Source organism: Kribbella sp. NPDC051587 (genome assembly GCF_044453945.1).
Lineage (GTDB): Bacteria > Actinomycetota > Actinomycetes > Propionibacteriales > Kribbellaceae > Kribbella.
In genome coordinates this window covers 451,807-564,757 of sequence record NZ_JBITDE010000002.1, presented here as the reverse complement: position 1 = coordinate 564,757, position 112,951 = coordinate 451,807, and the positions used below count along the sequence as shown (strand labels likewise).

General features: G+C 68.6%; 109 protein-coding genes (2 of these 109 running past the window's edge). 39 read left to right on the top strand and 70 right to left on the bottom strand.

The window, feature by feature from the left end:
- A protein-coding gene (locus ACIA49_RS08935; protein WP_396376562.1) for an LLM class F420-dependent oxidoreductase crosses the window boundary here: on the bottom strand, window positions 1-772 show its 5' portion. The gene continues 191 nt to the left of window position 1, outside the view; only the first 772 of its 963 coding nucleotides appear in the window; the start codon lies at window positions 770-772; its stop codon lies off the left edge, out of view.
- Between the two features lie 209 nt (window positions 773-981).
- On the opposite strand from ACIA49_RS08935, the gene ACIA49_RS08930 reads away from it, so the two are divergent.
- The 4 genes from ACIA49_RS08930 to ACIA49_RS08915 all read left to right on the top strand — a co-directional run bounded on the left by ACIA49_RS08930 (window position 982) and on the right by ACIA49_RS08915 (window position 7,961).
- Window positions 982-1,269, top strand: coding sequence for a hypothetical protein (locus ACIA49_RS08930; RefSeq protein ID WP_396376561.1), 288 nt, complete (start codon window positions 982-984; stop codon window positions 1,267-1,269).
- A gap of 95 nt (window positions 1,270-1,364) precedes the next feature.
- On the top strand, window positions 1,365-1,613 hold the full coding sequence (locus tag ACIA49_RS08925) for a hypothetical protein (RefSeq protein ID WP_396376560.1): 249 nt from the start codon (window positions 1,365-1,367) through the stop codon (window positions 1,611-1,613).
- A 91-nt stretch (window positions 1,614-1,704) separates the two neighbouring features.
- Window positions 1,705-4,668, top strand: a complete 2,964-nt coding sequence (locus tag ACIA49_RS08920; RefSeq protein ID WP_396376559.1) for a BTAD domain-containing putative transcriptional regulator — start codon at window positions 1,705-1,707, stop codon at window positions 4,666-4,668.
- A 173-nt stretch (window positions 4,669-4,841) separates the two neighbouring features.
- Window positions 4,842-7,961, top strand: a complete 3,120-nt coding sequence (locus tag ACIA49_RS08915; RefSeq protein WP_396376558.1) for a glycoside hydrolase family 3 N-terminal domain-containing protein — start codon at window positions 4,842-4,844, stop codon at window positions 7,959-7,961.
- A gap of 64 nt (window positions 7,962-8,025) precedes the next feature.
- Here the strand turns inward: ACIA49_RS08915 and ACIA49_RS08910 are convergent, their stop codons facing one another.
- Window positions 8,026-8,943: a GlxA family transcriptional regulator gene (locus tag ACIA49_RS08910; RefSeq protein ID WP_396376557.1), complete on the bottom strand. Its 918-nt coding sequence runs from the start codon at window positions 8,941-8,943 to the stop codon at window positions 8,026-8,028.
- Window positions 8,944-8,947: 4 nt separating this feature from the next.
- A complete protein-coding gene (locus ACIA49_RS08905; RefSeq protein ID WP_396376555.1) occupies window positions 8,948-9,547 on the bottom strand; it encodes a cysteine hydrolase family protein in 600 nt (199 codons plus the stop codon).
- Between the two features lie 224 nt (window positions 9,548-9,771).
- Here ACIA49_RS08905 and ACIA49_RS08900 point away from each other — a divergent pair, with 224 nt between their 5' ends.
- Complete coding sequence (locus tag ACIA49_RS08900; protein ID WP_396376554.1) at window positions 9,772-10,986, top strand: aldose epimerase family protein; 1,215 nt, start codon at window positions 9,772-9,774, stop codon at window positions 10,984-10,986.
- 168 nt (window positions 10,987-11,154) lie between these two features.
- On the opposite strand, the gene ACIA49_RS08895 is transcribed toward ACIA49_RS08900, so the two are convergent.
- On the bottom strand, window positions 11,155-11,742 hold the full coding sequence (locus ACIA49_RS08895) for a DJ-1/PfpI family protein (RefSeq protein ID WP_396376553.1): 588 nt from the start codon (window positions 11,740-11,742) through the stop codon (window positions 11,155-11,157).
- A gap of 70 nt (window positions 11,743-11,812) precedes the next feature.
- Between ACIA49_RS08895 and ACIA49_RS08890 the strand changes: the two genes are divergently transcribed.
- Both ACIA49_RS08890 and ACIA49_RS08885 read left to right on the top strand, forming a co-directional pair.
- Window positions 11,813-12,799 (top strand): GlxA family transcriptional regulator, encoded by a 987-nt coding sequence (locus ACIA49_RS08890; protein ID WP_396376552.1) that lies wholly within the window; start codon window positions 11,813-11,815, stop codon window positions 12,797-12,799.
- Window positions 12,762-13,289 carry a GrpB family protein gene (locus ACIA49_RS08885; protein WP_396376551.1) on the top strand — a complete coding sequence of 176 codons (528 nt, stop codon included), beginning with the start codon at window positions 12,762-12,764 and terminating at the stop codon, window positions 13,287-13,289. Before ACIA49_RS08890 ends, ACIA49_RS08885 begins: the two co-directional genes overlap by 38 nt.
- Window positions 13,290-13,332: 43 nt before the next feature.
- Here the strand turns inward: ACIA49_RS08885 and ACIA49_RS08880 are convergent, their stop codons facing one another.
- Complete coding sequence (locus tag ACIA49_RS08880) at window positions 13,333-14,736, bottom strand: hypothetical protein (RefSeq protein WP_396376550.1); 1,404 nt, start codon at window positions 14,734-14,736, stop codon at window positions 13,333-13,335.
- Window positions 14,737-15,124: 388 nt separating this feature from the next.
- On the opposite strand from ACIA49_RS08880, the gene ACIA49_RS08875 reads away from it, so the two are divergent.
- Entirely contained in the window at window positions 15,125-15,649 is a 525-nt protein-coding gene (locus ACIA49_RS08875; RefSeq protein ID WP_396376549.1) for a dihydrofolate reductase family protein, read from the top strand.
- On the opposite strand, the gene ACIA49_RS08870 is transcribed toward ACIA49_RS08875, so the two are convergent.
- The 10 genes from ACIA49_RS08870 to ACIA49_RS08825 all read right to left on the bottom strand — a co-directional run bounded on the left by ACIA49_RS08870 (window position 15,576) and on the right by ACIA49_RS08825 (window position 25,073).
- Window positions 15,576-16,067, bottom strand: coding sequence for a methyltransferase domain-containing protein (locus ACIA49_RS08870; protein WP_396377176.1), 492 nt, complete (start codon window positions 16,065-16,067; stop codon window positions 15,576-15,578). The two genes, ACIA49_RS08875 and ACIA49_RS08870, sit on opposite strands and share 74 nt — an antisense overlap.
- Before the next feature lie 584 nt (window positions 16,068-16,651).
- Window positions 16,652-17,458, bottom strand: coding sequence for a hypothetical protein (locus tag ACIA49_RS08865; protein ID WP_396376548.1), 807 nt, complete (start codon window positions 17,456-17,458; stop codon window positions 16,652-16,654).
- The gene (locus tag ACIA49_RS08860; protein ID WP_396376547.1) at window positions 17,455-17,601 is read right to left on the bottom strand and encodes a hypothetical protein; all 147 of its coding nucleotides are present in this window, start codon (window positions 17,599-17,601) and stop codon (window positions 17,455-17,457) included. Before ACIA49_RS08860 ends, ACIA49_RS08865 begins: the two co-directional genes overlap by 4 nt.
- Window positions 17,602-17,626: 25 nt before the next feature.
- Window positions 17,627-18,610 (bottom strand): porphobilinogen synthase, encoded by a 984-nt coding sequence (gene hemB / locus ACIA49_RS08855; protein ID WP_396376546.1) that lies wholly within the window; start codon window positions 18,608-18,610, stop codon window positions 17,627-17,629.
- 4 nt (window positions 18,611-18,614) lie between these two features.
- Entirely contained in the window at window positions 18,615-20,363 is a 1,749-nt protein-coding gene (locus ACIA49_RS08850; RefSeq protein ID WP_396376545.1) for a uroporphyrinogen-III synthase, read from the bottom strand.
- Window positions 20,360-21,241: a hydroxymethylbilane synthase gene (gene hemC, locus ACIA49_RS08845; RefSeq protein ID WP_396376544.1), complete on the bottom strand. Its 882-nt coding sequence runs from the start codon at window positions 21,239-21,241 to the stop codon at window positions 20,360-20,362. Before hemC ends, ACIA49_RS08850 begins: the two co-directional genes overlap by 4 nt.
- Window positions 21,238-22,521: a glutamyl-tRNA reductase gene (locus ACIA49_RS08840; protein ID WP_396376543.1), complete on the bottom strand. Its 1,284-nt coding sequence runs from the start codon at window positions 22,519-22,521 to the stop codon at window positions 21,238-21,240. The genes hemC and ACIA49_RS08840 overlap by 4 nt, the downstream gene beginning before the upstream one ends.
- Window positions 22,518-23,276 (bottom strand): redox-sensing transcriptional repressor Rex, encoded by a 759-nt coding sequence (locus ACIA49_RS08835; protein ID WP_396376542.1) that lies wholly within the window; start codon window positions 23,274-23,276, stop codon window positions 22,518-22,520. The genes ACIA49_RS08840 and ACIA49_RS08835 overlap by 4 nt, the downstream gene beginning before the upstream one ends.
- Before the next feature lie 115 nt (window positions 23,277-23,391).
- Window positions 23,392-23,631: a glutaredoxin family protein gene (locus ACIA49_RS08830; RefSeq protein ID WP_396376541.1), complete on the bottom strand. Its 240-nt coding sequence runs from the start codon at window positions 23,629-23,631 to the stop codon at window positions 23,392-23,394.
- Window positions 23,628-25,073: a class I adenylate-forming enzyme family protein gene (locus ACIA49_RS08825; RefSeq protein WP_396376540.1), complete on the bottom strand. Its 1,446-nt coding sequence runs from the start codon at window positions 25,071-25,073 to the stop codon at window positions 23,628-23,630. The genes ACIA49_RS08830 and ACIA49_RS08825 overlap by 4 nt, the downstream gene beginning before the upstream one ends.
- Window positions 25,074-25,484: 411 nt before the next feature.
- Between ACIA49_RS08825 and ACIA49_RS08820 the strand changes: the two genes are divergently transcribed.
- Both ACIA49_RS08820 and ACIA49_RS08815 read left to right on the top strand, forming a co-directional pair.
- The gene (locus tag ACIA49_RS08820; protein WP_132164702.1) at window positions 25,485-26,027 is read left to right on the top strand and encodes a sigma-70 family RNA polymerase sigma factor; all 543 of its coding nucleotides are present in this window, start codon (window positions 25,485-25,487) and stop codon (window positions 26,025-26,027) included.
- A 106-nt stretch (window positions 26,028-26,133) separates the two neighbouring features.
- Window positions 26,134-27,312, top strand: a complete 1,179-nt coding sequence (locus tag ACIA49_RS08815) for a DUF5667 domain-containing protein (protein ID WP_396376539.1) — start codon at window positions 26,134-26,136, stop codon at window positions 27,310-27,312.
- A 63-nt stretch (window positions 27,313-27,375) separates the two neighbouring features.
- On the opposite strand, the gene ACIA49_RS08810 is transcribed toward ACIA49_RS08815, so the two are convergent.
- The 3 genes from ACIA49_RS08810 to ACIA49_RS08800 form a co-directional block, all read right to left on the bottom strand.
- On the bottom strand, window positions 27,376-28,557 hold the full coding sequence (locus ACIA49_RS08810) for a lysophospholipid acyltransferase family protein (protein WP_396376538.1): 1,182 nt from the start codon (window positions 28,555-28,557) through the stop codon (window positions 27,376-27,378).
- Window positions 28,550-29,542 (bottom strand): NAD-dependent epimerase/dehydratase family protein, encoded by a 993-nt coding sequence (locus ACIA49_RS08805; RefSeq protein WP_396377175.1) that lies wholly within the window; start codon window positions 29,540-29,542, stop codon window positions 28,550-28,552. Before ACIA49_RS08805 ends, ACIA49_RS08810 begins: the two co-directional genes overlap by 8 nt.
- Window positions 29,543-29,633: 91 nt before the next feature.
- A complete protein-coding gene (locus ACIA49_RS08800; protein WP_008356322.1) occupies window positions 29,634-29,735 on the bottom strand; it encodes a 30S ribosomal protein bS22 in 102 nt (33 codons plus the stop codon).
- 109 nt (window positions 29,736-29,844) lie between these two features.
- Between ACIA49_RS08800 and ACIA49_RS08795 the strand changes: the two genes are divergently transcribed.
- Together ACIA49_RS08795 and ACIA49_RS08790 are read left to right on the top strand one after the other, a co-directional pair.
- Entirely contained in the window at window positions 29,845-30,519 is a 675-nt protein-coding gene (locus tag ACIA49_RS08795; RefSeq protein WP_396376536.1) for a class I SAM-dependent methyltransferase, read from the top strand.
- Between the two features lie 4 nt (window positions 30,520-30,523).
- Complete coding sequence (locus ACIA49_RS08790) at window positions 30,524-30,739, top strand: hypothetical protein (RefSeq protein ID WP_396376535.1); 216 nt, start codon at window positions 30,524-30,526, stop codon at window positions 30,737-30,739.
- Here ACIA49_RS08790 and ACIA49_RS08785 read toward each other — a convergent pair.
- On the bottom strand, window positions 30,736-32,553 hold the full coding sequence (locus tag ACIA49_RS08785; RefSeq protein WP_396376534.1) for a BTAD domain-containing putative transcriptional regulator: 1,818 nt from the start codon (window positions 32,551-32,553) through the stop codon (window positions 30,736-30,738). The genes ACIA49_RS08790 and ACIA49_RS08785 overlap by 4 nt on opposite strands.
- Before the next feature lie 55 nt (window positions 32,554-32,608).
- Here ACIA49_RS08785 and ACIA49_RS08780 point away from each other — a divergent pair, with 55 nt between their 5' ends.
- Both ACIA49_RS08780 and ACIA49_RS08775 read left to right on the top strand, forming a co-directional pair.
- On the top strand, window positions 32,609-33,469 hold the full coding sequence (locus ACIA49_RS08780; protein ID WP_396376533.1) for an alpha/beta fold hydrolase: 861 nt from the start codon (window positions 32,609-32,611) through the stop codon (window positions 33,467-33,469).
- A gap of 1,023 nt (window positions 33,470-34,492) precedes the next feature.
- A complete protein-coding gene (locus ACIA49_RS08775) occupies window positions 34,493-34,939 on the top strand; it encodes a MarR family winged helix-turn-helix transcriptional regulator (RefSeq protein ID WP_396376532.1) in 447 nt (148 codons plus the stop codon).
- Between the two features lie 46 nt (window positions 34,940-34,985).
- Here the strand turns inward: ACIA49_RS08775 and ACIA49_RS08770 are convergent, their stop codons facing one another.
- Window positions 34,986-35,201 carry a helix-turn-helix domain-containing protein gene (locus ACIA49_RS08770; protein WP_012923942.1) on the bottom strand — a complete coding sequence of 72 codons (216 nt, stop codon included), beginning with the start codon at window positions 35,199-35,201 and terminating at the stop codon, window positions 34,986-34,988.
- Window positions 35,202-35,337: 136 nt separating this feature from the next.
- Entirely contained in the window at window positions 35,338-36,513 is a 1,176-nt protein-coding gene (locus tag ACIA49_RS08765) for an acetoin utilization protein AcuC (protein WP_396376530.1), read from the bottom strand.
- A 112-nt stretch (window positions 36,514-36,625) separates the two neighbouring features.
- Between ACIA49_RS08765 and ACIA49_RS08760 the strand changes: the two genes are divergently transcribed.
- Window positions 36,626-37,765 carry a GDSL-type esterase/lipase family protein gene (locus ACIA49_RS08760; RefSeq protein ID WP_396376529.1) on the top strand — a complete coding sequence of 380 codons (1,140 nt, stop codon included), beginning with the start codon at window positions 36,626-36,628 and terminating at the stop codon, window positions 37,763-37,765.
- Window positions 37,766-37,768: 3 nt separating this feature from the next.
- Here the strand turns inward: ACIA49_RS08760 and ACIA49_RS08755 are convergent, their stop codons facing one another.
- Window positions 37,769-38,263, bottom strand: a complete 495-nt coding sequence (locus ACIA49_RS08755) for a GNAT family N-acetyltransferase (RefSeq protein ID WP_396376528.1) — start codon at window positions 38,261-38,263, stop codon at window positions 37,769-37,771.
- 350 nt (window positions 38,264-38,613) lie between these two features.
- On the opposite strand from ACIA49_RS08755, the gene trpS reads away from it, so the two are divergent.
- Together trpS and ACIA49_RS08745 are read left to right on the top strand one after the other, a co-directional pair.
- Window positions 38,614-39,579 (top strand): tryptophan--tRNA ligase, encoded by a 966-nt coding sequence (gene trpS / locus ACIA49_RS08750; RefSeq protein WP_396376527.1) that lies wholly within the window; start codon window positions 38,614-38,616, stop codon window positions 39,577-39,579.
- Window positions 39,576-40,319, top strand: coding sequence for an endonuclease/exonuclease/phosphatase family protein (locus ACIA49_RS08745; RefSeq protein WP_396376526.1), 744 nt, complete (start codon window positions 39,576-39,578; stop codon window positions 40,317-40,319). Before trpS ends, ACIA49_RS08745 begins: the two co-directional genes overlap by 4 nt.
- On the opposite strand, the gene ACIA49_RS08740 is transcribed toward ACIA49_RS08745, so the two are convergent.
- From ACIA49_RS08740 to proC, 3 genes are read right to left on the bottom strand one after another with little or no spacing between them, the layout of a single operon-like run.
- Window positions 40,316-41,218 carry a TIGR03560 family F420-dependent LLM class oxidoreductase gene (locus ACIA49_RS08740; RefSeq protein ID WP_396376525.1) on the bottom strand — a complete coding sequence of 301 codons (903 nt, stop codon included), beginning with the start codon at window positions 41,216-41,218 and terminating at the stop codon, window positions 40,316-40,318. The genes ACIA49_RS08745 and ACIA49_RS08740 overlap by 4 nt on opposite strands.
- 27 nt (window positions 41,219-41,245) lie before the next feature.
- The gene (locus tag ACIA49_RS08735; protein WP_396376524.1) at window positions 41,246-41,824 is read right to left on the bottom strand and encodes a hypothetical protein; all 579 of its coding nucleotides are present in this window, start codon (window positions 41,822-41,824) and stop codon (window positions 41,246-41,248) included.
- A 60-nt stretch (window positions 41,825-41,884) separates the two neighbouring features.
- On the bottom strand, window positions 41,885-42,688 hold the full coding sequence (gene proC, locus ACIA49_RS08730; protein ID WP_391541133.1) for a pyrroline-5-carboxylate reductase: 804 nt from the start codon (window positions 42,686-42,688) through the stop codon (window positions 41,885-41,887).
- Window positions 42,689-42,788: 100 nt separating this feature from the next.
- Here proC and ACIA49_RS08725 point away from each other — a divergent pair, with 100 nt between their 5' ends.
- A complete protein-coding gene (locus ACIA49_RS08725; protein ID WP_396376523.1) occupies window positions 42,789-43,229 on the top strand; it encodes a hypothetical protein in 441 nt (146 codons plus the stop codon).
- On the opposite strand, the gene ACIA49_RS08720 is transcribed toward ACIA49_RS08725, so the two are convergent.
- Entirely contained in the window at window positions 43,230-44,159 is a 930-nt protein-coding gene (locus ACIA49_RS08720; RefSeq protein WP_396376521.1) for a proline dehydrogenase family protein, read from the bottom strand. It abuts the gene before it with no gap.
- Window positions 44,160-44,323: 164 nt separating this feature from the next.
- On the opposite strand from ACIA49_RS08720, the gene ACIA49_RS08715 reads away from it, so the two are divergent.
- The 4 genes from ACIA49_RS08715 (at window position 44,324) to ACIA49_RS08700 (ending at window position 48,411) form a co-directional block, all read left to right on the top strand.
- Window positions 44,324-45,358 (top strand): DUF695 domain-containing protein, encoded by a 1,035-nt coding sequence (locus ACIA49_RS08715; RefSeq protein WP_396376520.1) that lies wholly within the window; start codon window positions 44,324-44,326, stop codon window positions 45,356-45,358.
- Between the two features lie 52 nt (window positions 45,359-45,410).
- Window positions 45,411-46,805: a M1 family metallopeptidase gene (locus ACIA49_RS08710; RefSeq protein WP_396376519.1), complete on the top strand. Its 1,395-nt coding sequence runs from the start codon at window positions 45,411-45,413 to the stop codon at window positions 46,803-46,805.
- Window positions 46,806-46,867: 62 nt separating this feature from the next.
- Window positions 46,868-47,368 (top strand): SigE family RNA polymerase sigma factor, encoded by a 501-nt coding sequence (locus tag ACIA49_RS08705; RefSeq protein WP_396376518.1) that lies wholly within the window; start codon window positions 46,868-46,870, stop codon window positions 47,366-47,368.
- An 11-nt stretch (window positions 47,369-47,379) separates the two neighbouring features.
- Window positions 47,380-48,411: a hypothetical protein gene (locus tag ACIA49_RS08700; RefSeq protein ID WP_396376517.1), complete on the top strand. Its 1,032-nt coding sequence runs from the start codon at window positions 47,380-47,382 to the stop codon at window positions 48,409-48,411.
- On the opposite strand, the gene ACIA49_RS08695 is transcribed toward ACIA49_RS08700, so the two are convergent.
- From ACIA49_RS08695 to ACIA49_RS08670, 6 genes are read right to left on the bottom strand one after another with little or no spacing between them, the layout of a single operon-like run.
- Window positions 48,408-49,133 carry an ABC transporter permease gene (locus tag ACIA49_RS08695; protein ID WP_396376516.1) on the bottom strand — a complete coding sequence of 242 codons (726 nt, stop codon included), beginning with the start codon at window positions 49,131-49,133 and terminating at the stop codon, window positions 48,408-48,410. The genes ACIA49_RS08700 and ACIA49_RS08695 overlap by 4 nt on opposite strands.
- Window positions 49,130-49,852: an ABC transporter ATP-binding protein gene (locus tag ACIA49_RS08690; protein ID WP_396376515.1), complete on the bottom strand. Its 723-nt coding sequence runs from the start codon at window positions 49,850-49,852 to the stop codon at window positions 49,130-49,132. Before ACIA49_RS08690 ends, ACIA49_RS08695 begins: the two co-directional genes overlap by 4 nt.
- 41 nt (window positions 49,853-49,893) lie before the next feature.
- Window positions 49,894-50,460 (bottom strand): HDIG domain-containing metalloprotein, encoded by a 567-nt coding sequence (locus tag ACIA49_RS08685; protein WP_396376514.1) that lies wholly within the window; start codon window positions 50,458-50,460, stop codon window positions 49,894-49,896.
- Entirely contained in the window at window positions 50,457-51,059 is a 603-nt protein-coding gene (locus ACIA49_RS08680; RefSeq protein WP_396376513.1) for a TetR family transcriptional regulator, read from the bottom strand. The genes ACIA49_RS08685 and ACIA49_RS08680 overlap by 4 nt, the downstream gene beginning before the upstream one ends.
- Entirely contained in the window at window positions 51,056-51,910 is an 855-nt protein-coding gene (locus tag ACIA49_RS08675; RefSeq protein WP_396376512.1) for a sugar phosphate isomerase/epimerase family protein, read from the bottom strand. Before ACIA49_RS08675 ends, ACIA49_RS08680 begins: the two co-directional genes overlap by 4 nt.
- Before the next feature lie 5 nt (window positions 51,911-51,915).
- Window positions 51,916-52,848, bottom strand: a complete 933-nt coding sequence (locus tag ACIA49_RS08670; RefSeq protein WP_396376511.1) for a Ppx/GppA family phosphatase — start codon at window positions 52,846-52,848, stop codon at window positions 51,916-51,918.
- A gap of 87 nt (window positions 52,849-52,935) precedes the next feature.
- Between ACIA49_RS08670 and ACIA49_RS08665 the strand changes: the two genes are divergently transcribed.
- Entirely contained in the window at window positions 52,936-53,679 is a 744-nt protein-coding gene (locus ACIA49_RS08665; RefSeq protein ID WP_396376510.1) for a hypothetical protein, read from the top strand.
- 63 nt (window positions 53,680-53,742) lie between these two features.
- On the top strand, window positions 53,743-54,375 hold the full coding sequence (locus ACIA49_RS08660) for a VOC family protein (protein ID WP_396376509.1): 633 nt from the start codon (window positions 53,743-53,745) through the stop codon (window positions 54,373-54,375).
- On the opposite strand, the gene ACIA49_RS08655 is transcribed toward ACIA49_RS08660, so the two are convergent.
- Complete coding sequence (locus tag ACIA49_RS08655) at window positions 54,372-55,808, bottom strand: wax ester/triacylglycerol synthase family O-acyltransferase (RefSeq protein ID WP_396376508.1); 1,437 nt, start codon at window positions 55,806-55,808, stop codon at window positions 54,372-54,374. The two genes, ACIA49_RS08660 and ACIA49_RS08655, sit on opposite strands and share 4 nt — an antisense overlap.
- 84 nt (window positions 55,809-55,892) lie before the next feature.
- A complete protein-coding gene (locus ACIA49_RS08650) occupies window positions 55,893-57,317 on the bottom strand; it encodes a beta-N-acetylhexosaminidase (RefSeq protein WP_396376507.1) in 1,425 nt (474 codons plus the stop codon).
- Window positions 57,318-57,408: 91 nt separating this feature from the next.
- On the opposite strand from ACIA49_RS08650, the gene ACIA49_RS08645 reads away from it, so the two are divergent.
- From ACIA49_RS08645 to ACIA49_RS08615, 7 genes are all read left to right on the top strand, one after another.
- Entirely contained in the window at window positions 57,409-58,617 is a 1,209-nt protein-coding gene (locus ACIA49_RS08645) for an MFS transporter (protein WP_396376506.1), read from the top strand.
- Window positions 58,614-59,312 carry a class I SAM-dependent methyltransferase gene (locus tag ACIA49_RS08640; protein WP_396376505.1) on the top strand — a complete coding sequence of 233 codons (699 nt, stop codon included), beginning with the start codon at window positions 58,614-58,616 and terminating at the stop codon, window positions 59,310-59,312. The genes ACIA49_RS08645 and ACIA49_RS08640 overlap by 4 nt, the downstream gene beginning before the upstream one ends.
- A 141-nt stretch (window positions 59,313-59,453) precedes the next feature.
- Window positions 59,454-60,851: a DNA repair protein RadA gene (radA, locus tag ACIA49_RS08635; RefSeq protein ID WP_396376504.1), complete on the top strand. Its 1,398-nt coding sequence runs from the start codon at window positions 59,454-59,456 to the stop codon at window positions 60,849-60,851.
- Window positions 60,852-61,004: 153 nt separating this feature from the next.
- On the top strand, window positions 61,005-61,943 hold the full coding sequence (locus ACIA49_RS08630; RefSeq protein ID WP_396376503.1) for a beta-ketoacyl-ACP synthase III: 939 nt from the start codon (window positions 61,005-61,007) through the stop codon (window positions 61,941-61,943).
- A gap of 218 nt (window positions 61,944-62,161) precedes the next feature.
- Window positions 62,162-63,217: a DNA integrity scanning diadenylate cyclase DisA gene (disA, locus tag ACIA49_RS08625; RefSeq protein WP_396377174.1), complete on the top strand. Its 1,056-nt coding sequence runs from the start codon at window positions 62,162-62,164 to the stop codon at window positions 63,215-63,217.
- Between the two features lie 120 nt (window positions 63,218-63,337).
- Window positions 63,338-63,910: a PadR family transcriptional regulator gene (locus ACIA49_RS08620; protein WP_396376502.1), complete on the top strand. Its 573-nt coding sequence runs from the start codon at window positions 63,338-63,340 to the stop codon at window positions 63,908-63,910.
- The gene (locus ACIA49_RS08615; RefSeq protein WP_396376501.1) at window positions 63,886-65,382 is read left to right on the top strand and encodes a DHA2 family efflux MFS transporter permease subunit; all 1,497 of its coding nucleotides are present in this window, start codon (window positions 63,886-63,888) and stop codon (window positions 65,380-65,382) included. Before ACIA49_RS08620 ends, ACIA49_RS08615 begins: the two co-directional genes overlap by 25 nt.
- Here ACIA49_RS08615 and ACIA49_RS08610 read toward each other — a convergent pair.
- Window positions 65,353-66,021: a hypothetical protein gene (locus tag ACIA49_RS08610; protein ID WP_396376500.1), complete on the bottom strand. Its 669-nt coding sequence runs from the start codon at window positions 66,019-66,021 to the stop codon at window positions 65,353-65,355. The genes ACIA49_RS08615 and ACIA49_RS08610 overlap by 30 nt on opposite strands.
- 23 nt (window positions 66,022-66,044) lie before the next feature.
- Between ACIA49_RS08610 and ACIA49_RS08605 the strand changes: the two genes are divergently transcribed.
- Window positions 66,045-66,929: an A/G-specific adenine glycosylase gene (locus ACIA49_RS08605; RefSeq protein ID WP_396376499.1), complete on the top strand. Its 885-nt coding sequence runs from the start codon at window positions 66,045-66,047 to the stop codon at window positions 66,927-66,929.
- Here ACIA49_RS08605 and ACIA49_RS08600 read toward each other — a convergent pair.
- The 3 genes from ACIA49_RS08600 to ACIA49_RS08590 all read right to left on the bottom strand — a co-directional run bounded on the left by ACIA49_RS08600 (window position 66,926) and on the right by ACIA49_RS08590 (window position 70,924).
- On the bottom strand, window positions 66,926-67,504 hold the full coding sequence (locus ACIA49_RS08600; RefSeq protein ID WP_396376498.1) for a dihydrofolate reductase family protein: 579 nt from the start codon (window positions 67,502-67,504) through the stop codon (window positions 66,926-66,928). The two genes, ACIA49_RS08605 and ACIA49_RS08600, sit on opposite strands and share 4 nt — an antisense overlap.
- 117 nt (window positions 67,505-67,621) lie before the next feature.
- Window positions 67,622-68,572: a DivIVA domain-containing protein gene (locus tag ACIA49_RS08595; protein ID WP_396376497.1), complete on the bottom strand. Its 951-nt coding sequence runs from the start codon at window positions 68,570-68,572 to the stop codon at window positions 67,622-67,624.
- A 72-nt stretch (window positions 68,573-68,644) separates the two neighbouring features.
- On the bottom strand, window positions 68,645-70,924 hold the full coding sequence (locus ACIA49_RS08590; RefSeq protein ID WP_396376496.1) for a kinetoplast-associated-like protein: 2,280 nt from the start codon (window positions 70,922-70,924) through the stop codon (window positions 68,645-68,647).
- Window positions 70,925-71,030: 106 nt separating this feature from the next.
- Between ACIA49_RS08590 and ACIA49_RS08585 the strand changes: the two genes are divergently transcribed.
- Together ACIA49_RS08585 and ACIA49_RS08580 are read left to right on the top strand one after the other, a co-directional pair.
- On the top strand, window positions 71,031-73,790 hold the full coding sequence (locus tag ACIA49_RS08585) for a hypothetical protein (protein ID WP_396376495.1): 2,760 nt from the start codon (window positions 71,031-71,033) through the stop codon (window positions 73,788-73,790).
- Entirely contained in the window at window positions 73,787-74,365 is a 579-nt protein-coding gene (locus ACIA49_RS08580; RefSeq protein ID WP_396376494.1) for a hypothetical protein, read from the top strand. Before ACIA49_RS08585 ends, ACIA49_RS08580 begins: the two co-directional genes overlap by 4 nt.
- Here ACIA49_RS08580 and ACIA49_RS08575 read toward each other — a convergent pair whose 3' ends face one another.
- The 5 genes from ACIA49_RS08575 to ACIA49_RS08555 all read right to left on the bottom strand — a co-directional run bounded on the left by ACIA49_RS08575 (window position 74,366) and on the right by ACIA49_RS08555 (window position 83,608).
- Window positions 74,366-77,269: a BTAD domain-containing putative transcriptional regulator gene (locus tag ACIA49_RS08575; protein WP_396376493.1), complete on the bottom strand. Its 2,904-nt coding sequence runs from the start codon at window positions 77,267-77,269 to the stop codon at window positions 74,366-74,368.
- A gap of 169 nt (window positions 77,270-77,438) precedes the next feature.
- A complete protein-coding gene (locus tag ACIA49_RS08570) occupies window positions 77,439-79,973 on the bottom strand; it encodes an ATP-dependent Clp protease ATP-binding subunit (RefSeq protein WP_396376492.1) in 2,535 nt (844 codons plus the stop codon).
- Between the two features lie 346 nt (window positions 79,974-80,319).
- On the bottom strand, window positions 80,320-80,649 hold the full coding sequence (locus tag ACIA49_RS08565; RefSeq protein WP_132164573.1) for an Lsr2 family protein: 330 nt from the start codon (window positions 80,647-80,649) through the stop codon (window positions 80,320-80,322).
- 216 nt (window positions 80,650-80,865) lie between these two features.
- The gene (gene lysS, locus ACIA49_RS08560; protein WP_396376490.1) at window positions 80,866-82,386 is read right to left on the bottom strand and encodes a lysine--tRNA ligase; all 1,521 of its coding nucleotides are present in this window, start codon (window positions 82,384-82,386) and stop codon (window positions 80,866-80,868) included.
- Window positions 82,387-82,396: 10 nt separating this feature from the next.
- Window positions 82,397-83,608, bottom strand: coding sequence for an MFS transporter (locus tag ACIA49_RS08555; RefSeq protein WP_396376489.1), 1,212 nt, complete (start codon window positions 83,606-83,608; stop codon window positions 82,397-82,399).
- Between the two features lie 56 nt (window positions 83,609-83,664).
- On the opposite strand from ACIA49_RS08555, the gene ACIA49_RS08550 reads away from it, so the two are divergent.
- Together ACIA49_RS08550 and ACIA49_RS08545 are read left to right on the top strand one after the other, a co-directional pair.
- A complete protein-coding gene (locus ACIA49_RS08550; protein WP_396376487.1) occupies window positions 83,665-84,222 on the top strand; it encodes an ArsR/SmtB family transcription factor in 558 nt (185 codons plus the stop codon).
- Between the two features lie 62 nt (window positions 84,223-84,284).
- Window positions 84,285-84,929, top strand: a complete 645-nt coding sequence (locus ACIA49_RS08545; protein ID WP_396376486.1) for a DedA family protein — start codon at window positions 84,285-84,287, stop codon at window positions 84,927-84,929.
- Here the strand turns inward: ACIA49_RS08545 and ACIA49_RS08540 are convergent.
- From ACIA49_RS08540 to ACIA49_RS08515, 6 genes are read right to left on the bottom strand one after another with little or no spacing between them, the layout of a single operon-like run.
- A complete protein-coding gene (locus ACIA49_RS08540; protein WP_396376485.1) occupies window positions 84,926-86,224 on the bottom strand; it encodes a hypothetical protein in 1,299 nt (432 codons plus the stop codon). The genes ACIA49_RS08545 and ACIA49_RS08540 overlap by 4 nt on opposite strands.
- Before the next feature lie 53 nt (window positions 86,225-86,277).
- Window positions 86,278-87,042, bottom strand: coding sequence for a type III pantothenate kinase (locus ACIA49_RS08535; protein WP_396376484.1), 765 nt, complete (start codon window positions 87,040-87,042; stop codon window positions 86,278-86,280).
- Window positions 87,042-87,896: a carboxylating nicotinate-nucleotide diphosphorylase gene (gene nadC / locus ACIA49_RS08530; RefSeq protein WP_396376483.1), complete on the bottom strand. Its 855-nt coding sequence runs from the start codon at window positions 87,894-87,896 to the stop codon at window positions 87,042-87,044. Before nadC ends, ACIA49_RS08535 begins: the two co-directional genes overlap by 1 nt.
- On the bottom strand, window positions 87,889-89,553 hold the full coding sequence (locus ACIA49_RS08525) for an L-aspartate oxidase (protein ID WP_396376482.1): 1,665 nt from the start codon (window positions 89,551-89,553) through the stop codon (window positions 87,889-87,891). Before ACIA49_RS08525 ends, nadC begins: the two co-directional genes overlap by 8 nt.
- Window positions 89,554-89,575: 22 nt before the next feature.
- A complete protein-coding gene (gene panC, locus ACIA49_RS08520) occupies window positions 89,576-90,403 on the bottom strand; it encodes a pantoate--beta-alanine ligase (protein ID WP_396376480.1) in 828 nt (275 codons plus the stop codon).
- Window positions 90,400-91,245 carry a Rossmann-like and DUF2520 domain-containing protein gene (locus ACIA49_RS08515; RefSeq protein WP_396376478.1) on the bottom strand — a complete coding sequence of 282 codons (846 nt, stop codon included), beginning with the start codon at window positions 91,243-91,245 and terminating at the stop codon, window positions 90,400-90,402. Before ACIA49_RS08515 ends, panC begins: the two co-directional genes overlap by 4 nt.
- 82 nt (window positions 91,246-91,327) lie before the next feature.
- Here ACIA49_RS08515 and ACIA49_RS08510 point away from each other — a divergent pair, with 82 nt between their 5' ends.
- Complete coding sequence (locus tag ACIA49_RS08510) at window positions 91,328-91,885, top strand: 2'-5' RNA ligase family protein (RefSeq protein ID WP_396376477.1); 558 nt, start codon at window positions 91,328-91,330, stop codon at window positions 91,883-91,885.
- Here the strand turns inward: ACIA49_RS08510 and ACIA49_RS08505 are convergent.
- Window positions 91,882-94,671, bottom strand: coding sequence for an AAA family ATPase (locus ACIA49_RS08505; RefSeq protein WP_396376476.1), 2,790 nt, complete (start codon window positions 94,669-94,671; stop codon window positions 91,882-91,884). The genes ACIA49_RS08510 and ACIA49_RS08505 overlap by 4 nt on opposite strands.
- A gap of 51 nt (window positions 94,672-94,722) precedes the next feature.
- On the opposite strand from ACIA49_RS08505, the gene ACIA49_RS08500 reads away from it, so the two are divergent.
- The gene (locus ACIA49_RS08500; RefSeq protein ID WP_396376475.1) at window positions 94,723-95,583 is read left to right on the top strand and encodes an SAM-dependent methyltransferase; all 861 of its coding nucleotides are present in this window, start codon (window positions 94,723-94,725) and stop codon (window positions 95,581-95,583) included.
- Here ACIA49_RS08500 and ACIA49_RS08495 read toward each other — a convergent pair.
- The 3 genes from ACIA49_RS08495 to ACIA49_RS08485 are packed head-to-tail and all read right to left on the bottom strand — an operon-like array spanning window position 95,544 to window position 98,302.
- Window positions 95,544-96,440 carry a hypothetical protein gene (locus ACIA49_RS08495; protein ID WP_396376474.1) on the bottom strand — a complete coding sequence of 299 codons (897 nt, stop codon included), beginning with the start codon at window positions 96,438-96,440 and terminating at the stop codon, window positions 95,544-95,546. The genes ACIA49_RS08500 and ACIA49_RS08495 overlap by 40 nt on opposite strands.
- Window positions 96,441-96,476: 36 nt before the next feature.
- Window positions 96,477-97,817, bottom strand: coding sequence for a PH domain-containing protein (locus ACIA49_RS08490; RefSeq protein WP_396376473.1), 1,341 nt, complete (start codon window positions 97,815-97,817; stop codon window positions 96,477-96,479).
- A complete protein-coding gene (locus ACIA49_RS08485) occupies window positions 97,814-98,302 on the bottom strand; it encodes a PH domain-containing protein (protein WP_396376472.1) in 489 nt (162 codons plus the stop codon). Before ACIA49_RS08485 ends, ACIA49_RS08490 begins: the two co-directional genes overlap by 4 nt.
- 190 nt (window positions 98,303-98,492) lie before the next feature.
- Between ACIA49_RS08485 and ACIA49_RS08480 the strand changes: the two genes are divergently transcribed.
- On the top strand, window positions 98,493-99,692 hold the full coding sequence (locus ACIA49_RS08480; protein ID WP_396376471.1) for an NADH-quinone oxidoreductase subunit D: 1,200 nt from the start codon (window positions 98,493-98,495) through the stop codon (window positions 99,690-99,692).
- A gap of 54 nt (window positions 99,693-99,746) precedes the next feature.
- Here ACIA49_RS08480 and ACIA49_RS08475 read toward each other — a convergent pair whose 3' ends face one another.
- The 17 genes from ACIA49_RS08475 to dacB form a co-directional block, all read right to left on the bottom strand.
- Window positions 99,747-100,475 carry an NADPH-dependent F420 reductase gene (locus tag ACIA49_RS08475; RefSeq protein WP_396376470.1) on the bottom strand — a complete coding sequence of 243 codons (729 nt, stop codon included), beginning with the start codon at window positions 100,473-100,475 and terminating at the stop codon, window positions 99,747-99,749.
- Between the two features lie 22 nt (window positions 100,476-100,497).
- A complete protein-coding gene (locus tag ACIA49_RS08470; RefSeq protein WP_396376469.1) occupies window positions 100,498-101,280 on the bottom strand; it encodes an inositol monophosphatase family protein in 783 nt (260 codons plus the stop codon).
- Window positions 101,281-101,298: 18 nt separating this feature from the next.
- Window positions 101,299-101,739 carry a hypothetical protein gene (locus ACIA49_RS08465; RefSeq protein ID WP_391541077.1) on the bottom strand — a complete coding sequence of 147 codons (441 nt, stop codon included), beginning with the start codon at window positions 101,737-101,739 and terminating at the stop codon, window positions 101,299-101,301.
- An 11-nt stretch (window positions 101,740-101,750) separates the two neighbouring features.
- Window positions 101,751-102,272 (bottom strand): DUF3180 domain-containing protein, encoded by a 522-nt coding sequence (locus tag ACIA49_RS08460; RefSeq protein ID WP_396376468.1) that lies wholly within the window; start codon window positions 102,270-102,272, stop codon window positions 101,751-101,753.
- Window positions 102,272-102,829: a 2-amino-4-hydroxy-6-hydroxymethyldihydropteridine diphosphokinase gene (folK, locus tag ACIA49_RS08455; protein WP_396376467.1), complete on the bottom strand. Its 558-nt coding sequence runs from the start codon at window positions 102,827-102,829 to the stop codon at window positions 102,272-102,274. Before folK ends, ACIA49_RS08460 begins: the two co-directional genes overlap by 1 nt.
- Window positions 102,826-103,215, bottom strand: a complete 390-nt coding sequence (gene folB, locus ACIA49_RS08450; RefSeq protein WP_396376466.1) for a dihydroneopterin aldolase — start codon at window positions 103,213-103,215, stop codon at window positions 102,826-102,828. Before folB ends, folK begins: the two co-directional genes overlap by 4 nt.
- Window positions 103,216-103,292: 77 nt before the next feature.
- A complete protein-coding gene (locus ACIA49_RS08445; RefSeq protein ID WP_396376465.1) occupies window positions 103,293-103,760 on the bottom strand; it encodes a nuclear transport factor 2 family protein in 468 nt (155 codons plus the stop codon).
- On the bottom strand, window positions 103,757-104,554 hold the full coding sequence (gene folP / locus ACIA49_RS08440; RefSeq protein ID WP_396377173.1) for a dihydropteroate synthase: 798 nt from the start codon (window positions 104,552-104,554) through the stop codon (window positions 103,757-103,759). Before folP ends, ACIA49_RS08445 begins: the two co-directional genes overlap by 4 nt.
- A 97-nt stretch (window positions 104,555-104,651) precedes the next feature.
- Window positions 104,652-105,809: a S1 family peptidase gene (locus ACIA49_RS08435; RefSeq protein ID WP_396376464.1), complete on the bottom strand. Its 1,158-nt coding sequence runs from the start codon at window positions 105,807-105,809 to the stop codon at window positions 104,652-104,654.
- Window positions 105,810-105,948: 139 nt separating this feature from the next.
- Window positions 105,949-106,203 carry a Txe/YoeB family addiction module toxin gene (locus tag ACIA49_RS08430; protein ID WP_396376463.1) on the bottom strand — a complete coding sequence of 85 codons (255 nt, stop codon included), beginning with the start codon at window positions 106,201-106,203 and terminating at the stop codon, window positions 105,949-105,951.
- Window positions 106,203-106,445, bottom strand: a complete 243-nt coding sequence (locus ACIA49_RS08425; protein ID WP_396376462.1) for a type II toxin-antitoxin system Phd/YefM family antitoxin — start codon at window positions 106,443-106,445, stop codon at window positions 106,203-106,205. Before ACIA49_RS08425 ends, ACIA49_RS08430 begins: the two co-directional genes overlap by 1 nt.
- Window positions 106,446-106,483: 38 nt before the next feature.
- The gene (gene folE / locus ACIA49_RS08420) at window positions 106,484-107,056 is read right to left on the bottom strand and encodes a GTP cyclohydrolase I FolE (protein WP_396376461.1); all 573 of its coding nucleotides are present in this window, start codon (window positions 107,054-107,056) and stop codon (window positions 106,484-106,486) included.
- Window positions 107,057-107,116: 60 nt separating this feature from the next.
- Window positions 107,117-109,162, bottom strand: coding sequence for an ATP-dependent zinc metalloprotease FtsH (gene ftsH, locus ACIA49_RS08415; RefSeq protein WP_396377172.1), 2,046 nt, complete (start codon window positions 109,160-109,162; stop codon window positions 107,117-107,119).
- Between the two features lie 171 nt (window positions 109,163-109,333).
- Entirely contained in the window at window positions 109,334-109,885 is a 552-nt protein-coding gene (gene hpt, locus ACIA49_RS08410) for a hypoxanthine phosphoribosyltransferase (RefSeq protein ID WP_132164525.1), read from the bottom strand.
- 65 nt (window positions 109,886-109,950) lie between these two features.
- A complete protein-coding gene (gene tilS / locus ACIA49_RS08405; RefSeq protein ID WP_396376460.1) occupies window positions 109,951-111,000 on the bottom strand; it encodes a tRNA lysidine(34) synthetase TilS in 1,050 nt (349 codons plus the stop codon).
- A complete protein-coding gene (locus ACIA49_RS08400; protein ID WP_396376459.1) occupies window positions 110,972-112,078 on the bottom strand; it encodes a zinc-dependent metalloprotease in 1,107 nt (368 codons plus the stop codon). Before ACIA49_RS08400 ends, tilS begins: the two co-directional genes overlap by 29 nt.
- 27 nt (window positions 112,079-112,105) lie before the next feature.
- Window positions 112,106-112,951, bottom strand: partial view of a D-alanyl-D-alanine carboxypeptidase/D-alanyl-D-alanine-endopeptidase gene (gene dacB, locus ACIA49_RS08395; protein WP_396376458.1) — the 3' portion only. Its footprint extends 492 nt past the window's final position; 846 of the gene's 1,338 nt are visible here — the last part of the coding sequence; its start codon lies beyond the right edge, outside the window; the stop codon is at window positions 112,106-112,108.

Genomic DNA, 112,951 nt, shown 5'->3' with positions numbered 1-112,951 from the left:
TGTCGGTGGCGAGTTTGGGGTCGTCGCCCTTGTCGATCGGGAAGACGTTGATGCCGGTCGACTTGATGATCGAGTCGTAGTCACGGCCGAGCTTGTCGCAGTGCTCCTTCAGGACGGCGACCTTCTCGCGGATCACCTCGGGGTTGCCACCACCGATGTTCGCGGCGTCGCCGTACTGGGCCACGAGCTTCAGCGTGACCTGGGGGCCGCCGCCACCGATCCAGAGGCTGGGCTTCTTGTTGCCGGCGCCCTTGGGGAGGTTGATCGGGCCGTCGATCGAGTGGTACTTGCCGTTGACGACCGGGCGGTCCTCGGTCCACATCCGGTGGATGATCTCGGTGGCTTCGCGGAAGGCCGCCATCCGCGGCTTCACGTCCGGCCACTCGTAGCCGTAGGCCTTCCACTCGTGTTCGTACCAGCCGGCGCCGATCCCGGCGTACAGGCGGCCGTGGCTGGCGACGTCGACGGTGGAGGCGATCTTCGCGTAGAGGGCAGGGTTGCGGTAGCCGTTGCAGCCGACCATCTGGCCGATATTGACCCGCTGGGTGTCGCGGGCGAGGGCGGCGGTCGCCGTCCAGCACTCGAACGTCGTGTTGTCACTCGGCTCGGGCACGGTGTGGAAGTGGTCGAACAGCCAGATCGAGTCCCAGGACTGCTCGTCGGCCCGCTTGGCCACCGCGGTCATCGCTTCCCACTGCTCCACCGGATCGGCGATCTGCGCCAGATCCATTTTCCAGCCCTGCGGCACGAACAATCCGAAACGTGTAGTCATGGTCTCCATCCTTTCCACGCGCAGGCCCTGCGGTCCATGAAGCGGGATGTCTAATTCGTTCTCAATCGGAGCACCAGAACTTCTGAATCACTGATGGCGTCGTACCTGCCGGCACCCGATCCGAGGAGGACACACCATCAAGTTCGACGAGCTCTTCGACCAGGCCGCACCCCTGATCGCCGCCGGCGAACACGCCCGCGGGTTCGGTGATGGCTTCGGTGGAGGCGGTGGACTCGGCGGCTGACGAGTACCTGGACCGGCTCACGGAGGAGCTGGGTCCGGACGCGTGGTTCGAGCGGCCGCACGGACGGCGTGACATCTGGTATTCGAACCTGCTGCATTTCACGGGCGACATCCCCGAGCCCGTGAAGCTGATCAACTGGGTGGCGGAGCGGCGGTCGCTGGCGGGTGACGAGCTGGTGATTCCGGCAGCCGAGCTGGTCCGGTTCCGCCTGGTCGGCGGTGATCGCCCGCACATGCGGCCGGTGACGTTGTGAGCGAACGGTTAGCCGATGGTGAGGGCGCTCGGCGAACCTGTGCGCGTCATCACGTTCTGGTCCGCCGCCCCGACGGACCCTAGGAAGGAGCCACGATGTCGACGTTCCGCAAGTCTGCTGCGCTGACCGGTGCACTCGCCGCCGGAGTCCTGGCGGTCTCCGTCGCCACCACCGGCATCGCGTCGGCCACCGTCGTGAGCGGCGGCAATTACCCGAGCCCCGGCGCCTGCAGCCAGGCCGGCAAGAACATCACCCAGAATCCGTCCAACCCGTACTACGGCTGGAAGTGGACCTGCACCAAGATCGTCGACAAGCCGCTGTGGCATCTGGCCCTCAAGGGCTGAGCAGCACCCCACTGAGCCCCACGCCCCCGACTAACCCCCAGTTGTCGGGGGCGTGGGTATACGTGCGCCCGATCTTGACCGAGAATGCAGCGTGTACTTTCGCGTACTCGGACCGGTCGAGGTGGGCGCCCAGCCCATCGCTCTCGGCAGCCGGGAGCGGCTCGTACTGGCGATGCTGCTCATCAACGCCGACCGGGTCACGCCGTCCGACCGGCTGATCGACACGGTCTGGACTCAACCCCCGCAGTCGGCCCGGCAGCAGCTGCACAACCTGATCGCCCGGCTGCGCCACAAGCTGGACGCGGCCCTCATCGTGACCCGTCCGCTGGGTTATCAGCTCAGGCTCGCCGACCACGGACTCGACCTGCACACCTTCCGGCTGTCCGTCCTCCGTGGGCGCGAGCACCTGCAGGACGAGCAGTACGACGACGCCCGGACCGAGCTGGACGCTGCGTTGGCGCTGTGGCGCGGGGACGCCCTCGCGGACCTGTCCGGTGACTGGGCCGCGGCGACCCGCGAGTCGCTCCACCGTGAGCGGGTTGCGGCCGGGGAAGCACTCGCCCAGGCGCAGCTCGCCACGCATGATCACGCCGGCGTCCTCGAGACGGTGCAGGTCTTACTGGCCACCGATCCACTCCACGAAGGCCTGCACGACCTGCGACTGCGTGCCCTGGCCCGGAGCGGCCGCCGTACCGAGGCTCTGAGCGCCTACCAGGACCTGCGTCGCCGGCTCGTCGCCGAGTTCGGTGTCGAGCCAGGGCAGGATCTCCAGGAGACCCACTCCAACCTTCTGCGAGACGTCGAACCGCCGTCGGCGTCTCCTCGCCACGTGCCCCGGCAGCTGCCCCGCCCGATCGCTCTTGCCGGACGTGACGAGCTCCTCGTCGAGTTGACCGAGGTCCTACGGACACCTGAACCACGTCCGGGCACGGTGCTTCTCGTCGGAGCGGGCGGCATCGGCAAGACCTCGCTCGCTGTCGTTCTCGCCGACCGCATCCAGGACGAGTACCCCGACGGCACCCTGTACGCCGAGTTGGACGGCACCTCGCATGACCCACGTGACCCCGACGAGATCATCGACCGGTTCCTCCGCGCGCTCGGCGCCACCGCTCCCCCGGCCCACGTTCAACGTGCGGAGCGGCTGGCGCTCTATCGCAGTGCGATCGCGAACCGCCGCGTACTGGTGGTGCTGGACGACGCCCTCGACGAACGACAGGTGCGCGACCTGCTCCCACCGTCGCCGCGTTCGGCCGCGATCGTCACCTCACGTCACCGGCTGGCCGGCCTCGACGACGTACTCCGCCGCAACGTACCGACGCTGTCGACCGAGGTCGCCGTCGATCTGCTGCAGGCAGGTCGAGACGTCACCGATCCGGTACCGGGACTCGCCCGGTCTGCCGTGCAGCTGTGCGGTCACCTCCCGCTCGCGCTGATGGTCGTCGCCGCCCGGCTGGCGTCCGGTGTCGTCGACCTGGCTGAGGTGGTCGACCACCTCAGCGAGGAGCACGTGCGGTTGGACGAGCTCGCGATCGGGGACGTCGACGTACGGGCGAGCATCGCGCTGTCGTACGACGGGCACCTGTCCCGGCCCGCTCAGCAGCTGCTCCGACGAGTCGCCGCCGTTTCGGTGACGACCTGGCCGGCGTGGTTCGCCGGCGTGCTGCTGGAGGACGACGTACTGCTGGGCTCGCGGGCGCTGGACGAACTTGTCGACGTCCATCTCGTCGAGCCCTGCGGTCGCGATGCCGCGGGACAGCTCCGGTTCACTCTGCATCCCTTGGTGGCGGCGTTCGCCGGCGAGCGCGCTGCCCGTGAGGAGGACGCGGGTGCTGTCGCAGGCTGTCGCCGTGCCGCCGCGATGGCCTGGCTGGGGCTGGCTTCGCAGGCCGACGACGGCTTCGGCCATGGGCTGCGCCCGGTGGTCGGTCCGGACGGCACGACGATCCCGGCAGGTCTCCCGCCTCGTCGGGTGACCGTCGCGGCGGAACAACCTGCAGCCTGGTTCGACGCGGAGATCGGCAGCATCCGCGACCTCGTCCACGCGCTGGCCCGCGCCGGTGAGCTCGATCTGGCGGCCGCGCTCGCACTGCGCTCGGACGGCTACCTCGTGGTCCGCGGCGAGACGCACGTCCGCGCCGGCCTGCTGCGGCGGGTCGTCGACTGTTCGGACCTGGTACTGCGCTGGGGCGTCCTGCGGTCGTTGTTCCACACAGCTGCCGAGGTCGGCCGGTTCTCCGAGCTGGCTGAACTGGCAGAGTCGCAGCTCGCCGTCGCCCGCAAGCTCGATGCCGGGTCGATGGAGCAGAACGCCCTGGTCCAGCTGGGCTGCGCACTGCGCGAGCTCGGTCGCTTCGAGGAGGCGACGGCACGGCTCGAGGAAGCCTCGTCCCGGGCGATGGACCGCGACGACACCATGATGGTGGCCCAGGCACACGGACACCTCGGCGTACTGCTGGCGCGCACTGGAAACCCCGTCCGTGGTGCGGCGCTGATCGCTGAGAATCTGCAAGCTGAACGGGAGCGCGGGCCATCCCGGCGATTGAGCATCTGGCTCATCGCCTACGCCGACTGCCTCGCTCTGACCGGTGACGTGGCGGCGGCCGAGCGAGCGCTGGACGAGGCCGAACAGCTCGCCAAGAGCCTGGAGGACCGCACCGTCCTTCTCGACGTCGCCCACACCCGGGCGGCGATCGCGCTGCGCGCCGATGACGTCTCTCGTGCCGAGTACATCCTCGACGACAGCTCCGCTGCAGGCGGTCCGCGCGTACCGGGCGCGGAGCCGACCGACGAGGAGTTGCGCCTGCGCGCCGACATCCTGCTCATCCGTGGTCGAGCAGCTGAGGCGGCCCCGTTGCTCCAGCAAGCCTTGCTGCGACATGAGCGCGAGGGCGTCCGACTCGAACTCGCCCACGACCTGGCCCGACTCGCTGCAGTCCACGCGGCCCTGGGCGAGCAGGACCGAGCCAGCCAACGCCACTCGGAACTCGTGGTCCTGCTGCGCGATCTCGGCATCGGCATCGACGCTCTGCACCTTCCCCGGTCATTGGCGCGATGACCGCCGGCCCTGATCTATGAGAGCGCTCTAGTTCCGGAAGCGGCCAGGTCTTGATCTGAGCGGCCGGAGCGCCCAGAGTCGGGCGCGACGCGGGCGCGCGCCCGCGCTGGAGCTCAGGAGAGTCGCCCATGCCCAGGTGGCCCATTGTCCGTAGTACCCGACGACGAACGGCCGTGATCACCGCTGCCGCGTTGCTGGCCGGCTCGCTGGTGGCGAGCCCGGCCGTTGCCGACGACCCGGCACCCATCACGCTGGCCGCCTTCGAGGGGGCCGAACCGTTCGCGTCCCCGCCGAACGCCGGCATCTTCGGCTGGGGCAGTGACGCCGACGACCCGCCCACGATGGAACTGCAGACCCGCGCGGACGCTCCGGCAGGCGGCTCAGTCCTGCACGGCACGTACAACATCAGCGGGTACGGCGGTTTCAGCCACGACATCACGTACGACCAGAACCCCGGGAACTGGTCGGCGTCCAAGGGCATCCGGTTCTGGTGGTACGGCCAGAACACCGCCCAGACCGAGCCCGGCACCGGGAAGCGGATCTTCCTCGAGATCAAGGACGGCGGCGCGAACGCCGAGGCGTCGGAGCTGTGGAACACCAGCTTCACCGACGACTGGCAGGGCTGGCAGCAGGTCGAGATCCCGTTCAGCGACTTCGTGTACCGCGGTGACTACCAACCGGTGGGTGGCATCGACCACGTCCTGGGACTGACCCAGATGTGGGGCTACGCGTTCACGATGCCGGTCGGCTCACCCGGTCAGTTCGAGATCGACCAGGTCGAGACCTACGGCAAGGCCGACCCCGCGCTCAAGGCGAGCGTCAGCACGGACGCCGAGGTCTACCCGGTCAAGGAGGGCGGCAGCGCCCAGGTGAAGGTCGCCGTCGCGACCACCGGAAGCACCCCGCTCGAGGAGCCGGTCACCGTCGCCTACACCGCCGGCGGCGGAACCGCCGGTGCCGACGACTACGCACCGGTCTCCGGCACGCTCACCTTCCCGGCCGGTACGGCGTCCGGCACGAGCCAGACCGTGACCGTGGTGACCAAGAAGGACCGGACCGCCGAGGTCGCCGAGACGATCCCGGTGAACCTGACCGTCACCGGGGCCAAGTCGCCGGTGACCCAGCCGGTCGTGGTGATCGACGCGCACGACCTGCCGTACCTCAACCCGAAGCTTCCGGTGAAGAAGCGGGTCGACGATCTCCTCTCCCGGATGACGCTGGCGGAGAAGATCGGCCAGATGACCCAGGCCGAGCGGAACGCGCTCAAGTCCCGCAGCGACATCTCGACGTACGCGCTCGGCTCGCTGCTGTCCGGTGGCGGCTCGGTGCCGTCGCCGAACACCCCGGCCTCCTGGGCCGCGATGATCGACACCTTCCAGCGGAGCGCGCAGGCCACCCGGCTGCAGATCCCGCTGATCTACGGGGTCGACGCCGTGCACGGTCACAACAACGTGGTCGGCGCGACGATCCTCCCGCACAACATCGGCCTGGGCGCGACTCGTGACCCGGACCTGGCCCGCCGTACCGGTGAAGTGACGGCGACCGAGGTACGCGCGACCGGCATCCCGTGGGACTTCGCGCCGTGCCTGTGCGTGGTCCGCGACGACCGCTGGGGCCGCGCGTACGAGGGCTTCGGTGAGGACCCGGCACTGGTGAACTCGATGGCGACCGTCATCACCGGCATGCAGGGCAAGGCCGACGGCAGCCAGTTGAAGAACAAGGACCGCGTCCTCGCGTCGGCGAAGCACTACGCCGGCGACGGTGGTACGACGTACGGGTCGTCGACGACCGGTGGTTACAAGCTGGACCAGGGCATCACCCAGGTCACCCGCGAGGAGCTGGAGAGGCTGCACCTGGCCCAGTTCCAGACCGCGGTCGACCTCGGTGTCGGCACGGTGATGCCGTCGTTCTCGAGCGTCTCGATCGACGGCGCGCCGCCGGTGAAGATGCACGGGAACGACGAGCTGATCAACGGGGTCCTGAAGAAGCGGATGGGCTTCGATGGGTTCGTGATCAGTGACTGGCAGGCGATCGACCAGCTGCCGGGCGACTACCCGAGCGACATCCGGACCTCGATCAACGCCGGCCTGGACATGATCATGGTGCCGTCGCGGTACCAGGAGTTCACCCAGGGGCTGACCGCCGAGGTCGGTGCCGGGCGGGTGCCGCTCAGCCGGATCGACGACGCGAACCGGCGGATCCTCGGGGAGAAGTTCAAGCTCGGCCTGTTCGAGCACCCATACTCCGACCCGACGCAGCTGAGCACGGTCGGTTCGGCCGCGCACCGAGCGGTCGGCCGGGAGGCCGCGGCGAAGTCCCAGGTGCTGCTGAAGAACGACGGCAATCTGTTGCCACTGGCATCGACATCGAAGGTCTACGTTGCCGGAAGCAACGCCAACGACCTGGGCAATCAGCTCGGCGGCTGGAGTATCACCTGGCAGGGCAAGTCCGGTGCTTCCACCACCGGTACGACGATCCTGGACGGCATCAAGCAGGTGGTGCCGACGGCAACCTTCTCCGCGGACGCCTCGGCCCCGCTCGAGGGGCATGACGTGGGAGTCGTTGTGGTCGGCGAACGCCCGTACGCCGAAGGAGTCGGTGACGTGGGCAACGGGCACGACCAGTTGCTGACGGCTGCCGACAAGGCCGCGGTGGACAAGGTCTGCGGTGCGATGAAGTGCGTCGTACTGACGGTCTCCGGACGGCCGGAGGTCGTGTCCGACCAGCTCGGCAAGATCAACGCGCTGGTCGCGTCGTGGCTGCCGGGAACCGAGGGCGCGGGTGTGGCCGACGTACTGTTCGGCAAGAAGCCGTTCAGTGGCCGGTTGCCGGTCAGCTGGCCGCGGACCGAGGCGCAGGCGCCGATCAACGTGGGCGACGCGTCGTACGACCCGCAGTACCCGTTCGGGTGGGGTCTGACCACGCAGGCGGCGGCCCGGCAGAAGCTGACCGATGCCCGGAACACCTTGCTCCGCAAGCACGACGTCTACGCCCTCGCGGCCGCAGTCGCGGCCGAGGTCGCGCTCCAGACCAAGGACTGGTCGGGGCCGAAGGCAACCATCGCCCTGGCTGCTCTCGAGCAGTCGGCCAAGCTCCTGGACCGCACGAAGGTCGACACCTTCGCCGAAGGCGACGCAGTCGTCAGCGCAGCCCGGTGGATCGCCCAGAACAAGATCGGCCAGAACATCACCGAGCCCACCTCCAAGCTGACCTCGGATGCCGAACACTCGGCACTGTCCGGCCAGCTCGGTACGGCGGTCGTCAAGCTGACGGCGGCGTACAAGACGAAGTAGTTAACGTCCGAAGACTCGCCGGCGCTGGTCGGCGAGTTTTCGGACGTTGCAACCAACTCGGACGTTAGGTGAGGGTGCGGGAGCGGAGGCGGCGGAGCATGCGCGCGTCTTCGAAGCCGACGGCGCGGGCGGCGGCCTCGATCGTGCTGCCGTGGCCGATCAGGTGCTCGGCCCGTTCGAGCCTGAGGAGCTGTTGGTAGCGCAACGGGGTGAGGCCGGTTGCGGTGGTGAACATGCGGGTCAGCGTGCGCTCGCTGACGCCGGCCTGGTCGGCGAGATCCGCGAGCAGCAGGCGGTCGGCGTACCGGGCATCGATCACGTCCTGGACCCGATGAGCGAGGTCGCTCAGGTGACCGCGATGCCGCAGCATCGCGCTCTCCTGCAGTTCGTCGCCGTTGCGACGGGCGTAGACCACCATCTCGCGCGCGACCCGCGCCGCCGCCTCGGCACCCCGAGCGACCGCGACCAGATGCAGGGCGAGGTCGATCCCGCTGGCGATGCCGGCGGAGGTGATGACGCGGTCGTCGACGACGTACAGGACATCCCGGACGATGATCGCCCGCGGGTAGCGAGCGGCCATCATCTCGGTCAGGTCGTGGTGGGTCGTGTAGCGGCGGCCGTCGAGCAACCCGGCCGCCCCAAGGGCATCAGCTCCGGAGCAGACGCTCGCGACCGATCCCCCGGCCGCGTGATGATCGCGCAGCCGCTGCTGCGTCTCGGGGCCGATCGGCGGTACCGGAAGCAGTCGCGGCGACCGCCAGCCCGGTACGACGATCAGGTCGTCCGGACCGAGCTCCGGCCACTCGGATTGTGTCTTCAGCGGCACGCCCTGCGCGGTCATCACCTCATCGGCCTCGGCCACATAGGTCAGCTCGTAGCCGTAGCCGAGGGTCTCGGCGGTCGAGAAGACCTGCGCCGGCCCGGCCAGGTCCAGCAGGTGCAGCTTCGGCACCAGGACGAAGACGACCCGGATACTCCCCATCCGGTCAGGATGACACGGGTACGGCGGCGATGTCGTCGATGGTCCGGATGGTGGCGAACCGGCCCGCGAGCGCGTACTCGGTACGTTCGGTGACCGCCTCCGCGGACAGCGTCCGGGGGTCGGCCAGGATCTCCTCGTTGGTGGCATCCGCGGGCAGTGTCCAGTGCGGTAGCGGCATCGTCGCGGTGGCCTCGGTGACGAACACGACGTCGTACCCGAGGTCGGAGCCGATCCGGGCGGTGGTCTCACAACACTGCTCGGTACGGATGCCGCTGACGACGATCCGGTCGACGTTCTGCTGGGTGAGGAGTTGCTGCAGATTCGTGGTGGTGAAGGCGTTGTGCGCGGTCTTGGTGATCACCGGCTCGCCCTCGATCGGCTCCAGACCATCGATCAGCCGGACGTGTCCGCCGGCCGGGTCGAACGTCGTACCGGTGCCTGGTTCGGTGTGCAGGACCCAGACGACGAGGTCGCCGGCGGACCGCGCGGCGGTCACCAAGCGGCCGACCCGATCGGCGATATCGGGGTGGTTCACGAGCTGCCAGCTCGGGCGGACCCGGAAGGATTCCTGGACGTCGACGACGAGAAGTGCGGTTCGGCTCATGGCTCCATCGTCACCGACCGTCGCCGTACCGGGTAGGCCCGATCGCGGCGGGCAGCGGACCGATCCGGTCATGCCGTACCGGGCATCTTCACAACGTTGGAGAGGTCGGACGAATTCACACCGTTCCGAACTATTCCAAACACTGGACCGGAATGCTTACAGTGCGCGGGGTGGGCGTGGAAACGCTCCCGCTACCGAAGCCGACTTTCAGTGAGGGGAATGCGATGCCCGATCACCTGCCTCGCCGTCAGGTACTCCGGACGGCCGGAGCCCTCGGCCTGGGCGCTGCCGCCGCCGGTGCCCTGAGCAGCACCGCGACGGCCGCGACCGCAACGCCGGATAAGTTGGCGGCCATGGGCGCACACCACGGCAAGCTGGAGATCCGCAAGGACCCGTTCGGTACCACCCCGGACGGCAAGAAGGTTGACGTCTACACGTTCTCCAACGGCCGGGTCACCATCTCGATGCTGACCTGGGGCGCCACCCTGCAGCGGATCGAGACGCCGGACCGGCGCGGCCGGGTGAAGAACATCAGCCTCGGCTTCGACAACCTGCCCGACTACGCGGCGCTCAGCCCGTACTTCGGTGCGACCATCGGCCGCTACGGCAACCGGATCGCGAAGGGCAAGTTCTCGATCGACGGGACGTCGTACCAGATCCCGATCAACAACGGCGAGAACGCCCTGCACGGCGGTACGACGGGCTTCGACAAGCGGGTCTGGTCGGCCAAGACCGTGCAGACCTCCAAGGCGGTCGGCGTCGCGTTCAGCTACGTCAGCCCGGACGGCGAGATGGGCTTCCCCGGTGAGCTCACCACGACCGTCACCTACACGCTCGACCGCGAGGACAACCTGCGGATCGACTACCACGCGACGGTCAAGGGCAAGCCGACCATCGTGAACCTGACCAACCACGTGTACTTCAACCTGGCCGGTGAGGGCAGCGGCCCGATCGACCGCCACGTGCTCGAGCTGGCCGCGACCAAGTACACCCCGGTCGACGCCGGCCTGATCCCGACCGGTGAGCTCGCCCCGGTCGCCGGGACGCCGTTCGACTTCACCAAGCCGACCGCGATCGGCGCCCGGCTGCGCGGCGACCACCCGCAGCTCGTCGTCGGCCGCGGGTACGACCACAACTTCGTGCTCAGCAGCAAGATCGGCTCAGACGGCCTGCGGTTCGCCGCCCGCTTCTGGGAGCCCGAGGACGGCCGCACTGTCACCGTGCACACCGACCAGCCAGGCGCCCAGTTCTACAGCGGCAACTTCCTCGACGGCACCTTCCGGGGCATCGGCCACAAGGCCTACCGCCAGGGCGACGCCTTCGCCTTCGAGACCCAGCACTTCCCCGACTCCCCCAACCAGCCCAACTTCCCCTCCACCGTCCTGCGCCCCGGCCAGACCTACAAAACCAGCACCATCTACACCTTCGCCACCAAGTAGCCCCCGGCTTCCCGCTTCCCGTTTGGTGGGTGCACCCACCAAACGGGAGGTTCCCACCCGAGAATCCGGTGGGGGAACCTCCAACTTCGGCGGTCCACCCATCAAATGGGGATCAGGCGGTCTTGGGTCCGCCGGTGTCGATGGCACCGGCACCCCGGGCCGGACCCTCTAGCGACGCCAGACCGTCCCCTGCCGGTCCCGCCCGATCCACTGCTCCAAGGCCACGACCTCGGACGTGGCGTTCAGTTCACGCTCGAGCAGCCAGCAAGCGAGATCCACTCCGGCGAACCAGCCGCTGCCGCAGGTGACCAGGTCACCGTCGTCGACGACGCGGGCATCGATGACCTCGGCGTACGCCCGCAGGAGGTCGTAGCCGGGACGATGCGTCGTCGCCGGGCGCCCTGCGATCAGACCGGCCGCACCGAGCAGGATCGCGCCGGAGTCGATCCCCGCCAGGATCATCCCGGGGCCAGCGGTCTGCTTGGCGGCCGCAAGCTGCGCCGGGATGACTCCGCGGGCAATCTCCTCCTCGATCCAGCCACCGGACACCGCGAGCACGCCGGCCGTCTCGGGTGACCACGGCTCCAGCTCGCTGAACGTCGTGCCGTAGCAACCCTTCACCGTGGTCGCGCCATCCGCGGTGACGAGCCGCGGATCCACTCCGACACCACGCCGTTTCGCGTTGGCAAAGACGGCGTACGTCGCCAGCGCATCCACCTCGGCGACTCCCTCGAACATCAGTACGTCGATTCGCATCCGTCCACCCTGACGCGGCGGGACCCGCCGGCAGAGTGGCTGGAAAGACATGATCCAGTAGATTCGCGCCATGCTCACCGTGGCCGCGCTCGTCCTCGAGGGGAGCGTCGGAATCGAGCTGGCCGGCGCCTGCCAGGTGTTCGCGACCGCGGCCGACCCACGCACCGGCGCCGCCCTGTACGACGTCCAGGTGTGTGGCTCGCGTCGTACGACGGTCGTGGCGCATCGACAGCCGATCTTCCAGGCCGACCCGCCGTACCCGTTGCGGGCGGCGTTGGACGCGCACACCGTGATCGTCCCGGCCGCCTTCGAGGCCGCGCCCGAGGCCGTCGAGCTCGTCCGCGAGGCCCATCGCCGCGGCATCCGGGTGGCGTCGATCTGCACCGGCGCCTTCGTGCTCGCGTCCGCCGGGTTGCTCGACGGACGCCGAGCGACCACCCACTGGGCGCACGCGGGCGAACTGGCTCGCCGCTACCCAGCGGTGGAGGTGGTCACCGACGCGCTCTATCTGGACGACGGAGACGTTCTGACCTCGGCCGGGGTGACCGCCGGCCTGGATCTCTGTCTGCACCTGGTCCGTCGCGACCACGGTTCGGCGGTCGCGGCGACGGTCGCCCGGCAGTTGGTGATGGCGCCGCACCGGGCCGGTGGCCAAGCCCAGTTCGTCACCGCACCTGTTGCCGCAGGCAACGACTCGCTGGAGCCCGTGCTGCGCTGGATGCGCGACCACCTCGCCGAGCAGCTCACCCTCGCCACGATCGCGGCGCACGCGGCGATGAGCACCCGCACGCTGAGCCGGCAGTTCCGCGCCCAGACCGGGACGACTCCCCTGCAGTGGCTGATCCGGCAGCGCCTGACGCGCGCGCAGGAGCTCCTCGAGACTACGAGGCTCACCGTCGATCAGATCGCCACCAGCACCGGCTTCGGCACCGCTGTCCTGCTCCGGCAGCACTTCACGAAGGCCTTCGCCATCACCCCGACCGGCTACCGGCGCACCTTCGGCCGGTTAGCCTCCGGGCATGACGGTGCTGGCGGAGTACGACGAGGCTTGGGCTGAGCAGTTCGCGGGGATGGCGAGGGCGTTGCGGACGGCGCTTGCGGACTCGGTGAGGGAGATCGAGCACATCGGGAGTACCGCCGTACCGGGGTTGGTGGCGAAGCCGGTGATCGATGTCGCGGCGGCGGCTGAGGATCTGGAGGCAGTTGCGCGGCGGGATGCGGAGTTGCGGGGGCTTGGGTTCGTGCATGAGCCGGCGGGGCCGCCTGGGCGGCGTACTTATACGCGGGTTGTGGATGGGGTGCTGACGCACAACCTGCATGTGTTTCCGGCGGAGGTGTGGGGTGGGCTCAACCAGCGGATCTTGCGCGACTACCTGCGGGAGACGCCGGCCGCCGTACAGGAGTACGGCGATCTGAAGCGGCGGCTGGCTGCTGAGGGGCTGAGCGGGTTCGACTACACCGTTGCGAAGACGGAGGTCGTCCAGCGACTCACAGACGCGGCTCGCGCGCGGTTGGGACTGCCGTCAGTGCCGGTCTGGGAAACGTAAGAGCCCGCGCCGGGGATCGGCGCGGGCTCCGGGGACGATCGGGTCAGTTCGGCGAGGTGGTGGCCAGGCCGTGCTCGACGTCGTACTGCTGGATGAAGCGGGCGGCCATCGGCTCGCTGGAGGCGATCGCGGCGGCGAGGGACTGCGCGGTGCGCTCGCGGTCCTCGGGCCAGTCGGCCAGCAGGGCCCAGGCGCGCATCCGCTTCTTCTCGAGGGCGGTCGGCTCCGGCTCGTCGTCACCCTTGGGCGACTCGTCCTTGGCCTTCGACTCGGTCGCGGTGGTGATCAGGGCCGGGGGCTCGTTGTCGGTCGGCTCAGCGAACGGGGACGGCGCGGCCGGCTTCTGCACGACCGGCTCGACCTTCTCCTTCGGAGCGGTCGCCTTGAGCTTGCCGTTGGCCTTGCCGTTCTGTACGACGTGCTTCTGCTCGCTCTGGTCCTCGACCACGATCGCCTCGGCGACCGACTCGTCGGTACTGCGGTCGTAGGGCAGGTAGTCCACGGCCATCAGCTCGCCGGTCATCGCGTCGCCCCAGGCGCCTTCGTCGCGCAGTGAGACGCCGGTGTCGGAGGCGCGGATCTGGCGTGCCCGCGGCGCCTCGCCCTCGACGACCCAGACGGCCGCGCGCAGGTCCGGGTCCGGAGTCTCCTCCGGCTCCGGCGGCGGGGAGATCGCCTTGGTCAGCTTGTTGGTGATGACCTCGTAGTTGATCCGGTCCTCGAGCATGCCGGCCAGCCGGTCCGGGTCGTACGTCGTCTCGGCGATCTTCGCCAGCCGCTCGTCCTGGTGCTCGGAACGGATGTACTCCGCGACCGTGCTCGCGATCGCGTCCCGACGGGTCTTGTTCCGGATCTGGTGCCGGGCCGCGTGCAGGCTCTCGTAGAGACCGTAGCCGTGCTCGATCGCCAGCGACCGCGCCTGCCAGGTCACCTTCGGCTCCCGCGCCCACTGCACCACGCCGTACACCGGTGAGGTCGTCATCATCTGCCCGGCGCGACGCAGCGCGTCGCGGCGGCGGGCCGAGCTGTGGATCAGCCACAGCACATAGGCGAACGCCGACAGGCCGCCGAAGCCGAACGCCAGGAAGCGCTCCTCCGGCCGCCAGTGACCGATCACGTTGAAGACGACCGCGACGACCGCGGCGAACAACGACATCGCCCGGTACGCGTAGGCCGTCTCACCCTTGCGCCGCCGCAGGTCGGCGAGCGCGGCGGTGGCGACACCACCGAGCTCGAGGACCGCCACCGCCGGAGTGACGAGGACGATCTTGAGGAACGGCGAGAAGCCACTGTCCGGCCACGGGATGTGGGTGACACCGGCCCACACCTGACCGACGAGGGCGGCCGCGGCCGCCGTGGCGTAGAAGGCGTAGGCGACCTTGTCCGCCCCGGTGAGGGGTACGTTCGCCAGTTCGCCAGTACTGGTGTTGCTGGTGTTCTCCTGCAAGACGTGGTCTCCTGACCGGTTTGGGCACTCCGGCAGTTCCGTCGCGGACGGCGGGGCTGACTGGTACGGCGGCACGAGGCTACCGGTTCCCGGCCCCGAACGGGGAGGCGAATCCGGAAACGTCTCGAACCTGCCCACCCACCCTGACCTTTACACGTCCGAAAGGCAAACTCGACAAAGTCACGGAGGTGCGCGGAGGAAAACCTGCTCGACCCCGGAAGGGTGGTGTACGGAACAACGTCGCGCAGTACTACGTCGGAGGGTCACGGCGTTCTGTCGCGGCGACGCGGACCGACGTACCGGTGATCACGCCAGCGGCAGTAGTTGCCGCAGGCAACTTATTTGGTGCGTCGGAGCGGATCGGTGCTCCCACCCTACAATTGGGGGTGTGAGCTTCCATGTGGCGGTTTTCATCGCGACCAGCCTCGACGGCTACATCGCGCGGACCGACGGTTCGATCGAGTGGCTGACCGACCGTGGCGAGCAGGCCGGTGACACCGGGTACGACGAGTTCATGGCGTCGATCGACACCGTCGTGATGGGCCGCAACACCTTCGAGAAGGTCCTCTCGTTCGACTTCTGGCCCTACGAAGGCAAACACGTCGAGGTCCTCAGTACAACGCTCGACCCCGACGTCGACGAGCGCGTCATCGTCCACCGCACGCTGGACGGCCTGGTCGAGACTCTCGCCGACCGCGGCGCGCAGCGCATCTACGCCGACGGCGGCAAGGTCATCCAGACCTTCCTCCAGGCCGGCCTGCTCAACGAGCTCACCATCACCACGGCACCGGTCCTGATCGGCTCCGGCCTACGCCTGTTCGGCGACCTCGACCACGACATCACTCTGGTCCACAACGCCACCCGAACGCTGAAGGCCGGCTTCGTCCAGTCCGACTACACCGTCGTCCGATAGCCCACCGCGGTAAAGCAGACCCCACCAGAGCACAGCCAGCCCTCGCGCTCGCCCTGCTCCAGTCGGCCATCGCCATCAGCACCCGTTCCGCCCGTACCCGGTCGAAGCAGGCGTCGGCGAACTCCAGCCGGGTCACGTCCCCCACGACGAACTCGGCCGGCACCCCCGCTTCCGCCGTACGCCGCCTCGCCTCGGCAACCATCGCCGTACTCACATCCACCCCGACGGCCCGGCCACCTTCCTCCACCAGAGCGGCGATGCCGATCAGGTCGTCCCCTGTCCCCGATCCCACATCCAGCACCGCCATCCCCACCCGGACATCCAGCAGCCCGGCGATCACCCCCCTTGACCACCAGCTCCGCCGGCACCTCCGCACGCGCGTCCAAGAACCGCACGAAGTAGTCGCCCCGTGCAGCATCCACCGCCCGAAACCCCGCTGGATCATCCACGCACCCCACCATGCCCCTGCGGCATATCACCAACGTTTCACGCCCCACCGCCCCTCCCCCACCGACGGCAATTTCAGGGGAGATCCCCGGAGCTTGCCCCTTCTCCGCCCGAAATTCGAGGGGAGAACCAGCACATTGAGGGGATATCCGGTCAAATGCGCAGGGGCAGACGGCGCCGAGGACAGCGGCGTGGAGAGGATGGCTGAGGTTCGCGGCGGCGAGGGCTGAGGGCAGAAGGGCTCGGGCGGCGAGCCGGTACGACGTGCGCCCGCCGGCGTGGGCCTGAACCCGCTAGAGGTGACGGGGCTCGCGCGGCGAGCCGGTACGACGTGCGCCCGCCGGCGTCGGCCTGAACCCACTAGAGGGTGCGGGGCTCGGGCGGCGAGCCGGTACGACGTGCGGCCGGGCGGCGTGGGCCTGCACCCGCTCGAGGGTGCGGGGCTCGGACGGCGAGCCGGTACGACGTGCGGCCGGGCGGCGTGGTACTGAAGCCGCTAGAGGGTGCGGGGGGCTCAGGCGGCTAGCTCGTACGACGTGCGTGGGGCTGTAGCGGTTAGAGGTCGCGGAGGCGGGAGGCTATGTCGGACTTGGGGTGGTGGGCCTCGTCGGCGGCGGCGGGTTGGGTTTGTTGGTCGGTGCGGGGGGTGGGGTTGGCGGCTGCGTGGAAGGCGCGGGCGAGGTCGGCTGATTCGGCGGCGGCGTGGTGCGAGTCGGCCTGGGTGTTGTCGAAGGCCTGGTTGAGGGTGTTGAGGCCGGCGCGGGTGTGCATGAGCTGGGAGTCGGCGGTCTGGGCGGCGTTCGTGATGCCGGCGGCTGTGGCGTCGCGGTCCTGGACGTTGGCGCTGGAGTTGATCAGGGGGTCGAGGGTCTCGCGGGTGGCGACCAGGCGACGGTCGGCGTTGTCGATGCCCTCGCCGAAGTCGACGACCGCCCGGTCCAGGGCGTCGATCCGGCTCGAGAGTCGCGACATCGCAGCTTGGTCGTGCTCGACGGGAAGCTCGGACAACTCGGTGAGCGCGTCCCGGCCGGCCTTCAGCGCACGGGCTCCGTCGGACAGGCGGTCACGCACCTCGTTGATGCCTTGCTGGCCGTACCGGACCCGCTGGTCGGCCTGATCAGCCAACTGCTGGACGTTCCGCACCCAAGGGCGCGGTTCGCTCTCGACCGCAATCCGGTTCGCCTGACCCGGCAGCTCGAAGACCTCTTGCTCGCTCCGCCGCAGGAAGTTGTCCACATCCCGCGTGACGTCTGCGGCCCGCCCGAGCGACGACCGGGCAGCCGACAGCGCGTTGGCGGCCGTCTCAGCCAGCCAGGCCGCCCGCTCCTGCGCGCGCTGCTGCTCCTGCGCCGGCGTACTCATTCGTTGCCCCCGGCCTCTTCGTCAGCGGCGAGCGCAGCGCGGAGAGCTTCTTCCGCGCTCTGCAGCTCGGCGCGGGCGGCCTGCAACTGGTCGCGCGCTGCCTCGAGGGCGTGGTTCGACTGCTCGTTCGGCTCCGTGGACACAGCCCGAGCGTATCCGAACGACGGATCAGCGACGCGCCAGCAGCTCGACGGCCTCGGCCGCCCAGTAGGTCAGGATCTGGTCCGCACCCGCCCGCCGGATCGACGTCAGCGTCTCCACGATCGCCCGCTCGCGGTCGATCCACCCGTTCGCCGCGGCCGCCTCGACCATCGCGTACTCACCGGAGATGTTGTACGCCGCCACCGGCAACGTCACGTGGTCGCGCACCTGCCGGATGATGTCGAGATACGCCAGCGCCGGCTTCACCATCACGATGTCCGCGCCCTCGGCGACATCCAGATCGACCTCGCGAATGGCGTCGCGCGCGTTCGCGCCGTCCTGCTGGTACGTCTTCCGGTCGCCCTGCAGCGACGAGCCGACAGCCTCCCGGAACGGCCCGAAGAAGCTCGACGCGTACTTCACCGCGTAGGCCAGGATCACCGTGTCCACGAACCCGGACGCGTCCAGAGCCCGCCGTACGACGCCGACCTGGCCGTCCATCATCCCGGACGGGCCGACGATGTGCGCGCCGGCCTCGGCCTGCGCGACGCCCATCTCGGCGTAGATCTTCAGCGTCGCGTCGTTGTCCACGCGGCCTTCGGAATCCAGTACGCCGCAGTGCCCGTGCGAGGTGAACTCGTCGAGGCACAGGTCCGACATCACCAGCAGCGAGTCACCGGCCTCGTGCACCGCATCGCGGATCGCGACGTTCAGGATGCCGTTCGGGTCGAGCGCACCCGAACCGACCTCGTCCTTCTCCTCGGGGACCCCGAACAGCATCACGCCGCCGAGCCCGAGCCGGGCCGCCTCGGCGACGGCCTTCCGCGCGGTGTCCCGGGTGTGCTGGTAGACCCCCGGCATGGAGCTGATCGCGATCGGGTCGCGGGCCCCTTCCCGGACGAACATCGGCAGGATCAGCTGCCGCGGCTCGAGCGTGGTCTCGGCGACCAGCCTGCGCATCGCCGCCGATTGACGCAGCCGACGGGGCCTCACATCCGGGAATCCAGTCACAGCATTAGCTCTTCCTACGGGATCCTGCACGACGTTCCGAGGGGCGGGTGACGGGCTCGCCCGCCTCCACCATGGTGTCACGCCGGTCCGCACCGAACCGGGCGAGTGCGTCGGCCAGCTCCTCGGCGGACGGCGCATCGGCCATCGCGTCGACGCGCAGTCCGTGCTCCTCGGCCGTCTTCAGCGTGGCCGGGCCGATCACCGCGATCACCGTCGACGCGTGCGGCTTGCCGGCGATGCCGACCAGGTTGCGCACGGTCGAGGAGGACGTGAACACGACCGCGTCGAACTTGCCCGACTTGATCGCCTCGCGCGTCGGCGCGGGCGGCGGGGCGGCCCGGACGGTCCGGTACGCCGTGACGTCGTCGACCTCCCAGCCGAGATCGGTGAGTCCGGCAACCAGCGTCTCGGTCGCGATGTCCGCACGCGGCAGGAAGACCCGGTTGATCGGGTCCAGCACCTCGTCGAACGGCGGCCAGTCCTCGACCAGGCCGGCGGCGGACTGCTCACCGGTCGGGGTCAGGTCCGGACGGATGCCCCAGGCACCGATCGCCTCGGCGGTCTTGTCGCCGACCGCCGCGATCTTCAGCCCGGAGAACGCCCGCGCGTCCAGCCCGTACTCGTCGAACTTCTCCCGGACCGCCTTGACCGCGTTGACCGAGGTGAACGCGACCCACTCGTAGCGGCCCTCGACGAGCCCGCGGATCGCCTTGTCCATCTGCTGCGGGTTGCGCGGCGGCTCCACCGAGATCGTGGGGACCTCTTCGGGCATCGCGCCGTACCGGCGGAGGCGGTCCATCAGCGGACCGGCCTGGTCCTTGGTGCGCGGCACCAGGATCCGCCAGCCGAACAGCGGCTTGGTCTCGAACCAGGACAGCGCCTCGCGCTGCTCGACCACGGCACCGACCACGATCACGGCCTCGCCGGTGACCTTGGCGGCGCGCAGGTCCGCGACGATCGTCTCGAGCGTGCCGACCACACTGGTCTGCGCGGTCGTCGTGCCGCCGACGGTCGCGGCGACCGGGGTCGACGCGTCGAAGCCGGCCTCGACGAGCGCGGCGACGGTGTCCTTGAGGACGTCGGTCGCGTTCAGCAGGACCAGCGTCTGCTTGGCGTGCAGGCGGCTCAGGTCGAGCTTGGTCTCGGCCAGGTCGAGCACCGTGACCTCGCGGTCGTTCTTCATGGTCAGCGGGATCCCGGCGTACGTCGGGACCGCGCTCACCTCGCTGACCCCGGGGATCACGTTGAAGCCGATCCCGGCCTTGCGGCACGCGGCCGCCTCCTCCGCACCGCTGGAGAAGGTGAACGGGTCACCGGTCAGCAGGCGGACGACGTTCGCCGCGGACTTGGCGGTCTTCACCACCAGCCGGCCGCGGGCCGCGACGCGCAGTGCGCGGCTGCCCTCGGCGCCGGAACCGTCGATCACCTCGACGCCCGGCTTGCAGTAGGTCAGGAAGGCGTCGTGCTCGGGGCCCTCGACGACGACCGCGTCCGCACCGGCCAGGACGTCGCGTCCGGCCAGTGTCAGCAGCGAGGGGTCACCCGGGCCGACGCCGACGAACGTGACATGGCCGAGCGGTCTGGCCGCCTTGGCCGCCGTACTGGTCGCGGCAGCCTTCGCCGGCACTGTCTGAGGTGTCGCGGATACCGCGGTGGAGGCTGCTGTCTGTGCGCTGCTCACGTCTGCCTTCGCCCTCGTCCTCGTGGTGCTTGTCTTCTTGGCTGTCGTCGTGCCTTGTGCCGGTGGATTCATTCGCGCTCCAGCAACTCGTTCGCCAGCGCTATGCCGAGGGACACCGGGTCGTCCACCGGCCCGTTCGCGGAGAGCCGCCGTACGCCGTCGTCCTGGCCGAGCGCGCCCCGCAGCCAGAGCTCGGGACCGTCCTCACCCTCGACCACCTCGGCGAGGGCTCCGACCGGAGCCGAGCACCCTGCCTCGAGTGTGGCCATCATCTGCCGTTCCGCTGTCACCGCCGCGCGGGTGGCCGGGTCCTCCAGCGGAGCCAGGGCGGCCAGCACCTCGGCGTCGTCCGCCCGGCACTCGATGCCCAGGGCACCTTGTCCCGGAGCGGGCAGAACCTGGATCGGATCCAGGGTCTCGGTCACCTCGGCGAGCCGTCCCAACCGGGCCAACCCTGCCCTCGCAAGCACCACTGCGTCCAATTTACCGTCGGTGACGAGCTTGATCCGGGTGTCCACGTTGCCGCGGATCCCGGTCAGCTCCAGCCCCAGACCGAGCCCTTCGAGCATCGCGACCCGGCGGGCCGAACCCGTCCCGACCAGCGCGCCCTGCTGCAGCTCACCGAGCGTGAGTCCGTCGCGGGCGACCAGTACGTCGCGCGGGTCCTCGCGGACCGGGATCGCGCCGACCATCAGGCCCTCGACCGGAATGGTCGGCAGATCCTTGAGCGAGTGCACCGCGATGTCGATCTCTCCGGCCATCAGGGCGTCGCGCAGGGCGCTGACGAAGACCCCGGTGCCACCGATCTGCTGCATCGGCGCCAGATTGACGTCGCCGGTGGTGACGATCGGGACCAGTTCGACCTCGTGCCCGAGGGCGCGCAACTGGTCGGCCACCAGGTTTGCCTGGACCGTCGCCAGTGCGGACCGCCGGGTCCCCAGTCGGATCATGCGTGCTCACCTCCGCGCGCCTTGGGCGTCGTCACCGCGTCGACCGTCGCCTGGTCGAGGGCGAACAGTTCGCGCAGCGCGTTCGCGTACGTCGGTCCGCCGGGATCGGCGGCAAGTTCCTTCACCCGAACGGTCGGGTTGTGCAGCACCTTGTCGACGACCCGGCGGATCGTCCGGGCCACCTCGTGGCGCTGGTTGTCGTCCAGGCCGGGCAGCCGGCGGTCCAGCCGGGCCAGCTCGGAATCGACGAGCTCGCTGGCCATCGTCCGCAGAGCGACAACGGTCGGCGCCACCGAGGCGGCCCGCCGGGTCGCCTCGAACACCCCGGTCTCCTCGCCAACGATCCGCCGTACGTCCTCGATGTCGTGCGCACTGCCACCAGCAGTGCCCGCGAGATCGGCCAACGTGACCAGCGTGACGCCAGGAATGCGGGCGGCCTCGGGCGCGACGTCGCGCGGCAGCGCCACATCCAGTACGCCGAAAGGCCTTCCGTCACTGGCGTTCTGGATCATCTCGGCGGTCAGCACCACACCACGAGCGCCGGTGCACGACACCACCAGGTCGGCCTCGGCGAGCGCGTCCGGGACGTTGGCCAGCTGGATCGCCGTACCGCCGATGCGTTCGGTCAGCGCGACCGCACGGTCATAGTTGCGGTTGGCAATGACCACGCTCTTGGCGCCGTTGTTGATCAGGGTCTGCGCGGCCAGCGAGGCCATCGAACCGGCGCCGACGATCAGTGCGCGGCGACCCTCGAAGCCACCGACCGCGTCGAGCCCGGCCGAGACGACCGAACGTCCGGCGGAGTCGATCCCGGTCTCGGTGCGAGCCCGCTTGCCGACCCGCAACGCGTGCTGCAGAAGGGCATTCAGGTCGGTGCCGATCGTCTCCAGGTCCTGGCCGACGCGCAGCGTCTCCTTCACCTGGCCGAGGATCTGGCTCTCGCCGACGATCATCGAGTCCAGCCCGACCGCGACCTGGAAGAGGTGCGCGACCGCGCCCTCCTCGAAGTGCACGTACAGGTGCTCGGCCAGATCGATCAGCGGTACGCCGGTGACGTCGGACAGGATCGCGGTGACCTCGTCCATGCCCGCGTGGAAGCGGTCGACGGTCGCATACACCTCGGTGCGGTTACAGGTCGCCAGTACGGCGGACTCCGTCACGGCCGGCGAGTTCTGCACGGCCAGCGCGAGCTTGATCGCCGCGTCCGGATCCAGCGCGACCCGCTCCAGCACATTGATGTCCGCGGAGCGATGACTGATCCCGACAACCAAATAACTCATGCGCTCACACCTCCACCCACGGCGGGCAGATCGGAAGCGAGACCGTTGGTCGCTGGTAGCTCGGGCACCTGGGGGAGCGCCACCTCTCCGGACTTTCGTTGTTCGTGGTACGCCAGGATCTGCAACTCGATCGAGAGGTCCACCTTGCGGATGTCGACGCCGTCGGGCACGGACAGCACCACCGGCGCGAAGTTCAGGATGCTGGTCACCCCGGCCGCGACCAGCCGGTCGCAGACCTCCTGGGCCGGACCGGCGGGCGTGGTGATGACGCCGATCGAGACCCGGTCGGTCTCGACGATGTGCTCGAGCTCGGCGAAGTCGCGGACCTCCATGTCACCGATCCGCTCGCCGACCAGCGTCGGGTCGGCGTCGAGCAGGGCGACGATCCGGAACCCGCGGGTCCCGAAGCCGGAGTAGTTCGCCAGCGCGTGACCCAGGTTTCCGATCCCGACGATGACGACCGCCCAGTCCTGGGTGACGCCGATCTCGCGAGCGATCTGGTAGCGCAGGTACTCCACGTCGTACCCGACGCCGCGGGTGCCGTAGGAGCCCAGGTAGGACAGGTCCTTGCGGAGCTTCGCGGAGTTCACCCCGGCCGCGGTGGCCAGGTCCTCACTCGACGCGGTCGCGATACCACTGTCCGACAGCGCGGTCAGCGCCCGCAGGTAGACCGGCAAGCGCGCGACAGTCGCCTCGGGGATGCCGCGTTCGGTTCTCGTCGGCGGGCCGGGACGACGGCTGCTGGCACGCGTCACAATTCTCCTGGGGGGTGGTTCTCATCAGCCGCGTTCAGTACCCTGCGGCTCCTCTTACTCTAGGAGCTTGTGAACGTGAGAACAAAATCGGCGAACCCCAGGGTGACCGACAGCACTAAGCAGTAAGCGCCTTGCGCAGTCGCGCCGGGTCGACCCGCCAGAAGTCGTGCTGCTTGCCGTCCACGAGCGTGACCGGGATCTGCTCGCCGTACTGGGTGAAGAGGGCGTCGTCCTGGGTGATGTCGACCTCGGTCCACTCCACGCCGAGCTCGGCACAGACCGCCTCGACGATCACCCGGGCGTCGTCACAGAGGTGACAGCCGGGCTTCCCGTAGAGCGTGACGCGAGCGCTCATCCCTCCGCCCGCAGCCGGCCCTTGGCCACCTTGCCGGTGACCGAGTGCGGCAGCTGCTCGACGACCTCGAGCTCGCTCGGGCACTTGAACCGCGCCAGCCGGGTGGACGCATAAGCGGCCACGGCCTCGGGATCCACCGTCGTACCGGTCTCGGGAACGATGAACGCCTTGATGGCCTCGCCGGTGTCCTCGGACGGTACGCCGATCACCGCGGCCTCCAGTACGCCGTCGGCCGCGACCAGCACGTCTTCGACCTCGCTGGGGAAGACGTTGAACCCGGACACGATGATCAGCTCGCGCAACCGGTCCACCAGGAAAAGGTCGCCGTCCGAGTCCAGGAAGCCGACGTCACCGGTCCGGTACCAGCCGTCGGCGTCCGGACCGTCCACACCGTCCGGCCAGTAGCCGGAGAAGACGTTCGCGCCGCGGATCAGAATCTCGCCGGGGTCGTCACCCTCGACGTCCTCACCCTGTTCGTCCGCGATCCGGAGCTCGACGTTCGGCAGCGGGCGGCCGACCGAGCCGGGCTTCGGCTCTTCCTCGTCCAGGGTGGTGGTCACACCTGGAGAGGCCTCGGTCAGGCCGTAGCCCTGGTGCACATAGAGACCGGTCACCTGCTCGAAGCGGTCAGCCAGGCTGCGCTCCAACGCGGATGCGCCGGTCAACACGACCTTCACGCCGGCGAGCGCCGTACGGAGGTCTGGTTGGGCCAGCAGCGCGTGCAGGGCCGGCGGCGCGAGCGGCAGCCGGGTGACTTCGTGCTGTTTGACCAGCTCGAGGGTGTGCGCGGCGTCGAAACGCTGGTCGATGACCAGGGCCGCGCCGGTCGCCACGGTCCAGCCGAGGACGGCGTTCAGGCCGAAGGCGTGGAACATCGGCAGGACACCGAGGACCACGTCCTCGGGTCCCATTCTGTCGGGGCCGAGCTCGGAGAGATTCTTCACGTTGGCCGTGAGTGCGCGATGCGTGAGCATCGCGGCCCGCGGATCTCCACTGGTGCCCGAGGTGTAGAGGAGCACCGCGAGGGTCTCGGGGTCGATCGTCGGCTGTAACACAGCGTCACCTTCGAGGTCGCCGGCGCGCACTGTCCGGACCCCCTCGACCAGCCCGGCCAGGTCCGCGTCAGTGACCGCGAGGCGGGCTCCGGAGTGCGCCACGACGGTATCCACCTCGGACTTGGTCAGGCCGGTGTTCAGTGGCACCGCGACCAGACCCGAGCGAAGAACGCCCAGGTAGGAGGTGACGAACTCGATGCTGTTGGCAACCAGCAGGATGACCCGCCAGCCGGGCACCAGACCGGCCGCGGCGAACCCCCGGGCAGCGGTCTCGACGGCCGCGTCGAGCTCGGTCCAGGTCAGTCGCCGGTCGCCGTCGACCAGCGCGACCCGATCGCCGTGACGTCGCGCTGTGTCACGAAGCAGGTCCGCGAAATTGAAGTCCACCCGTTGAGTCTGCCATGGCCGATCCACGCTCACCGAGCAGCCGGCTTGGCCGGAATGGTTGCAGCGGAGCGTAACGGGAGATATACAGGTGAACTCGTGGATGTTGCTTCTGCTGAACCTCACACTGCAGAAACCCCGTCCACGTCCGGGGAGACCATGCGCGACAACCCCGACAGCAGGCTGCATTGCGTCATCAGGTGGTGACGGGAGCGGTCCGCTGGCGCATTCGTTTCGTGACGAACGACCGACGGGAAGGCGGCACGCCGCAAGCTGTTGACAGCGAGTGCTCTGGGCGTAACGCTCAGTGCTCGCCCACGTCGTCAGCCGCTGTGGCCATGCGCGGATGTGTCAGACGACGTGTCTTTCGAACGGGGAGAGATCTTGACGACGCCGGAGCCAAGTCCGGACGGGATGAGACGGGCAGAGCTCGTCGATCGCGCTCAGGCAGGTGACGTCGGTGCCTTCGGTGAGCTCTACGACGAGTACTCGCTCACCGTCTATCGCTACATTTACGCCCGGGTGTCCTCATCGGCACTCGCCGAGGACCTGACCAGCGAGACCTTCGTCCGGGCGCTGCGCGCGCTGGACTCGTTCCGCTGGCAGGGACGGGACTTCGGCGCCTGGCTGGTGACCATCGCCCGGAACCTGATCACCGACCACTACAAATCGGGCCGGGTCCGGCTCGAGGTGGTCACGGACGAGATCGAGACGCACGACCGGCAGACCGAGGGGCCGGAGGTCGACGTACTGGCCGCCGCCACCGCCGAGGTCCTGCGGGACGCCGTCGCGGGCTTGCCCGACGAACAACGCGACTGCCTGACGATGCGGTTCTTCGCCGGTTTGTCGATCGCGGAAACGGCCAGGGCGCTGGAGAAGTCCGAAGGCGCCGTCAAGCAACTGCAACTGAGGGCCGTCCGGCACTTGGCGAAGGTTATCCCGAAGGACTTGAGGTGAGACGGATGACAACGAGCGTCTTCCGTAACCCGTCAGGCAGTTTCGTCGTTCTCCCTCGTGAGGACCTGTCGGTAATCCCGACTGGCCATTGAGGAGAACGAGATCCATGAGTGACCTACACAGGGCTCGAGCGCGCGCGGAGACCTTCGCGCACGCCGTCGATCACGGGCCCCGTCACTCTTCGCGACTGAGCGATGACCCGGAGTTGGAAGAGGCTGTAGAACTCGTCGGACGGCTGAGGACCGCCGGCGCAGTCGCACCCCGACCGGAGTTCAGCGCCGAGCTGCGGCACCGTCTGCTTGAGCAGGCGGCCGCCCGCGCGGCGACCAGTACTCCGACCATGGTGCGCAGCACTCCTGACAGCTCCGACGACCCGCCGAGTGGCGAGGACGTCGACGCGTCCGTGACAGATATCCGCCATCGTCATGGCCGGCGCATCCGGCTCGTGGCCAGTACCGCCGCGTTGGTGCTGCTGGGAGGTGGCATCGGTTCTGCCGCTGCCGCTCAGCAGGCGATGCCCGGCGACACTTTGTACGGGATGAAGCGCAGTATCGAGAACGTGGCCACCAATGTCGGGGTCGGCGACGACTCCCGCGGCCGGCGCGAGCTCGATCACGCCAAGACCCGGCTGTCCGAGGTCCGGGCGCTCGCCGAGAACGGCGGGTCCGCGACCACCATCAACGGCACTCTCGACGACTTCTCGGTGCAGGCCCGCAGGGGTGTGACCCGGTTGGTCGCGTCGTACCAGCAGGACGGCGACGCGAGTGCGATCACCGCGGTCACGACGTTCATCACCAGCGCCCGCCAGGCACTGGTCGAGCTCGGGCCGAAGCTGCCACCGGAGTCGCTGAAGTCGGCGGTCGAGGCGTTGTCCACGATCGACGACCTGGCTCAGCACACCACGACGGCCTGCCCGAAGTGCGACAAGCCGAAGCCGGCGAAGAACCAGCAGGTGCCGACGACGGTCGAGCAGTCGACCAAGCCACCCGGCAAGCTGAAGACCCCGCCGGTGACCAAGCCGTCATCGGGTCCCAGCAGTGTGCCGTCCGCGGCCCCCAGCAAGGTGCCGAACACGACGATCGTCGAGGAGTCCCAGACGCCGCCACCGAGCGCTCTGAAGACCCCTCCGCTACCGTCCGGCTCCAAGCCGACCGGGACACCTACGGGTACCCCGACCGGCCCGACCACCAGCCCGTCCTGGCCCTGGCCGTTTCCCAGCCTGAGCCTCCCACCGCTGATCAACGTCCCGGGCGTCCTGCAGACCCTGCTCCCGCCCTGGAAGTAACAGCACCCCTTGCACCACCAAGGAAGCCCGGCCCTCGCGGCCGGGCTTCTTCGTTGTGGTGCCTCAGAAGAAGACGCTGCGGCGCTGGACGAGCAGGGTGTAGAGGGTCTGCTGGATGGTTTCGCGGACCTGGTCGGTCACGTTGAAGACCAGCATCGGGTCGTCGGCGGCGCCCTCGGGGAACTCGTCGGTGCGGATCGGTTCACCGAACTCGATCAGCCACTTCGACGGCAGCGGGATCAGGCCGAGCGGCCCGAGCAGCGGGAAGAACGGGGTCACCGGGACATACGGAACGCCCATCAGGCGGGCCAGCGAGGAGAGGTTGCCGACGAGCGGGTAGATCTCCTCGGCGCCGACGATCGAGCACGGCACGATCGGTACGCCGGTCCGCATCGCGGCGCTGACGAATCCACCCCGGCCGAACCGCTGCAGCTTGTAGCGCTCGCTGAACGGCTTGCCGAGTCCCTTGAACCCCTCGGGCCAGACGCCGACCAGGTTGCCCTGGCGAAGCAGCCGCTCGGCGTCGTCGTTGTTCGCCAGCGTGGCGCCGCCCTTGCGGGACCACTCACCGACGAACGGCGTCCGGAACACCAGGTCGGCCGCGAGCGTGCGCAGCGGCCGGTTGGTGTGGTCCGCGACGATCAGCTGGGTGATCAGGCCGTCGAGCGGCATCGTGCCCGAGTGGTTCGCGACGATCAGCGCGCTCCCGGTCTCCGGGATGTTCTCCACCCCGCGCACCTCGACCCGGAACCACTTCTCCGCGAGCGGCCGCAGCATCGGCAGCAGGATCTGATCGGTCAGGTCGGAGTCGAACCCGAACTCGTCGACCTCGTACTCCCCCGACAACCGCCGGCGCAGGAACGCGAACCACTCTGCCAGTCGTCGTTCACCATCGGCACCGAACATGTCGCGCACGATCCGCTCGAGCGCGGCGAAGTCGAGTCCGGCCAGACCCGCGGCCAGGCCGCCCAGGTCCGGTGCCCGCTGCTCAGTCCGGGTGGAGGTCGCTCCGCCTTCGACGCTCGGCGCGCCCTCAGCCTGGGAGGCGCCGTCCGAACGCGGCATCTCGGTCACCGTCTCGTCGACGGCATCCGGTTCTGCGGTCTTGACCTTCTTCTTCTTGGACGACCGCGCCGCTCCTGGTCCCGCGAGAGCGCGCGCAGCCGCGGACGGCGTCGTACGACGTCCGCTGCCTCGACCCGGGCGTCCACCGGAACCGATCGGGATCACATCCGCGTCAGCCACGCAGCGCTCCGAGTCCGGTCGACAGCACCGATGCGATCTGGCTGGCCGCGCCCGGACCGAGCGACCGGCGGAACTCGTCGAACGCCCCGGCGGTGGTGAACCGCGGCTCGAACCCGAAGGCGCTCCGCATCCGCGTGGTGTCGACGACCCGGCCGTAGGTCAGGAACGTGATCTGGTCCGGCGAGAAGTCGGCCAACCGCGCGCGCCGTACGGCGGCCGCCGTACTGGATGCGGTGAAAGAAGGGAGCCGGAGCGTCGGGCGGCCGAGCCGCCGGATCGCTTGGGAGAGGGCGAGCACGCCGTCGCCGGCCAGGTTGAAGGTGCCGGGCAGATCGTTCACCGTCGCGTGGTGGATGGCCTCGACGCCGTCGTCCTCGTGCAGGAACTGCAGACGGGCGTCATACCCGAAGACGGTCGGTACGACGGGCATGCCGAAGTAGCGCGTCATCGGGGAGTCGGTCTTGGGGCCGATCCAGTTCGCCATCCGGAGCGTGGTCACGCAGACATCGGGGCGGCGCCGGGCGAACCCGCGCACATACCCCTCGACCTCGACCGCGTCCTTGCTCAGACCGGTCTGATGGATCGCCCGCGGCGCCATCTCCTCGGTGAACATGGCCGGATCCCGCGGACCCGCGCCGTACACCGTGGTGGACGACTTCACCACCAGCTTGGCCACGCCGGACGCCTTCTGACAGGCGGCGAGCAGCTGCATGGTGCCGATGACGTTGATCTCCTTCATCGACGACCGGCCGCCGGCACTGCCCGGGGTGGCCACCACGCCGGTATGGACGACGGTGTCGACGTCCTCGGCGGCGATCACTTTCGCGATCACGGGATTGCGGATGTCCGCCCGGACGAACCGGACCCGGCCCAGCTCGGCCCGTGGCGGAACCACGTCGACGCCGAGCACCGTGCCGATCGACGGATCGTCGGCCAGTCTGCGGGCACACCGAGCACCGGCATCTCGCGAGACGCCGGTCACCATTACCACCTGTGCCACGAGAAGCCCCCAGCCAGACAGCAACCCCACCGATCGCCGCGCCACCTCAGATCGCCGGGCGCGGCGGGAACTACGGCTACTTACCGAGCTTGCGGCGCTGAACCCGCGTCTTCTTCAGCAGCTTGCGGTGCTTCTTCTTCGCCATACGCTTGCGGCGCTTCTTGATTACAGAACCCACAGTGGACCATCCAAACTCAAAGAGAACGTCGGCAAAGCTTACCCGTACGTATCGTCGTGGACCTAAAGCGGGCCTTGGGTAGGGTGGAGATCACGTCTGGGGAGGCGCCATGAACACTGTCACCAAGGCTCGGTACGACGGTCTGGCCGACTGGTACGACGACCGCTTCGTGAACGGCGCGGAGCCGCATCAACCCGGCCTGCTCGAGCTGCTCGGCGAGGGCTCCGGCCCCTGCCTGGACATCGGCTGCGGGACCGGACGCAACTTCCAGACCATCCGGGCCAGCGGCCGCGAGGTGGTCGGTCTCGACTACTCGTCCGACCAGCTCCGCCTCGCGCGCACCCGAACCGACGGCCCGCTGATGGTCGGTGACGCGGCCGCACTGCCGTTCCCGGACGAGTCCTTCGACACCGTGATGGTGATGTGGATCTCCACCGACGTCGACGACTTCGGAGACGTCCTGCGGGAGGCCACTCGCGTCCTCCGGCCCGGCGGCGTCTTCATCGAGTACGGCGTGCATCCGTGCTTCAACGGGCCGCATGTCGTGTACAACGACGACGGCAGCCGGACGGCGCACACGTCGTACCGGCAACCCGGTTGGCACGAGCCCGCGCCGTACTGGGGTGACGGCGGCATCCGCCAGCACATCGGGATGAGCCACGTCCCGCTCGCCGACTACCTCAACGCGTTCCTGAGCACCGGTCTCGCCCTCGAGCGATTCATCGAGCCAGAGGGCCCCGGCGTACCGCATTCCCTCGCGGTGCGGGCGAGGAAGCGAGCCTGAAGTCATGGCCTACGTGATCTTCGTCGGTGGTCTGGTGGTGGTGCTGTCCGGGCTCACCGTGTTTGCGCGGTGGGCGAAGGGGCGCGGGCATGGGTCGGGCCTGGCCGGGGCAGTGGCGGCGTACGAGGAGGCTTATCGGCCAACCTCGCATCACGCTCACCAGGAGCAGCGCGTCGCGAGTGATCGGCGGGCCGAGGCTGGTTCGCCGGACAACCTCTAGAGGTAGCTGGCGACTGGACCGAGGGTGAGGAAGCCGGACTGGGCACCGGCCTGTTCGGCCGCGGCCGGACGGAGGGCAGCTTGGGCTTTCGCCAGCAGAGGTTGGTGATCTGCGGCTTTGGCGGCTTGAGCGAGGAGAGCCCAGTGCGCTTCGAGGAGCAGGCCTGGGGGTGGGGGCGCGACGTGGCTGAGCAAGCGAGCCGCGTAGGAATACTTGCCCTGGGCAATCATGAGTAGCGGCTGGATCCACGGCATGTGGGGACCGTAGTCGGCATTCTGCGAGATGGGGAGCTCGTGGCGGAGGCTGTGGGCCGCGAGAGCGAGTGGGAGCAGGCCGTGATCGAGGCCAGGCATGGCGGTCGCGGGGTGATGGGTCGCGGCTTGCGTGTAGGCAGTCGGGGTGTCGGCGCGGAGGGCGGCGTACCAGCTGGTGAAGACGCCGACGAGCGGTGAGTCGTGTCGGGCACCCAGCGCATCGGCCGCGGCTGCGTGCTCGTCCGCGGCAGTGTGGTCGGCGATGGCGCACGCGGACTGCAGGCGGATGAGGTGCCCGAGGATCTCGTACGCCGGGAGCGCGTGGCGGGCGGCGAGTGCGGTCAGCTCGGCGCCGATCCCGTCGCGGGTCTCCGACTGACCGGCTTGGCGACAGGACTGGATGAAGACGCCGTTCAGCGCGAAGGCGAGGATCGCGGGATCGTCCAGCGTGCGGGCGATCTGCTCAGCCTCACGAGCAGCTTCCAAGGGACGGGCGGCACTGGATCCCCTTGATTCCAAGGCGATCGTGGCGAGCAGGCGTGCGCGCAGCGCAGGGTGGTCCTGGGTCGGGAGGACCCGCTCGGCGGCGCGCACGATCGCTGCGGCTTCCGCCTCGTCGTCGGACCGCGTCCAGATCGCCGGTACGTCGTACGCGCCGATCACTCGCGCAGCGAGGTCCGGATCCCCGAGCTGCTCGGCTGCGGCGATGGCCGCCAAGCGGTGCCGGCGTACCTCGGCGAGCTCGCCGGTGACCGCGAGACTGCGCAGCATCCCAACCGTTGACTCCAGCTGCGCTTTTGCACCGGTGGTGCGTTGGTAGGCGGCTGCGGTGACGGACCACACCGACGCGGACTCCACGGCTTGGTTGAGGATGTCCGCCTCGAGCCGCACTAGCGCCGTACCGGGGTCGATGCCTAGCTGCTCGACCAGCATGGCGCGGGCACGTCGCAGTACGGCGAGTGCGTCGGCCTGCCGACCGGACTGGTAGAGCGACAGCGCCAGGAGCCGCCAGCCCTCCTCACGCCAGGGGTGGTCGGTCACATGCGCGTCCAGCTCAGCCACTGCCGTCGCGGCCTGACCGGCGGTCAGTCGTGCCTCCGCCAACCGCTCCACAGCCAGCAGCCGCAGCTCGGTCAGCCGGACTCGCTCCGCCTGGGCCCACGGCTCTCCGGCGAAGTCGGCGTACGCGGGACCGCGCCAGAGCTTGAGGGCAGTCTCATACTCCCCTGCCTTCACGGCGTCCTCAAAGCGCCAGGCGTCGACAGACGTTGCTTTGAGCACGTACCCAGGCCCCTCGGTCACCAGCAACTGCGGCTGGGTCCGCGGTGCGCGCTCCGGCTCGAGAGACCGCCGGAGCGCGGCCACAAACGTCCGTACGGCGCTCAACGCACCCTCCGGCGGATCTACCCACAGATCGTCGACCAGTCGCGTCGCGGGCACCACCCTCCCCCGCGCGACGATCAACCGAGCCAGTACGGCGCGATGCCGCGGGCCCTTGAGCGCGACCAGCTCTCCCGCGTCATCCCAAGCCACCACCGACCCGAGCACCCCGAACTCCACCCGCTCACCGTAACGTGCTCATCCAGCGCTCATCCGCCCGCGCGAGCCTGAACGCGTGAAGATCAACGGATTCGACTACCTCCAACTCCCGGGCGCCGACGGCATCACCCTCAACGTCGCAGTCGGCGGCTCCGGTACGCCGGTTGTCCTGCTGCACGGATTCCCACAGACCCACCTCATGTGGCGTCACGTCGCCACCAAGCTCGCGACCGAACACACGGTCATCTGCCCTGACCTGCGTGGCTATGGCGACAGCTCCAAGCCGGCCGACGGTTACTCGAAACGCACGATGGCCCTGGACATCGTCACAGCGGTTCGATCGCTCGGCCACTCGACGTTCGCCTTGGCCGGTCATGACCGCGGCGCTTTGGTCGCCTTCCGGGCCGCCCTCGACCACCCGGACGCGGTCACCCACCTGCTGTCACTCGACGTACTGCCGACTCTCGACATGTGGGAAGTCATGCACGGCACCACCGCCGCCATCGGCTTCCACCTCTACCTGATGGCGCAGCCGCCCGGCCTCCCGGAGAAGCTGATCGCCGGCGCCCCCGACGCCTTCTTCGGCCACTTCCTCGACATCTGGACCAAAGACCCGACCGCCATCCCCGCCGAAGTCCGTTCCGCCTACCTCACCGCCTCCCGCGAGGCGATCCCCTCGATCGTCGCCGACTACCGAGCCTCCGCCACCATCGACGTCACCCACGACACCGAATCCCTTGCCGCCGGCAACAAACTCGCCATGCCCGTCACCGTCATCCAGCAAGACTGGGGCACCGCCCTAGGCTTCGACGCCACCGCCCGCTGGCAAGCCTGGGCCCCCAACCTCCACCACCAACTCACCACCGCCGGCCACTTCCTAGCCGAAGAGTCCCCCACCGAAGTCCTAACCGCCCTCCACAACCTCCTCACCCGCTAACCACCCCCGCGCTCGCGCCTCCGGCAATTTGAACGGATAACCCCGCAACTGGTCCCTTCTCCCCTGAAAATCCGAGGTGAGAAGGGACCATTTCAGGGGATATCCGTTCAAACGCATCAGGGGATGCGGGCGGGGGTTGGGGTGCCGTCCGGTATGGCGCGGTGGTTACTCGCCATTCCGTCTGCGGCCGGGGGCGTGGGTTTGTGGTTGCTCGCCGCTGCGGCCGATTTACAGTGGCGGGTGGCTGGCGTGGGCGCGGGGCTGAGGGGGATGGCGCGGTCGGCGACCGCAGTTCCCGTCGCCTGAGCTTCCGGGCTGTGGCTGAGGTTCGAGATCGGCGCCGAGTAGACGGTCAGGTCGCTATGTGGACAAAACGTTCCAGCCAGCGAACGGGCGCGACCGGCAGGGGCGTGTTTCGCGTTATGGGTGAACTTTTCGGGTCTAGGCGCCGAAAAGTTCACTGGTAAGGAGCAGGCGGTCCCCGGTGCGGGGGTGGGTCGCGGTAGTTGGGGAGTTGTGGGGACCCGGTGACGAAAATCCACCACTTAGCGAGGGCCGCCAAGCGCGGGAGTACTCCCAGCGACCCCTGCGGCTGCCATTTGGTGGGTTAACCCACGAGGTGGTGGGTTCTGGACTCGCATGCGGGTACAGAACCCACAAGCTGATGGGTGAACCCATCAAATGAGGATGGCCGGTGAGGGTCGCCGGGCGCGGGAGTACTCCCGGCGATCCCTGCGGCCGCCATTTGGTGGGTTAGCCCGTGAGGTGGTGGGTTCTGGACTCGCATGCGGGTGCAGAACCCACAAGCTGATGGGTGAACCCATCAGATGGGGGATGGCCGGTGAGGGCCTGTGGGGGTGTTCGGCGCGGTGGGCCACTTTGCAGGCATGCTCGCTACCGGCGGCAACCGAAGCCCGGAAGCTCAGGCGACGTGGACGCGGTCGCTGACGGGTCCATCTCCCTCAGCCACGCGCCGGGCGCCAGCCACCCGTCTCTGTGAGCCGGCCGCAGCGGCGAGCAACCATGAACCCACGCCCCCGGCCGCAGATGGAATGGCGAGCAACCACCCCGCCGTACAGATCCAGCCATAGCCCGGAAGCTCAGGCGACGTGGACGCGGTCTGGAGCAGGCCGGCCGGTACTACGGGAGCTCGGCCTCACGTCGGCCGAGTACGACGTGATCGTCGCGCTGCGGCGTGAGGGAGCGCCGTACCGGCAGAAGCCGTCGGACCTGAGCCGCACCAGCAACGTGATCAACCAGCTGGTACGGCGGGGCTACGTCGACCGCGAGCCTGATCCGGAGGACGGCCGCGGCACGCAGATCCGGCTCACCGCGGACGGGGTCAAGGCGGCCGAGGAGGCTGTGGTCGCCAGCTCCGCGGCCCAGCACAAGGTCTGGGACGGGTACCCCGACGAAACGGTCCGGCAGGCGATCGCCGTACTGCGAACGCTGCAAGGACTGGACACATGACGAGGCGGCCGGTCCCCAGACAGGGATCCGGCCGCCTCTCTCGTGGTTATCCGGCCTGAAAGAAGGCGCCCTTGAGGTAGTCGTGCACTGCGTCCTCCGACACCCGGAACGAACGACCCACCCGCACCGCGGGCAGCTCACCGGAATGCACCAACCGGTACACCGTCATCTTGGACACGCGCATGGCCGTGGCAACCTCTGCCACGGTCAGAAACTTCACCTCTGCGAGCGGCTGCTCACCACCGGACTTCTTTGATGCCATTTGCGCACCGCACTTCCAGCACGGATCGTGCGCCGGCTTCCCCTCCGGCACCTCCGTCCGTGCATGTGTCGAGGGTAGTGGCTGTTGGTGCGAATGGGAAAGAGGGGGACTCGTGTGACTCGATCCTGTGACGAAGTCAGTACGTAGGGTCGAGGCCCAGGTACGGAAAACTGATGTCCCGGGTGGCCTTGATCGAGCGGTCCAACCAGGTGTCCGGGTTGTAACCGGTCGACCAGTCGATGTACTCCGGGTCGCGCCCGTCCGTCATCCGCAGCGGCGCCACCCGCCCGAACCGGATCTGTACCTCTTCCCGCCACGCCTCCGGCACCGGAGTCTGCGGATCGACCGGCTTCCCGGCGACGATCGCCAGCAGATGGCTCCACGCGCGCGGGACGACGTCGATGATCGCGTAGCCCCCGCCCCCGGTCGCGACCCACTTCCCGTCGGTGACCTCGTGTGCCAGATCGTGCAGAGCCAGGTACGCCGCCCGCTGCCCATCAACCGTCTTGGTCAGATGCGCCAGCGGATCCTCCACATGCGAGTCACACCCGTGCTGCGTCACCAGGATCGAAGGCCGGAACGCGCGAACCACGTCCGGCACGATCGCGTGGAACGCCCGCAGCCATCCCGCATCCCCGGTCCCCGGCGGCAGCGGCACATTCACCGCGGACCCCTGCGCATCCGGCCCACCGATCTCCCCCGATCCACCCGTCCCTGGGAAGAGCGTGGTCGGCGACTCGTGCAGGCTCACGGTCAGCACCCGCGGATCGTTGTAGAAGACTTCCTGTACGCCGTCCCCGTGGTGCACGTCGACATCCACGTACGCGACCCGCTCGGCGCCGTGATCGAGCAGCCACTGGATCGCGATCGCCGGGTCGTTGTAGACGCAGAACCCACTGGCCCGGTTCGGCATCGCGTGGTGCAGGCCGCCGGCGATGTTCACCGCGTGCAGCACCTCGCCCTCCCAAACCGACCGCGCGGCCTCGACGCTGGCCCCGGCGATCTGCGCGCTCACCGCGTGCATCCCGGCGAAGTTGTACGTGTCGTCCGACCCGAGTCCATGCGCAAGATCCGGTACGTCGGGATCGTCGCTAGCGCGTTTGACCGCCTCGACGTACTCCGCCGTGTGCACCGTGCGCAGCAGGTCGTCACTCGCCACCGGCGCCGGGACGATCGGCAGGTGGTCGAGGATCCCGAGCTCCCGGGCCAGGCGGATGGTCAGCTGCACCCGGATCGGGCTCATCGGATGCCCACGGCCGAAGTCGTAGCCGGTCAGCGCATCCTCGTAGACCAATCTCGCCTCACCAGTCATGGATCCGACCTTAACGGTCCACTCGGAGGTTCGGGGTCGGTCGAAAGGTTTGCCGGTCCCCCGGCGGCGACTGACGATCAAGGCGCACCCGTCCAGTTTCGAGGAGACCTCCATGCGTGCGATCGCCCGTGCCCTGCCCGCGCTGCTCAGCGTGGCCGCGCTGATCGGAACCGGCGTCACCGCCGGAACCCTCACCACCAGTACGACGGCCGCACCCGCCGCCGACGCCCCCGCCGTACCGATCAACCGGGCGACGCCGACCAAGATCATGCCGATCGGTGACTCGATCACCGCCAACTCCACCGGCAACGGCGCGGCGTCGTACCGGCCCGACCTGTGGCAGCTGCTGCGGGCGGACGGCCGGCCGATCGACTTCGTCGGCTCCCAGGTCAACGGGCCGGCGAACCTGATGGACCCCGACAACGAGGGCCACGGCAGCTGGACCATCGCCAACATCCAGGCCAATGTCGTCGGCTGGCTGAACACCTACCAGCCCGACGTGATCACGCTCCAGATCGGCACCAACGACATGTACAGCGACGCCGACGCCGGTGCCGCCCCGGGCAAGCTGTCGGCGCTGATCGACACCATGACCAGCACGCTGCCGAACGTGAAGGTCTTCGTGAGCGCGATCCCGCAGCTCGCCAACGCCACGTACTACACCCGGGTCTCCGCCTTCAACTCCACGATTCCCGGCATCGTCGCCGGGAAAGTTGCTAACGGCAAGCATGTCGGCTATCTGGACGCGAACTCCGGCCTGTTCCAGCCCTACGACTTCGTCGACATGTGGCACCCGAACTACGGCGCCGCGTCCAAGGCCGCGGTCCGCTGGTACGCCGCGCTGACCGGGCTGGAGGTGACCCGGTTCGAGGCCGAGCAGACCGCCAACGCGACGATCAGCGGCGCACCGACCAAGCGGACGCAGATCATCTCCGCGTCCGGTGGCGCGAAGGTCGGGTACATCGACCTATCGACCAGCTTCGTCAAGTTCACCTTCGACGTCGGTGCCGCCGGCACCTATCGGATCCGGGCCCGCGGCGCCAACGGGATCGGCACGCCCTGCACGCACATCGTCGACGCCAACGGCGGGACGCCGGCCACGATGACGTACCAGTCGTACAGCTGGGACCTGCTCGGCACCTCCGCGGTCGACCTCGATCTGAAGGCGGGGACGAACACGGTCACCTTCAAGAAGGGCGAGTGCTACACCGAGCTGGACGCGATCGACGTCAGCCTCAAGCCGACCGCCTGAGCCCTAGAGCGTTTGGGACATCAGCGTGAGCGGGCGCGTCGGGTCGTAGAACGTCTCGATGCGCCCGGTCGGCCGGAAACCGGCCCGGCGGTAGAAGGCCGCGGCCCGCGGAGCGGCGTCGTACACCCAGAGCAGCAGCCGCTTGTAGGCCTGCCCCCGGGACCAGTTCAGCAGCGAGGTGGTGAGCGCATCGGCCACTCCGACGCCGCGGAACGACGGGTCGACCCACATCGAAAGCATCAGGGCGGCATCCGGGTCCCGTTCGTCCGGACCGGCCGGTACGCCGATCACCATGCCCGCGGGTGCGCCGTCGGACTCGGCCAGCAGGGTCACCTTGGTGTCGGAGCTCAGCCGGGCGCGCCAGTCGGCCGGGGTCAGCGCGATCGAGTCGCCGTGCGTCTCGTAGAAGGATCCCGGCGCCTCGAGCAGGGCGCGCCGCCGGACCTCACGCAGGATTTCCCAATCGTCCTCGGCCAGTCGCCGTACCCGCACCGTCATGACCTCATCCTGACAAACCCGGTACGGCGGGCGGCGCAACACCCCTCCCAGGCTGCGCCGGCCCGCCCGAGCGCTGGGTCAGCAGCGGGTCCAACAGCCGGTTCATCGCGGTTGGACTGCAAAGCGTTACAAGAATTGCAAGAGAAAGCAGATCTGTCGCCCAGAGTGAGCCTGCACTGGCCCTGGAGCCGGGTCCCGGGCTACGCTTGGGCCCGTGAACACTCGTCTGCAGCAGTGGTGGGCCGTCTAGGGCGGTCACCCAGCGTTCACGCGCATCCATGAGGCCGTCTCGCCGAGACGGCCTTTTTTGTGCCCCGGTGAGACCCCAACTCACCCGAAAGGCACAGATCATGACCTCGCTCTCCGGCATCACGCCGTCCGGCCGCCTAACCCTCGGCAACCACCTCGGCGCCCTGTCCCGGTTCACCGACCCCGACGGTTTCTACTTCGTCGCGAACCTGCACGCCATGACCACCCGGCACGATCCACGACGGCTCGCCGCCCTCACCCGGGAGTGCGCGACGCTGATGCTCGCCGCGGGCATCCCACCGGGGGCGGTCTTCGTCCAGTCCGACGTCCCCACGCATGCCCAGCTCGCCTACCTGCTCGAGTGCACCACGTACGTCGGTGAGCTGGGCCGGATGATCCAGTACAAGGAGAAGGGCGGCCGCCCGATGACGCGGGCGTCCCTGTTCACCTATCCGTGTCTGATGGCGGCCGACATCCTCCTGTACGGCGCCGAGCAGGTGCCCGTCGGCGGTGACCAGGACCAGCACGTGGAGCTGGCCCGGGACGTCGCGATCCGGTTCAACCGCGAGTACGGCGAGACGTTCGTCGTACCGAAGCTGCACAAGGCGGCGCTGGCCACACGGATCAAGGACCTGACCACCCCGACGGCCAAGATGAGCAAGTCCGACTCCGACGACGCGGTCGGGACCATCCGGCTGCTCGACCCGCCGGACGTCATCCGTCGCCAGATCATGCGGGCCGTCACCGACTCCGAGAACGAGATCCGCCACGACGAGGACAACAAGCCAGGAGTGACCAACCTGCTGGAGATCCTGGCCGCGTGCACCGACGGCGATCCGGTCGCGTTGGCCGCGGCGTACTCGTCGTACGGCGATCTCAAGCGGGACGTCGCGGACGCCGTACTGGCCGTCATCGAGCCGCTGCAGAAGGAGTACGCCCGGCTCGCGACCGACCCCGGCGCGATCGACGAACTGCTCGCTCAGGGGCGAGACCGGGCACTCGAAGCGAGCACACCCCGACTCCAAGCAGCGATGCGAGCCATCGGTTTGGCAGGATCAATGCCATGAAGATCCGAGCCGCCACCTTCAACCTTCGCAATTCCTCCGCCCCGGACGGCGACAACGCCTGGCCGGTACGACGGAGTGCGGCGGTGGCGGCGATCGAACTCCTCGACGCCGACGTGGTCGGGCTGCAGGAAGTGCTGCCCGATCAGCTCGAGTACCTGCGGTTCCGCTTCCCGAAGTACGAGATCGTCGGCGTCGGCCGCGACGACGGGATCGACGCCGGCGAACGCTCCTCGGTCATGGTCCGCGCCGGCGACTGGCGGATCGAGCGCTCCGAGACCCGCTGGCTGTCCGACGACCCCGGTACGCCGGGATCGGTCGGCTGGGATGCGGACCTGACCCGAGTGGCGACACTCGTCTGGCTCCGGCACCGCAGCGGTACGACGATCGGTGTCCTGAACACGCACTATGACCACGCCGGCGAGGTCGCGCAGCTCCAGTCGTCGCGCCTGGTCGCGAAATGGACCGCCGGTGACCTGCCCTGGATCGTGATGGGCGACCTCAACGCGACCCCGGATTCACCACCGTTGAAGGCCCTCACCAACGCCGGCCTGCGGTACGCCGTACCGGCTGATGCGGGTGGTAGCTGGCACGACTTCACCGGCGCCGAGGACGACGACCGCATCGACCACATCCTGATCAGCCCCGCGTGGACCGTGACCGAGGCAGCCGTCTCGCACTTCCGTCCCGGCGGACGGCTGCCCAGCGATCACTGGCCCGTGATGGCCACGCTGTCCCTCTAGATCTTGTTGAAGACCTCTTCGCGGAGGCGTTCGAGGGTTTCGAAGCGCTTGGCGCCGGAGCCGAACCAGTGGTCGGGGACGAGGATCTCGTCGATGCCGGCTTCGGGGTACTGGGCAACGATGTCGAGGACTTCCTGTGCCGAGCCCATGATCACGTGCAGGCCACGGGACTCGAAGTTCTCCTTGCGGGCGACTGCCTCGGTGTCGCCGGGGGCGATCACTTCGAGGAAGGTCTGGGCGGAACGCCGTACCGACTTGGGATCGCGGCCGATGCGCTCGCAGTGCTCGGCGAAGACTTTGCCCTTGTGGGCAGCGAGATCCGGGCGTCCCCAGTGGTTCCACTCGTCGGCGTACTTGGCGACGATGCCGAGGGCAACCTTTTCCCCCGAGGCCCCGATCAGTACGGGGAGCTTGGTGGGCTTGGGCTCGAGCGGGGCGTCCTTGAGCTGGTAGTACTTGCCGTCGAAGGTCGTGCGCTCCTGGGTGAGCAGACCGGTGACCACCTGGCAGGCCTCTTCGAAGCGGGCCAGCAACTGCTTAACCGGCGGCAGCTCGATGCCGTAGACCTCGTGCTCGTTCACCTGCCAGCCGGCGCCGATGCCGTAGACGAACCGGCCGTTGCTCATCTGGTCGATGGTCGCGGCCGCGTTGGCGGCGACGGCCGGGTGCCGGTAGGTGTTGCCCAGCACCATCGAACCGATCCGCACCCGCTCGGTCCGGACGGCGAGACCGGCGAGCAGCGCGAACGCCTCGTTCACCGGGATCGACAGATCGTCGTCGTTCTTCATGAAATGGTCGGCGATCCAGACGCCGTGCCAGCCGGTGCGCTCGGCGTACTCGGCGCCCTCGAGGATCTCGGTCCAGGTGCGACCGGCGTTCGGCCAAAAGGAAAAGTCCATGGCCTCGACCCTACGTCGGGCGACGGATCAGACGAGGTGCCAGCGGAGCAGGAAAGAGCCGATGGAGAGCACGAGGTAGAGCAGGACGAGCAGGGCGCCGATGCCGGGGCGCGGGGTCGCGCGACGGGCGGGGCGGCCGGCGGCCTGCCGGCGCAGGGCCTCCATCACGGCGGCGACCTCGGTGGTGCGGTCGGTCGGGATGCCGTTGATCTCGTTCTCGTCCTTGCCCCGGGTCAGGACGACGTTGTCGTCGCCGACCTCGATCTTGTCCACGTCCTGCCAGGGCAGGCTGCGGATCAGCATGCTCGTCCGCGCCTTGAGGGCGGTCGGCGTCAGCATCACCCGGTAGAGCACGACACCACCGGCGACGCGAACCACGGAGGCGCCGATGATCGTCAGCAGGAAGACAGCGAGGATGTCGCGGGCGCCCATCCAGAGCCAGGAGTTCAGTGCCGGTACGGCGACGAACGGCGCCACGAACAGCGCCCAGGCCCACCACGGTGCGGGATCGACCGGGACCCGCCACGGCAGCACCGGCAGCTCTGCCACCGGTTCCGGGGCAGGGCTCAGCTGCTCGGGGCTCTTCTGCGCCGAACGATTAGCCACAGGCGGGACTCCCTTGACAGAACTGCGGCCCTCACAATAACGCCAGCACCACCGGAGGTGTTATTCGGCGGCGAGATCGCGCGAGCGGTTACGCGCCGCCTCGATCGCGGACAGGAACGCGGCCCGGACCTTGTGGTCCTCGAGTTCCCGTACGGCGGCGGCCGTCGTACCGCCCGGTGAGGTCACGCGCTCCCGCAGTACGGTCGGGTGCTCACCGGTCTCGCGCAGCAGCTTGGCCGACCCGACCAGGGTCTGCACGACCAGGTCGGTCGCCGTCGTCCGCGGCAGGCCCATGTGCACGCCGGCCTCGATCATCGACTCCACCACGAAGAAGATGTACGCCGGTCCGGACCCGGAGATCGCGGTCACCGCGTCCTGCTGCTTCTCCGGGACCCGGATCACCCGGCCGGTCGCGGACAGCAGGCCCTCGGCCAGCACGAGGTGGCTCTCGTCGCAGTGCGCGCCGCGAGAGATGGCAGCCATCCCCTCGTCAACGAGCGCGGGAGTGTTCGGCATGACCCGGACAACCGCGACCCCTTCGGGCAGCCGCGACTCGATGAAGGTGGTCGAGATACCCGCGGCCAGTGACACCACGGTCTGGGACGGCTTCACCACCGGGGCGATCTCGGCCAGCAGCTCCGGCATGTCCTGCGGCTTCACGACCAGCACCAAGGTGTCGGCCTTCGCGGCCGCATCCAGGTTGGACACGACATCCACGCCGTACCGCTCGCGCAGCTCGGCCGCCCGCTCCGCACGCCGCTCGGTGATCAGCAGCTGTTCCGGTCGCCGGCCGGCCCGGATCAGCCCCGACAACAACGTCTCGCCCATCACACCGGCCCCGAGAATGGCCACCTGGTCAGTCATGCCCACAGGTTACTGATGATCCGCCCAGGCCTCTGACCATTTGTCCACGGACGACTCATAGGATGTCCTACCTCTGTCTCCGCCCGTGAAGGAACCGCCCATGCGCATTCGCCGTCCCCTGGCCGCCGCGGCCGCCGCACTGCTCCTGCTGAGCACCAGCCTGACCGAGGCCAACGCCGCGGAGGCCGACGCCACTCATCCGCTCAAAGCCACCAAGGCCGCCGGACCGCCCAACTACGACAACTGCCGGTTCGGTGGGACGAACGTCGGCTCGACCTGCTTCCAGTGGGTGGGCGACGTGCAGTGGGTCTTCGACGGCTGGACCAACGGGTGGGCGGCGGTCGTCCACGTCCAGACCAACTACGGCAAGGACCGCTACTGCCAGGCCTTGCCGTCGGCCGACGGCTGGGGAACCTGCAACTACGACCACGAGGAAGGCAAGTGCGTGCGCTTCCGGTTGTACGAGCTGAAGGACGGCGCCACCCGCAACTGGAGTGACTGGTCCCGCTGGTACGGGACCGAGTACGGATCGCCCTGCTGATTACTTCTTGCTGATCAGCGAGCGCGCGAAGAACTGCAGGTTGGCGGGGCGCTCGGCCAGGCGACGGACCAGGTAGCCGTACCAGTCCTCGCCGTACGGGATGTAGATGCGCATCGTGTGGCCGAGGCCCGCCAGCCGGAGCTGCTCCTCGGGACGGATGCCGAACAGCATCTGGAACTCGAAGGAGCCCGGCTGCCGGTTGGCGCGTTCGGCGAGGGCGCCGGCGATGTTGATCAGCCGCGGGTCGTGCGACGCGACCATCGGGTAGCCGGTGCCGTTCATGAGGATCTTCAGCGCGCGGACGTAGGCCTTGTCCACCTGGCGCTTGTCCTGGAACGCGACCGACTCGGGCTCCTTGTAGGCGCCCTTGCAGAGGCGGACGCGGGAACCGGCGTGCGCCAGGTCGCGGCAGTCGCCCTCGGTACGGCGGAGGTAGGCCTGCAGCACCGCACCGGTCTCCGGGAAGTCCTGGCGCAGCTCGCGCAGGATGCCCAGCGTGGAGTCGGTGGTGGTGTGGTCCTCCATGTCGAGGGTGACCGTCGTACCGGCGTTGCGGGCGGCGTGGCAGATCGTCCGGGCGTTCTCCAGCGCGATCTTCTCGCCGTCGCCGGGCAGCGCCTGGCCGACCGCGGAGAGCTTGACCGACACCTCGGCGTTCTTGGTCAGGCCCGCAGCCGAGAGCTGCTTCAGGAGTTCGAGGTAGGCATCCGCGGTGGCGGTCGCCGCGGCGACGTCGGTGACGTCCTCGCCGAGGTGGTCGAGGGTGACGTTCAGGCCGTTGCTGACCAGCTTCTCGGTGGCCAGCACGGCCTCCGGAGCGGTCTCGCCGGCCACGAAGCGCGCCACGATGCCACTGGAGACCGGCATCGCCGACACGGCCTTCTTGATCTGGGGGCTGCGGGACATGCCCAGCAGGACTCGCCGAAGCACTTCTGTTCTCCTCCTCGAAGCCACCCGGCCCCGTATGCCAGTGGTGTCAGCAGGCTACGCGCCTGAACACGACGCTCCATAATCCTGTGGCCGGAACCACACCAGCGGCGTACTGGTCCGGTCACAGAACGTATTGCTCCCCCGAGCGAGGGAGGATAGGACGTATGCCCATCTTCAAGCGTCGCAAGGCGGCCGTCGTGGAGGCCGACCCGATCGGCGCGTTCTGGTCCTGGTGGACCTCGGTCGGCTCGGAACTGGTCGCCGACGCGATCGCCCGCAAGCAGCCCGCCGATATCGGCGCCACGCTGAGCGAGTGGGTCAACCGCGTCCACCCCGAGCTCGACTGGGAGCTCGGCCCGGGCCTGCATGCCCAGCACGCCCTGATCGTCACCGCCGCAGGCAACCCGAGCCGCCGCGCGACCGCCCGCCGTTGGCTGCGCTCCGCCCCGGCGTCGGACCACCTCTGGGAGTACGCCGACCTGCGGCGACCGGGTCCGGTCAGCACGATCCAGTTCGAGGGACTGCCCGCCGTACCGATCGAGCAGTCTGTCGTCGAGGTCGACCCAGATGCGTCGTCGATCCATGTCGGGGTCTATCACCCGGCGTTTCCGGAGCTACCGGTCGACGTGCGGCAGCGGGTGACGTTCCTGATCCTCGATCTCGTGCTCGGCGAGGAGATGGTCGAGACCTGGATCGGCGCGATCGACACGCTGGACGTCGTACCGCCGGAGCCGCGGCCGATCTCGGCACTGCTGCCGGCTGTTGCCGCCTTCGCTGCGGAGCACACGCTCGAGGACGGCAGCCCGGCGTGGAAGATGCTCGAAGGTACCCGTGACGGGCACCGCCTGATCGCGACCGCCGAATACCCGCTGCGCTCGATCCGCCGCCCGCACCTCGACACCCACGTCGAGATCTCCGTCGGCTACCCGGTCGTCCGTGAGGACGGCCTGCCCGAGTCCGACATGCTCGACGAACTCCGTGCCTTCGAAGACCATCTCACCGCCCGCCTCGGCGGATCCGGCAACCTGCTGGCCCACGAGACCTCCGCCGGCACCCGCCTCCTGCACTACTACACCGACGGCACCACGCCCGCCGTCGCCCAACTCAAAGCTGCCACCCCCGGCTGGACCCACGGCAAAGTAGTCGTCACCACCACCCAGGACCCCGCCTGGGAGAACGTCGCCCACCTCTCGGGCTAGTCCCTCGTCGCTTAGTCTGCACGTGCCGGTTGTGGACTATCGAGGAGGACTTGTGGGACGTCGCCGTGGGGTGCTGTCGGTCATCTTGGCAGTGGGGTTGGCGGGAGCATCGGGTGTGACGGCGAACGCCACGCCGTTCTCGCCGGGAGCCGCCGGAGCTGGGGATCCGTACTTCCCGGACATGGGGAACGGCGGGTACGACGTCAGCCATTACGACATCAAGCTCGGGTTCGATCCGAAGACCAAGGCGATCGACGCGACGACGACGATCGTTGCCAGGGCCACCCAAAACCTTTCGCGGTTCGACCTGGACTTCCAGGGGCCGTTGAAGATCAGCAAGCTGACGGTGAACGGGCGGGCCGCGTCGTTCAAGCGGACCGGCGCGCAGGAACTGGTGATCACGCCGCGGCACGGGTTGTGGCGTGGGAGCAAGTTCGTCGTCTCGGTGACGTACGCCGGTGTACCGCAGAAGATCGATGACCCGGCGCTCGGTATCTCCGGGTGGGCCGCGACCAAGGACGGCGCGGTCGCGCTCAACCAGCCGATCGGCGCGGCGACCTACTACCCGGTCAACGACACGACGGACGACAAGGCGACGTACACGCAGACCATCACGGTCCCGACCGGTCTGACCGTGCTGGCCAACGGTGAGCCCGGCCGGACCACCACGCACGGCAAGCACACGACCTTCCGCTGGCAGATGAACCAGCCGATGGCCAGTGAGCTGAGCATGCTCGCGATCGGGAACTACAACGTCACGCACGGCCAGCTGTCCGACGGGCGGCAGAACATCACGGCGATCGGCAAGTCCGTCGACACCAAGGCCGGTCAGGGCAAGGTGTTCAACGAGACCACCGCGCAGATCGTCGAGTGGGAGTCATCGGTGTACGGGCGCTACCCGTTCGGCTCGACCGGTGGGGTCATCGGCGATATCGGCGTCCACTACGCGCTGGAGAGCCAGGGCCGGCCGGTGTACGACCAGCGCAGCAGCAACGTCAGCGGCGGTCTGCTCGCACATGAGCTCGGCCACCAGTGGTTCGGCGACAGCCTCACCCCGGTGCGCTGGTCCGACATCTGGCTGAACGAGGGCTTCGCCACCTACTCGGAGTGGCTCTACCAGGAGAAGTTCAAGGGCGTCCCGGCGCAGAAGAGCTTCGAGGAGGCCTACGCCGGCGAGGACAACTGGACCGGCAAGGTGGCCGACCCGGGCCGCGACCAGATCTTCGACGACCTCGTCTACACCCGCGGCGCGATGACGCTGCACGCGCTGCGCCTGAAGATCGGTGACAAGGCCTTCTTCCAGGTCCTGAAGCAGTGGCCGACCACCCACCGGCACAGCAACGTCTCCACCACGATGTTCATCCAGTACGTCGAGCGGCTGACGCACCGCGATCTCGGCGCGTTCTTCCAGGCGTGGGTCTACCAGCCGGGAAAACCGGCCCTCTAAGGGTGCAACCTGGGTGAGCAGGCTTTCCGTCTTGGGGAGGACATGGAGAGTGGGAGGCGCGGATGAGCGAGCGGGACCAGGCGTTTGTGGAGTTCGTCGAGGAGGCGAGTCCGTCGCTGCGGCGGACCGCCTACCTGATCAGCGGGGATCGGCACAAGGCCGATGACATCGTTCAGGAGGCGCTCTACAAGCTCTACCTGCACTGGCCGAAGGTCGCCCGGGCGGGTAACCAGTTCGCTTACGCCCGCCGGATGGTGGTCAACACCGCGTACGACGGTGGGCGGCGGCCGTGGCGCCGGGAGGTGGCGACCGCGGTGATTCCCGAACGGCAGGCGACCGGTGATTTCGCGTCCGGCCATGCCGATCGGGACCAGGTGCTGGAAGCCCTGCGTTCACTCGGTCCCCGCCAGCGGGCGTGCGTCGTACTCCGGTACTACGAGGACCTGTCGGTCGAGCAGACCGCCGAGGCCCTCGGGTGTTCGGAAGGCACGGTCAAGAGCCAGGCGGCCCGCGGCCTCGAATCTCTCCGCAAGGCCATGCGACGGACGAGCCCGGCGCTGTGAAGGAGAACCCGATGAACCACAACGACCCTGAGGTCGGCAACGAACTGCACCGGCTCGCCCACGCCGAACCCCTGACCGATTTCGACACCAACGCCGTCCTCGCCCGCGGCCGCGGCGGCCTGCGCCGCCGCCGGCTCCTCGGCGTCGGAGGCGGAATCGCCGGCGTCGCCGCGATCGCCGTCGCCGCGGCGTTCCTGCCCGGAAATACTCAGGCCGGTCCGCCGGTGGCGGCCGAGCAGTCCCAGTTCGATCCGGTGCCCGGCCTGCCGCGCGGCGAGGAAGCCCTCTTCAAGGACCTCCCGAAGCAACAGGTCACGGAGCTCTGCGCACTCCGGAACCCGGGCGCGAAACTTAAGCTCAAGGGAGACTCGTACCGGGTCGGTAATCGCCTGTCCTTCGACTTCAAGCCTGGGACGAGGGGCGACAATCTCTGCCAGATTCCCGGCGGCGACCGGCCGACGGCCAAGATGATCGCGGAGTCCAAGGCGGACCCGCTGCCGAAGACGGAGGCCGGTCTGCTCCGCAACTGTTCGATCCAGACCTGGGTCGACGTCACCGGCTGGCGGATCGTCGCCTCCGACCGGAACGAGGCCGTCCGGACCGCCGAGGTCGTCGCCCTCTCCCCCTCGGGCCGGAGTGCGATGGCCTGCGCGATCTACGCCGCACCGACCTGGTACCCGTTCGGGTCCCGGTCCGACAACACGCTGTTCATGCGGATGCAGCAACTGGGGTCGAGCGATCCGATCCTGGTCCCGGGCAAGGGTGAGAAGTGGGCCGAACTGATCGCCGGCGGGTCCGGTACGGCGGCCTCGTGCGACGACAAGCTGCGGAAGTGCTACAACGACGGCTACGCCCAGTGGGGCCGTGCCCCGGCGAATGCCGTCTCGGTCAAGGTGTCACTGGACGGCAAGTCGCACACCCAGCCGGTCAACGACGGCTGGTGGGCCGTCGTCTGGCAGACGCCCACGCGGCAGCCGCAGGAGTATCCGAAGCTGTTCGCGTACGACAAGAACGGCAAGATCGTGAAGGACTACAGCCACTAAGCCGTACGGCGTTTGAGGGTGGCGGCGCCGAGTCCGAGCGCCGCCACTATGAACGCCAGCACCACCAGGATGTCCACGACCGGACTGTTGCCTTGGGCAACTCCGACCACCGCGTCGACGGCGTAGGACAACGGCAGCACCGTGCTCACCGCATGCAGCACGCCCGGTAGGTGATCCCGCGGGAGCAGTAGTCCGCAGAGCAGGATCTGCGGGATCATCACGGCCGGCATCATCTGGACCGCCTGGAACTCGGTGGCCGCGAAGGCGCTCGCGAACAGACCCAGCGCCGTACCGAGAACTCCGTCGAGAACAGCGACCACGCCTAGCTGCCAGGCCGCGCCTTGGATGTCCAAACCCAAGGCGTACAAGGCGATCGAGACCACGACGAGAGCCTGGACGACGGCGATCACGGCGAACGCGACGGCGTACCCGAGCAGGAAGTCGAGCTTCCCCATCGGCAGCGTGAACAGCCGCGACAGCGTCCCGCTCGATCGTTCACGCAGCGTCGCGACCGAGGTCACGATGAACATGATGATCGCCGGGAACACCGCCAGCAGCGGTCCGCCGACCCGGTCGAAGGTGGTCGGTGAGTCGTGGAACATCCACCACATCAGCGTGACCAGCAAGGCCGGCAGGACGATCAGCATCGCGACCGTGCGGTGATCCCGCCGCAGCTGCGCCAGCACCCGGCCCGCGATCGCGAGCGTTACCCGCAGAGTCATCGCGCCTCCGCCTTCCGGTCGATGAGCGTCAGGAACGCCTGCTCGATGTCATCTGTGCCCACGGAGTCCAGTAGCGCCCGCGGCGTCTCGTCCGCCAGCAGTTCGCCGTCCCGCATCAGCAGCAACCGGTCACAGCGCCCCGCCTCGTCCATCACGTGACTGGACACCAGCAAGGTCGCCCCCTCCCCCGCCAGCCGGTGAAACAGCTCCCACAGGTCCCGCCGCAGTACCGGGTCCAACCCCACCGTCGGCTCATCGAGAACCAGCAACTCGGGCGACCCCAACAGTGCAGCCGCCAGCGAGGCGCGCGACCGCTGCCCGCCCGACAACCGATCCACCCGTACGTCGGCGTGCGAGCGCAGGTCCACCGCATCGACAACCCGCTGGACGTCGGAGGCCGGGACCCCGAGGACCGCCGCGAAGAACCGCAGGTTCTCCACGACCGTCAGATCGCCGTACACACTGGGCTCCTGGGTCACGTACCCGATCCGCCCGCGCAACCCGACAGCGCCGGCCGGCGACCCGAGCACCGACACCGAGCCCGAGACGCGCGCCTGCAAGCCCACGATGGCGCGGATCAGCGTCGTCTTCCCGCACCCCGACGGCCCGAGCAGGCCGGTCACCGAGCCGGTCCGCAGCTCGAAGCTCACCCCGCGCAGGACCTCCCGGTCGCCGCGCACCACGCCGACGTCCCGGCAGCTCACCGCATTTGTCACCATGTGATGAATTAACCCACCAGGACCGGCGTTCACGCAACACCTCAGACCACGGCATGCCCCGTGTCGGCGCTCAAGGCGTCGAGCGCCGGGTCGCCGTACCGGCGTCTCAGGTCCGCGAAGGTCGCCGCCTTGGCCGCACCCCACCGGCTGACGATCACCTCGTAGCTGTCGCCGCTCACGAAGACCGGCGGTGTGCGCTTGCTGTGGAACTTGTCGGCGTACATCACCAACTCCTCCTCCCGGGTCCGCGGCAGATAGTCCGCCACCGGGATCGGCAGGTCCTGAGTCAGTACGTCGTTCCGCGTGATCCCGACGCCGGTATGACACGACGCGAACCTGCAGATCTCGTCCGGGAACCCCAGCCCAGCAAGGGTTTCGTGGCCGAGTACGCCGTGCCGGATGTACGCCGTACCGGCGACTCGATAGACGCCGAGGTCGTGGAGCAATGCTCCGGCGCGGACGAGATCGGTGTCGACGTCGAGACCGGCGAAGAACTGCTCGGCGAGTGAGCAGACGAGCTGGCAATGCGTGTAGACCGACTCGAAGTCGGCCTGGGTCGGCGCGGCGTCTCGGTGGATCGCGAGGATCTCGCGGTCGGTCGGGATCACCCGGTGAGGTGGTGCTGAAGGACGGGGGCCAGCCGGTCGATCAGGGTCTGCAGGTCGGCCGAGGCGACCGGCTCCAACTCGATCAGATAGCGGACCATCGCCATCCCGATCAATTGGGTCGCGACCAGGCTGACCCGGAGCTCCGCGTCGGGCGCACCCAGAGCCTTCGAGACCGGCTGCAGGATGAGCTGCGTGATGCCTTCACGCATCGCCCGGGCGACGGCTTCGCTGCCCACCATGCTGCGGAAGATCGCCCGCATCCGCTGCTGCCCGTCGGGCGACTCCCACACTCCGAGGAACACGGTGGCGATCCGCCGGCCGATCTCCTCGCGCGGACCGTCGAGCACCGTGGCCGCGAGGTCACGCGGGTCGACCGGCAGTGCCATCGACTCGATGAACAGCTCGTCCTTGCTGTCGAAATAGTGGTGCACCAGCGCCGCGTCGACCCCGGCCTCGCGAGCGACCGCGCGGATCGAGGTGGCCGTGAATCCCTTGTCCGCAAAGGATTTCCGGGCCGCTTCGAGGATCTCACCGCGGGTGTCCGGTCCGCCGGGACGACGCCCGGCGCGCGGAGTCTCCGTCGTACGGCGGGGACTCACGGAGTCAGCTCCGAGATCTCCCCCTCCGGGGTGACCGCGAACGACGACGAACGGCGGGAGGTGCGAATGAAGTGCTTACGCGTGAACTCGAGCGACTCGATCAGGTCGACCTCACGCTCGGACCGGCTGGTCGCGCGCCGGGTGTTGATCTCGATGATGATGTGGCCGCGGAAGTCCTGGTTCGCCAGCGTGGTCAGCAGATCCGCCGCCCGCTGGGTCCCACGGCCGGGCACCAGGTGCTCGTCCTTGGCCGAACCGGTCCCGTCGGTGAGGTGGATGTGCTTGAGCGTCCGGCCCATCGTCCCGGCGAGCTCGACACAGTCCTGCTCGGCGGTCGACGCGTGCGAAAGGTCGAGGGTGGTGTGCGCGTAGGTCTGCTCGGTCGGGTCCCAGCTCGGCGCGTACGCCTGCAGGCCCTTGCCAGGCGCGCGCCAGGGGTACATGTTCTCGACCGCGAAGATCACACCGGTCTCGTCCTCGAGCCGCGCGATCCCGTCGACGAAACCGCGAGCGTAGTCGCGCTGCCAACGGAACGGGGGATGGACGACGACGACATCCGCGCCAAGGTCCTTTGCCGCCGCGGCGGACCGTTCGAGCTTCTCCCATGGGTCAGTCCCCCAGACCCGCTGGGTGATCAGCAGGCAGGGCGCGTGGATCGCCAGCACCGGCAACTGGTGGTAATCGACCAGTCGTTGGATCGCGTCGATCTGGGTGCTGAGCGGGTCGATGCCGACCATCACCTCGACACCGTCGTACCCGAGCCGGGAGGCCAGCTCGAAGCAACTGGCGGTGGTCTCGGGGTAGACCGAGGCGGTGGACAGGCCGATCTTGGCGGCGGTCTGAGACGGCATGGGGCTCACCGGGGCTGGAGCTGGTCGAGCTGGGACAGGATGACGCCTTCACGGAGCGCCCACGGGCAGACCTCGAGGGCGGTCAGATCGAACAGGTCCATCACCGCGTCCGCGACCAGCGCGCCGGCGACCAGCTGCGAGGAGCGACCGGCCGAGACCCCCGGCAGGTCGGAGCGCTCGGCCGACGTCATCTTGATCAGCTTGGGCGTCCACTCGGCCAGGTCGTCGCGGTTCAGCGTCCGCGGGACGTACGGGCCGTCGTCGGACGGCGCGGCCCCACAGATCCGGGCCAGCGACCGGAAGGTCTTGCTGGTGGCAACGGACCGCTGCGGCTTGCCGGCCCGCAGTACGCCGCCGGCCACCGCGGCCATCTCCATCCGGATCCGTTTGCGCAGCGCGCGGACCTCGTCCTTGTCCGGGGGGTCCTGGTGCACACCCTCGCGGGTCAGCCGCCCAGCGCCGAGCGGCACCGAGACCGCGACCGTCGGCTCCTCGTCGGAACCGGCCGCGATCTCCAGCGAACCGCCACCGATGTCGAACACCGCGAGCCGGCCGGACGACCAGCCGAACCACCGCCGGACGGCGAGGAACGTCAGCCGCGCCTCGTCCACCCCGCTCAGCACCTGCAGATCGACCGAGCTCTCGGACCGCACCCGGGCCAGCACCTTCTCGCCGTTCGGCGCCTCCCGCAGCGCGGAGGTCGCGAACGCCATCACCGACTCGCACCCCTTGTCCTCGGCCAGCTCGGCGGCCTCGGAGATGAACGCGACCAGCTCGTCGGCGCCCTCGTCGGCGATCCGGCCGTCCTTGTCCAGGTGCTCGGCCAGCCGCAACTCCGTCTTGTGCGAGTACGCCGGCAGCGGTGCGGCACCGCGGTGCGCATCCACCACGAGCAGGTGGACGGTGTTGGAACCTACGTCGAGTACGCCGAGCCGCATACCCGACAAACTACTTCACTCCAGGTGTATCGGGTGTTTCGGAGTTGCCGTTCGCTGTTCGCCGCACCGGGCGCGTACGCTGCACGAGTGCCTGAGGTTTCTCTTGATTTTCCGCGTGCGTGGGTCGAGTTCACCGATCCCGACGATCCCGACCAGGTCTTCCGCTGCGACCTGACCTGGCTGACGTCCAACTGGACCTGCATCTTCGGCGGTGGTTGCGCCGGGATCTACAAGGGCCGGCCGAACGACGGCTGCTGCACGCTCGGCGCGCACTTCTCCGACGACGAGGACGAGCAGCGTGTCAAGAAGTACGTGAAGGAGCTGACCAAGGAGGACTGGCAGTTCCGCAAGGAAGGCAAGGCCAACGGCTGGGTCGAGACCGATGACGACGGTGACCGCAAGACCCGAGTCTGGGAGGGTGCCTGCATCTTCCTGAACCGCCCGGGCTTCAACGGCACCAGCGGTGGTTGCGCACTGCACGGACTCGCGCTCAAGAAGGGCGTGCACTTCGTCGAGACCAAGCCCGACGTCTGCTGGCAGCTGCCCATCCGCCGCACGTTCCGCGAGGTGGAGCGGCCGGACGGGACGTCGTACACGGAGGTCGGCATCGGTGAGTACGACCGCCGCGGCTGGGGCGCCGGTGGCCACGACCTGGACTGGTACTGCACCGGCAACACCGACGCGCACATCGGGGTCGAGGCGGTCTTCGAGTCGAGCAAGGTCGAGCTGCAGACGCTGATGGGCCTCAAGGCCTACGACATCCTCGCCGACCTCTGCAAGCAGCGGCTGGAAGCGGCCCGCCCGATCCTGCCGCACCCCGCCTCGCGCTGATTCTTCGTCCGAACGACACGCAGATCCCCCACAAAGGTCGGGGTTTGGGGCAAGAATGCTGGCATGCGTCTGGATCATCTGTCGTACGCGGCCGGCCCTGATGGGTGTCTGGCGACGGTCGAACGGCTGTCCGCGCAGCTAGGTGCGGAGTTCGTCGACGGGGGCGTGCACCCGCGGTTCGGCACGATCAACTACATCCTGCCGCTGGAGAACGACCGCTACATCGAGGTGGTCGACGTGCTCGACCACCCGGCGTCGGACAAGGCGCCGTTCGGCCAGGCGGTCCGGGCCCGCAAGGAGCTCGGCGGCGGCTGGCTGGGCTGGGTGGTCGCGATCCGCGACATGGAACGGATGGAGAAGCGGCTCGGCCGCGAGTCCGTGCCCGGCAACCGGCACCGCCCCGACGGGGTGAACCTGACCTGGCGCCAGATCGGCGTCAAGGGCCTGATCGCGGACCCGCAGCTGCCGTTCTTCATCCACTGGGACGACCTCACCCAGCACCCGTCGGTCGGCGGCAAGGACCTGCGCCTGACCGCCCTGGAGATCGCCGGCGACCCGATCCGCGTCACCGACTGGATCGGCCACCCGGCCGACCACCTGCTCGACGACCTCGACGTGCAGTGGGCCGGCCCGAACGGCCAGCCCGGCCTGATCGCCGCCCACTTCGAGACCCCGGCCGGCGTCGTACGGATCTAGTGGATGTTCTCGAGTTCGGCCAGTGACGTTTCCAGGTGGCCGAGGAGGCGCTGCAGGTGCGGGACGGTACGGCGGCAGCCGACCAGGCCGAAGTGGAGTTCGTGGTCGTAGCTGGTGACGCTGATGTTCAGCGCCTGACCGTTCATCACGATGCTCGCCGGGTACATGCCGAGGAGTCTCGAGCGGTTCCAGTACAGCGGGCTCTCGGCCGGGCCGGGCACGTTGGAGATGACCAGGTTGTACGGCGGATTGGTGTGCCCGGCGACTCCCGGCAGCACGGCGGACGGGCCGGCAGCGGCGAAGCCGAGCGCGCCGACCATCAGGTTCTGCACCGGGCTGAGCCCGGACAGCACACCCTTGCTGTACGACGTCGACGCCGTGATCCGTTTGATCCGGCGCTCGGCGTCGGCCTCGTCGGTCGCGAGGTCGGCGATCAGCGTCGACAACGCATTGCCGCCACCAGGAGCATCGTCCTTACCTCGGAGCGATACCGGCACCATGGCCGTCAAAGGCTTGTCAGGTAAGGCGTTCTGCTCGAGCAGATAGTTGCGCAGGGCACCGGAACACATCGCCAGCAGTACGTCGTTCAGCGTCGCACCGGTGATCGTGCGGACCTTCTCCAACCGTTCGATCGGCCAGGACTGCGCCGCGAACCGCCGAGCGCCGGTGATGCCCTGGTTGAAGATCGTCCGCGGCGCCTGGAACGCGACCGGGGAGTGCTCCCGCAGCAAGCTCTTCAATCCCACCGGGGTCAGCCCCGCAAGGTCAGTGAGCAGCCGTGCAGTCCCGCCGACCGCACTCGCCGCGCGACCCGGCGTCCGGCCGATGGCTGCGAGCAGGTCGGTCACGGTCGGTAGGCCGGGACCGCTGTCCACCACTGAGCGCGACTTGCTGGGCAAGGCGAAGGTCGCGGGCATCTCTGTCTTCGTCGGGTCCGTCGTGAGCGTGTCCTGCATCCACTTGAGCGCCGTCACGCCGTCGATCATCGAGTGGTGGATCTTGCTGTAGACGGCAAAGCGGCGACCCTGGACGCCTTCGATCAGGTGGATCTCCCACAGCGGCCGATGCCGGTCGAGCAGCGTGCCATGCAGGCGGCTGGTGAGCTCGAACAGCTCCCGGACCCGCCCTGGCCGAGCCAGCCCGGACAGTCGGACGTGGTACTCGAGGTCGATGTCGTCCTCGTGCTCCCAGGACCAGTAGCCGAGGTCGAGCGCCCGGTTCCGCACCCGGCGGGCGAAGACCGGATTCACCGTCGGCCCGTCCAGCACCTCGTGGTACAGCCGGGAGACGAAATCTCGGGTCCCCTCGGGGAAGACATGATCCCGGCCGGCCCCCTCGGGGAGCTCGAACAGCATCAGCCCGCCGACGTGCATGGGCTGCTCCCGGCTCTCGCCGAGCAGGAACATCGCATCGAGTGGTCCCACCGCAGTCATGAGCACCTCCGCTCCCGTCTATCCCAGCTAACCGTGCCGAGGGGAATTTTGTTATCCCCTCAGCAACTGAAAGCTCAGGAAAGATCAGTCCAACGGACGGTAGTTCACACCTAAAGCCTCGATCCGCACCAGGTGCGGACGGAGGCGGGTGAGGAATTCGTCGTACGAGATCTTGGGGGAACCCCAGGCGCGCTCGGCCAGGGCGGACAGCCGTGGCAGCAGCATGTAGCCGACCTGCTCCGGGCCTTCCATGTACTCGGTCCAGACGTTGCACTGGGTGCCGATGATCAGTTCGGCCTCCTCGGCGCTCAGACCGGCCGGGATCACCTCGAAGTCGTAGACCTTCTCCAACGGGATGAAGTTGCCGATCGCCAGCGGTTCGGTGGCCGGATCGCCTTGGTAGTAGTCGAAGTAGACCGACTCGCTCGGCGTCATCACCGTCTGGTGGCCGGCCTTGACCGCGACCTCACCGCGTTCGGCGCTGCGCCACGCCATGATGACGGCGTCCTTCGGGCAGTCGGTCTCGACCATCTCGTCCCAACCGACCAACCGCCGGCCCGCCTCCTCCAGCACGCTCGCGACCTGCGCGGTGAACCAGCCCTGCAGTTGCTCGGCGTGCTCGAGGCCGAGGTCGGCCTGGCGCTTCTGGGCCTTCTCGGCGAGGTGCCACTGCACCGACGGGCACTCGTCGCCGCCGAGATGGATGTACGGGCTGGGGAAGATGTCGAGCACCTCGCGCAGCACAGTCCGGACGAACTCGACGGTCTCGTCGTTGACGTTCAGGACGTCGTCGCTGATCCCCCACTCCTGCCGGACCGTGAGCTGGTGGTCCGGGAAGTTGCCGAGCTCCGGGTACGCCGCGATCGCTGCCTGCATGTGCCCCGGCAGATCGATCTCCGGGACCACGGCGATGCCGCGGTCGGCGGCGTACTCGACGATCTCGCGCAGGTCGGCCTTGGTGTAGAAACCGCCGTGCCGGGTGCCGTCGTAGGTGAACTGGCGCTGCTGGTGCGACATCTTGCCGACCATGGTCTCGTTGCGCCAGGCACCGACCTCGGTGAGCTTCGGGTAGGCCTCGATCTCGACCCGCCAGCCCTGGTCGTCGGTGAGGTGGAAGTGCAGCACGTTCAGCCGGTGCAGGGCGAGCACGTCGATCACCTTCAGCACGAAGTCCTTCGGCATGAAATGCCGTGCGACGTCGAGCATCACCCCACGCCAGGCGAACCGCGGCGCGTCCGCGATCTGCACCGCCGGTACGGCGACCTTCCCGTCCGCGGCCGGCTCCGCCGCGTCCAGCAACTGCCCGTACGTCGTCTCGGCGTGCCGGAGCGCGTCCTCGGAGCCGGCCGTCAGCCGGGCCCCGTCCGCGGTCACTTCGATCCGGTACTCGGTCTCGCCGAGATTCTCGACCACGTCGCGGATCGCCTCGGCGACCGGGTCCGCGGTGAGCCAGCGGGCGTCGGCGACGGTGAGTTCGCGCGGCGCGGGGACGATCGCGATGTCGGGCATCTGAGCAGCTCCCAAGCAGCCAGGGGTATTTATGCAACCCTATTCTAAAATTGTTTCCGCTGCGCTGTCAGGTAGATGAGAGAGTGACCTGGTGACCGCCGACCTGCAGCGAACGACAGTCCGGGTTCTGGTAATCAGCAACGTACTCGGTGGCGTGGCGATGGCCAGCGGGTTCGCCGTCGCCGGACTGCTCGCCGAGCGCATCTCGGGGTCCACCTCGATGGCCGGTCTGGTGGCCACGTCGACCACGCTCGGGGCCGCGGCCCTCGCCGTACCGCTGGCTCGGCTGGCCCGGACTCGTGGCCGCCGGTTCGCGTTGACCGTCGGCTATGTGATCGGCACGGCGGGCGCCGTACTGACTATCGTCGCCGCACAGGTCGGCTCACTCGCTCTGCTGCTTCTGGCTGGGTGTCTGTTCGGCAGCGGTACTGCTTCCAACCTGCAGTCCCGGTACGCCGCTACTGACGCTGCTGACCCGGCCCGTGTCGCACGGGCCCTGTCGCTCGTCGTGTGGGCGACCACGATCGGTGTGGTCATCGGACCGAACCTGACCGGGGCCGGAGCCACTGTCGGCGACTCACTCGGCATCCTGCCGCTGGCTGGTCCGTATGTGTTCTCGGTGGTCGCACTGGCGTTGAGCCTCGCCACTATCTGGTTCGGACTCCGCCGGCTCCCTCGACCGCAGACCGCCCTGATCGAACGGCAGCCGCTGGCGGTGACCTTCCGGCGCGTGGTGGCGATCCCCCATGCGCGCCTGGGTCTGCTGGCGATCGCTACTGCTCATGCGGTGATGGTCGGCGTGATGTCGATGACCTCGGTACACCTGCAGCACCATGGCGCTTCGCTGACGATCGTCGGCTTCGTCATCAGCGGACATGTCGCCGGGATGTACGCCCTGTCGCCGGTGATGGGCTGGCTGGCGGACCGCCTCGGCCGCATCCCCACGATCGGTATCGGGCTCGCCGTACTCGCTCTGGCGATGACTGTGGCAGCCCTGGCGCCGGACAACGCTCACGGTCTCACTGCGATTGCTCTGGTCCTGCTGGGACTCGGGTGGTCGGCCTGTCTGGTGTCCGGCTCCACACTGCTGTCTCGCTCGGTCCCTGACGACATCCGCACCTCGGCCCAAGGACTGTCCGACCTCACGATGGGCGTGCTCGCTTCACTCTCCGGTACGGCGGCTGGTCCGGTGCTGGCGCATTTCGGGTTCCACTGGCTCGCCGTACTGTGCGGGCTGCTCCTGATCCCGGTCGCCCTGCTCGCGGCGACGACCAGGCAGTCAATACCCTCTACGACGTGAGCATCGCGGAAGGCGGGATCCCAAGTCCCAACATCTGGCACCACCCGAAGGTGTACGAGGTCGAGAACCACGCGGTCGACCCGGACGGCGTGATCGAGCCGGCCATGCGCGCGATCCGGGACTGGGCCGGTTCCACCGTGCTCGACATCGGCTGCGGGACCGGCTTCCACCTCCCGCGCTTCGCCGCGACCGCGGCCCGGGTGATCGGGGTCGAGCCGCACGGAGCACTCGCGGAGGCGGCCCAACGCCGTACCAAGGACTTGCCGAACGTCGAGGTCCGCCAAGGTACCGCTCAACGACTGCCGGTCCCGGACTCGTCCATCGACGTGATGCACGCCCGCTGGGCGTACTTCTTCGGCCCCGGCTGCGAACCCGGCCTGACCGAACTCGACCGCGTGATGCGCCGCGGCGGAACCGCCTTCGTGATCGACAACGACGGCAGCCGCTCGACCTTCGGCCGCTGGTTCAGCGAGTGCTACCCGATGATCAAGCCGCCCGAGGTCGAACGCTTCTGGGCCCTGCACGGCTGGGACCGCACCCCGCTGGACATGGGCTGGCGCTTCAAGACCCGGGCCGACCTCGAAGCCGTCATCCGGATCGAGTTCACCCCCGCCGACGCCGACCGCATCATCGCCTCCCACTCCGGCACCGAAGTCGACTACGCCATCAACCTCTGGTCCAAACCCTTCCCGTAAGTCCCCATTTGCCTGGTTAGCCACTCAAATTGGGGGTTCTCCACCCTTAACCACGGTGCTTAACCCCCCATTTCGGTGGCTAGGCAGGGAAATGGGGTCGGCGGGGCGGGGTTGTCGGTGGGGGCGGATAGGTTGGCGGGTATGGCGAAGGTGGTGACGGCTAAGGGGAAGTCGGCGTTCGCGTGCTCGGAGTGCGGGTGGACTTCGGCGCGCTGGATCGGCCGGTGCGGCGAGTGCCAGGCCTGGGGCACCGTGCAGGAGGTCGGGGCTGCGAAGGCGGCCCGGATCACGGCCGGGCCGGTGACGTCGCCGGCGATGCCGATCGCCAAGGTGTCCGCGATCGAGGCCGAGTCGCGGCCGACCGGGATCGGGGAGCTCGACCGGGTGCTCGGCGGCGGCGTCGTACCGGGTGCGGTGATCCTGCTGGCCGGTGAGCCCGGCGTCGGCAAGTCGACGCTGCTGCTCGAGGTCGCGGCACAGTCCGCGCGCGGTGGGCACCGGACGCTGTATGTGTCGGGTGAGGAGTCGGCGGCCCAGGTGCGGATGCGCGCCGGGCGGACCGATGCTCTGGTCGACGAGTTGTACCTGGCGGCCGAGACCGACCTCGGGGCGGTGATCGGTCACGTCGACGCGGTCGAGCCGGCGTTCCTGGTGATCGACTCGGTGCAGACGATGGCGCATCCCGAGGTCGACGGTGCGCCCGGTGGGGTCACCCAGGTCCGCGAGGTCACCGGCGCGCTCGTGCGGCTGGCGAAGGAGCGGCACATCGCGGTCGTCCTGGTCGGCCACGTCACCAAGGAAGGCGCGATCGCCGGACCACGGATGCTCGAGCACCTGGTCGATGTCGTACTGGCCTTCGACGGCGACCGGCACTCCGGCTTCCGGATGGTCCGCGCCACCAAGAACCGGTTCGGTCCGTCCGACGAGGTCGGCTGTTTCGACATGGTCGACACCGGCATCGTCGAGGTCACCGACCCGACCGGCCTGTTCGTCTCCGAGCACGCCGAGCCCGTCGCCGGGACGTGCGTCACCGTGATGATGGAGGGCCGCCGCCCACTCCTCGCCGAGGTCCAGGCGCTGGTCGGCCCGTCCGCCGCACCCCAACCCCGCCGTACGACGTCCGGCCTCGAATCTCAGCGGGTCGCGATGGTGCTCGCGGTGCTCGGCAACCGCGCCGGTCTGAAACTGCACGACAAAGAGGTGTACGTCGCCACTGTCGGCGGCGTGAAGATCACCGAACCCGTCGCCGACCTGGCCGTCGCCATCGCGGTCGCCTCCTCGGAGATGGACAAGCCGATCCACCCCGGCCTGGTCGCCATCGGCGAGGTCGGCCTGGCCGGCGAGGTCCGCCGCGTCGGCGGCCTCGAGAAGCGCCTGGCCGAAGCCGCCCGCCTCGGCTTCACCAAGGCGATCATCCCGGCCGACGTCCCCAACCGCAGCAAGGACCCCAAGCCGATGGACATCCAGGCCAAGTACGGCCTGCGCACCTTCGCCGCCCCCGACATCCGCTCCGCCCTGATGGCCGCCGGCCTCGCCTGATCGGGGCTGTGTTCCTGCCCACACCCGCACCCGGGGCGTGAGACGAGGGATGCCCGCGAGCCGAGGGAGGAACGTACGCTGGGGTGGCCCCCCGGGTTCAGTGCTGAGCCCGTGACCCGCCCGGCGTACGCCGGATGACCGCAGGAGCATCAGATGACCGGATCCAGAGTTGTCGCGCTCGGCCACTACCAGCCCGAGCGGGTGCTCACCAACGCCGACCTGGCGACGATGGTCGAGACCAACGACGAGTGGATCCAGAGCCGGGTCGGGATCAAGGAGCGCCGGATCGCGGCGCCCGACGAGTCGGTCGACGAGATGGCCTGGCGGGCCGCCGACAAGGCACTGGCCAACGCCGGCATCGACAGCGCCGAGATCGACTACATCGTGGTCGCGACCTGTACGGCGATCGACCGGTCACCGAACATGGCCGCCCGCGTCGCCGCCCGGCTCGGCCTCGGCCACCCGGCCGCGCTCGACATCAACACCGCCTGCTCGGGCTTCGCCTACGCGCTCGCGACCGCCGACCAGGCAATCCGGGCCGGTGCCGCGACGAAGGCGATCGTGATCGGTGTCGAGAAGCTGAGCGACTGGACGGACTGGACCGACCGCACCACCTGCGTGCTGATCGGCGACGGCGCGGGCGCCGCCGTACTGGTCGCGAGCGACGAGCCGCAGGTCGGCCCGGTCGTGTGGGGTTCGGTGCCGGAGATGTCCGACGCGGTCCGGATCGAGGGGCGCGACGGCTCGTTCCAGCAGGAGGGGCTGAGCGTCTTCCGCTGGGCCACCACGCAGCTGCCGGTGATCGCCCAGCAGGTCTGCGAGAAGGCCGGCATCAAGCCCGAGGACCTCGGTGGCGTCGTCCTGCACCAGGCCAACCTGCGAATCATCGAGCCGCTGGCCAAGCGCCTCGGCGCGGTCAACGCGGTGGTCGCCAAGGACGTGGTCGAGTCCGGTAACACCTCCGCGGCGAGTATCCCGATCGCGTGGTCGAAGCTGGTCGAGAAGCGCGAGATCCCGTCCGGCGCGCCGGTGCTCTTGTTCGGATTCGGCGGCGGTCTTTCGTACGCCGGACAGGTCGTCCGCACCCCCTGACGCCGCAGGGGCCCTGCCGTTTCGGGGCAGGTCCCCGCGTAATCCGGAATTGCACGGTCCGGATGCACGAGCGCGTGCACGCGCACCTGCAAGGTCAACCGGATCGAGGGTCCCCGCGAGAGTGCTCCGCGGGGACTTAGCACCCATGGCATCCGCACAACCGCATAGACTCACCTTCCGTGGCCCCGAACTCCGACAAGAACAGCACCGGCGCCCGGATGCGCGCGACCCTCGCGGCGGTGGCACCGGGTACCGAACTGCGTGAAGGCCTGGAACGGATCCTGCGCGGGCGTACCGGCGCACTCCTGGTCCTGGGGAACGACAAGGTCGTCGACTCGATCTCGACCGGCGGCTTCGAGATCGGCATCGAGTTCACCGCGACCGGTCTGCGGGAGCTGAGCAAGATGGACGGCGCGATCGTCCTCGACCGCGACGCCACCCGGCTGATGCGGGCGGCCGTGCACCTGATGCCGGACCCCTCCATCCACACCGACGAGACCGGCACCCGGCACCGCACCGCCGACCGGGTCGCCCGGCAGACCGGGTTCCCGGTGATCTCGGTGTCGCAGTCGATGCACATCATCGCCCTGTACGTCGACGACCAGCGCTACGTGCTCGAGGACTCCGGAGCGATCCTGTCCCGGGCGAACCAGGCGCTGGCCACTCTCGAGCGCTACAAGCTGCGACTCGACGAGGTCTCCGGCACGCTCTCCGCCTTGGAGATCGAGGACCTGGTCACGGTTCGCGACGTGGCCGCGGTCGCCCAGCGACTCGAGATGGTCCGCCGGATCGCGACCGAGATCGACGGCTACGTGGTCGAGCTCGGCACCGACGGCCGGCTGCTCACGCTGCAACTCAACGAACTGGTCGCCGGTGTCGCCGGTGAGCGCGAACTCGTCGTACGGGATTATCTGCCGCTGGCCGGTGGACGCCGCGCCAAGGGTGCGGAGGACGTCCTGCTCGAGCTGGACGCGGTCAGCCCGACCGACCTGCTCGACATCGGCCAGGTCGCCCGGGCGCTGCAGCTCGGTGGCGCCGAGCAGCTCGACGCCGCGGTCACCCCGCGCGGCTACCGGCTGCTGGCCAAGGTCCCGCGTCTGCCCGGCGCTGTGATCGACCGTCTGATCGAGCACTTCGGCCACCTGCAGAAGCTGCTGGCCGCCAGCATCGACGACCTGCAGACCGTTGAAGGCGTCGGCGAGAACCGCGCCCGGACCGTCCGCGAGGGACTCTCCCGGCTGGCCGAGTCCAGCATCCTCGAACGCTACGTCTGACCCCAGGCCTGACAGCGGCCCTCACCTCCCGTCGGAGGTGGGGGTCGCTTGCGTTCTCCGGCCTCGGCGCGCAATACTCCACATGGAACATTTGGTGCGGAACAATCCAGGTGGGAGAAGATGGCTGAGCTGACGCCGCTGGCGATCTCGGTGCTCGCGCTGCTGCACGAGCGGCCGATGCATGCCTACGAGATGTACCAACTGCTGCTCCACCGCCACAACCACCGGATCGTGAAGACCCGGCCGGGCTCGCTGTACCACACCGTGGAGCGGCTGGCCGGGCAGGAGTTCGTCCGCGCGACCGGGATCGAGCGATCCGGCAATCGCCCGGAGCGCACGACGTACGAGCTGACCGAGGCCGGCGCCGACGCGTTGCGCCAACGCGTCGAGAGCGGCCTCGAGACCTACGCCTACGAGTACCCGCTCTTCCCGGTCGTGCTCGCGGAGGCACACAATCTCGATCAGGACGACGCCGTCCTGCGGCTGCGCCGGCGCGTCGAAGCGCTCGACCGGCTGATCGCGGAAGAGGACGGGCACGAGGCCGAGGTCCGTGCCCGCGGTGTCCCCGAGCCCTTCTGGTTGACCCTCGGGTACCTGAGGTCGCAGCTCGCCGCGGAGCGCGACTGGCTCAGCACCACCATCGAACGGATAGAGAGCAAGGACCTGCCATGGCATCCCCGCAAGAAGAAGTGAGGCCCTGGCCGGCGCTGTGGGCGCTGGTCGTCGGGTTCTTCATGATCCTGGTCGACTCGACCATCGTGTCGGTCGCGACCCCGTCGATCCTGGCCGACTTCGGTACCGACGTCGGCAACGTCATCTGGGTCACCAGTGCCTACCTGCTCGCGTACGCCGTTCCGCTGCTGGTGACCGGGCGGCTCGGCGACCGGATCGGGCCGAAGAAGATGTACCTGACCGGTCTGACCGTGTTCACGCTCGCCTCGCTGTGGTGCGGCCTGACGAACTCGATCGCGATGCTGATCGTCGCGCGCGTCGTCCAGGGGCTCGGCGCCTCGATGGTGACCCCGCAGACGATGGCCGTGATCACCCGGATCTTCCCGCCGGACCAGCGCGGCAAGGCGATGAGCCTGTGGGGCGCGACCGCCGGTGTGGCCGTCCTGGTCGGCCCGATCCTCGGTGGCGTGCTGGTCGACGGCCTCGGCTGGCAGTGGATCTTCTTCGTCAACGTCCCGGTCGGCGTGATCGGGTTCGTGCTCGCGATGCGGCTGGTCCCGAACCTGCCGACGCAGAAGCACAAGTTCGACCTGCTCGGGGTCGCCCTCAGCACGATCGGCCTGTTCCTGCTGGTGTTCGGCATCCAGGAAGGACAGAAGCACAACTGGGACGGGACCGTCTGGCTGATGATCATCGCGGGTGTCGTGGTGATCGGGCTGTTCGTGGTCTGGCAGGCGCGCAACCGCAACGAGCCTTTGTTGCCCTTGGCCCTCTTCCGGGACCGCAACTTCTCACTGGCCAACGTGGCCATCACCACCGTGGGCTTCGCGGTGACGGCGATGGCGATCCCGCTGATGCTGTACGCACAGGTCGTCCGCGGCCTGAGCCCGACCAAGGCCGCGTTGCTGCTCGCACCGATGGCGATCATCTCCGGCGCCCTGGCGCCGTTCGTCGGCCGGCTGGTCGACACGACGCCGCCGCGCTACATCGCCGGCTTCGGCCTGGCCTGCAACGTGGTGGCGATGACCTGGCTGAGCCAGATCATCTCGCCCGACCTGCCGATCTGGCAGCTGCTGCTGCCGATGGCGTTGATGGGTGTCGCGAACGGCTTCATGTGGGCGCCGATCGGAAGTACGGCGACCCGGAACCTGCCGATGCATCAGGCCGGCGCCGGTGCGGGCGTCTACAACACCACCCGCCAGGTCGGCGCAGTGCTCGGTAGCGCGGGCATCGCCGCGCTGATGGAGGCGCGGCTGGCGCACTACCTGCCCGGCATGAGCGGCAGCGTCGGCGGCGAGGGCGCGGCGGCCGGCGGGAAGCTGCCGGAGATCGCGCAGCAGGGCTTCAGCGATGCGATGGCACAGTCGCTGTTGCTGCCGGCCGGCGTGCTGGTGATCGGCCTGATCGCAGCGCTCTGCTTCGCCAGGCCAGTACGGCGGCAGCCGCCGACCGCGGCTACGGCGTCAGGTGATCGTGAAGGCCTGCGCGGATGATTCCCGGCCGGCGAACACGGCCTTGACCACGTAGGTTCCCGGCTTGGCCACCGGCTGTCCAGGCAGACAGCCGGGGCCGGACCGGTGCCCGTTCCAGACCACGGTACTGGCGGCTTCTTTGCCCTTGGCAACCACCAGGGTGGCCTTCGGAATCGCTTGCCCACAATGGCTCGTGGTCCAGATCAGATCGGAACCTGACGTCACCGAGACGGTCAGCGAGTCCGGGGCGACGGTCGCCTTGCACTCGTCGGAGACGGCGTCGAGCCGGACCACGAAGTTCAGCGTCGCACCGGAGACGACCCGCCGAACGGCCGGCAACGCCTCGATCTTGAGGTTCGACGCGGCGCATTTCGCGTCCTGAGGTGGCGTCGTCTTCGACGGCGTCTCACTCGGCTTGGCCGTCGGCTTGTCGCTCGACTTCCCGCTCGGAGTCGGGGTCGGCGCCTTCGTGGGCTTGCTCGTGGGCGTCGGGGTCCGCGTCGGCTCGTTGACGGCTGCCGACTTCTTCGGGTCGTCCCCGCCCGGGAACAGCTGAAAGATCAAGAAGAACAGCAGCGCCAGCACAAACAGCACCAGTCCACGACGGAACCAGTACACGCTGGCGGGCAGGTGCCCGACCGGATGGAGCAGGCTGCTCATGCTCGCACCCTAATATCGGGTCTGTGCTCCACCAGACAGGCTCGCCGCTTCACGCCCCCGTTCTGCACTGGTACGACGTCAATGCGCGCGTACTGCCGTGGCGGGACCCAGCTGCGGGTCCGTGGGCAGTCATGGTCAGCGAGTTCATGCTGCAGCAGACACCAGTCGCCCGCGTGCTCCCGGCGTACCAGAGGTGGTTGGAGCGGTGGCCTCAGCCCGCAGACCTGGCCGCAGAGCCGTCAGGCGAGGCTGTGCGGGCCTGGGACCGGCTCGGGTACCCACGGCGCGCCCTGCGGCTGCACGCGGCAGCACAGGCGATTGTGGAGCGCCATGGTGGAGAGGTCCCGAGTGACCACGCCGCACTGCTCGCTCTGCCCGGTGTGGGCACCTACACGGCGGCGGCGATCGCCTCCTTCGCCTTCGGGCAGCGGCACGCCGTCGTGGACACCAACGTCCGCCGAGTGCTCGCCAGAGCGATCACCGGCATCGCACAGCCGACCATCTCCCCCACTGCGGCCGACCAACGGCTCGCAGTCTCCGCACTACCGGCAGACGAGGCGACAGCAGCCCGCTGGGCAGTCGCCTCGATGGAGCTCGGTGCACTGGTCTGCACAGCCCGTACGCCGCGCTGCGCCGACTGCCCGATCCGCAGCCAATGCGCCTGGGTGCTGGCCGGGAGTCCGCCGTACGACGGCCCTCCTCGCAAGGGCCAGACCTACGAGGGCACCGACCGCCAGGTCCGCGGTCGGTTGCTCGCAGTACTGCGGTCCGAGCACGGCGCCGTACCGAAGAAGGCGTTGGACGCGTGCTGGCAGGACCAGATCCAGCGGGAGCGTGCTCTGGATGGTCTGGTCGCTGACGGACTGGTGGAACCGCTCCCGCGTAACAGGTACCGGCTGCCAGCCTAGCCGTGCAGTGTGGGCCGGTAGATGAGCTCCTGGGTGTTGCCGTCGAGCGTCCGGCTCTCGAGCAGTTCGAGGTCGAGATCCGCGACCCCTCCGAAGACGGGGCACAGACCGGTCTGACCGGCGATCACCGGGAAGACGGTGACCTGGACGCGGTCGACCAGGCCGGCTGCGAGCAGCGACTTGTTCAGCGCCAGGCTGCCGTGAGAGCGCAACGGAACGTCGGACTCTTCCTTGAGTCGGCGGACCGCAGCGACGCCGTCCTCGCTGGCGATGGTCGCGTCGGGCCAGTCAAGAGGTCCCTGCAGTTTCGACGACACCACAGTGGCCGGCAGATCGCGCATCAGCGTGACCCACTTGTCGAGGGCTTCGAACGGAATCGCATCCCCGGAGAGCATCTCCGCGTTGGCCAGGTAGGTCGTGGCGCCGTAAACCATCCGCTGCTTCTCGGCGAACTGGGCCGCGCGGTGCTCCAGGAACTCGGGGCCCTGCTTGCCGAAGTAGCCGCCCCAGTCGCCGTTGTGGGCGCCGAAGCCGTCGAGGGTGGAGAAGATGTCGAAGGTAAAGGTGGCAGTCATTTCTGGGGTGCTCCTTGGTAGCTGGTTTGTCTTTCACCCCTGCTACGAAGCGCTCCGCTGCCTTTCGACAAAACAGTTGGGGCCGGTCCGAAAAGACCGGCCCCAGCTAGGTCGTACTCAGTTCTTCTTGCTGCCGGTGGTGGCTTCTTCGTCGTCGTCGGCCAGCAGGTCGAGCGGCATCGCCGGCTGGCCGGACAGCGTCGCCAGCATCTGGCGGACGTTGGTCAGCTGCGCGTTGATGCTGTCCCGGCGCTGCGTCGCGGCCGCGAGCTCGCGCTCGGACTCGGCGCGGATCCGCTCGGACTTGTCCTTCGCGGCGGCGACGATCTCCTGGGCCTGACGGTTCGCGTCGGCCAACTGCTGCTGGGACAGCCGCTCGGCCTCGGAACGGGACCGGTCGGCCTCGCGCTGCACCTGGGCGGCGCGATCGGTGACAGCGGCGAGCTGCTGCTCGGCCAGTGCCGTCCGGGCGGCGAACTCCTGCTCGACCTTGCCGCGGCGCTCGGCCAGGGTGGTCTCGAAGGCTGCGGCGGCCTGGGCGGACTTGGCGCGCTCCTGCTCGTAGAGGGCCTGCGCCTCGGACCGGCGGGCGGTCGCGTCGCGCTCGGCCTCGTCGCGCATGTCGTCGGCCTGCGTGCGGGCCTCCTCCAGGATGCGAGCCGCCTCCGCGTCGACCTCGCTCTTCCAGTCCAGGGAGTACTGCTCGGCCTCCTTGCGGACCTTCTTCGCGTGCGACTCACCGTCGGCGACGATCGCCTCGGCGTCGGTGCGCGCGCGGGTCACCAGGTCACGGGCCTCGTCGTCGGCCAGCGACAGGATCTTCGCGACCCGCTCACCGAACTCGGTGAACGTCGGGGCGCGGTCCTTGTTGTCCTCCTGGGCGGAGATCACGGCCGATTCCGCGGCGTCGGTGCGCTGCTGGAGCTCCTGCACGTGCCGCTGGAGCTGCTCCGACTGCTGCTGCAGCGCGGTCAGCGAGGTGGTCAGCTCACGGATGTGCTGGTCCACCTGAGCGGGCTCGTAGCCACGCAGAACGGTACGGAACGGGGTTGGGCTTTCACTGCTCATGTTTTCCGATACTCACTTAATTGGGTGGGTGGATCACACATTGTCACTGACAAGGATCTGACTGTCACGTCCTCATCCTGATTCCCCCGTGGAACCCTCACTGGAAGACATTCCACCACCTGGGCGGAACCCCGGTACAGCGAGTGCCTCGATCACACCCGAAAGCTGGGTGAGCTCCTTGGTGATCTCGTCGCGGCGCTGATTCAGAGCCGCGACCCTCGCCTCGGCATCGGCGAGTAGTTTACGGGCCTGGGCGCGCAGTTCGTCCGCGTGCTCCCGGGCCTGCGCCTCGAGCTGCTGCGCCTCGGCGCGGGACTTGCGGATCAGCTCGTGGGACTGACGCTGCGCGTCGGCGAGATCCTTGGCCGCCCGCTCGCGCAGGACCTGCGTGCTGGACTGTGCCTCGGTCTCGCGCCGGGTCGCCCGATCGACGATCTCCTTCGCCTCGAGCTCGGCCGCCGCCTTCTGCCGATCGGCCCGGGACTGCGCCTGCGCCGTCACCTTCGCGGCCTCCGACCGGGCCGAGGACAGCGTCGCTTCGGCCTGCGCGGACGCGGATTCGAGCGTGCTCTCGGCGAGCGCGGTGTACTCCGCGTTCTCCTTGGCGATCGCTTCCTGGGTCTGCTTCAGCCGGCTGGTCGAGCGGCTGATCACGCGCCGCAGGTGCGCCCGCTTCTCCAGCATCATCTTGCCGGCCTCGTACGCCGCCTGCTCGCGGATCGTCTGCGCCTCGGCCTCGGCCGTGCCGATCAGCTCATCGACGGTCTTCTTGCTCCACAGCGTCTGCTTCTCGGCCTCGGCGAGTGCCGTCTCGGCCGCCTTGTTCGCGTCGTCGACGATCCGCTGCGCCTCGATCGTCGCGTTCCGCCGGTCGGCCTCGATGGAGTCGACGACCAGCTTGGCCTGCGCCCGCGCGTCGGCCATCAGCCGCTCGTTGGACAGCTCGGCCTCGGCCTTGCGCTCGGACAGCTCGGCCATCGCCTCGGCCCGGAGCTTGTCGATCTCCAGCGAGATCGCGGCCAGCTTGGCCCGCTCGGTCTCCTCGAGCTCCGCCGTACGACGTTCCAGCTCGGCGCGGTTCTCGCCCCGGAGGCGCTCGATCTCGGCATGCGCCTCGGCGATCTGGGCCCGCGACTTCTCCCGGGCTGCCTCGACCTCCACTTCGACCGCGGCTCGCAGCTCGGCGGCCTCGGTCTCGGAGCGAGCGATCAGCTCGGCCTCGTTCTGTACGGCGGCCTGGGACACGAGCGCGGCCTGCTCACCCGCATCGGCCACCAGCTGCTGTGCCTCGCGCCCAGCGCGGTCGACCATCAGGTCAGCCGCTTCACGAGCCTCCCGAGCCCCCAGCAGAAGCTCTTCGGCCTCATCCTTCACCCGAGTGGCTTCGGCCTCGGACTCCGACTTCAACCGCGCAGCCGCTGCCTCGGACTCCGACTTCAGTCGAGCAGCTTCGGCCTCGGACTCTGCCTTCAGCGCCGCAGCTGCAGCCTCGGACTCGGCCTTCAAGCGGGCAGCCGTGGACTCGGACTCCGACTTCAGCCGGGCGGCCTCGATCTCGGCGGCCTGCGTGACCCTGGTGGCCTCGGCCTCGGACTCTTCCTTGATCCGGGCGGCTTCCGCCTCGGACTCCGCTTTCAGGCGGGCAGCCTCGGACTCGGCGCTTTCGGTGACGCGGGCCGCCTCGGCCTCAGCTGCGGCGATCCGGCGGTCGGCCGCGGCCTGCGACTCGGCCCGCAACCGGTCGGCGGCCGCCTGGCTCTCGTTCCGCAGTTGCTCGGCGGCCGATTCAGACTCGCTGCGCCGCTTGGCCACTTCCTCGGCGACGGTCACGCGCAACTGCTCGGCCGCACGCTCGGCGCCGGCGGTCATCCGCTCCGACAGAGTGGTCGCCTCGGAACGCACGCGCTCCGCCTCGGTCGTCGACTCCACGCGCAGCTTCTCAGCCGCTTCCGCCGCCTCCCGCCGTACCCGCTCGGCTTCGGCAGTGGACTCGGCCTGCAGCCGCTCGGCGGCGTCCTGCGCCTCGGACCGGACGCGGTCCGCCTCGGCAGTGGACTCGGCGCGCAGCTGTTCGGCTGCGCGCTCGGCGTCGTTCAGGAGTCGCTGGGCCGACGAGGTCGCGTCGGCACGGAGCTTCTGGGCGGCCGCGTCAGCAGCGGCGCGGAGCTGCTCGGTCTCGGCCCGGGCGCGCTCGGCGTCCTCGCGGGCCAGGTCGTTCTCGTACTCCGCCTGCTCGCGCAGGGTGTCCGCGATCCGCTGTGCCCGCTCGAGCACGCCGCCCGCTTGCCGCACACCAAAAGAACCGGTGTCGGCGACCGGTTCTTGGGTCAGGGGCAGACGCGGCGCGTCCATGCGACGAGATGATTCCATCCTCGGCCCCCTTTCCGACAGTCCGGGTCCCATCAACGTGGTCACAGGGTTACAACGCGGTACAGGGGTGCCAGGTAACTTCTTTTTCATGCCGCTGCGCGATCTACCGACCGAATCGCAGGCGGCAACGGCACTGATCCGTACCGAACTGCTCACGCATCGTAGGACGTTACGGCGCACTGGCAAACCCGGTCTCGTGTTGTCAGGTCTCGCCGCCGGCGCTCTGCTCGCTGTCCTCGTCCCGGGCCGGACAGGCACAGGCTGTTACCTCTGGCGGGCCACCACCCAGCCGGTCGAGGGCCGGACCGCGGCCCTGATCCTGCCGGTCGCGATGGTGCTGCTGATCCTCGCGGATCGCTTGTCTGCCGAGAGTTTCGGCCTAAGCCGACAGGTCCGAGGCTGGGGTACGGCGGTGCTCGCGGCGGTCACCATGGCGGCCTGGACCGGATTCGTCCAGCAGGACCGGCCGACCTGTGCTTTCTCACCGGCTGTGATCGGAACCCTGGCCTGCGGGACCCTCGCCACCGCCGTTGCGGGCTACTGGGCCACCCAGTTGTTCCGGGGCCCGATGACCCCGCGGCCAACTTCTGTCGACGACTTGCCGAACGTGTCCGCTGAGCCGCTCAACCAGTCCGAATTGCGGGCACTCTTTGTCCGAATGCTCGATCGGATCGAGAGTTGGGCTCCAGCTCGGGGCTGGTTGATGCCGTTCGCGACCGGCACTCTCGCCGTACTGGTTTTGCTCTCAACTGTTCTTCCGTGGCGTGAACTCCGGGACCCGGTCGCGGTCGGTCTCGCGGAGGCCGGGTTGATCCGGGTGCAGCTCTGGGAGATCCCGTCGGCCCGGAGTTGGGCGCTGGTCGTCTGTGCGCTCGCCGTCGCGACCCTGGCCACGCGCGGGCTGGTACGGCGGTTGGCCGCCGTCACGTGTGGATCGGTCACCGTCGCCGGGCTGGCCGCGCATCTGCTCTGGTTGCCGCCGTTGCTGCCGAACGGTGTTGGCTACCGCCCCGGCATCGGCGCGTGGACCGCTCTAGCGCTGGGCGTTCTTCTGATCGCCGCCGGGCTGATTGGTGGCCGCCTATTGGTTCTGCTGGGCTTGGTCGGCGGAGTGGTCGGACTGCTCGTCCCCTCAGCGACAGGTACGCCGTACGCGGCAGAGCCGACCGTGGGCGTGCCGCACCGGCTGCTCGATCTGCATAACGGCCAGCTGGTCGACAGGCTCGGGATGCGGGTCGCTATCGGCACCTCCGATCCGCTCGACTCGTTTGCGAGCACTCTGGACGGTTCGCCGGGACAGTGGCTGCTGGGCCGGACAGGTTCGGAGAGCTCAACTGTCTTCGCATACGACGACGGCGTCGCCCTCCCGGAGGTCACGCTGAACCACGGGCCAACCGCACCGGCGGTGTGGGGTGTTACCGACAACCACCTGGTCGTGCTGGCCGGTGGTGCGGGCGGGAAGCCGTGGGCGATCCTGTCGGTCCCACTCGATCTGCCACAGGCCGACCTCAGCCTCAGCCACAAGGACCCCGACGGGCAGTACTACGTGACGCCTGGCGTCGAGGTGCTCGCTTCTGGAGTCGGCCCGGCGCTCAGCCACCGGAACGCGGACCGGTCGATCGTGGTGTGGGGTGGTGCGACGACCTGGCAGATCCCCGCCAACCAGCTCCGCCCCGGCATGCGACTTCAGGACTTCGAGGTGGACCCGGGAGCTGGCGCACCGGGTAATGCGCTGTCCAGCGGGCCAGACGGTACGACGGCCTGGCGGACCAGCGAGACGGGGCTGGCCATGGCTCGTCGGGGCGGACCGACGCAGCAGCTGACCGGAGTCGCTCCAGCTGGCTGCCTCTTGAGTAGTGATGCGGCCAGCTCGTCGATGACGGTGGATGCGTTCGCGGTCGATGTGCGCGGCAACGTGTGGCTGGGCGGTGGTGCGCCGACGTCGGTCATCACGCCAGACGGCGTAATGCGAAAGCTGCCCGGTGGAGCCGACGGGATCAGCAGCATCGAGGCGCGGCCAGACGGTTCGGTGCTGCTGGGGACTTCACCTGGTGGTGGGAGTCAGATCCTGCAGATCACCGATGCGGCTAGCGCTGCAGCGACGTACCCGGCTGCACCTGATCCACTGCCGCGGTGCGATCGACGCAAGCCAGTCCGCGGTACGACGGACTTCCGGGCGACTGTGCTGCCCGCCGTCGAGACCGTGGACCCACATCAGGGTTCGCCTGGCGTGAACTCGCTGCTCGGGCTGGATGCCGACGGCAAGTTGGCGCGCCTTCGGTTGCCGCTGGCGGCGCGTAGTTCGGCACCGGACGGACAGGGCGGCGTGTGGTGGACGCTGGCGGACCAGCCGGGCCCGGAGCGCGCCGTACACCTCGTACGTGGCCGGACCACGGTGCAACGGGATCAGAAGCCGCTGCCGGACAACCCCAAGGCGGAGTTTGCTGCGGCCGCCGGGGACCGGTTGGTGACCGCGATCGGTGGCGGGTTGTGCAACTACTACGGACCGGACGGCGTACGACGTCTTGCGGTGAAGGGAGATCTGCTTGTCCTGCTGCCCTCAGGGCAGACCGTGACGCGTCTCGGCGACCGACTGGTGCTGACGGATACCAACGGACGCACCAGCAGCGTGGCCGGTGAGACAGCCGGCCTGTGGTTTACCGGACCCGATGGGAAGCTCTGGGGGTACGACGCCGTCCACCTGCTGCGCGTCGACGCCGGCCGGGTGACTGTGCTCGCCGGTCCGACGCAGGGTGTCCCGCAAGCCGCGGACAAGGTGACAGTGATCGGGCAGGCCTTGTACTTCGAGCTGGGGAACGACGTAGTCCGTGTGGAGGCTGCCCGATGAGCGCACTCCCGGATGAAGAACTGCCTGCGCGTCTGGCCAAGGCCGAGCAGGCATTGGCCGTTGCCGAACACCGCTGGCTGGCTCGTGCCGGTCTGCTCGCCGCACTGGCCACCGGACTCACCCTGCTGCTCCCCTGGACCTACAGCCGTCGACTCGGCCTGTCTGTCTGGCAACTAGGCATCGAAACCCAGCCCCAGCTCGCTCTCACCTGGCTGGTCGGCCTAGCCACCACAGTCGCCGTACTGGTCCTCAAACCCGGCCACAAAGCTCAAGCCGTCGCAGGAGTCACCGCAGTCATCACCCTGCTCTTCCTGGCCGGCGCCTACCAAGCCGGTCAGCTGGAAGCCCTAGGCGACACCTGGCCCGGCCCAGGCCCAGCCATAGCCCTGGCAACCGCCACCTGCTGGCTCCTAACCACCGCAGCCCACCTACTTGCCCACCGCAACAATCACCCACCCGACCCCGACATCATCACCCAAACCATCGCCCACCTCAGACGCCGCGACCCCATAACCCCCGTTGCGTCCGAAAACACGCCGACCACGCACTGCGGACCTTCGGACGCAACGCTTTGATCAGCTGTGGATGGCGGGGGTGCGGTCCAGGCGGTGTTCGAGGCGGGTGGCTAGGGCCAGGTAGCCGGCGTTGTGGGCGTGTTCGTGGGCCTGGCGGAGGAGGCGGTCGGCTCGGGCCGAATGAGGGGTGCAGTCGGCTAGGCCGGTGAGGGCTCCGACGACGCCGAGGGCGTGGCTGCGGTCCTGGCTGAGGCGGAGGGCGAGGTCGAACTGTTCGGCGGCGGCCTCGCCCTGGCCGGCGCTGAGAAGGCTGCGGCCCAGGTGCAGACGCGCGTCGACCTCGTCGAGGTGGGTGCAGTTGCCGATCGCCAGTGTGAGCGCCTGCTCGTGGATCTCCACAGCCAGCTTGGTTCGGCCGAGGCGGCGGTGCGCTTCACCCTGATGACAGGGGGCGTAGCTCATCGAGAAGTCGAGCTCGTGGACGGCGGCCAGGCGCTGCGCGGTGCGAGTGGCTTCAAGCGCAGGGAGCGGCTCATCTTCGGCCAGCCGACACACCGCAATGCCATTCAGCAGCTCAGGCTCGAGCCGCTCATCACCGATCTCACGCGCCAGATCCAATGCACGCTCGTAGTACTCGAGCGCCATCGCGAACCCGTGCTGCCGAACCGCCAGCGCAGCAAGCCGACTCAACGTCTCGACCACTGCCTCGCGGTCATCCGCCAGCTGCGCGAGACGCAACGACGTACGGAGCAACTCGGCATGGTTCGACGACGGGTCCAGCGTGCCCTGCGTGTACCCGAGCGACCCCAGGATCCGCGACCGCAGCCCCGGCTGGTCGTCCGGCGCCAGCTCTGCGGCCCGCCGCAGATCGCACAAGCCCTTCTGCGGCCCACAACGGAACTGCCCGAAATTCCCGCGCAGGAACAGCAGCCGCGCTTGAGCCTCCGCATCGTGCCGCCGCTCGGCAGCGGCCAGACCGGTCGTCAGTACGGCGTCCAGCTCGTCCAACCGGCTTCGCCCATGCAGGTACGGCGCCAGCACCAACGCGAACGGAACCGCGGCCACATCCTCCGCAACCTCCAACGCAGCAAGGAGATTCGGCCGCTCAAGATCCGCCCAGGTCAGATCCGGACCAAGCTCAGGCCCTGACACCGACAGGTAGTACTCGACCAGCCGACCGACCGCCTCGCCGTCGTCGGCAACCTCTGCGGCATATCCACGCAGCAGGTCGTGGAACTCGTACCGCCCCGGCCGCGGCGCCAGCAGCAAGCTCGCGTCCACGAGGCTCTCCAGTAACCCCTCCGCCACCGGTACGTCGATCCCGGCCAGCGCAGCCGCCGCGTTCGCGTCGAAGTCCTTGCCCGGGAACAACCCGAGGCACGCGAACAATCGACGCTGATCCGCTGGCAGCTGCTCGTACGACACCGCGAAGGCTGACCGGACCCCGTTCGAGTCACCGTCCAGTTCGCGCAGGCGACGCCGGCCGCGCATCCGTTCGTTCAGGTGCTGCATCGACCAGGCCGGCCGATGCAGCAACCGCGCACCAGCGATCCGCAACGCCAGCGGCAACCGGCCGCAGTGCTCGGCCAACTCCCGTACCGCCGCTTCGTCGCCACCATGGCGATCCGGCCCGGCGATCTCGGTCAGCAACGCGGTCGCGTCATCCATCGCCAGCAACCCGAGCCCGAGCCGGCGCTTGGCATCCAGCTCGAGCAGCAGCCGGCGGCTCGTCACCAGCACCGCACATTCCGATGCCTCAGGCAACAATGACCGCACGATCGCCGCGTCCGGAGCGTTGTCCAGCACGACCAGCAACCGCAGCCGTGACGACCTCACTCGCCACAACGACAGCCGATCCTCCAGGCAACCGGGAATCTGATCCGCCGGTACGCCGATGCCGCGGAGCAGGTGGTCGACCGCCTGCTCGATCCCGAGCGGCTCGCGCCCCGGCGTGTGCCCGTGCAGATCGACGAACAACTGACCGTCCGGATACTGCGACGCCAGCAGGTGTCCGGCCTGAACCGCCAGCGCCGTCTTGCCGATCCCCGCCATCCCGTCGATCGCCAGCACCGGCGGCGCCGCCTTCGCCGAGGTTCGCGGCGCCGAGGTTCGCGGCGCTGAGGTTCGCGGCGCTGAGATTCCCAGGGCGGCCACCACCTCGGCCAGCTCCGCAGCCCGCCCGGCGAACGCGGCCCCGCCGTACGGGAGTTCGTTGCGTGCCGGTACGGCGGGCGCCTCGACCCGCAGCAGCGTTTGCTGGGCAGCGCGCAGTTCCGGGCCGGGCTCGATCCCGAGCTGCTCGACGAGCGTTCGGCGTACCCGCTGATAGGTCTCGAGCGCTTCGGCCTGCCGGCCGCTCCCGGCCAGGGCGTTCATCAACAACACCGCGAACCGTTCGTCGAACGGGTGGTCGGCGACCAGCCCGATCAGCTCCGGGATCGCCTCGACGTGCCGGCCGGCGGCGAGCTGCAACTGGATCCGGGTGCCGAGCGCCTTCTCCCGGCGTTCAGCGATCCGGCGGCGCTGCCCGGCCAGGTACTGCCCGGGCAAACCACTCAACGGCTGGCCACGGAACAACGCCAACGCCTGATCGTGCAGTGCCAGCGCCTGCTCCGGATCAGTGTGCTGACCGGCCGCGCGCACGGTCGTCTCGAACCGCTCCAGATCCAGCACCTCAGGATCGAGCCGCAGGACATACCCGGCGGTCGTCCGCTCCAGGCGCGAACCCGGCGGCAGCGACTTCCGGATCCGGTACACGTAGGTCGGCACGACCTTGATCCCGGTCGGCGGCGGATCGTCGTCCCAGACCAGATCGAGCAACTGTTCCGGAGTGAGCACCCGATCGGCATTCAGCGCGAGAACGGCGAACATCGCCTGCTGCCGCAACGGGCCGACCGAAATCTCCGCGTCACCGCTGCGGACGGTGAGCGGTCCGAGCAGATCGATCCGGAGCCCCGACGGCATATGCGCAGTGTAGAAGCGCGAATGCGCTCCGAGACCGGATCCGGACACCTTTCGACCAGGATCGAAAGTCTTGTCAGGACCACGAGGGAAAACCTGCACACAAGGCGAAAGGCCCCACACCGAAGTGTGGGGCCTTTCGTCAACTGCTCTGGCTACAACTGCTGACGTCCTACGAGTCCTGCAGACCCGAGGTGCCGCCGGCGGCGAGGTCGGTCAGCTCCAGCTCGGAGGCGCCGGACTTCGGCGTTCCGGTGAAGGTGAAGTACTCGCGCAGGCCATCGGCGTCCACCGTGTCGTCCGGAGCGACGTCGACCAGGACGATCTGGCCGGGCCGCAGCTCCCCGAACAGGATCTTCTCGGCCAGGACGTCCTCCACGTCGCGCTGTAGAGCGCGGCGCAGCGGACGGGCACCCAGCACCGGGTCGAAGCCACGGTCGGCGACCAGTGCCTTCGCTGCCGGCGTGAGCTCGATGCCCATGTCCTTGTCCTTCAGCCGCTCCTCCACCTGGGCCAGCATCAGGTCGACGATCTTGACGATGTCGTCCTTGCTGTGCTGGTGGAAGACCACGATCTCGTCGACACGGTTCAGGAACTCCGGGCGGAAGTGCTGCTTGAGCTCTTCGGTCACCTTGGACTTCATCCGCTCGTACGAGCCGGAGGTGTCCGAGGTCTGCGAGAACCCGAGCGCCCCCTTCGAGATGTCCTTGGTGCCCAGGTTGGTGGTCATGATGATGACCGTGTTCTTGAAGTCGACCACGCGGCCCTGGGCGTCGGTCAGGCGACCCTCGTCCAGGATCTGCAGCAGCGAGTTGAAGATGTCCGGGTGGGCCTTCTCCACCTCGTCGAACAGCACGACGGAGAACGGCTTGCGCCGGACCTTCTCGGTGAGCTGGCCACCCTCTTCGTAGCCGACGTACCCCGGAGGCGAGCCGAACAGCCGCGAGGCCGTGTGCTTCTCCGAGTACTCCGACATGTCGAGGCTGATCAGCGCGTTCTGGTCGCCGAACAGGAACTCGGTCAGCACCTTCGACAGCTCGGTCTTACCGACACCGGACGGGCCGGCGAAGATGAACGAGCCGCTCGGGCGGCGCGGGTCCTTCAGACCGGCGCGAGTACGACGGATCGAGCGCGACAGCGCCTTCACCGCGTCCACCTGGCCGATGTACTGCTTGGCCAGCACCTTCTCCATGTCCAGCAGCCGCGAGGACTCCTCCTCGGTCAGCTTGAAGACGGGGATACCGGTCGCGGTGCTGAGCACCTCGGCGATCAGCTCCTCGTCGACCTCGGCGACGACGTCCATGTCGCCGGCCTTCCACTGCTTCTCCCGCTCGGCCTTCGCGTTGATCAGCTTCTTCTCGTCGTCGCGGAGCCCCGCGGCGCGCTCGAAGTCCTGAGCATCGATCGCCGACTCCTTCTCCCGGCGGACCGTCGCGATCTTCTCGTCGAACTCGCGCAGGTCCGGCGGAGCCGTCATCCGGCGGATCCGCAACCGGGCCCCGGCCTCGTCGATCAGGTCGATCGCCTTGTCGGGCAGGAACCGGTCGGAGATGTAGCGGTCGGCCATCTGCGCGGCGTTGACCAGGGCGGCATCGGTGATGGTCACCCGGTGGTGCGCCTCGTAGCGGTCGCGCAGACCCTTGAGGATCTCGATCGTGTGCGCGATCGAGGGCTCGGCGACCTGGATCGGCTGGAAGCGGCGCTCCAGCGCGGCGTCCTTCTCGACGTACTTGCGGTACTCGTCGAGGGTGGTCGCACCGATCGTCTGCAGCTCTCCACGGGCCAGCATCGGCTTCAGGATGCTCGCCGCGTCGATCGCGCCCTCGGCCGCACCGGCCCCGACGAGGGTGTGGATCTCGTCGATGAACAGCACGATGTCACCGCGGGTGCGGATCTCCTTCAGCACCTTCTTCAGGCGCTCCTCGAAGTCACCGCGGTAGCGGGAACCCGCCACCAGGGCGCCGAGGTCGAGGGAGTAGATCTGCTTGTCCTTGAGCGTCTCCGGGACGTCACCGCGGACGATCTGCTGAGCCAGACCCTCCACGATCGCCGTCTTGCCGACACCCGGCTCACCGATCAGGACAGGGTTGTTCTTGGTCCGCCGGGACAGCACCTGCATGACCCGCTCGATCTCGCTCTCGCGCCCGATCACCGGGTCGAGCTTCGCCTCACGAGCGGACTGGGTGTAGTTCCGGCCGAACTGGTCGAGCACCAGGGAGCTGCTCGGCGCCCCCTCGGTGGGTGCCCCGGCACTGGTGGGCTCCTTGCCCTGGTAACCGCTCAGCAGCTGGATGACCTGCTGCCGGACCTTGTTCAGGTCCGCACCGAGCTTGACCAGGACCTGCGCTGCGACACCCTCACCCTCGCGGATGAGGCCGAGCAGGATGTGCTCGGTGCCGATGTAGTTGTGGCCCAGCTGCAGGGCCTCGCGCAGGGAGAGCTCCAGCACCTTCTTGGCGCGGGGGGTGAACGGGATGTGCCCGCTCGGTGCCTGCTGTCCCTGGCCGATGATCTCCTCGACCTGGGAGCGAACAGCTTCGAGCGAGATACCCAGGCTCTCGAGAGCCTTGGCGGCGACACCTTCACCCTCGTGGATCAGGCCGAGCAGGATGTGCTCGGTCCCGATGTAGTTGTGGCTGAGCATCCTGGCCTCTTCCTGAGCCAGGACGACTACCCGACGGGCGCGGTCCGTAAATCGTTCAAACATCGCCAAAGCGCTCCTTGCCTCAGAGGAGTCGGACGTGCCGTGTGGGCCGACCCCCGTACATGCATGCTAGTCCCCGGTACCGACAAGCTCGCTCTGGGCGAACAAACAATCACTGTTGGATCGGACACCCGGGCGGCATCACAAGGGAACAACCCCACGGATCTCCAGGGTGTTCCCGCCTGACCACGATCGGACAGCGTGTTCGCCACCAGCGAATTCCGTCGATGACTGCCGGGTCAGGCACCGCCCGCACTCTCCGATCGCGACACGTCCACATCCTGAAACAACCGGAATGCGGACGGTCCCGATACCCCAAGGGTACCGGGACCGCAAGAGCCTACTGAAATTACTTGGCTTCGTTGTACGCCGCGCGCACCTCGGCCGAGATCCGGCCGCGCTCGCTGACCTCGTAGCCGTTCTCCTTGGCCCAGGCCCGGATGTCGGCGGAGTCCGAGGCGGACCGGCCGCGACCGCGGGCCCGTCCGACCGCACCGCGGCGACCGGCCACCCGGCGGCCCGAGCCGACGTACCCGGCGAGGGCGTCGCGCAGTTTGGCGGCATTCTTCTTGGAAAGGTCGATCTCGTACGTCGTCCCGTCCAGCCCGAAGGTCACGGTCTCGTCGGCCTTACCGCCGTCGAGATCGTCCTCCAGGACCACCTGCACCCTTTGCGCCATCGATGACAATCCTTCCTGCACCCGTCACCGGGCACAATCCCCTGCCGAATTGTTTGCACCTGATTTGTACCGCACAAACCACCCACTTGTCATTCTCCGCACGGAATGTTCCACAAAGTGGCGGGAGCCGCGTCGTGACCTTGCGTATTCAAATGCCCCAGAAAATACAGAGGGCCGCGGGTGTGCTATGCAGCACCCGCGGCCCAGTTCAAGAAATCACTCCGGCCGGAGCAAGGGGAACAGAATCGTCTCCCGGATACCGGCACCGGTGTAGAGCATGATCAACCGGTCCAGTCCCATCCCCATGCCGCCGGCCGGCGGCATCCCGAACTCCATTGCGCGCAGGAAGTCCTCGTCCAGTTCCATCGCCTCGGGATCCCCGGCCGCGGCCAGCAACGACTGTGCCACCAGGCGATCCCGCTGGATGACCGGGTCGTTGAGCTCCGAGTAGGCCACCCCGAGCTCGACCCCGTTGACGAACAGGTCCCAGGCCTCGACCAGGCCCGGGATTTCCCGGTGCGGCTTGGCCAACGGCCGCGCCGACTCCGGATAGTCACGCACAAAGGTCGGCTGGATCAGCGTGTGCTCGCACAGCTTCTCGAACAAGTCGACGGCGATCTCACCGGCATTCCGGCCGGGCTGCAGCTCGACGTCGTGCTGCTCGGCCAACTTCAGCAACGCGGCCAGATCGGTGGTCTGGTCGACGCTCTCACCGACCGCTTCCGACAGCAGCCCGAAAAGCGTCGCATGACGGAACGGCCGGGCGAAGTCGATCTCCGAACCGTCGCGCGCAGTGACGACCGACCGGCCGATCGCTTCGCCCGCGTTCCGGATCAGCTCCTGGATGAGTTCGGCCATCGTGTCGTAATCGCCGTAGGCCTGGTAGGCCTCGATCATCGAGAATTCCGCGGCATGGGTCGAGTCCAGGCCTTCGTTGCGGAAGGTCCGGCCGATCTCGAAGACCCGGTCGACGCCACCGATCATCGCGCGCTTGAGATCGAGCTCGAGCGCGATCCGCAGCTTCATCTCCTGGTCGAAGGCGTTCAGGTGCGTGTTGAACGGCCGGGCCGCCGCACCACCGTTGGTGAGCTGCAGGACCGGCGTCTCCACCTCGATGAAGCCGTGCGCGTCGTACGTGGCCCGCAAGGACTTCAGCACGCCGGCCTTGGCCCGGACCATGTCCCGTGCCTCGGCCCGCACGATCAGGTCGACGTACCGGAGCCGGACGCGTGCCTCCTCGTTCAGCGGCTTGTGCTCGTTCGGCAGCGGGCGCAGCGTCTTGGCCGCCATCTGCCAGCCGGTCGCCTGCACGGACAGCTCGCCGCGACGGCTCGTCACGACCTCACCCTGGACGGCCAGCAGGTCGCCGATGTCGACGAGCGCCTTGAACCGGGCCAGCTCCTCCTCACCGAGGTCGGCCAGCGACAGCATCACCTGCAGCTCGGTCCCATCGCCCTCCCGCAGCCGGACGAAGCAGAGCTTGCCGGTGTTGCGCAGGAAGATCACTCGGCCGACCACCGACACCTGCTCGCCGGTCTTGGTGTCAGGCTCCAGCTCCTGCCCGTCGTACGTCGCGCGCAGGTCCTTCAGCAGGTGCGTCCGCGGTACCGAGATCGGGTAGGGCTCCACTCCTTCCGCCAGCAGGCGGTCACGCTTCTCCCGGCGGACCCGCATCTGCTCGGGCAGGTCGTCCTGCCCGGTGTCGGGGTTCGCTGGGTCCACGTGTGCATCAGTCATAAGCCAAAGGCTAGTGACTGACCGCCTCCACAACCGAATCCTTTGTTCTGGCCACCAGTACGGCGCCCACTCCCGCAGCGAGCACGCAGACGATCCCACACGCCAGGAACGTCATCCGCGGACCGAGAACCGCAGCAACCAGGCCGCCCAGCGGCAATGCGATCAAGCTGCAGCCCCGGACGGTCCCGGACAGCGCAGCGACCACCCGGCCGCGGACCGCGTCGGCGACGCGGGTGACGATCAGTGTACTCACCGCTGCGTTCAGCAGACCGCTACCGATCCCGCTCAGCACAGCCCCGGCCAGCAGCGGGGTTGCGCCATTCGAGCCGCCCATCAGCAACATGCCGGCGCCGATAGCCGCCATACCGCCCATCACTGCCCGGGAGCGGGACGCCGAAGTGGACAGGCGGCCGGTGCCCCAGGCGCCGAGGATCGTGCCGGCGCCCTGCCCGGTGAGCAGCCAGCCGTACCAAGCGGCGCTCAGCCCGACGACGTCGGTCACCAGGAACACCTCCACCACGTTGACGGCCTCACCGACCAGCACGAAACCCCACAGGCACATCAGCAGGATCCGCAGCAGCGGGTCACCGAACAGATGGCGCAGTCCGGCCATCAACCCGCCCGGCTCCCGGGCAGCACCAGGCTCCGGCCTGCGCCGGGTCTGCACCAACCCAGCCACTAGTGCCAGCAGCCCGAACGTGGCTGCGTCCACCAGAAGCGCATCCCGGCCGCCGATCCACTGCACCAGCACCCCACCGACCGCCGACCCGACCAGCATGGCCACGCCGATCAGCGCCTGGCTGGTACCGGTCGCCCGACCGACCAGGTCCTCCCCCACGATCCGCGGGATCAGCGCACCCCAGCACGGCCCGGCCACCGCCTGCCCCACCTGCAGCAAGCAGACCAGCCCCACCGTGCTCCCCAGGTCGTGGCTGAACGCCAGCGCCACCCCAGCAACTGCCTGCAGCAACGTGGCCCACACCAGTACGGCGCGTGAGTCGTAGCTGTCCACGATCCGCCCGGCCACCGGGATCATCGCCACCGTCGGTACGGCGAAGGCCAGCAGCAGGAGCGTGACCGCCCCGGGCCCGCCGTACTCCTTCACGCGGAGCATCAGCGCAAGCATCGCGATCGCGTCACCGGCGTACGAGATCGCGCGGGCGGGCAGCACCAGCCGGATGTCCCGGTGCGACCAGAGGGAAGTCTGAAGGGTTTGCTTCATAAATGTGAAGTAAACCCTTCATATCTTTCGGCGTCAAGGCTCGCTACGCTGACACCGTGGCCGAGAACAAGGTGGTGCTGACCGATCCGCGGGCGATCCGCGCGCTGGCGCACCCGGCTCGGCAGCTCGTCATCGACGAGCTCTACAGCGGCCGGGTGCTGACGGCGACCGAGTGCGCCGAGCTGGCCGGGCTGACACCGTCCGCGATGAGCTACCACCTCCGGGCGCTGGAGCGCTGGGGCATCGTGGAGCGGGCCGAGTCCACCGACGGCCGGGAGCGGCCGTGGCGAGCGCCCGCGCAGGGCATGGTGATCACGTCCCAGCCCACGGTCTCCGGCCGGACGGCCAACCAGGCGATGATGCGGGTCGCCACCGACCGCATGCTCGAACTCTTCGACGACCTGGACGGCGACGACCCCTGGGATGACGTCAGCGCGATGAGCCGGTCCCGGGTCTGGCTGACCCACGAGGAGGCCGAGCAGCTCGGCGCCGACCTGCAGAAGCTCGTCGACGGCTACCGGAAGGGACGGACGGCCGCGGAGCACCCCGACGACACCCGTTCGGTCCACATCATGTTCACCGTCGTACCGTCCGGTGCGGCACCACAACCCTGATTTTCCCCCGAAGTACCTCTCCGGTCAGCTAATTGGTTGCCGAGCAATGTAACTATGGGTACATGGGGGAAGCGCTAGCAATCGCGATACCGACCGGCGGTCTGGCCATCGTGGCGTACCTGGTGGTGGGGCTCGTCATCGGCGTCGAGAGCATGGGCGTGCCGTTGCCGGGCGAGACCACGCTGATCGCCGCGGCCCTGCTCGCCTCGCAGGGCGACCTGCGGATCGAGTTCGTGATCGGGGCCGCCGCGGCGGGCGCGATCATCGGCGACTCGATCGGGTACTTCATCGGCCACCGGGCCGGCCGCAGCCTGTTCGACCGGCTCAGCCGCCGGTTCAAGCACTTCTCGCCCGACCGGATCGCGCGGGCCGAGAAGTACTTCCACCGGTACGGCGTCTGGACGGTCTTCTTCGGCCGGTTCGTCGCGCTGCTCCGGATCTTCGCCGGCCCGATGGCCGGCACCCTCCGGATGCCCTACCCGAAGTTCCTGATCGCGAACGCCGCCGGCGGCATCGCCTGGTCGGCCACGATCGGGATCGTTGCCTTCCACATCGGTGACAACGCGGACAAGATCTTCGGCCAGGTGTCGGTCTGGGCCCTCGTGGCGATCGGCGTCGCCGCGGTCGGGGCCTACGTCGTCTACAAGCTGCGCCGCCGGCACCGCACCGAGGAGCTCGGCCTCGAGGCCGAGTCCGCCGAGGCCTAGGGCCGGATCCGCAGGTCCAGAGCGGGCGTGGTCAGGCCGTCCATGTTGCGACCGCCGGAGGCGGCCTGCGGCAGCACCCAACGGTACGAATAGGTGCCGACGGCATTCACCTTGAACCCGAAGACGGCCTGCCCGCGGCGCAGCGCGACCAGCTTCACCGAGACCCACTTGCGGGACTGCCGGTTCCACAGCTGCAGCGTCGCCGCGGAGGTGTAGGCCGGAGCCACTCTGGCGAAGACGGTGACCATCTCGCCGCGCTTCTTGTTGTTGCCGCCCAAGTAGCCGCCGGCCAGCAGCCGGACCACTCCGCGGGTGAAGACCGCCGGACTGCTCGACTCTCCCGTCAGCACCCCCGGCTTGGCGTAGCGACTCGCCACTACCTTGTACGGCCGGCTACCCGCAGTGACCACCGGTATGTCGAAGTGACCGCCGGCCGTGGTCTTCCCATGAGCGACCGGACTCCAGCGCGCCTTGGGAGTGACCTGCGTCAGCACTGTTAGCGGGATACCGGCGGAGGTGGTCTGCTGCAGCGCACAGGCCGCCTCGGCAGCGCAGTACGTCTCCTGCAGCACCACGCGGCCACGCACTCGCATCGGCAGGCTGTACTGCGCCTTCGGCGGCACGAACACCGTCGCCGAGCTGGTCAGCCCGACCACCTGCCCGCCGACATTGCTGGACCACTCGTTCTCGGTCCGCAGCTGGAACAGGAACGGCGGCTGGATGCTGTTGATGACCTGCCGCGCCGAGGTCGTCCCCGGCCCGATCGGCGCCGGCTGCGTGCCCGGCTTGCCGATCATCGGCACGTACTTCTGCACCTTCGTGCCCTCGACGTCCAGCGGGTCGTGCGGGGTGAAGTCCTGCGGCGCCGGCGGCACCGTCCATCGGATCAGCACACCCCGCCCCTGCGCCACCGCGAACGCCGAGCTGGGCCGCACCGGCCCGTCGGTGTCGAACACCGGCGACTTGGCCGGCTTGCCGGTCAGACCGTCCTTGGTCGTCCCGTTCATCACCACCACCCGGTAGTTCCCGTCCGGCGGGAACGCCGACGTCGGGATGTCCCAGCTGTTGTCCTGCTCGGCCGGCAGATAGTGGACGTACGAAGGCCCCTCGCTGAGCACGCCCTCGATGGTGATCCGGTTGGGCGCGTTACCGTCCTTCCAGGTCACCCGGACGGAACTCTTCCCCGCCCCCGACCAAGCCACCGCCACGTCGGACGGCGACGGCTCACCCGTACAAGCGGTCAGCACAGACGCACCGGTCGCCAGCACCAGCGCCACGGCGAAACTGCGCCGCACAGGACCACCTCACCTCAGTTGCCTCACAACCGACGGGCTGCACGATATACCGCTTAGGAGTTGTTACGGGTGAACGCCTGGTGCAGACCGCGCAGTGTGAGCAGGGGCTCGTGGTGCACCGGGGTCGTGAGGTCGCGGAGTACCAGCGATGCCAGGGCACCAGTCAGTACGACGGGAGTCTCCGCCGCGAAGGACTGATCCTCACGGATCCGGGTGACCAGTCCGTCGATCATGGCGGCGAAGCCGTGAACGGCGCCGGACTGCAGTGCTTCGACGGTGTTCTTGGCCACCAGAGCGCGCGGACGGACCAGCTCGACCCGGCGGAGCTGAGCCGCCACATCACCTAGCGCGTCAGTGGCGGTCTCGATGCCGGGAGCAATCACTCCGCCGGCAAACGCGCCGGACGGGTTCACCACGTCGATGGTGATCGCCGTACCGACGTCGACGACCAGGCAGGGAGCGCCGTACAGCTGGACGGCTGCGAGTGCGTTGGCGATTCGGTCCGTGCCGACCTCACGCGGGTTGTCGACCAGAACAGGCAGTCCGGTCTTCACGCCGGGCTCGACCACCACACTGGGCACGTCCTGGTAGTAGCGAGTGACCAGGTCGCGGAACTCGTGCAGTACCTGCGGTACGGCGGAGCAGACCGCGATCCCGGAGACCGGGGCCTCACCTGCGAGCAGCCCCTGGATCAGGACCGCCCACTCGTCCGCCGTACGACGGGAGTCGGTCCCGACCCACCAGTGGCGTTTGACCGTGCCCTCGAACACCAGGCCCACAAGGGTCCTGGTGTTCTCGACGGCGACGGCCAGCAGCATCAGACGGCCTTGAGGTCCAGGGCGATGTCCAGCACGGGTGCGGAGTGCGTGAGTGCACCGACCGCCAGGAAGTTCACACCGGTCTCGGCGACCTCCCGGGCCTTGTCCAGCGTCAGCCCACCGGACGCCTCCAGCTTGGCGCGGCCGGCCACCTTCTCGACGGCCTCCCGCAGCAGGGGGACATCCATGTTGTCCAGCAGGATCAGCTCGGCACCGGAGTCGACGGCGATCAGGGCGTCGTCCACGGAGTCCACCTCGACCTCGACCGAGATCTCCGGATAGGCCTTGCGCACCAGCCGGAACGCTTCTGCCACGCCTCCTGCCGCGATCACGTGGTTGTCCTTGATCAGTGCGGCATCCGACAGCCCCATGCGGTGGTTCTTACCGCCACCACAGCGCACGGCGTACTTCTCGAGCGAGCGCAACAGCGGCATCGTCTTGCGGGTGTCGCGGATGACCGCGCCGGTCCCCTCGACCGCATCCACCCAGCGCCGGGTCAGCGTCGCCACTCCGGACAGGTGGCCGAGCAGGTTGAGTGTCGTCCGCTCGGCGGTCAGCAGCTGCTGCGTCTTCCCGCGAATCGTCATCAGCACGTCGCCGCGCCGTACCGACGCGCCATCGGTCACGGAGTACTCCAGCTCGACCTCTCCGGGCGCTGCGACCTGCCGAATCACCAGTTCGGCAATCTCCAGCCCGGCGACCACGCCGTCGGCGCGAGCGACCAACTCGGCGACCGAGACCTGGTCCGGGTCGACCGTGGCGGTCGTCGTGACGTCCACACCACCGGCAAGGTCCTCCTCGAGCGTGGCTCGCACGAGGTCACCGACCCACTGCCGGTCGACGGTGTCATCCATCTTGCCGATTCTCCTTGCTCTGTGGAACGAAGGTCGCTCCAGGGCGGGCACGCTCGCCGTCGGCGGGCAGTGTCAGGTCCAGATTGCCCGACCAGTGTTGATCATCGCGATCCGGGTAGTCCTCACGCCAGTGCGAGCCGCGGCTCTCCTCACGCACGGTTGCGGCGGCGATCAGGGCAGAGGCGACCGTCACCAGGTTCGTCGCCTCCCAGCCCGGAGTGCCGGGCTCACCGGCCGGTTGCTCGATCAGCTTGGCCAGTGCGGCACCTGCCTCGTCCAGACTGTGCGCGCTCCGGATCACTCCGGCACCAACGGTCATCACCCGCTGCAGCTCCGGTACGACGTCCGCGTCGACCAGACCGGGGATTCGGGTGTCCACGGCCGGCTCACGCTGCTCCGGAAGGCCCTTGGCCAGGTGGTTCGCTATGCGCCGCGCGAAGACGAGTCCTTCGAGCAGGGAGTTCGACGCGAGCCGGTTGGCGCCGTGCACACCGGTGCAGGCGACTTCACCACAGGCATACAGACCTGGCACCGAAGTCTGCCCATTGAGGTCGGTCCACACCCCACCGGACGAGTAGTGGCAGGCAGGTGCGACCGGGATCAGCTCACGGACCGGATCGATACCGTGCGAACGGCAGGACGCCAGAATGGTCGGGAACCGCACCCGCCACTTCTCATCACCGAAGTGCCGGGCGTCCAGGTAGACATGATCCTTGCCCCCGGCAATCATCTGCCGGGTGATCGCCTTCGCGACAATGTCCCGCGGCGCCAGGTCGGCCAGCTCATGCTGACCCTGCATGAAACGTTTGCCCTCGTGGTCGACCAGGAACGCGCCCTCACCACGGACCGCCTCGGACACCAGCGGCTGCTGGCCTTTCGCGCTCTTGCCCAGCCACAGCACGGTCGGGTGGAACTGGATGAACTCCAGGTCGCGCACCTTCGCGCCGGCCCGCAGTGCCAGCGCCATCCCGTCACCCGTGGACACACTCGGGTTGGTAGTAGCGGCGTACAGCTGGCCGAGGCCGCCGGACGCGAGGATCACTACCCGGCTACGGATCGCACCGATACCGTCGAGCTGGCCCTCACCCATCACGTGCAGCGTCACGCCGGCCACAGCGCCGTCGTCAGCCCGCAGTAGGTCGATGACGAGCGCATGCTCGATCAGACGGATGTCCGGCAGCCGCTTCACCGCAGCGACCAGCGCACGCTCGATCTCCGCACCGGTCGCGTCACCACCAGAGTGTGCGATGCGGTTTCGGTGGTGCCCACCCTCACGCGTCAGTGAGATCTCGCCGTTGGCCATGGTGTCGAAGCGGGCACCCAGCTCGATCAGATCCCGTACTGCGTCAGGCCCTTCGGTCACCAAAGCCCGTACGGCGTCTGGGTCGCACAGCCCGGCTCCCGCGACCAGAGTGTCCTGCAGATGGTCCTCTGGTGAGTCCTCGGGACTGAGTGCGGCGGCAATACCGCCTTGGGCCCACTGGGTCGAGCCGGAGGCGACAACGTCCTTCGTCACCACCAGCACGGTCCCGAGCTCACGGGCCTTGAGTGCAGCAGTCAGCCCGGCAATGCCCGAGCCGATCACCACCACGTCGACTGTGTCGGTCCAGCCCGGCTCAGGTGCTGCGAGCCGTTGCGGGACAGCAGGTGCGGTCATTCAAGGACCGTATCAACCGAATTCATCGCAGCGTGATGGAAATGTTGTCAATGAGACGAGTCTGACCCACCCGGGCAGCGATGAGCATGCGCGCCTCACCAGGGCCGATCACCGGACCCAGGTCAGGTGCCCGGAGCGCCAGATAGTCGATCTTGACCGACGGGACCGCCTCCAGTTCCGCGTGCGCAGCGGCCAGTACGGCGTCCGGACCGTTCATGCCGGCCTTCGCACCGGCCGTTAGAGCGCGGTAGAGAACCAGAGCCTCGTCACGCTCGGTCTCGTCGAGGTACCGGTTGCGTGAGGACATCGCGAGGCCGTCTGCCTCCCGCACTGTCGGTACCGGCACGATGTCGACGTTCCAGTCCAGGTCGCAGACCATCTCGCGGATCAGCGTGAGCTGCTGGTAGTCCTTCTCGCCGAACAGCGCCAGATCGGGCTGCGTCAGGTGCAGCAGCTTCGACACCACCGTCAGGACGCCACCGAAGTGGCCGGGGCGCACCTGGCCCTCCAGCTCGTCGGCCAACGGACCGGGATGCACGGTGACCGAGGGTTCGTTCGGGTACAGCTCGTCGCGGGACGGGTTGAAGACCAGGTCGACGCCTTCGTTCTTGGCGATCGCCAGGTCGCTGGCCAGCGTGCGCGGGTAGCGGTCGAAGTCCTCGGTCGGCCCGAACTGCAGCGGGTTCACGAAGATCGTCAGCACCACACTGCCATCGGGTCCGACGCGTTCGCGCGCCTCGGCCAGCAGGGCCGCATGCCCCTCGTGCAGCGCGCCCATCGTCATCACCACCGCTCGCGGCCGGACCGCCGTCGCCGCCCGCAGTTCGGCCTTCGTCTGGGTGAGTCTCATCGCGGTGCCTCCCCTGTTCGATACCGCTCCAGCACCTCGCCGAACCGGGCCGCCGTGCCCGCGTCCAGCCGTCCGTCCGCCACCGCCAGCTCCACCGTCGCGCCGGCCAGCTCGGCGTACGTACTCGCCGTGCGACCGTGCAGACCGGCCAGATGTGCTGCCACCGTGTCGACATCGCCCCGCACGATCGGCCCGGTCAGCGCATGATGACCGGATCGCAGCGTGTTGTCGAGGGTTGCCGTCAGCAGTGGCCGGAGTGTTGCCGACGGATCCGCAACTCCTGCTTCCTGCAGTACGGCGAACGCTTGGGACAGCAAGGTGGTGAGGTGGTTCGCGGCGTGCACCAGGCCGGCGTGGTAGCGCGCACGCTCCGCCTCTGCCACCCACTGCACCTGTGCCCCGAGCGCCTTCACCAGTCGCTCCACAACCGCCTTGGCCGCAGCTGGCGCGGTCGCGGTGAAAACCAGGTCCTGCAGCTGAACAGCATCCACACCGGTGAACGTCATCGGCGGATGCAACGCCACTGGGGTCGCCGGCAGCCCCTGCAGTGGAGCGAGCCCGTGTGCACCCGACAGATGAACGACGTACTGCCCGGTGGTCAGCGGGAGCGTGTGAGCAACCGCAGCGATCGCCTCGTCCGGTACAGCGACCAGTACGACGTCGGCGCGGCCGGTGACCTCGTCGGGTGACAACACCGGCACATGCGGAAGGAGGCGGGCGGCGCGATCACGTGACGCGCTCGACCGCGCGGAGACTCCGACCAAGGGATACCCGGCGGCCGCCATGGCTGCTCCCAGGGCGGTTCCGGCCCGGCCGGCTCCGATCAAGCCGATCCGTTCCATACTCACTCTCTCCGTCGTTCCAGTCCCACGGTGGGGTACCAGACGATCTCCCAGTCAGCCTAGGCGATGCGAGGATGGCGTGGTGAAGGATGCCTGGGCTACTCGACGCGGATTGACCGCGATTCTGATCACAGTGCCGGAGCTGGCGGCGTACACGGACCGGTGGCGGTCGGTGTCGCGGACCAGCATGCGGCCGGACGTCCCACTGAACGAGCTGATCCCGCCGCACGTCACCGTGCTGGTGCCGTGGGTGCCGGAGCCCACCGACGCCGATCTGGACAAGGTGCGGGCCGCGGTCGCCGACGTGAAGCCCTTCGAGCTCAGCTTCCCCGCGGCCGGCCAGTTCCCGAACGGAACCGCCTGGCTGCGCCCCGAGCCGTTCGACGAGGTGGTGGCCTTGATCCGCAAGGTCGCCGCCGCCTTCCCCGACTACCCGCCGTACAACGGCGAGTTCTCGGAGCCGCACCCGCATCTGACCATCTCCTCGTCCGCCCAGGGCGGACCGGCCGTCGTCGCCGACGCTCAAGCCGCCCTGGCCGCCGAGCCGGCACCCGTGGTCACGCTGACCGAGCTGGGCCTCTGGCGCGACGACGAGCACGGCGTCTGGAGCCAGTTCGGCGCCGTCGCCCTGGGCGGCTAGAGCCAGAAGCCGGTGGAAGCCTCCGCAGGCTTGGTCTCCAAGGAGTCCGGCAGGTCGTCGACGGTGAACTCACGGATCTGCTCGACCGCCGGGTCCGTCAGCTCGACGATCCGGACCGCCTGCCGCGCCACAGTGGCCTCGAACAGGTTGCGCACGCTGCGGCCGTTGCCGAACTCGTCGTCGGCGAGCAACGGCTGCAGCAACCGGCCGACCCGGTCGAGCACACCGTCGGCGAGCACGAACCCTCCGGCGGCCGCCTGGGCCTGGAAGATCTCCTGCAACTCCGGCACCGAATAGTCCGTGAACTCGACTGTCGTCGGCACCCGGGAGCGCAGCCCGCTGTTGAGCTTGAACAGCTTCTCCATCGGCTCGGTGTAGCCGGAAAGGATGACGACCAGGTCGTCGCGGTGCTCCTCCATCAGCTTGATCAGCATGGCCACCGCGTCCTTGCCGAATTCGTCCAGCTCCACCAGCGCGTACGCCTCGTCGATGAACAACACCCCACCGAGCGCCTGCTCGACAATCCGCCGTACCCGGGGTCCGGTCTTCCCGTAGGCCTCGCCGGCCAGCTCGAGCCCTGTCGTCTCCACCAGTTGCCCGACACCGAGCAGTCCGAGGTCCCGGTAGATCTCAGCCAGCAGCCTGGCGACTGTGGTCTTGCCGGTCCCCGGGTTGCCGACGAACACCATGTGCCGGGACCGCTCGGCCGGTGGCATCCCGGCTTTGGCTCGCAGGACGTCCGCCTTCGCCTCCGAGGCCAGCCGCTCCACCGTCGCCTTCACCTCGGCCAGGCCGATCATCTGCGCCAGCTGCGCCTGGGGGTTCGCATCCTGCCGCGCTTGCAGCAGGCCGGCGGTGGCCAGCCCGGTGACATCGGCCAACATCAGCTCCCGCACTTGCTCGTGCGTCGGCGACTCCACCGCAGCCAGTCTGACGGCCTGCTGGGTAGCGATCCGCTCCAGCAGTGTCCGGATCGTCCGGGCGTTGCCGAACCCGCGGGTCCGCGGGACCTTGCGCAGTGAGGCCAGCACCAGCTCTGAGGCCTCCGGGGTGATCTCGAACCCGGCCTGCTCGACCGCCTGCAGGAAGATGTCGTGCAGTTCGGTGTCCAGGTAGTCGGGGAAGTTCACGAAGCTACGGATCCGCGACGCGATCCCAGGGTTGCTCTGGACGAGCCAGTACATCTCACTCGGGTACCCGGCCATCACCACGACCAGGTTGTCGCGATGCGTCTCCATCAGCTGGATCAGGGTGGCGAGCGCCTCGTGCCCGAAGTCCCGGCCGGACGGGTTGGCCAGCGCGTAGGCCTCGTCGATGAACAGGACGCCACCCAGCGCCCGCTCGACAACCTCGATCACCTTCGGCGCGGTCTGCCCGATGTAGGTGCCGACCAGGTCCGCCCGGCCGACCTCGACGAGATGCCCGGACGACAGCATGCCGAGGTCGCGGTAGACCTCGGCCAATAGCCGGGCCACGGTGGTCTTGCCGGTCCCCGGGTTGCCGCTGAACACCAGGTGCCCCATCGGCTTGGGCAACCGCAGCCCGGCCTCGGTCCGGATCTGCGCCAGCCGGGCCTCGGCGACAAGTTCGAGTACGCGCGTCTTGACGGGCCCCAGCCCGATCATCGCGTTCAGCTCGGCGATCGGATCGCCGGAGCCGGCCGGCTCCTCGTTCCCGGCGGGCTCGCCGGTACTCGGAACACTCGTCACCAGCCCTGGCCGGGCGGTGTAGAGGCTGCTGAGGGCGCGCAGGAAGGTCGCGGTCATGTACAGGTCCTTCGACGGCTGGGGCTGGTCGGGCAGGCCGTTGAGGACCGCACCGACCTGGTACGCCGCAGCAAGCCACTCCCGAGCCTGGAAAGCCGCTCCGGCCTCGACAGCGCGCAGCAGCCAGCTCACCCGTCGACGTCGCCAGGCAGCCCGGTCGTGCTGCCCGGTCGCCCGCTCCAAGGCCTCCTGCACCTCAGCTGTTCCGGCCGGGCCCAGCACGGTGAACGACAGCCCGGCTGGAAGGTCAGGCCGACCGACCTGCCGGACCAGCTCGGCGAGCTCCTCGGCGAACGGCCGCTCGGCTTCTGGCGTCTTCGCCGCGATGGTCTCGTACGCCGCCTGCAACCGTTCGACTCCGGGTGCCAGCAGGTCCAGCGGGTTGCCTGACAGGGCCGGGAAGGTCGACCTCACCTCGTCGTCGGTGAACTTCGTCGCCCACCGCTTGACCAGGGCGGCGTTGTTGAGCGACCTGTGCGCCGCGAGCAGGTCCGGATCGGACAGTACCTCGTCCAGCATCCTCGCCATCACGGTCCGCCGCGGCTCCAGTAGCGGAATTCCGGACAGCACGTCCATGGCCTCCCGAGCCACCGCCAGCACCTGGTCCTGTAGCTCACCGGCGCTTCGCGACAGCAGGATCAGCGGCAGGTGGAACGCTGTCGGCCCCTGCCGCCACCGGTCGGAATCCGTCTCCAGCGCAGCAGGCTTCAGCAGGTAGCGGTCGATGAGCATCCGATGCAGCGTCGGTGCAGTGCCCGCCAGGATCCCCACCGTCGGCAGCAGGCTCCAGAATGCCTGGTAGACGACGTTGGCCAGCGGTGGCGCGTCCGGCTGCAGGAATGTATGACCGACGCCCGTGCCGACCGTGCCGAACTCGGCACGGCTCACCAGTTCGGTGACCCGGGCCTGCCGGTCCTCCAACCACTCCGGGGTGAAGGCGAACGGCGGCTGATCACCGATGATGTCGAAGACCGGCTCTCCGGTGAACAGAACCGCCAGCTCGTCAGGAAGGTTCGGCATGATGAGGCGATCCTAGAATCACTCCGGTCCATACCTCTTCGAACGGCAGCCATGAACTATCGCACCGCCTGGCAGCACGCGCTCTACGGCCCGGACGGCTTCTACCGGCGTGAGCGACCAGCAGCACACTTCCGTACGTCGGTGCACGCGTCGGACCTGTTTGGCCGGGCGATCGCGCGGTTGGCGCGTGAGGTCGGTGCTGAGCAGGTGACCGACATCGGGGCCGGCTCCGGGGAGCTGGGCCGAGTGCTGCGGGCTGAGGGCCTGAAGGTGGTCGAGATCGAGCTGGACGACGAACTGCCCGACCGCCTGACCGGACTGGTCGTGGCCAACGAGTGGCTCGACAACATCCCGTGTGAGCTGGCCGAGTGGGACGAGGACGGCGTACCGCGTTATCTGACCGCCGAGCTGACACTGGGTGATGTTGTCGAGGGCAACGATCTGGAGTGGTTGCGGCAGTGGTGGCCTGGCGAGCCGGGTGATCGGGCCGAGATCGGACTCGCCCGGGACGAGGCCTGGGCCGGTGTGGTCGACCGCATCGACCACGGCACCGCGCTGGCTATCGACTACGGGCACCTGGCCGACGACAGGCCGCCGTACGGGACTCTGACCGGCTTCCGGGCAGGACGCGAGTGTGAGCCGGTGCTGGACGGCAGCTGCGACATCACTGCCCACGTCGCGCTGGACTCGCTCGGCGGTGAGGTGCGCAGCCAGCGCGAGATGCTGATGCAGCTGGGCGTCTCGGCGCAACGACCGCCGCTGGACCTGGCCCACAGCGACTCGGCCGCCTACCTGGCCGCATTGTCTGCGGCAGGTGAGGCGGCCGAGCTATTGGACCCGTCAGGACTCGGCGGGTTCGGCTGGGTGCTCAGTCACTCCCCGGCGAGCATCGGGTCGTTTTCGGACCGGTAGCGCGAGTAGACCGGGTCAGCGAAGGTCCCGGACACCTTGCCGAGGTTCGTGATCGGCGTGGTCGTGCCGGTCGCGTGACCGATGGAGTACACGTACGCCGAGTTGGTGTCCTTATCGATCGCGGTGAGCAGCGTGCCGGTACCGCAGCTGTTCGCGACCAGGGTTTCGAAGCCCTGCCAGGTCGAACCGCGGACAGTCTTCACGACTGGCTTGAGCGGCGCCGTCGACGGGATGCGGATCGTCTCCAGCACGCCGGCCTTGGTCGTGGCCAGGAACGTGTCGTACGTCGCCGTCTGGCTGATCAGCGTCATCGCCTTGATGTCGGAGAAGCCGGCGGCTGAGGCGACCGTCTGGAAGCCGTTCGTCCAGCGGAACAGCACACCGTCGTTCCGCAACCCGTAGCGTGCGTTCCGGGAGCTGGAGCTCAGCCCGGCCCAGGACTCCTCGATCATGCTGAACTTGTCCCAGTTGATGCCGACCTTGGTCTCTTTGTGCTCCCACTGGCCGGTCGACTCGGAGTAGACGTCACTCACGGCGTACAGCGACGTACCGAGAACCACATAGGCCTCGAGCGAGGCGCCGGCCGGCAGCGCGCTGAAGCTCCAGTTGGACGCGAGCTTGGCGGCACCTGCAGTGAACTCGTGCTGAGGCGTTCCGCTGGCGCTGGTCGGAGGCTTGGTGCCGGTGACGGTGACGCCCTTCAGCTCGCCGGCGCTGGTGATCGCCTGCAGCGGAACAGTGCAGCTAGCGGTGGATGCGGCGGTCGCCGTCCCCGAGGTGGTCACGGCCAGGCTCCCCAGCAGTACTGCGGACCCCGCCGCCGCAGCTACTCGCTTGAACATGTTTTTCGTCTGCATGCCAACCACGATGCAGAGCCGCCCGCAGAAGTTGTCCTAGGACTCGTGGGGGCGGTTGGACTCGATGGCCTGGCGGGCTTGGCGTGCCTGGTGGGCTTGAGCTTGGGTGAGCCAGGCGGCCTCGTCGGCTGAGCGGTGCAGGGCGACTGCGTTCGTCGGGCCGACCGGGGTGTCGATGTGCACGTCGGCCAGGTTGAGGCGGCGCTGGATCGGTCCCTGGGCCAGCCGGACCGATTGGGTCTTGTGGTGCAGGACGATCGACGTACGGCGGCTCACCCAGCCGGCGGTGGTGACGAAGACCTGCGCGTCGGCGCCGTACGCCAGGTAGCGCCAGCCGATCGGCCGCAGCCACTTGGCGCGCTCGGGAGCGCGCTGCATCTCGATGGCATCGAGGTTGAAGCCTGGCAACACCCTGGCGAGCACTGCGGCTACCTCGCCGCGTTCACCGACCGGAAGCAGCTGTGCGCCTTCCAGGTGGTCGTCGCCGTCCTCCTTGCCGCCCGCTACACCAGCGATGTCCAGCTCCACCCGGGACCAGCCCAGCATCCGCCAGATGATCGGCTCGGTGACCAGTAGGCCCTGCACGCGACCCGGCGGGATGGTCTGTCGCTGTACGTCGAACAGACCGCGCTTGGTCCGTAGACCGTGGTCGGTCTGGGACAGGGTGAAGCCATGGTTGCCGACGACCTGCTTCCAGATCGGCTGAACCACACCGAGCAGCAGCGGTAGACCGGCGAACAGACCGATGTGGAAGTCGAACACCATGGTGGCCACGATCAGCCAGATCAGAGCGCCCGCGCTGGCGACGACTGTCGACGACAGCAGCGTCGCACCGAGTAGGCGGGCGGTCGGAACGACCAGCAACGCCTCCGGCTCGTGCTCCTGCTCGTGTTCCTGCTGCTGAGCAACCTGCTCGCCCTTGGCCCGGACCAGCAGGGTCGTGCGCAGCTCACGGGCCTCGGTGTACTTGAAGTAGCTCAGCCGGCCGTCGCTCTTGCCGCCGCCAGCCACGTCCATCCGCAGCTCGGCCATGCCGAACAGCCTGGCTACGAAGGGCTGGGCGACGTCGATGGCCTGGATGCGGTCGAACCGGATGATCCGGGTCCGCCGGAACAGGAAGCCACTGTCCACCCGAATCGCATCATCGGTCAGCTGCCACGTGGTGAACCACCACGACAGCGTGCCGAGCAGGACACCGCCGACGAGCGCGGCACCGAGCCCGATCCCCGCCAGCTTGAGGTTCTCGCGCAGGCCCTCGTTGTTGACCAGCGCGAGGGCTGCGGCGACGAAGACGATCCAGCCTTTGACGAAAGGCGTCAGCGGGTGCAGCCGGGCCCCCTTCTGCTCCACCCGGGGTGCCGGCGTCGGCTCGGTCACAGGCCCCACGCCTGCGACTGACCGAGCGCGGACAACCGGTCACGCAGCCGGGCGGCCTCGTCCGGATGCAGACCGGGGATCTTCGCGTCGGTCGCCGGTGTGGCCGTGTGCAGCTCTACCGTAGCGATGCCGAACGCCCTCTCCAGCGGACCGGCGGCCACGTCGACGAACTGCATCCGCCCGTACGGCACCACGACCAGCTCGCGGAACATGATCCCGTGGCTGACCATCAGCTCGTCCTCGCGCTCGGCGTACTTCCAGGACCGCTGGTTGCGCCCGATCAGGACCCACGACCAGACGAACACGGCCGCGACCACGATCAGCCCGAGAACGCCGTACAGCCAGCCCAGCGTGAGCCCGAGCGCGAGCAGCAGGGCGAGCCCGGTCACCCCCGCGAGGATCGCGGCAGAGACTCGCCGGACCGACGCGAGCTGCGGTGAGACCGGCGTCCAGCTGACATCGGAAGGTGCAAAGAGGTCGTCCACGACACCAGCCTGTCACGAAGTGTGCCGTGCGTGCTGGAGCTTGAGCGATGGTGGCGTCCAGGTGCGTGCATCGGGGGGCTTGAGGGGCAGCCTCGATGCGGGGTCCATCGTGGCTGTTCCGCAAGGCCCGCGAGGTGCGTGCCTGGGCGTCAGCAGCGCCGAGCTCCAGTGCGCACGGCACACTTGGGTCATGAGTATCGAGAAGGTGGTTGGTGTCGGGGCTGGAGCTGCTGGATTCGACCCGGCGTTCGAGCGGGGTGGGACGGGCGCCGGCTCGGACCTGCCGACCACCGACATGGTGCTCAACATCGGACCGCAGCACCCGGCGACGCACGGCGTACTGCGGCTGCGGCTGACCCTGGACGGTGAGCGGATCGCCGGGTGCGAGCCGATCGTCGGCTACATGCACCGCGGCGCGGAGAAGCTGTTCGAGGTCCGGGACTACCGGCAGATCATCGTGCTGGCGAACCGGCACGACTGGCTGTCCGCCTTCGCCAACGAGCTCGGAGTGGTCATCGCGGTCGAGCGGATGATGGGCCTGGAGGTCCCCGTCCGCGCGGTCTGGCTGCGCACGCTGCTCGCCGAGCTCAACCGGATCCTGAACCACCTGATGTTCCTCGGCTCGTACCCGCTCGAGCTGGGTGCGATCACGCCGGTCTTCTACGCCTTCCGCGAGCGCGAGACCATCCAGGCCGTGCTCGAGGAGCTGTCCGGCGGCCGGATGCACTACATGTTCAACCGGGTCGGCGGCCTCAAAGAAGACCTCCCGTACGGCTGGCTCGGCCGCACCGCCGCCGCGTCCGCCGCCGTCCGCAAACGGCTGCCGGACATCGAGAACCTCATCCTCGGCAACGAGATCTTCCGCGCCCGCACCGTCGGCATCGGCAAGCTGTCCCCCGAGCTAGTCGCCCAGTACGGCGTCTCTGGGCCGATCGCGCGCGCATCGGGTGTCGACGCCGACCTCCGCCGCGACGAGCCCTACCTCGCGTACGGCGAGCTCCAGGACGTCCTGCGCGTCGTCACTCGACCCGACGGCGACTGCTTCGCGCGCTTCGCCGTACTGCTCGAGCAGGTCAAGGTCTCCCTCGACCTGGTCGACGCCTGCCTCGACAAGCTCTCGTCGATGCCGGCAGGCCCCGTCAACGTCCGGCTGCCCAAGATCCTCAAGGTCCCCGAAGGCCAGACCTACGCCTGGACCGAGAGCCCCCTCGGCATCAACGGCTACTACCTCGTCTCCCGCGGCGACAAAACCCCCTGGCGCCTCAAACTCCGCTCCGCCAGCTTCAACAACATCTCCGCCCTACCAGCCCTGCTACCCGGCACGATGATCCCCGACATGATCGCCATCCTCGGCAGCATGTTCTTCGTCGTCGGCGACATCGACAAATAACGTCCGAAGGACACGCGGCCGGTATCTGCGAGTCCTTCGGACGCTAGGGGTTGGCTAGAACTGCAGGTCCTTGACGGGCGGGCGGTGCGCGGTGGCGAGCAGCTTCTCGATCTCGGCGGCCGGGGCGGGCTTGCCGGGGTCGTCGTAACCGTCCATGATCCGCTCCAGCGAACTGCCCTCGGAGACGTAGGGATCGACGTACAGGGCCGTCTCGCGCTCGTGCCGCCAGCTCTCGCTCAGCGGTCCGGCGTCGACGGCGTCGTACCCGAGCTTGTCCAGCAGCTCGGCAACCGCTTGGCGGGCCTCCGCGTCGTTGCCCGAGAGCGGGAGCGCGCTGCGGTCGTCGGCACCGGCGGCCCGCGCCAGGTTGAGCAGGTTGACCGCGGTGATGTTGTTGAAGACCTTCACCGTGCGGGACTCCGGCAGGTGGCGCTGCAGCAGATCGGCGGTGTTGACCGTCTCGTTGTCGAGCTCTTCGATCCGGCCGTCGCGGCTCGGGTAGTAGTTCATCGTGTCGATCACGACCTTGCCGGCCAGCGGCTCGGCCGGGACGTCGGCGTAGCGGCCCAGCGGGATCGTCACCACGACGATGTCACCAGCCTCCGCCGCCTCGGCCGTCGTACCGGCTCGCACACCCAGCTCAGTGGCCTTCTCGCGCAGGCTCTCCGGACCGCGCGAGTTCGCCAGTACTACGTCATATCCAGCTGCGACCGCGAGCTTCGCCAGCACGGTCCCGATGTTTCCACTTCCGATGATGCCCAGGGTGCTCATACCTAGCGACAACCCCGGAAGGGGCGAGGGTATTTCAGACGCCGGAGCGGATCACCAGTTCGGTGAGCTCTTCGGCGAGCGCCGGGGCCACGGCGAAGGTGCCGCGGGAGGCGGGCGAGTGCTGGCTGCCGTCGAGGTCGAGCACCTGCAGGCCGGCCTCGCGACAGATCGAGACACCGGCCATCGTGTCCCACGGCTTGTTGGAGTACATGATCGTCGCGTCGAAGAAGCCGTTGGCGGTGAACGTCAGTGCGGCCGCCGCCGTACCGATCTGGCGCAGCCGCTGCACCCGCGGGACGAGCAGGCTGTGCAGCTCCAGCCGGCGCGGGTTGATCTCGGCCGCGTCCTCGCTGATCGCGAAGTCGCCCATCGCGATCAGGGCCTCGTTCAGCGTCGTACAGCCGCTGCCCTGGATCGCCTTGCCGTTACAGGTCGCGCCCAGCCCCTCGGCAGCGGCGTACCGGGTGCCGAGCGGCGGGTGGTCGATCACTCCGAGTACGGCGCGGTCGTCGACGATCAGGCCCAGTGAGATGGCCCACAACGGCATCCCGTGGACGAAGTTCACCGTCCCGTCGATCGGGTCGAGCACCCAGCGGGTGCCCTCGGTCGGGCCGCCCTCCTCCTCGCCCTGGATACCGATCTGCGGCGCCTCGCGCTCCAGGAACTCGCGGATCTTCCGCTCGACCGCGTAGTCGACCTCGGAGGCCATGTCGCGGTCACTCTTGAACGTGAGCGTCCCGGGGCCACGGGTATCCGTCACCGTCCGGCCCTGGTCGACGGCGGCTTGGGCGACTTTCAGCAGCTGAGCGAGGTCCACACGGTAGAACCTACGCGATCAGGAGGCAGCGAGGCCGCGCAGTTTCAGATCCACGACGGTCGGGGCATCGGCCTGGGAGTGTTTGTCGCCGGCGGCAACGACCGTGGCGACCTCTTCGTCGATCTTGTCGAGGCGCGCATCGATCTTGTCCAGACGACGCTGCATCAGGTCGACGAACTCCGCGTTCTCGACCACACGGGCACTGGTGATCCGCGAGTACTCCTGCGCGACAGTGGCGCGTTCGTCGGAGTGCGCGAGCCGCTCGACCAGCAACTGGTGACGGAAGAGCACCGAGGCAGCGATGGCCACCGCGACGGCAGCGATCGCTGCTCCGCGGAGAATCCAGGTGTTCTGAGTGAACAGCGCAACGCTGACACCGAGGCACACAACGATCAACAGAGCGTTGGCGACGGTGAGAACGGTGGTCCTGGTTCGACGGCGGCTACCCCTTGACCCCATGGACCGTCATGTTAGGCGGTCTCGTCGGGGTCATCGGGAATACGACACGCACGTTCCAGCAATAATCCGGCCGTGACGACCAGCACCGAGATCACGGCGGCGAGACCGGCCATGATCACTCTGTTACGAGGACCCGAGGCGCTCACGCCTCGCAGGAAGGATAACGCGAACCCTGCGTACACACCGGTGCACAACGCGCCGACGAAAGCACTCGCCTTCCCGATCAGCAACAGGAAGACGGCACGCTGCGGTTCGACCCGCTCCCGCCGTACCTGAACCCGTTGCTGTGTGTTGCGGGCCGCGGCGAACAGCAGCGCGGCCAGGAACGCCCAGGCCACCAGCGTCAGCCAGGAGATCGACGGCGCGACCCCATCGCCGGCCTCGATCGCCTTGACCATCGTGAACCCGATCGCGGCCCCCAGTACGGCGATTGCCACCAGCAACCGCCGTGAGGTCGGCCGCACCGAGCCCGGGCGCTGTGGTTCCTTGCCGGAACCAGGGGCGCGGCCGGACTCGGGACCGCCGGAGGCCACTACTGGAGCTCGAGATCGAGCTTGGTCACACCGTCGGTGCCGACCTTCTCCAGGAGCTCCGCGACCGGGCCGTGCCCGACCAGGACCGCGTCCGGCTCGATGTCCAGCCACGGGGCCAGCACGAACGCGCGCTCGTGCGCCCGCGGGTGCGGGATGGTCAGCTCGTCGGTCTCGATCGTCTTCTTGCCGTAGGTGATCAGGTCGACGTCCAGCGTCCGGGGCGCGCCCGGCACGCTGCGCTCGCGGCCGAAGGCCTGCTCGATCGCGTGCGCGCGGTCCAGCAGCAGGTCGACCGACAGCGTCGAGTCGGCGAGCAGGACGACGTTCAGGTACGGGCCGGATTCGTCCGGCCCGCCGATCGGCTGGGTCTCGTAGACCGGCGAGACATCGACCACGACGACGTCCGGGGTGTCCCGCAGCGCGTCGATCGCGCCCTGCAGGTTCGCCTCACGGTCGCCGAGATTGCTGCCGAGCGACAGGATCACCTGGCGGATCGGCTTGAGGCCGCCGCTCAGGGTGTCCGCGTCGATGACGTAAGGACTGGGGGTCTCGGTCACGAGGATTCTCCGGCTCTGCGCTGCACGGTCAGGACAACGTCGTCGAACGGCACCGAGATCGGCGCCGAGGGTTTGTGGATAGTCACCGCGGTCGCTGTCACCCGCCGGTCGGCGAGACACAGGTCGGCGATGCGCTGGGCGAGGGTCTCGATCAGGTCCACCGGATCACTCTCGATCGCTTGGTGCACCTGCTCGGCGACCACGCCGTAGTTCACGGTGTCGGCCAGGTCGTCGGAGGCCGCAGCAGGCCGGGTGTCCAGCTCCAGCCGGACATCCACGACGAACTCCTGCCCGTCGGCCCGCTCGTGATCGAAGACTCCATGGCGCCCGAAGCCGCGGATGCCGCGGATCTCGATCACGTCAGGAGGGGTCACGGGCTCGCTCATCCACGTCCTCACTTCGTTCCGGGCGCGGCCGAGACTCCGGGGCACACTGTGCTCGATTGTGAGCTCGCTCCGCTCGCTCACGGCGCCTCCTCCTGTTGACCCCCAGACGACAGTACCGGGGAGGCATGGTGGATCCACAACCGCCAGCCGGAGGAAGTTCTGCGGAAGACGTTGGTGGCGAGCGCCTTGCCGCCCGCGAAACCGTCCTCCGGAGCACCGTCACCCGACGACAGGACATTCTCCGTACACGTGACGTAGGCCACGTCTTCATCCACCCGTACCTGGACGTCGGTGAGGAAGAACTGGATGTACGGCGTGTTCGCGAAGATCATCGCCCAGGCCCGCATCATCTCCGGGTACCCGTAGATCGCGGCGTTACCGGGGTGGATGCAGACCGGGTCGGGTTCCGGCAGCCAGACGGCCGCCATCAGATCCAGGTCGCCGGCCTCGAACGCGTTGTAGAACGCGGTGTTGGCGTTCAGCACGACGTCCTCGACGGTCGTCCCGCGCGCGCCTTCGCCCGACCGGGCGGGTCCCTCGGTCATCCGGTTCCCCATCTCTTCGCCACTCGGACCGCGTCCGCGGTGGGCGCCACCACGTGGGCCCGGACACACCAGGCACCGGCGGCGGCGACCAGGGCGTTCACAGCCAGGCTCGCGTCGTCTCGTCGTACGGCCGGCCGTAGCGCACCGGTCTCCTCATCGGCGAGCAGCCTACCGAGGAACGTCTTGCGGGACGCACCGATCAGCAACGGCCGGCCCAGTACGGCGAATTCCGGCAGCCGGCGCAGGATCTCCCAGTTGTGGTCCGCGTTCTTGGCGAACCCGAGCCCGGGGTCGAGGGCGACCCGGTTCAGGTCCACCCCGGCGGCCCGGATCACCTCGAGCCGCTCGGCCAGCTCCGCGATCACCTCGGCCACGACGTCGTCGTACTCGGCCTTGTTCTGCATGTCGATCGAATGCCCACGCCAGTGCATCGCGACATACGGCGTATGGCGTTCGGCCACCAGCGCGAGCATGTCCGGGTCGGACTGGCCGGCGGACACGTCGTTGATCATCGTGGCGCCTGCTTCGAGGGCGAGCGCGGCGACCTCGGAGCGCATGGTGTCGACCGAGATCAGTGCACCGGCGGCAGCCAGTGCCTCGACCACCGGCAGCACGCGGCGGATCTCCTCCGCCTGCGACGGTCGCTCGGCGCCCGGCCGGGTCGACTCCCCACCGACGTCGAGCAGATCGGCGCCTTCGGCGAGCAGATCCAGACCGTGCTTGATCGCGGCTGCCGGTTCGAACCACTCACCGCCGTCGGAGAACGAGTCCGGCGTCACGTTCACGACACCCATGACGAGGCTCCGGTCCAGCACCGGCAGCCCGTCCACGTGACCCCACGACCCGATTCCCACCCGCCCACCGTAGTGGGCGGGTCGGACAATGCCGGAATCAGCTACCCATAACCAGTTCGGTCTGGGTTGCCCGGAGGGCTTCGCCGATGGGCTGGGAGTAGGACTCGTTGGAGCGGTTGTACTTGTCCAGGCACTTGCCGTCGATCAGCGCTGCGCCGCTGGTGATGCCTTGGGCGTAGTTGCCGGTCATGTTGGCACCGCCCGAGTCACCGGACTCGACACAGGCCGTGTGCTGGAAGAGACCGCGCACGATCTTGTTGTTGCCGTAGTTCACCGTGACGTTGTTGGCGACGATCCGGCCGCAGGTCCAGCCGGTGCTCTTACCCGACTTGCACAGCTCGGATCCGACCGTGGGACTCGCGACCCCGTGCACCGCGACGCTGCCGGAACCCCAGCCCTCGATGTAGCCCTGCTGGTCCCAGCCCTCGATGACATCGACACTGCCGTAGTCGTTGCCCGGGAAGCTCGAGTACACCGTGTTGCCGAGGATGTAGCCGTTCCGGGAGAACGACGGCTTGCCGGAGGTGCAGTGGCCGGCGGTCAGGAAGACCCGGGTGCCCTTGCTCGTCCGGGCATTGAAGCCGAGTGAGCAGACGTAGCCGGTGTTCTTGTCGACCTGGAACCCGCCGCGCAGGCTGAAGTCGTCGGCGGTCGGCTTCACCGTGCCGTAGACGGTCTTCACCGTCACCTGGTCACCGTGCTCCTTGGCCCGCTCCACGAACCGCTCGGTGAAGATGTCGTGCGCGCCCTTGGGAACGCTCACCACCACGGTGCCGCTGATCGGATCGACATACCAGGAGCGCACCTTGCCGGCTCGCGACTTCTCGGCCAGCCGGTTCAGCTCGGACTGCACGGAGTTCAGCTCGGCGGCGGTGAAGCGCACCAGCTTCGGCACCGCGCCGGCCGCCCGGACCAGTGCGGCGGTGGCCTCATCGGAGACCGCGACCACCAGGTCGCCCGCGCTGTCGTAGTAACTGCCGACCGCGCGCGACCCGAGCTCGGTCCGCAACGTCTCGGCCTGCAGCGAAGCTTTGGTGCCCGGCGCCCCGACCAGCTTCGTCGGCTCGACCCGCGGCCCTTCGGTGGTGTGTCGCTTGCCCTCGTCCGCGGTGGCCCAGTTCGCCGCCACCAGTCCGGCAGCGGTCAGTATCGCAGCGCCGGCGAGTGCGGCGCCGACCCGGTAACGCCCCGACATTCCTTGTCCTCCTCACCGCCGGCGCCCGGTCCCCGTCGAACGAACGCCCTTACGGAAAGTAAACGTTCTGCAACGGATTGTCCACAGCTACCAGCTCACAATCCCCAACGAGCGAGGCGGCAAGGAGCTACGCGCGGAGTTATTTGCTGTAGTGGAAGCGCGCCTGAAGGACGACCAGATCGTCGCCGTCGACGAGACAGACCAGTCGATGCTCGGAGTCGATCCGTCTCGACCAGACACCCTGAAACATGTGTTTGAGCGGCTCGGGTTTCCCGATGCCACTCTGCGGATCCCGCAGCACATCCTCGATCAGTCGATTGATCCGCTTCACCTGCCGATCGACGTGCTGCCAGTAGGCGCAGTCCTCCCAGCCGTTGGGAGTGAAGACGAGCATCACATCAGCTCGTGCTCCTCGCGCTCGCCTCGCTGCGCCTGCTGCAGGCTCTCCAACAGCCGCCGTGCATTCTCGGGGACACGCAGCAGGTGTGCCGTCTCCTCCAGAGCCCGATAGTCGCCGAGCGAGATCAAGACCGCATCGCCGCCCTTCGAGGTGATCTCGACCGGAGTGTGATCCTCGTTCACCTGCTGGATCAGCGGGAACAGATCCTTGCGTGCCGCGGAGGCCGTGATCGCCATCTACCCTCCTCAGCTAGTGATACGACACATGGTGCCATTCAGCCGACGATCAGGCTCATCGCTTCGGCGCGGGTGACGGGGTTGCGGAGCTGGCCGCGGACGGCGGAGGTGATGGTCTTGGCGCCGGCCTTGCGGACGCCGCGCATGGTCATGCAGAGGTGTTCGCACTCGATCACGACGATCACGCCGCGCGGTTCGAGCAGCTCGACGAGGGACTCGGCGATCTGGGTGGTCAGGCGCTCCTGGACCTGGGGGCGCTTGGCGTAGACGTCGACCAGGCGGGCGAGTTTGGACAGGCCGGTGATCCGGCCGTCGCGGTTCGGGATGTAGCCGACATGGGCGACCCCGGTGAACGGCACCAGGTGGTGCTCACAGACGCTCCAGACCTCGATGTCCTTCACCAGGACCATCTCGTCGTGCCCGAGGTCGAACGTCGTACTGAGGACCTCCTCGGCCGTCTGACCGAGCCCCGCGGTGATCTCGGCGTACGAGCGCGCCACCCGGGCCGGGGTGTCCCGCAACCCGTCGCGGTCCGGGTCCTCCCCGATCGCGATCAGCAGCTCCCGCACGGCCCGTTCCGCCCGGGCATGGTCGAACTTCGGCGACGTCATGGCGCCAGGGTAAGCAGAAGCCCCGCCATCCGGGCGGATGGCGGGGCTGCGTGCATCAGATCATTCGTTCGGCAGCGGCGGGGTCGGGCCGCCACCGTAGTTCGGCGGGTTCACGTTCTCGTCCGGACCGACCGAACCACCCGGCAGTACGTCGGACAGCGAGCCGTTCTGCTCGGCCCGGGTCGGCAACGGCATCACCGGCGGCTGGTCGGACGGGACCCGGGTCGAGGACCCGGTCCAGGCCGGCCGGCGCTCCTTCTTCACGATCGGGCCGAAGACCTCGGCGATCTGGGCCTTGTCCAGGGTCTCCTTCTCCAGGAGCTCCTCGACCAGGTGGTCCAGCACCGCACGGTTCTCGACCAGGATGTCGAAGGCCTCCTGGTGCGCGTTCAGGATCAGCTTGCCGACCTCCTCGTCGACCGCGGCCGCGATCTCCTCGGAGTAGTTGCGCTGGCTGCCCAGGTCGCGGCCCAGGAACGGCTCACCGCTGTCCGAGCCGAACTTGATCGCGCCGAGCCGCTCGGTCATGCCGTACTGCGTGACCATCGCGCGGGCCAGCGCCGACGCCTTCTCGATGTCGTTGCTGGCGCCCGTGGTCGGGTCGTGGAAGACCATCTCCTCGGCCGCGCGGCCACCGAGCATGTAGGCCAGCTTGTCGAGCATCTCCGAGCGGGTGGTCGAGTACTTGTCCTCGTCCGGCAGCACCATCGTGTAACCGAGGGCGCGGCCGCGCGGCAGGATCGTCACCTTGTGCACCGGGTCGGAGTGCGGCAGCGCCGCGGCGACCAGGGCGTGTCCACCCTCGTGGTACGCCGTGAGCACCTTCTCCTTGTCCGACATCAGGCGGGTACGGCGCTGCGGCCCCGCGATCACGCGGTCGATCGCCTCGTCGAGCGCCTTGTTGTCGATCACCTGCATGTTCGAGCGGGCGGTCAGCAGGGCCGCCTCGTTCAGCACGTTGGCCAGGTCGGCACCGGTGAAGCCCGGCGTCCGGCGGGCGACCGCCCGCAGGTCGACGTCCTGGGACATCGGCTTGCCACGGGAGTGCACCTTCAGGATCTGCTCACGGCCGGGCAGGTCCGGCGCGTCGACGGCGATCTGCCGGTCGAAGCGGCCGGGCCGCAGCAGCGCCGGGTCCAGTACGTCGGGCCGGTTGGTGGCTGCGATCAGGATCACACCGCCGCGGACGTCGAAGCCGTCCATCTCGACCAGCAACTGGTTCAGCGTCTGCTCGCGCTCGTCGTGGCCACCGCCGAGCCCCGCACCACGGTGCCGGCCGACGGCGTCGATCTCGTCGATGAAGACGATCGCCGGGGCGTTGGTCTTCGCGGTCTCGAACAGGTCGCGGACCCGGGAGGCACCGACACCGACGAACATCTCGACGAAGTCCGAACCGGAGATCGAGTAGAACGGCACCCCGGCCTCACCCGCGACCGCGCGGGCCAGCAGGGTCTTACCGGTACCGGGCTGGCCGTAGAGCAGCACGCCCTTGGGGATCTTGGCGCCGACGGCCTGGAACTTGCCGGGCTCCTGGAGGAACTCCTTGATCTCGCCGAGCTCCTCGATCGCCTCGTCACAGCCGGCCACGTCGGCGAACGTGGTCTTCGGGGTGTCCTTGGTGATCAGCTTGGCCTTCGACTTGGCGAAGCTCATCACCCGCGAGCCACCGCCCTGCATCGAGTTCATCAAGAAGATGAAGACCACCGCGATCAGCAGGAACGGGATCAGCGTCTGGAACACCTGGCCGATGAAGCTCGGCTTCGGGTTCTCGACGTTGTACTTCTCGATCTTGCCGTTCTGGTAGAGGTCCTGCAGCGACGTGCCCAGCGTGTTCGCCTGGCCGTCCACCCAGAAGGCGCGGATCTTGGTGCCGTCGGCCTTCTCGACCCGGATCTCCTGGTCGGGGTCGACGAGCACGATCGACTTGATCACCTTCTGGCCGGCCGGTGCGTCGGTGGCCTGCTTGATCACCTTGACGACCTCACCGGTCGGTTCGGCCTTGAACCCGGTCGAGCCGGTCAGGAGCTGTCCGATCACCAGCACCATCAAAAAGGCGAGGATGATCCAGAACAGGGGTCCGCGGAAGAAGCGCTTCACGTCCATGATCGAGGCCTACGCCCCGTCCCTCCTAGCTCGGCAGGCCCGGGTTTTGCGGGCTTGAGACGGTACTACCAGTCCAAGTGTCTCGTGCCGGGCAAGCCTGCCGACCACGAGGGTCACCGATAGACGGTACGACCTGTTGTACAGGCCGTCACCAAGTCTGCCCTTACGGACGGCTCAGGAGTACACGTGCGGCGCCAGGGTGGCCACGCAGCGCAGGTTGCGGTACTTCTCCGCGTAGTCCAGCCCGTACCCGACGACGAACTCGTCCGGCAGCTCCAGACCGACGTACTTGACCGGGACCTGCATCTTGGCCGCGCCCGGCTTGACGAACGCGGTGCACAGCTCGAGCGAGGCCGGCTTGCGCGACTCCAGGTTGCTGACCAGCCAGCTCAGCGTGAGGCCGGTGTCGATGATGTCCTCGACGATCAGCACGTGCCGGTTGGTGATGTCGGTGTCCAGGTCCTTCTGGATCCGCACCACACCCGACGACTTGGTCCCGGACCCGTACGACGAGATCGCCATCCAGTCCATCTCCACGTGCCGCGTGAACGACCGGGCCAGGTCCGCCATCACCATCACCGCCCCGCGCAGAACGCCTACCAGCAACAGATCCTTGCCCTGGTAGTCCTCCTCGATCCGACCGGCCAGTTCCCGCAGCTTCGCCAGGATCTGGTCCTCGGTGTAATGGATCTGGGTCAGGTCCTTCTCGATGTCCGCCGCATCCACGGGCGTCAGCCTGTCACATCCAGGTCGTGACCGGTAATTCCACGCCGTAGGCGTGGGGTTGCCGGTTACGGCCTTGGGCCCAGGATTATGAATCCGCCCCGGCGTACTGCCCGGACTCCTTGGGGCAGGTCGATCCAGCGCTGGCCGCGCCAGTCGGTGATCAGCGCGTCGACCGCGGCGACGTGACCGGCGCTCAGGTCGGTGGCCCGGGAGCCGGCCTCCAGAGCCGCCTGCCGCAGCACTCGCGTGCGGAGGGCAGCCGGCTCGTCGGCGAGCATCCCGACATCACAGTGCACCTCATCGTCAGTACGCCGTACTGCCGTCTCAGCGAGGTCGGCCGCCAACATGTCGAGCGCATCAGCGTCTGCCCGGAGCAGTCCGGCCGTCCGGGCCAGCGCCTCGATCACGCCGGGTCCCAGTGCCTCTTCGAGCACCGGCAGCACCTCATGGCGGACGCGGACTCGCGTGTACGACGGATCGTCGTTGTGCGGGTCGTGCCAGGGCCGCAGGCCGGAGGCGATACAGGCTGCCGCCGTGGTCGCACGGGGGACCTCCAGGAACGGCCGCCGGAGCAGTCCGGCGACCGCCGCCATCCCTGCGAGCGATCTGGCGCCAGAACCGCGTCCCAGCCCTAATAAGACAGTCTCGGCCTGATCGTCCCGGGTATGCGCCAGCAGTACGACGTCCGCCCCGAACTCGTCGGCCGCCGCCCGCAACGCGTCGTACCGGGCTGTTCTGGCCGCACCCTCCGGACCGCCCTCGCCGCCGACCTCTACCGCGCTGACCTGGACCGGGTTGAGCCCTAGGCCGCGACACTGCTCCGCGGCGATCTCAGCAGTCCGGGCGGAGTCCGCCTGCAGACCGTGGTCCACGATGACCGCCCCGGCTTGAAGTGCCAGCTTCGGTGCCTCGAAGGCGACTGCGGCCGCCAACGCGAGTGAGTCGGTCCCACCCGAGCAGGCGACGAGAACCGTCGTACCGGTGGGCAGGTCGGACAGGGCAGCTCGCACTGCCTCCCGGGTCCGGGCGACCGCCGGGTGCAGCCGGCCGCGACGCTCGGCGACCAGCTCCTCGGTGGAGCCGGGCTCAGCCGTGGAGTCGGGTGACCCAGGCATCGGGGTTCGCGATCTCGTTCTTGGTGGGGAGCGTGTTCGGCCCGGTCCAGACCCGGTTGAACCCCTCCATGCCGACCTGCTCGACGACCCGCCGGACAAACGCGGCACCGTCCTTGTACTGCTTGAGCTTGGCGTCCAGACCGAGCAGCTTCTTCAGCAGCTGGTCCAGCGGGTTCCCGCTCTGCCGCCGCGAGGTGAACTTGGACCGGATGGCGTCCACCGTCGGGATCACCGACGGACCGACCCCGTCCATCACGAAGTCCGCGTGGCCCTCCAGCAACGACATGACCGCGGTCAGCCGGTCCAGCACCGCACGCTGCTCCGGCGACTGCATCAGGTCCATCAGGCTCAGCTCGGCCTCACCACGCACCGACCGGCCCAGCCGCTGCACGGCCTCACGGAACATTGCCGCGTACGCCGACGCGTCCAGCTCGGCCTGGTCGAGGAACAACCCGATCTCCGACCGCAGGTGGTCCCGCAACCACGGGACCGCGGTGAACTGCACCCGGTGCGTCTCCTCGTGCAGGCACACCCACAACCGGAAGTCCCGCGGTACGACGCCCAGCTCGGTCTCGACCTGCATGACGTTCGGAGCGACGAGCAGCAGCCGCCCGGTCAGATCAGGACGGGCCGGATCGGGCTCAGCCGGGTAGAACGGGTCGAACTGACCGAGCACGCGGGAGGACATGAACGCCAGCAGCGCGCCCGCCTCGATCGCGGTCACCCGGGAGCCGACGGCGGACGACAGCCCACCAGTCCGGTCTGCCTTCTCCTGCAGCTTGTCAGCCAGCGGCTGGAGCACAGTCCGGAAGCCGTCAGCGTTCGCCTGGACCCAGCCCGGCCGGTCCACGATCACGACCGGCGCGGTCGCCGACGTGGCCTGCAGACCGGTGAACTCGCGCACGTGGTGCTCGGAGTCGGCCGCGAACTGACGCAGCTCGGCGACCACTTGGTCCGCCTCGGCCCGGCTGACCACCGGCCCCGGGCGCAGCAGCTTGCGCGCCACACCGGTCGCCAGCTGCCAATCGACCATCTCGGTCGTGGCCCTGCCCTCGGTCCCACCTGCCGCCGTACTCATAAGTCGACCCTAGTCCTAGGGGCAAGCTCAGCACCCGCAGTTGGCGAGTGTGGCTGCCGTCCTGTCCAGGGCTGCTCGGGCGTCGAGGGTCTTGGGTACCGGGACGCTGTCGCTGGCCACGGCGAACGCCAGCACTGTGCCGCTCCGCGTCCTGACGATTCCGGCCAGGGCGTGCACCCCGGTGAGCGTTCCGGTCTTCGCCCGAACCAGTCCGGTCCCAGCACCCGCGTTTCCGGCGCTGAAGCGCTCCTCGAGGCTCCCACTGAAGCCTGCGATCGGCAGTCCGGTCAGCAGGTGCCGTAGCTCCGGGTGATCCTTCGAGGCCGCCACACGGACCGCACCGGCGAGCAGGTCGAGCGGCACCTTGTTCGACCGGGTCAGACCGCTGCCGTCGAAGATCTGCGCCTTCCCGACCTGCAGTCCGAGCTTGGTGAGCGTCTGCTCGACCCCGGTGACGCCTCCGGCGTACGAACCGCCATTCTTGGTCGCCAGCCCGACCTGACGCAGCAGCACCTCGGCACCGTCGTTGTCGCTGTGCAGGTTCACGTACTCGACGATCTGGCCGACCGTCGGCGACAGGACCTTCGCCAGCGCCGCGGCACCTTCCGGAGCGACCTTCGGCTTGGCCGCTCCGACGACCTTGATGCCGTTGGCGACCAGCAGCTTGCTGAAGCTGGCTGCTGCGGCCAGCGCCGGCGAGTCGGCCCGCTTGGCCATTCCGGCCGACAGCCGACCCTCATCCACCCAGAGCGCGGACGTCCGGGCGGCAATACCCTCCGGCAGGTAGTTCGACTCCCAGTTCGCGTTACCGGCCGGACCGGTGAACAGCGAGGCGTCGTACCCGAGGGTGACGCTGGTGGCACCCTGCGCCTT

Bases quoted from the DNA above. Each gene is read 5' to 3' on its own strand.
- ACIA49_RS08815 (WP_396376539.1), top strand. From the start codon at position 26,134: ATGAGTGACCTACACAGGGCTCGAGCGCGCGCGGAGACCTTCGCGCAC.
- ACIA49_RS08500 (WP_396376475.1), top strand. From the start codon at position 94,723: ATGAACTATCGCACCGCCTGGCAGCACGCGCTCTACGGCCCGGACGGC.
- ACIA49_RS08765 (WP_396376530.1), bottom strand. From the start codon at position 36,513: ATGACTGGTGAGGCGAGATTGGTCTACGAGGATGCGCTGACCGGCTAC.
- ACIA49_RS08745 (WP_396376526.1), top strand. From the start codon at position 39,576: ATGAAGATCCGAGCCGCCACCTTCAACCTTCGCAATTCCTCCGCCCCG.
- ACIA49_RS08830 (WP_396376541.1), bottom strand. From the start codon at position 23,631: ATGAGCGCTCGCGTCACGCTCTACGGGAAGCCCGGCTGTCACCTCTGT.
- ACIA49_RS08565 (WP_132164573.1), bottom strand. From the start codon at position 80,649: ATGGCGCAAAGGGTGCAGGTGGTCCTGGAGGACGATCTCGACGGCGGT.
- ACIA49_RS08445 (WP_396376465.1), bottom strand. From the start codon at position 103,760: ATGACCGAGGGACCCGCCCGGTCGGGCGAAGGCGCGCGCGGGACGACC.
- ACIA49_RS08545 (WP_396376486.1), top strand. From the start codon at position 84,285: ATGGGGGAAGCGCTAGCAATCGCGATACCGACCGGCGGTCTGGCCATC.
- ACIA49_RS08850 (WP_396376545.1), bottom strand. From the start codon at position 20,363: ATGAATCCACCGGCACAAGGCACGACGACAGCCAAGAAGACAAGCACC.
- ACIA49_RS08580 (WP_396376494.1), top strand. From the start codon at position 73,787: ATGAGCGCACTCCCGGATGAAGAACTGCCTGCGCGTCTGGCCAAGGCC.
- ACIA49_RS08495 (WP_396376474.1), bottom strand. From the start codon at position 96,440: ATGCAGACGAAAAACATGTTCAAGCGAGTAGCTGCGGCGGCGGGGTCC.
- ACIA49_RS08705 (WP_396376518.1), top strand. From the start codon at position 46,868: ATGAGCGAGCGGGACCAGGCGTTTGTGGAGTTCGTCGAGGAGGCGAGT.
- ACIA49_RS08590 (WP_396376496.1), bottom strand. From the start codon at position 70,924: ATGGACGCGCCGCGTCTGCCCCTGACCCAAGAACCGGTCGCCGACACC.
- ACIA49_RS08425 (WP_396376462.1), bottom strand. From the start codon at position 106,445: ATGGCGATCACGGCCTCCGCGGCACGCAAGGATCTGTTCCCGCTGATC.
- lysS (WP_396376490.1), bottom strand. From the start codon at position 82,386: ATGACTGATGCACACGTGGACCCAGCGAACCCCGACACCGGGCAGGAC.
- ACIA49_RS08760 (WP_396376529.1), top strand. From the start codon at position 36,626: ATGCGTGCGATCGCCCGTGCCCTGCCCGCGCTGCTCAGCGTGGCCGCG.
- ACIA49_RS08700 (WP_396376517.1), top strand. From the start codon at position 47,380: ATGAACCACAACGACCCTGAGGTCGGCAACGAACTGCACCGGCTCGCC.
- radA (WP_396376504.1), top strand. From the start codon at position 59,454: ATGGCGAAGGTGGTGACGGCTAAGGGGAAGTCGGCGTTCGCGTGCTCG.
- trpS (WP_396376527.1), top strand. From the start codon at position 38,614: ATGACCTCGCTCTCCGGCATCACGCCGTCCGGCCGCCTAACCCTCGGC.
- ACIA49_RS08900 (WP_396376554.1), top strand. From the start codon at position 9,772: ATGCCCGATCACCTGCCTCGCCGTCAGGTACTCCGGACGGCCGGAGCC.
- ACIA49_RS08620 (WP_396376502.1), top strand. From the start codon at position 63,338: ATGGCTGAGCTGACGCCGCTGGCGATCTCGGTGCTCGCGCTGCTGCAC.
- ACIA49_RS08910 (WP_396376557.1), bottom strand. From the start codon at position 8,943: ATGGGGAGTATCCGGGTCGTCTTCGTCCTGGTGCCGAAGCTGCACCTG.
- ACIA49_RS08820 (WP_132164702.1), top strand. From the start codon at position 25,485: ATGAGACGGGCAGAGCTCGTCGATCGCGCTCAGGCAGGTGACGTCGGT.
- ACIA49_RS08895 (WP_396376553.1), bottom strand. From the start codon at position 11,742: ATGCGAATCGACGTACTGATGTTCGAGGGAGTCGCCGAGGTGGATGCG.
- disA (WP_396377174.1), top strand. From the start codon at position 62,162: ATGCGCGCGACCCTCGCGGCGGTGGCACCGGGTACCGAACTGCGTGAA.
- ACIA49_RS08690 (WP_396376515.1), bottom strand. From the start codon at position 49,852: ATGGTGACAAATGCGGTGAGCTGCCGGGACGTCGGCGTGGTGCGCGGC.
- ACIA49_RS08575 (WP_396376493.1), bottom strand. From the start codon at position 77,269: ATGCCGTCGGGGCTCCGGATCGATCTGCTCGGACCGCTCACCGTCCGC.
- ACIA49_RS08650 (WP_396376507.1), bottom strand. From the start codon at position 57,317: ATGCCCGACATCGCGATCGTCCCCGCGCCGCGCGAACTCACCGTCGCC.
- ACIA49_RS08660 (WP_396376509.1), top strand. From the start codon at position 53,743: ATGCGTCTGGATCATCTGTCGTACGCGGCCGGCCCTGATGGGTGTCTG.
- ACIA49_RS08770 (WP_012923942.1), bottom strand. From the start codon at position 35,201: ATGGCATCAAAGAAGTCCGGTGGTGAGCAGCCGCTCGCAGAGGTGAAG.
- ACIA49_RS08615 (WP_396376501.1), top strand. From the start codon at position 63,886: ATGGCATCCCCGCAAGAAGAAGTGAGGCCCTGGCCGGCGCTGTGGGCG.
- hemC (WP_396376544.1), bottom strand. From the start codon at position 21,241: ATGATCCGACTGGGGACCCGGCGGTCCGCACTGGCGACGGTCCAGGCA.
- ACIA49_RS08505 (WP_396376476.1), bottom strand. From the start codon at position 94,671: ATGCCGAACCTTCCTGACGAGCTGGCGGTTCTGTTCACCGGAGAGCCG.
- ACIA49_RS08570 (WP_396376492.1), bottom strand. From the start codon at position 79,973: ATGTTTGAACGATTTACGGACCGCGCCCGTCGGGTAGTCGTCCTGGCT.
- folP (WP_396377173.1), bottom strand. From the start codon at position 104,554: ATGGGTGTCGTGAACGTGACGCCGGACTCGTTCTCCGACGGCGGTGAG.
- ACIA49_RS08715 (WP_396376520.1), top strand. From the start codon at position 44,324: ATGCCCATCTTCAAGCGTCGCAAGGCGGCCGTCGTGGAGGCCGACCCG.
- ACIA49_RS08675 (WP_396376512.1), bottom strand. From the start codon at position 51,910: ATGCCGTCTCAGACCGCCGCCAAGATCGGCCTGTCCACCGCCTCGGTC.
- ACIA49_RS08535 (WP_396376484.1), bottom strand. From the start codon at position 87,042: ATGCTGCTGGCCGTCGCCGTCGAGAACACCAGGACCCTTGTGGGCCTG.
- ACIA49_RS08905 (WP_396376555.1), bottom strand. From the start codon at position 9,547: ATGAGCCGAACCGCACTTCTCGTCGTCGACGTCCAGGAATCCTTCCGG.
- ACIA49_RS08670 (WP_396376511.1), bottom strand. From the start codon at position 52,848: ATGCGGCTCGGCGTACTCGACGTAGGTTCCAACACCGTCCACCTGCTC.
- ACIA49_RS08600 (WP_396376498.1), bottom strand. From the start codon at position 67,504: ATGACTGCCACCTTTACCTTCGACATCTTCTCCACCCTCGACGGCTTC.
- ACIA49_RS08795 (WP_396376536.1), top strand. From the start codon at position 29,845: ATGAACACTGTCACCAAGGCTCGGTACGACGGTCTGGCCGACTGGTAC.
- folB (WP_396376466.1), bottom strand. From the start codon at position 103,215: ATGAGCGAGCCCGTGACCCCTCCTGACGTGATCGAGATCCGCGGCATC.
- ACIA49_RS08865 (WP_396376548.1), bottom strand. From the start codon at position 17,458: ATGAGTACGCCGGCGCAGGAGCAGCAGCGCGCGCAGGAGCGGGCGGCC.
- ACIA49_RS08930 (WP_396376561.1), top strand. From the start codon at position 982: ATGGCTTCGGTGGAGGCGGTGGACTCGGCGGCTGACGAGTACCTGGAC.
- ACIA49_RS08585 (WP_396376495.1), top strand. From the start codon at position 71,031: ATGCCGCTGCGCGATCTACCGACCGAATCGCAGGCGGCAACGGCACTG.
- panC (WP_396376480.1), bottom strand. From the start codon at position 90,403: ATGAGACTCACCCAGACGAAGGCCGAACTGCGGGCGGCGACGGCGGTC.
- ACIA49_RS08885 (WP_396376551.1), top strand. From the start codon at position 12,762: ATGACGGTGCTGGCGGAGTACGACGAGGCTTGGGCTGAGCAGTTCGCG.
- ACIA49_RS08595 (WP_396376497.1), bottom strand. From the start codon at position 68,572: ATGAGCAGTGAAAGCCCAACCCCGTTCCGTACCGTTCTGCGTGGCTAC.
- nadC (WP_396376483.1), bottom strand. From the start codon at position 87,896: ATGGATGACACCGTCGACCGGCAGTGGGTCGGTGACCTCGTGCGAGCC.
- ACIA49_RS08840 (WP_396376543.1), bottom strand. From the start codon at position 22,521: ATGAGTTATTTGGTTGTCGGGATCAGTCATCGCTCCGCGGACATCAAT.
- ACIA49_RS08805 (WP_396377175.1), bottom strand. From the start codon at position 29,542: ATGGTGACCGGCGTCTCGCGAGATGCCGGTGCTCGGTGTGCCCGCAGA.
- ACIA49_RS08870 (WP_396377176.1), bottom strand. From the start codon at position 16,067: ATGCTGCACGGGGCGACTACTTCGTGCGGTTCTTGGACGCGCGTGCGG.
- ACIA49_RS08725 (WP_396376523.1), top strand. From the start codon at position 42,789: ATGCGCATTCGCCGTCCCCTGGCCGCCGCGGCCGCCGCACTGCTCCTG.
- ACIA49_RS08695 (WP_396376516.1), bottom strand. From the start codon at position 49,133: ATGACTCTGCGGGTAACGCTCGCGATCGCGGGCCGGGTGCTGGCGCAG.
- ACIA49_RS08890 (WP_396376552.1), top strand. From the start codon at position 11,813: ATGCTCACCGTGGCCGCGCTCGTCCTCGAGGGGAGCGTCGGAATCGAG.
- ACIA49_RS08740 (WP_396376525.1), bottom strand. From the start codon at position 41,218: ATGGACTTTTCCTTTTGGCCGAACGCCGGTCGCACCTGGACCGAGATC.
- ACIA49_RS08755 (WP_396376528.1), bottom strand. From the start codon at position 38,263: ATGACGGTGCGGGTACGGCGACTGGCCGAGGACGATTGGGAAATCCTG.
- ACIA49_RS08480 (WP_396376471.1), top strand. From the start codon at position 98,493: ATGAGTATCGAGAAGGTGGTTGGTGTCGGGGCTGGAGCTGCTGGATTC.
- ACIA49_RS08555 (WP_396376489.1), bottom strand. From the start codon at position 83,608: ATGAAGCAAACCCTTCAGACTTCCCTCTGGTCGCACCGGGACATCCGG.
- ACIA49_RS08925 (WP_396376560.1), top strand. From the start codon at position 1,365: ATGTCGACGTTCCGCAAGTCTGCTGCGCTGACCGGTGCACTCGCCGCC.
- ACIA49_RS08630 (WP_396376503.1), top strand. From the start codon at position 61,005: ATGACCGGATCCAGAGTTGTCGCGCTCGGCCACTACCAGCCCGAGCGG.
- ACIA49_RS08430 (WP_396376463.1), bottom strand. From the start codon at position 106,203: ATGCTCGTCTTCACTCCCAACGGCTGGGAGGACTGCGCCTACTGGCAG.
- folE (WP_396376461.1), bottom strand. From the start codon at position 107,056: ATGACGTCGCCGAAGTTCGACCATGCCCGGGCGGAACGGGCCGTGCGG.
- ACIA49_RS08435 (WP_396376464.1), bottom strand. From the start codon at position 105,809: ATGTCGGGGCGTTACCGGGTCGGCGCCGCACTCGCCGGCGCTGCGATA.
- ACIA49_RS08465 (WP_391541077.1), bottom strand. From the start codon at position 101,739: ATGGGGTCAAGGGGTAGCCGCCGTCGAACCAGGACCACCGTTCTCACC.
- ACIA49_RS08610 (WP_396376500.1), bottom strand. From the start codon at position 66,021: ATGAGCAGCCTGCTCCATCCGGTCGGGCACCTGCCCGCCAGCGTGTAC.
- ACIA49_RS08790 (WP_396376535.1), top strand. From the start codon at position 30,524: ATGGCCTACGTGATCTTCGTCGGTGGTCTGGTGGTGGTGCTGTCCGGG.
- ACIA49_RS08400 (WP_396376459.1), bottom strand. From the start codon at position 112,078: ATGAGTACGGCGGCAGGTGGGACCGAGGGCAGGGCCACGACCGAGATG.
- ACIA49_RS08775 (WP_396376532.1), top strand. From the start codon at position 34,493: ATGAACCCACGCCCCCGGCCGCAGATGGAATGGCGAGCAACCACCCCG.
- tilS (WP_396376460.1), bottom strand. From the start codon at position 111,000: ATGCCTGGGTCACCCGACTCCACGGCTGAGCCCGGCTCCACCGAGGAG.
- ACIA49_RS08655 (WP_396376508.1), bottom strand. From the start codon at position 55,808: ATGACTGCGGTGGGACCACTCGATGCGATGTTCCTGCTCGGCGAGAGC.
- ACIA49_RS08525 (WP_396376482.1), bottom strand. From the start codon at position 89,553: ATGACCGCACCTGCTGTCCCGCAACGGCTCGCAGCACCTGAGCCGGGC.
- proC (WP_391541133.1), bottom strand. From the start codon at position 42,688: ATGACTGACCAGGTGGCCATTCTCGGGGCCGGTGTGATGGGCGAGACG.
- ACIA49_RS08515 (WP_396376478.1), bottom strand. From the start codon at position 91,245: ATGGAACGGATCGGCTTGATCGGAGCCGGCCGGGCCGGAACCGCCCTG.